General features: G+C 58.2%; 110 protein-coding genes and 1 riboswitch (1 of these 111 running past the window's edge). Of the genes, 69 read left to right on the forward strand and 41 right to left on the reverse strand.

Features of this window, described 5'->3' with window-relative positions; all coding sequences use genetic code 11:
• The 5 genes from AC2TEL_RS17270 to AC2TEL_RS17290 all read left to right on the forward strand — a co-directional run.
• Positions 1 to 84, forward strand: partial view of an AtpZ/AtpI family protein gene (locus AC2TEL_RS17270; RefSeq protein WP_170387173.1) — the 3' portion only. Its footprint begins 249 nt before the window's first position; only the last 84 of its 333 coding nucleotides appear in the window; the start codon falls outside the window, past its left edge; it ends in the stop codon at positions 82 to 84.
• 2 nt (positions 85 to 86) lie between these two features.
• Complete coding sequence (locus AC2TEL_RS17275; protein ID WP_480842872.1) at positions 87 to 845, forward strand: F0F1 ATP synthase subunit A; 759 nt, start codon at positions 87 to 89, stop codon at positions 843 to 845.
• 48 nt (positions 846 to 893) lie between these two features.
• A complete protein-coding gene (locus AC2TEL_RS17280; protein ID WP_005981269.1) occupies positions 894 to 1,118 on the forward strand; it encodes a F0F1 ATP synthase subunit C in 225 nt (74 codons plus the stop codon).
• A gap of 86 nt (positions 1,119 to 1,204) precedes the next feature.
• Positions 1,205 to 1,756, forward strand: coding sequence for a F0F1 ATP synthase subunit B' (locus tag AC2TEL_RS17285; protein WP_480905641.1), 552 nt, complete (start codon positions 1,205 to 1,207; stop codon positions 1,754 to 1,756).
• Positions 1,757 to 1,761: 5 nt separating this feature from the next.
• A complete protein-coding gene (locus AC2TEL_RS17290; RefSeq protein ID WP_480905643.1) occupies positions 1,762 to 2,322 on the forward strand; it encodes a F0F1 ATP synthase subunit B in 561 nt (186 codons plus the stop codon).
• Between the two features lie 66 nt (positions 2,323 to 2,388).
• Here the strand turns inward: AC2TEL_RS17290 and AC2TEL_RS17295 are convergent, their stop codons facing one another.
• Both AC2TEL_RS17295 and AC2TEL_RS17300 read right to left on the reverse strand, forming a co-directional pair.
• Positions 2,389 to 2,877: a metal-dependent hydrolase gene (locus AC2TEL_RS17295; protein ID WP_480905645.1), complete on the reverse strand. Its 489-nt coding sequence runs from the start codon at positions 2,875 to 2,877 to the stop codon at positions 2,389 to 2,391.
• Positions 2,877 to 3,647, reverse strand: coding sequence for a FadR/GntR family transcriptional regulator (locus AC2TEL_RS17300; RefSeq protein ID WP_480905648.1), 771 nt, complete (start codon positions 3,645 to 3,647; stop codon positions 2,877 to 2,879). Before AC2TEL_RS17300 ends, AC2TEL_RS17295 begins: the two co-directional genes overlap by 1 nt.
• A gap of 163 nt (positions 3,648 to 3,810) precedes the next feature.
• On the opposite strand from AC2TEL_RS17300, the gene AC2TEL_RS17305 reads away from it, so the two are divergent.
• From AC2TEL_RS17305 to AC2TEL_RS17325, 5 genes are all read left to right on the forward strand, one after another.
• Positions 3,811 to 5,004 carry an aminotransferase-like domain-containing protein gene (locus AC2TEL_RS17305; protein ID WP_480905651.1) on the forward strand — a complete coding sequence of 398 codons (1,194 nt, stop codon included), beginning with the start codon at positions 3,811 to 3,813 and terminating at the stop codon, positions 5,002 to 5,004.
• Between the two features lie 43 nt (positions 5,005 to 5,047).
• A complete protein-coding gene (locus AC2TEL_RS17310; RefSeq protein WP_480905654.1) occupies positions 5,048 to 5,455 on the forward strand; it encodes a hypothetical protein in 408 nt (135 codons plus the stop codon).
• 137 nt (positions 5,456 to 5,592) lie between these two features.
• Entirely contained in the window at positions 5,593 to 9,048 is a 3,456-nt protein-coding gene (locus AC2TEL_RS17315; RefSeq protein WP_480905657.1) for a chromosome segregation SMC family protein, read from the forward strand.
• A 54-nt stretch (positions 9,049 to 9,102) separates the two neighbouring features.
• A complete protein-coding gene (locus AC2TEL_RS17320; RefSeq protein WP_480842857.1) occupies positions 9,103 to 9,462 on the forward strand; it encodes a hypothetical protein in 360 nt (119 codons plus the stop codon).
• Positions 9,463 to 9,545: 83 nt separating this feature from the next.
• Positions 9,546 to 10,664, forward strand: a complete 1,119-nt coding sequence (locus tag AC2TEL_RS17325; RefSeq protein ID WP_480905660.1) for an aminotransferase — start codon at positions 9,546 to 9,548, stop codon at positions 10,662 to 10,664.
• Between the two features lie 8 nt (positions 10,665 to 10,672).
• Here the strand turns inward: AC2TEL_RS17325 and AC2TEL_RS17330 are convergent, their stop codons facing one another.
• The 3 genes from AC2TEL_RS17330 to cobD are packed head-to-tail and all read right to left on the reverse strand — an operon-like array spanning position 10,673 to position 13,727.
• Entirely contained in the window at positions 10,673 to 11,836 is a 1,164-nt protein-coding gene (locus AC2TEL_RS17330; protein WP_480905662.1) for a lytic murein transglycosylase, read from the reverse strand.
• 11 nt (positions 11,837 to 11,847) lie between these two features.
• A complete protein-coding gene (gene cbiB, locus AC2TEL_RS17335; protein ID WP_480905665.1) occupies positions 11,848 to 12,768 on the reverse strand; it encodes an adenosylcobinamide-phosphate synthase CbiB in 921 nt (306 codons plus the stop codon).
• Positions 12,765 to 13,727, reverse strand: a complete 963-nt coding sequence (gene cobD, locus AC2TEL_RS17340) for a threonine-phosphate decarboxylase CobD (protein ID WP_480842849.1) — start codon at positions 13,725 to 13,727, stop codon at positions 12,765 to 12,767. Before cobD ends, cbiB begins: the two co-directional genes overlap by 4 nt.
• Before the next feature lie 185 nt (positions 13,728 to 13,912).
• Between cobD and AC2TEL_RS17345 the strand changes: the two genes are divergently transcribed.
• On the forward strand, positions 13,913 to 14,275 hold the full coding sequence (locus tag AC2TEL_RS17345; RefSeq protein WP_480842847.1) for a response regulator transcription factor: 363 nt from the start codon (positions 13,913 to 13,915) through the stop codon (positions 14,273 to 14,275).
• Here the strand turns inward: AC2TEL_RS17345 and AC2TEL_RS17350 are convergent.
• Entirely contained in the window at positions 14,257 to 15,246 is a 990-nt protein-coding gene (locus AC2TEL_RS17350) for a glutathione S-transferase family protein (RefSeq protein ID WP_480862545.1), read from the reverse strand. The two genes, AC2TEL_RS17345 and AC2TEL_RS17350, sit on opposite strands and share 19 nt — an antisense overlap.
• Positions 15,247 to 15,459: 213 nt before the next feature.
• Between AC2TEL_RS17350 and AC2TEL_RS17355 the strand changes: the two genes are divergently transcribed.
• A complete protein-coding gene (locus tag AC2TEL_RS17355) occupies positions 15,460 to 15,813 on the forward strand; it encodes a hypothetical protein (protein ID WP_480862547.1) in 354 nt (117 codons plus the stop codon).
• Here the strand turns inward: AC2TEL_RS17355 and AC2TEL_RS17360 are convergent.
• Positions 15,810 to 16,337: a L,D-transpeptidase family protein gene (locus AC2TEL_RS17360; protein ID WP_480842842.1), complete on the reverse strand. Its 528-nt coding sequence runs from the start codon at positions 16,335 to 16,337 to the stop codon at positions 15,810 to 15,812. The two genes, AC2TEL_RS17355 and AC2TEL_RS17360, sit on opposite strands and share 4 nt — an antisense overlap.
• Positions 16,338 to 16,340: 3 nt before the next feature.
• Positions 16,341 to 17,513, reverse strand: coding sequence for a MalY/PatB family protein (locus AC2TEL_RS17365; protein WP_480905668.1), 1,173 nt, complete (start codon positions 17,511 to 17,513; stop codon positions 16,341 to 16,343).
• 94 nt (positions 17,514 to 17,607) lie between these two features.
• Between AC2TEL_RS17365 and def (AC2TEL_RS17370) the strand changes: the two genes are divergently transcribed.
• From def (AC2TEL_RS17370) to AC2TEL_RS17390, 5 genes are read left to right on the forward strand one after another with little or no spacing between them, the layout of a single operon-like run.
• Positions 17,608 to 18,126, forward strand: a complete 519-nt coding sequence (def, locus tag AC2TEL_RS17370) for a peptide deformylase (RefSeq protein ID WP_480905671.1) — start codon at positions 17,608 to 17,610, stop codon at positions 18,124 to 18,126.
• A complete protein-coding gene (gene def / locus AC2TEL_RS17375) occupies positions 18,123 to 18,617 on the forward strand; it encodes a peptide deformylase (RefSeq protein ID WP_480905674.1) in 495 nt (164 codons plus the stop codon). The genes def (AC2TEL_RS17370) and def (AC2TEL_RS17375) overlap by 4 nt, the downstream gene beginning before the upstream one ends.
• Positions 18,618 to 18,639: 22 nt before the next feature.
• Entirely contained in the window at positions 18,640 to 19,554 is a 915-nt protein-coding gene (gene fmt / locus AC2TEL_RS17380; RefSeq protein ID WP_480842834.1) for a methionyl-tRNA formyltransferase, read from the forward strand.
• A gap of 6 nt (positions 19,555 to 19,560) precedes the next feature.
• Positions 19,561 to 19,797 carry a hypothetical protein gene (locus AC2TEL_RS17385; RefSeq protein ID WP_480842832.1) on the forward strand — a complete coding sequence of 79 codons (237 nt, stop codon included), beginning with the start codon at positions 19,561 to 19,563 and terminating at the stop codon, positions 19,795 to 19,797.
• A gap of 1 nt (position 19,798) precedes the next feature.
• Positions 19,799 to 20,035, forward strand: a complete 237-nt coding sequence (locus AC2TEL_RS17390) for a GlsB/YeaQ/YmgE family stress response membrane protein (RefSeq protein WP_480842830.1) — start codon at positions 19,799 to 19,801, stop codon at positions 20,033 to 20,035.
• A 67-nt stretch (positions 20,036 to 20,102) separates the two neighbouring features.
• On the opposite strand, the gene AC2TEL_RS17395 is transcribed toward AC2TEL_RS17390, so the two are convergent.
• The 7 genes from AC2TEL_RS17395 to AC2TEL_RS17425 form a co-directional block, all read right to left on the reverse strand.
• Positions 20,103 to 20,474, reverse strand: a complete 372-nt coding sequence (locus tag AC2TEL_RS17395; protein ID WP_480905677.1) for a YybH family protein — start codon at positions 20,472 to 20,474, stop codon at positions 20,103 to 20,105.
• Between the two features lie 149 nt (positions 20,475 to 20,623).
• Positions 20,624 to 21,247: a trimeric intracellular cation channel family protein gene (locus tag AC2TEL_RS17400; RefSeq protein ID WP_480905679.1), complete on the reverse strand. Its 624-nt coding sequence runs from the start codon at positions 21,245 to 21,247 to the stop codon at positions 20,624 to 20,626.
• Positions 21,244 to 21,711, reverse strand: a complete 468-nt coding sequence (rnhA, locus tag AC2TEL_RS17405) for a ribonuclease HI (RefSeq protein WP_480862549.1) — start codon at positions 21,709 to 21,711, stop codon at positions 21,244 to 21,246. Before rnhA ends, AC2TEL_RS17400 begins: the two co-directional genes overlap by 4 nt.
• Positions 21,704 to 22,297, reverse strand: coding sequence for a class I SAM-dependent methyltransferase (locus tag AC2TEL_RS17410; RefSeq protein ID WP_480862551.1), 594 nt, complete (start codon positions 22,295 to 22,297; stop codon positions 21,704 to 21,706). Before AC2TEL_RS17410 ends, rnhA begins: the two co-directional genes overlap by 8 nt.
• Positions 22,294 to 22,746: a DUF3429 domain-containing protein gene (locus AC2TEL_RS17415; protein ID WP_480862553.1), complete on the reverse strand. Its 453-nt coding sequence runs from the start codon at positions 22,744 to 22,746 to the stop codon at positions 22,294 to 22,296. Before AC2TEL_RS17415 ends, AC2TEL_RS17410 begins: the two co-directional genes overlap by 4 nt.
• Positions 22,743 to 23,693 (reverse strand): 4-hydroxy-3-methylbut-2-enyl diphosphate reductase, encoded by a 951-nt coding sequence (gene ispH / locus AC2TEL_RS17420; RefSeq protein WP_480842820.1) that lies wholly within the window; start codon positions 23,691 to 23,693, stop codon positions 22,743 to 22,745. Before ispH ends, AC2TEL_RS17415 begins: the two co-directional genes overlap by 4 nt.
• 188 nt (positions 23,694 to 23,881) lie before the next feature.
• Positions 23,882 to 24,457: a LabA-like NYN domain-containing protein gene (locus AC2TEL_RS17425; protein WP_424832641.1), complete on the reverse strand. Its 576-nt coding sequence runs from the start codon at positions 24,455 to 24,457 to the stop codon at positions 23,882 to 23,884.
• 138 nt (positions 24,458 to 24,595) lie between these two features.
• Here AC2TEL_RS17425 and folK point away from each other — a divergent pair, with 138 nt between their 5' ends.
• The 11 genes from folK (at position 24,596) to AC2TEL_RS17480 (ending at position 33,412) form a co-directional block, all read left to right on the forward strand.
• Positions 24,596 to 25,165, forward strand: coding sequence for a 2-amino-4-hydroxy-6-hydroxymethyldihydropteridine diphosphokinase (gene folK, locus AC2TEL_RS17430; protein ID WP_480905683.1), 570 nt, complete (start codon positions 24,596 to 24,598; stop codon positions 25,163 to 25,165).
• Between the two features lie 94 nt (positions 25,166 to 25,259).
• Positions 25,260 to 25,613, forward strand: coding sequence for a DNA-directed RNA polymerase subunit omega (rpoZ, locus tag AC2TEL_RS17435; RefSeq protein ID WP_155142277.1), 354 nt, complete (start codon positions 25,260 to 25,262; stop codon positions 25,611 to 25,613).
• 26 nt (positions 25,614 to 25,639) lie between these two features.
• Positions 25,640 to 27,772, forward strand: a complete 2,133-nt coding sequence (locus tag AC2TEL_RS17440; protein ID WP_480842816.1) for a RelA/SpoT family protein — start codon at positions 25,640 to 25,642, stop codon at positions 27,770 to 27,772.
• A gap of 16 nt (positions 27,773 to 27,788) precedes the next feature.
• Positions 27,789 to 28,487 (forward strand): DUF2062 domain-containing protein, encoded by a 699-nt coding sequence (locus tag AC2TEL_RS17445; protein ID WP_480842814.1) that lies wholly within the window; start codon positions 27,789 to 27,791, stop codon positions 28,485 to 28,487.
• Entirely contained in the window at positions 28,480 to 29,226 is a 747-nt protein-coding gene (locus AC2TEL_RS17450; RefSeq protein WP_480905685.1) for a pyridoxine 5'-phosphate synthase, read from the forward strand. Before AC2TEL_RS17445 ends, AC2TEL_RS17450 begins: the two co-directional genes overlap by 8 nt.
• A complete protein-coding gene (locus tag AC2TEL_RS17455; protein WP_480905687.1) occupies positions 29,223 to 29,846 on the forward strand; it encodes a LysE family translocator in 624 nt (207 codons plus the stop codon). Before AC2TEL_RS17450 ends, AC2TEL_RS17455 begins: the two co-directional genes overlap by 4 nt.
• A gap of 54 nt (positions 29,847 to 29,900) precedes the next feature.
• The gene (locus AC2TEL_RS17460; protein ID WP_480905690.1) at positions 29,901 to 30,878 is read left to right on the forward strand and encodes an NADPH:quinone reductase; all 978 of its coding nucleotides are present in this window, start codon (positions 29,901 to 29,903) and stop codon (positions 30,876 to 30,878) included.
• A gap of 1 nt (position 30,879) precedes the next feature.
• On the forward strand, positions 30,880 to 31,299 hold the full coding sequence (gene acpS, locus AC2TEL_RS17465; RefSeq protein ID WP_480842806.1) for a holo-ACP synthase: 420 nt from the start codon (positions 30,880 to 30,882) through the stop codon (positions 31,297 to 31,299).
• Between the two features lie 57 nt (positions 31,300 to 31,356).
• Positions 31,357 to 32,196 carry a signal peptidase I gene (lepB, locus tag AC2TEL_RS17470; RefSeq protein ID WP_480905693.1) on the forward strand — a complete coding sequence of 280 codons (840 nt, stop codon included), beginning with the start codon at positions 31,357 to 31,359 and terminating at the stop codon, positions 32,194 to 32,196.
• Positions 32,193 to 32,870 carry a ribonuclease III gene (rnc, locus tag AC2TEL_RS17475; RefSeq protein ID WP_480905695.1) on the forward strand — a complete coding sequence of 226 codons (678 nt, stop codon included), beginning with the start codon at positions 32,193 to 32,195 and terminating at the stop codon, positions 32,868 to 32,870. Before lepB ends, rnc begins: the two co-directional genes overlap by 4 nt.
• Positions 32,871 to 32,893: 23 nt before the next feature.
• Positions 32,894 to 33,412, forward strand: a complete 519-nt coding sequence (locus AC2TEL_RS17480) for an N-acetyltransferase family protein (RefSeq protein WP_480905697.1) — start codon at positions 32,894 to 32,896, stop codon at positions 33,410 to 33,412.
• Between the two features lie 8 nt (positions 33,413 to 33,420).
• Here AC2TEL_RS17480 and AC2TEL_RS17485 read toward each other — a convergent pair whose 3' ends face one another.
• A complete protein-coding gene (locus AC2TEL_RS17485) occupies positions 33,421 to 34,797 on the reverse strand; it encodes a multicopper oxidase family protein (protein ID WP_480905700.1) in 1,377 nt (458 codons plus the stop codon).
• A 158-nt stretch (positions 34,798 to 34,955) separates the two neighbouring features.
• Here AC2TEL_RS17485 and era point away from each other — a divergent pair, with 158 nt between their 5' ends.
• Both era and AC2TEL_RS17495 read left to right on the forward strand, forming a co-directional pair.
• Positions 34,956 to 35,864: a GTPase Era gene (era, locus tag AC2TEL_RS17490; RefSeq protein ID WP_480905702.1), complete on the forward strand. Its 909-nt coding sequence runs from the start codon at positions 34,956 to 34,958 to the stop codon at positions 35,862 to 35,864.
• Positions 35,861 to 36,190 carry a DUF1491 family protein gene (locus AC2TEL_RS17495; protein WP_480905705.1) on the forward strand — a complete coding sequence of 110 codons (330 nt, stop codon included), beginning with the start codon at positions 35,861 to 35,863 and terminating at the stop codon, positions 36,188 to 36,190. Before era ends, AC2TEL_RS17495 begins: the two co-directional genes overlap by 4 nt.
• Before the next feature lie 2 nt (positions 36,191 to 36,192).
• On the opposite strand, the gene AC2TEL_RS17500 is transcribed toward AC2TEL_RS17495, so the two are convergent.
• Complete coding sequence (locus tag AC2TEL_RS17500) at positions 36,193 to 36,498, reverse strand: hypothetical protein (protein ID WP_480842792.1); 306 nt, start codon at positions 36,496 to 36,498, stop codon at positions 36,193 to 36,195.
• Between the two features lie 648 nt (positions 36,499 to 37,146).
• On the opposite strand from AC2TEL_RS17500, the gene AC2TEL_RS17505 reads away from it, so the two are divergent.
• Positions 37,147 to 37,476, forward strand: coding sequence for a hypothetical protein (locus AC2TEL_RS17505; RefSeq protein WP_480905707.1), 330 nt, complete (start codon positions 37,147 to 37,149; stop codon positions 37,474 to 37,476).
• Positions 37,445 to 37,933 carry a hypothetical protein gene (locus AC2TEL_RS17510; RefSeq protein WP_480905709.1) on the forward strand — a complete coding sequence of 163 codons (489 nt, stop codon included), beginning with the start codon at positions 37,445 to 37,447 and terminating at the stop codon, positions 37,931 to 37,933. The genes AC2TEL_RS17505 and AC2TEL_RS17510 overlap by 32 nt, the downstream gene beginning before the upstream one ends.
• Positions 37,934 to 38,279: 346 nt before the next feature.
• Here the strand turns inward: AC2TEL_RS17510 and AC2TEL_RS17515 are convergent, their stop codons facing one another.
• The 9 genes from AC2TEL_RS17515 to AC2TEL_RS17555 all read right to left on the reverse strand — a co-directional run bounded on the left by AC2TEL_RS17515 (position 38,280) and on the right by AC2TEL_RS17555 (position 46,244).
• Positions 38,280 to 39,293 carry a FecCD family ABC transporter permease gene (locus AC2TEL_RS17515; RefSeq protein ID WP_480905712.1) on the reverse strand — a complete coding sequence of 338 codons (1,014 nt, stop codon included), beginning with the start codon at positions 39,291 to 39,293 and terminating at the stop codon, positions 38,280 to 38,282.
• Between the two features lies 1 nt (position 39,294).
• Complete coding sequence (locus AC2TEL_RS17520; RefSeq protein WP_480905715.1) at positions 39,295 to 39,756, reverse strand: ABC transporter substrate-binding protein; 462 nt, start codon at positions 39,754 to 39,756, stop codon at positions 39,295 to 39,297.
• Positions 39,757 to 39,771: 15 nt separating this feature from the next.
• Positions 39,772 to 40,242: a TroA family protein gene (locus AC2TEL_RS17525; RefSeq protein WP_480905718.1), complete on the reverse strand. Its 471-nt coding sequence runs from the start codon at positions 40,240 to 40,242 to the stop codon at positions 39,772 to 39,774.
• A gap of 18 nt (positions 40,243 to 40,260) precedes the next feature.
• On the reverse strand, positions 40,261 to 41,046 hold the full coding sequence (locus tag AC2TEL_RS17530) for an ABC transporter ATP-binding protein (protein WP_480905721.1): 786 nt from the start codon (positions 41,044 to 41,046) through the stop codon (positions 40,261 to 40,263).
• Positions 41,043 to 41,399 carry a DUF1636 family protein gene (locus AC2TEL_RS17535; protein ID WP_480842782.1) on the reverse strand — a complete coding sequence of 119 codons (357 nt, stop codon included), beginning with the start codon at positions 41,397 to 41,399 and terminating at the stop codon, positions 41,043 to 41,045. The genes AC2TEL_RS17530 and AC2TEL_RS17535 overlap by 4 nt, the downstream gene beginning before the upstream one ends.
• Before the next feature lie 102 nt (positions 41,400 to 41,501).
• A riboswitch (cobalamin riboswitch) is annotated at positions 41,502 to 41,709 on the reverse strand.
• A gap of 162 nt (positions 41,710 to 41,871) precedes the next feature.
• Positions 41,872 to 44,049, reverse strand: coding sequence for a xanthine dehydrogenase family protein molybdopterin-binding subunit (locus AC2TEL_RS17540; RefSeq protein ID WP_480842781.1), 2,178 nt, complete (start codon positions 44,047 to 44,049; stop codon positions 41,872 to 41,874).
• 2 nt (positions 44,050 to 44,051) lie between these two features.
• Positions 44,052 to 44,516 carry a (2Fe-2S)-binding protein gene (locus tag AC2TEL_RS17545; protein WP_480842778.1) on the reverse strand — a complete coding sequence of 155 codons (465 nt, stop codon included), beginning with the start codon at positions 44,514 to 44,516 and terminating at the stop codon, positions 44,052 to 44,054.
• Positions 44,494 to 45,390: an SDR family NAD(P)-dependent oxidoreductase gene (locus AC2TEL_RS17550; protein ID WP_480905722.1), complete on the reverse strand. Its 897-nt coding sequence runs from the start codon at positions 45,388 to 45,390 to the stop codon at positions 44,494 to 44,496. The genes AC2TEL_RS17545 and AC2TEL_RS17550 overlap by 23 nt, the downstream gene beginning before the upstream one ends.
• Positions 45,391 to 45,428: 38 nt before the next feature.
• Positions 45,429 to 46,244, reverse strand: a complete 816-nt coding sequence (locus AC2TEL_RS17555) for an SDR family oxidoreductase (RefSeq protein ID WP_480842774.1) — start codon at positions 46,242 to 46,244, stop codon at positions 45,429 to 45,431.
• A gap of 163 nt (positions 46,245 to 46,407) precedes the next feature.
• Here AC2TEL_RS17555 and AC2TEL_RS17560 point away from each other — a divergent pair, with 163 nt between their 5' ends.
• A complete protein-coding gene (locus tag AC2TEL_RS17560; protein ID WP_480905724.1) occupies positions 46,408 to 47,301 on the forward strand; it encodes an AraC family transcriptional regulator in 894 nt (297 codons plus the stop codon).
• Between the two features lie 271 nt (positions 47,302 to 47,572).
• On the opposite strand, the gene AC2TEL_RS17565 is transcribed toward AC2TEL_RS17560, so the two are convergent.
• On the reverse strand, positions 47,573 to 48,601 hold the full coding sequence (locus AC2TEL_RS17565; RefSeq protein ID WP_480905727.1) for a LacI family DNA-binding transcriptional regulator: 1,029 nt from the start codon (positions 48,599 to 48,601) through the stop codon (positions 47,573 to 47,575).
• Between the two features lie 104 nt (positions 48,602 to 48,705).
• Here AC2TEL_RS17565 and AC2TEL_RS17570 point away from each other — a divergent pair, with 104 nt between their 5' ends.
• From AC2TEL_RS17570 to AC2TEL_RS17585, 4 genes are all read left to right on the forward strand, one after another.
• On the forward strand, positions 48,706 to 51,033 hold the full coding sequence (locus AC2TEL_RS17570; protein WP_480905730.1) for a DUF1989 domain-containing protein: 2,328 nt from the start codon (positions 48,706 to 48,708) through the stop codon (positions 51,031 to 51,033).
• A gap of 34 nt (positions 51,034 to 51,067) precedes the next feature.
• Positions 51,068 to 52,039, forward strand: a complete 972-nt coding sequence (locus tag AC2TEL_RS17575; RefSeq protein WP_480905732.1) for an ABC transporter substrate-binding protein — start codon at positions 51,068 to 51,070, stop codon at positions 52,037 to 52,039.
• A 68-nt stretch (positions 52,040 to 52,107) separates the two neighbouring features.
• Entirely contained in the window at positions 52,108 to 53,157 is a 1,050-nt protein-coding gene (locus AC2TEL_RS17580) for a quaternary amine ABC transporter ATP-binding protein (RefSeq protein ID WP_480842765.1), read from the forward strand.
• A gap of 10 nt (positions 53,158 to 53,167) precedes the next feature.
• Positions 53,168 to 54,685: an ABC transporter permease gene (locus tag AC2TEL_RS17585; protein ID WP_480905735.1), complete on the forward strand. Its 1,518-nt coding sequence runs from the start codon at positions 53,168 to 53,170 to the stop codon at positions 54,683 to 54,685.
• 161 nt (positions 54,686 to 54,846) lie between these two features.
• On the opposite strand, the gene AC2TEL_RS17590 is transcribed toward AC2TEL_RS17585, so the two are convergent.
• Both AC2TEL_RS17590 and AC2TEL_RS17595 read right to left on the reverse strand, forming a co-directional pair.
• Entirely contained in the window at positions 54,847 to 56,097 is a 1,251-nt protein-coding gene (locus tag AC2TEL_RS17590; RefSeq protein ID WP_480905738.1) for a M24 family metallopeptidase, read from the reverse strand.
• The gene (locus tag AC2TEL_RS17595; RefSeq protein ID WP_480842759.1) at positions 56,094 to 56,879 is read right to left on the reverse strand and encodes a HalD/BesD family halogenase; all 786 of its coding nucleotides are present in this window, start codon (positions 56,877 to 56,879) and stop codon (positions 56,094 to 56,096) included. Before AC2TEL_RS17595 ends, AC2TEL_RS17590 begins: the two co-directional genes overlap by 4 nt.
• A 103-nt stretch (positions 56,880 to 56,982) precedes the next feature.
• On the opposite strand from AC2TEL_RS17595, the gene AC2TEL_RS17600 reads away from it, so the two are divergent.
• The 3 genes from AC2TEL_RS17600 (at position 56,983) to AC2TEL_RS17610 (ending at position 60,111) form a co-directional block, all read left to right on the forward strand.
• Complete coding sequence (locus AC2TEL_RS17600) at positions 56,983 to 57,864, forward strand: LysR substrate-binding domain-containing protein (RefSeq protein ID WP_480842757.1); 882 nt, start codon at positions 56,983 to 56,985, stop codon at positions 57,862 to 57,864.
• A gap of 406 nt (positions 57,865 to 58,270) precedes the next feature.
• The gene (locus AC2TEL_RS17605) at positions 58,271 to 59,104 is read left to right on the forward strand and encodes a peptidyl-prolyl cis-trans isomerase (protein WP_480842755.1); all 834 of its coding nucleotides are present in this window, start codon (positions 58,271 to 58,273) and stop codon (positions 59,102 to 59,104) included.
• Positions 59,101 to 60,111 (forward strand): HupE/UreJ family protein, encoded by a 1,011-nt coding sequence (locus AC2TEL_RS17610; protein ID WP_480905741.1) that lies wholly within the window; start codon positions 59,101 to 59,103, stop codon positions 60,109 to 60,111. The genes AC2TEL_RS17605 and AC2TEL_RS17610 overlap by 4 nt, the downstream gene beginning before the upstream one ends.
• A gap of 113 nt (positions 60,112 to 60,224) precedes the next feature.
• Here AC2TEL_RS17610 and AC2TEL_RS17615 read toward each other — a convergent pair whose 3' ends face one another.
• On the reverse strand, positions 60,225 to 61,232 hold the full coding sequence (locus tag AC2TEL_RS17615) for a hypothetical protein (protein WP_480905744.1): 1,008 nt from the start codon (positions 61,230 to 61,232) through the stop codon (positions 60,225 to 60,227).
• A gap of 194 nt (positions 61,233 to 61,426) precedes the next feature.
• Between AC2TEL_RS17615 and AC2TEL_RS17620 the strand changes: the two genes are divergently transcribed.
• Genes AC2TEL_RS17620 through arsB form a run of 4 tightly spaced genes read left to right on the forward strand, consistent with a single transcriptional unit; the run spans position 61,427 to position 65,533 of the window.
• Positions 61,427 to 62,260, forward strand: a complete 834-nt coding sequence (locus tag AC2TEL_RS17620) for an arsenate reductase/protein-tyrosine-phosphatase family protein (RefSeq protein ID WP_480842749.1) — start codon at positions 61,427 to 61,429, stop codon at positions 62,258 to 62,260.
• A complete protein-coding gene (locus AC2TEL_RS17625; protein ID WP_480905747.1) occupies positions 62,257 to 63,255 on the forward strand; it encodes an ArsJ-associated glyceraldehyde-3-phosphate dehydrogenase in 999 nt (332 codons plus the stop codon). Before AC2TEL_RS17620 ends, AC2TEL_RS17625 begins: the two co-directional genes overlap by 4 nt.
• Complete coding sequence (gene arsJ / locus AC2TEL_RS17630) at positions 63,252 to 64,517, forward strand: organoarsenical effux MFS transporter ArsJ (protein WP_480842745.1); 1,266 nt, start codon at positions 63,252 to 63,254, stop codon at positions 64,515 to 64,517. The genes AC2TEL_RS17625 and arsJ overlap by 4 nt, the downstream gene beginning before the upstream one ends.
• Positions 64,514 to 65,533: an ACR3 family arsenite efflux transporter gene (gene arsB / locus AC2TEL_RS17635; RefSeq protein WP_480905750.1), complete on the forward strand. Its 1,020-nt coding sequence runs from the start codon at positions 64,514 to 64,516 to the stop codon at positions 65,531 to 65,533. Before arsJ ends, arsB begins: the two co-directional genes overlap by 4 nt.
• Positions 65,534 to 65,569: 36 nt before the next feature.
• Here the strand turns inward: arsB and AC2TEL_RS17640 are convergent, their stop codons facing one another.
• A complete protein-coding gene (locus AC2TEL_RS17640; RefSeq protein WP_480905753.1) occupies positions 65,570 to 66,601 on the reverse strand; it encodes an AbrB family transcriptional regulator in 1,032 nt (343 codons plus the stop codon).
• A gap of 110 nt (positions 66,602 to 66,711) precedes the next feature.
• Between AC2TEL_RS17640 and AC2TEL_RS17645 the strand changes: the two genes are divergently transcribed.
• The 3 genes from AC2TEL_RS17645 to tcuB are packed head-to-tail and all read left to right on the forward strand — an operon-like array spanning position 66,712 to position 69,855.
• Positions 66,712 to 67,392: a GntR family transcriptional regulator gene (locus AC2TEL_RS17645; protein ID WP_480905756.1), complete on the forward strand. Its 681-nt coding sequence runs from the start codon at positions 66,712 to 66,714 to the stop codon at positions 67,390 to 67,392.
• An 11-nt stretch (positions 67,393 to 67,403) separates the two neighbouring features.
• A complete protein-coding gene (gene tcuA / locus AC2TEL_RS17650; protein WP_480842737.1) occupies positions 67,404 to 68,798 on the forward strand; it encodes an FAD-dependent tricarballylate dehydrogenase TcuA in 1,395 nt (464 codons plus the stop codon).
• Positions 68,788 to 69,855 carry a tricarballylate utilization 4Fe-4S protein TcuB gene (tcuB, locus tag AC2TEL_RS17655; RefSeq protein WP_480842736.1) on the forward strand — a complete coding sequence of 356 codons (1,068 nt, stop codon included), beginning with the start codon at positions 68,788 to 68,790 and terminating at the stop codon, positions 69,853 to 69,855. The genes tcuA and tcuB overlap by 11 nt, the downstream gene beginning before the upstream one ends.
• Positions 69,856 to 69,905: 50 nt before the next feature.
• Here the strand turns inward: tcuB and AC2TEL_RS17660 are convergent, their stop codons facing one another.
• Positions 69,906 to 70,652 (reverse strand): GntR family transcriptional regulator, encoded by a 747-nt coding sequence (locus AC2TEL_RS17660; protein ID WP_480842734.1) that lies wholly within the window; start codon positions 70,650 to 70,652, stop codon positions 69,906 to 69,908.
• A 124-nt stretch (positions 70,653 to 70,776) separates the two neighbouring features.
• Here AC2TEL_RS17660 and AC2TEL_RS17665 point away from each other — a divergent pair, with 124 nt between their 5' ends.
• The 12 genes from AC2TEL_RS17665 (at position 70,777) to AC2TEL_RS17720 (ending at position 83,693) form a co-directional block, all read left to right on the forward strand.
• Positions 70,777 to 71,820 carry a transporter substrate-binding domain-containing protein gene (locus AC2TEL_RS17665; protein ID WP_480905759.1) on the forward strand — a complete coding sequence of 348 codons (1,044 nt, stop codon included), beginning with the start codon at positions 70,777 to 70,779 and terminating at the stop codon, positions 71,818 to 71,820.
• A gap of 65 nt (positions 71,821 to 71,885) precedes the next feature.
• Entirely contained in the window at positions 71,886 to 73,052 is a 1,167-nt protein-coding gene (locus AC2TEL_RS17670) for an amino acid ABC transporter permease (RefSeq protein WP_480905761.1), read from the forward strand.
• A 3-nt stretch (positions 73,053 to 73,055) separates the two neighbouring features.
• On the forward strand, positions 73,056 to 74,129 hold the full coding sequence (locus AC2TEL_RS17675; protein ID WP_480905764.1) for an amino acid ABC transporter permease: 1,074 nt from the start codon (positions 73,056 to 73,058) through the stop codon (positions 74,127 to 74,129).
• 12 nt (positions 74,130 to 74,141) lie between these two features.
• Positions 74,142 to 74,882, forward strand: a complete 741-nt coding sequence (locus AC2TEL_RS17680) for an amino acid ABC transporter ATP-binding protein (RefSeq protein ID WP_480905767.1) — start codon at positions 74,142 to 74,144, stop codon at positions 74,880 to 74,882.
• Between the two features lie 18 nt (positions 74,883 to 74,900).
• Positions 74,901 to 75,848, forward strand: coding sequence for an aminotransferase class IV (locus AC2TEL_RS17685; RefSeq protein ID WP_480905820.1), 948 nt, complete (start codon positions 74,901 to 74,903; stop codon positions 75,846 to 75,848).
• Between the two features lie 2 nt (positions 75,849 to 75,850).
• Positions 75,851 to 77,395 (forward strand): choline-sulfatase, encoded by a 1,545-nt coding sequence (gene betC, locus AC2TEL_RS17690; RefSeq protein WP_480842724.1) that lies wholly within the window; start codon positions 75,851 to 75,853, stop codon positions 77,393 to 77,395.
• On the forward strand, positions 77,392 to 78,282 hold the full coding sequence (dapA, locus tag AC2TEL_RS17695) for a 4-hydroxy-tetrahydrodipicolinate synthase (RefSeq protein ID WP_480905770.1): 891 nt from the start codon (positions 77,392 to 77,394) through the stop codon (positions 78,280 to 78,282). Before betC ends, dapA begins: the two co-directional genes overlap by 4 nt.
• 66 nt (positions 78,283 to 78,348) lie before the next feature.
• A complete protein-coding gene (locus tag AC2TEL_RS17700) occupies positions 78,349 to 79,665 on the forward strand; it encodes an NAD(P)/FAD-dependent oxidoreductase (RefSeq protein WP_480842720.1) in 1,317 nt (438 codons plus the stop codon).
• A complete protein-coding gene (locus tag AC2TEL_RS17705) occupies positions 79,662 to 81,140 on the forward strand; it encodes an aldehyde dehydrogenase family protein (protein ID WP_480905773.1) in 1,479 nt (492 codons plus the stop codon). Before AC2TEL_RS17700 ends, AC2TEL_RS17705 begins: the two co-directional genes overlap by 4 nt.
• A gap of 3 nt (positions 81,141 to 81,143) precedes the next feature.
• Positions 81,144 to 81,899, forward strand: a complete 756-nt coding sequence (locus AC2TEL_RS17710; RefSeq protein WP_480862561.1) for an SDR family NAD(P)-dependent oxidoreductase — start codon at positions 81,144 to 81,146, stop codon at positions 81,897 to 81,899.
• 3 nt (positions 81,900 to 81,902) lie between these two features.
• Positions 81,903 to 82,658: an SDR family NAD(P)-dependent oxidoreductase gene (locus AC2TEL_RS17715; protein ID WP_480905775.1), complete on the forward strand. Its 756-nt coding sequence runs from the start codon at positions 81,903 to 81,905 to the stop codon at positions 82,656 to 82,658.
• Between the two features lie 12 nt (positions 82,659 to 82,670).
• Entirely contained in the window at positions 82,671 to 83,693 is a 1,023-nt protein-coding gene (locus AC2TEL_RS17720; protein ID WP_480905778.1) for a proline racemase family protein, read from the forward strand.
• A 93-nt stretch (positions 83,694 to 83,786) separates the two neighbouring features.
• Here AC2TEL_RS17720 and AC2TEL_RS17725 read toward each other — a convergent pair whose 3' ends face one another.
• The 5 genes from AC2TEL_RS17725 to AC2TEL_RS17745 are packed head-to-tail and all read right to left on the reverse strand — an operon-like array spanning position 83,787 to position 89,548.
• Positions 83,787 to 84,797: an Ldh family oxidoreductase gene (locus AC2TEL_RS17725; RefSeq protein WP_480842710.1), complete on the reverse strand. Its 1,011-nt coding sequence runs from the start codon at positions 84,795 to 84,797 to the stop codon at positions 83,787 to 83,789.
• 12 nt (positions 84,798 to 84,809) lie between these two features.
• Complete coding sequence (locus tag AC2TEL_RS17730) at positions 84,810 to 85,439, reverse strand: DUF3726 domain-containing protein (protein ID WP_480905780.1); 630 nt, start codon at positions 85,437 to 85,439, stop codon at positions 84,810 to 84,812.
• Positions 85,436 to 87,124 carry a hypothetical protein gene (locus AC2TEL_RS17735; RefSeq protein WP_480905783.1) on the reverse strand — a complete coding sequence of 563 codons (1,689 nt, stop codon included), beginning with the start codon at positions 87,122 to 87,124 and terminating at the stop codon, positions 85,436 to 85,438. Before AC2TEL_RS17735 ends, AC2TEL_RS17730 begins: the two co-directional genes overlap by 4 nt.
• Positions 87,125 to 87,128: 4 nt before the next feature.
• Positions 87,129 to 88,103, reverse strand: a complete 975-nt coding sequence (locus tag AC2TEL_RS17740; protein ID WP_480905823.1) for a membrane dipeptidase — start codon at positions 88,101 to 88,103, stop codon at positions 87,129 to 87,131.
• Positions 88,103 to 89,548: an aldehyde dehydrogenase family protein gene (locus tag AC2TEL_RS17745; protein WP_480905786.1), complete on the reverse strand. Its 1,446-nt coding sequence runs from the start codon at positions 89,546 to 89,548 to the stop codon at positions 88,103 to 88,105. The genes AC2TEL_RS17740 and AC2TEL_RS17745 overlap by 1 nt, the downstream gene beginning before the upstream one ends.
• 100 nt (positions 89,549 to 89,648) lie before the next feature.
• Between AC2TEL_RS17745 and AC2TEL_RS17750 the strand changes: the two genes are divergently transcribed.
• The gene (locus AC2TEL_RS17750) at positions 89,649 to 90,530 is read left to right on the forward strand and encodes a LysR family transcriptional regulator (protein ID WP_480842702.1); all 882 of its coding nucleotides are present in this window, start codon (positions 89,649 to 89,651) and stop codon (positions 90,528 to 90,530) included.
• 85 nt (positions 90,531 to 90,615) lie between these two features.
• On the opposite strand, the gene AC2TEL_RS17755 is transcribed toward AC2TEL_RS17750, so the two are convergent.
• On the reverse strand, positions 90,616 to 92,196 hold the full coding sequence (locus AC2TEL_RS17755) for a winged helix-turn-helix domain-containing tetratricopeptide repeat protein (RefSeq protein WP_480905789.1): 1,581 nt from the start codon (positions 92,194 to 92,196) through the stop codon (positions 90,616 to 90,618).
• Positions 92,197 to 92,345: 149 nt separating this feature from the next.
• Here AC2TEL_RS17755 and AC2TEL_RS17760 point away from each other — a divergent pair, with 149 nt between their 5' ends.
• The 3 genes from AC2TEL_RS17760 (at position 92,346) to AC2TEL_RS17770 (ending at position 95,834) form a co-directional block, all read left to right on the forward strand.
• The gene (locus AC2TEL_RS17760) at positions 92,346 to 93,320 is read left to right on the forward strand and encodes a homocysteine S-methyltransferase family protein (protein WP_480905792.1); all 975 of its coding nucleotides are present in this window, start codon (positions 92,346 to 92,348) and stop codon (positions 93,318 to 93,320) included.
• A gap of 69 nt (positions 93,321 to 93,389) precedes the next feature.
• Positions 93,390 to 93,932, forward strand: a complete 543-nt coding sequence (locus AC2TEL_RS17765; protein ID WP_480842696.1) for a GNAT family N-acetyltransferase — start codon at positions 93,390 to 93,392, stop codon at positions 93,930 to 93,932.
• A gap of 234 nt (positions 93,933 to 94,166) precedes the next feature.
• Positions 94,167 to 95,834, forward strand: coding sequence for a N,N-dimethylformamidase beta subunit family domain-containing protein (locus AC2TEL_RS17770; RefSeq protein ID WP_480905795.1), 1,668 nt, complete (start codon positions 94,167 to 94,169; stop codon positions 95,832 to 95,834).
• A gap of 74 nt (positions 95,835 to 95,908) precedes the next feature.
• On the opposite strand, the gene AC2TEL_RS17775 is transcribed toward AC2TEL_RS17770, so the two are convergent.
• Positions 95,909 to 96,799, reverse strand: a complete 891-nt coding sequence (locus tag AC2TEL_RS17775; RefSeq protein ID WP_480905798.1) for a LysR substrate-binding domain-containing protein — start codon at positions 96,797 to 96,799, stop codon at positions 95,909 to 95,911.
• A 120-nt stretch (positions 96,800 to 96,919) separates the two neighbouring features.
• On the opposite strand from AC2TEL_RS17775, the gene AC2TEL_RS17780 reads away from it, so the two are divergent.
• From AC2TEL_RS17780 to AC2TEL_RS17800, 5 genes are read left to right on the forward strand one after another with little or no spacing between them, the layout of a single operon-like run.
• A complete protein-coding gene (locus AC2TEL_RS17780; protein WP_480905801.1) occupies positions 96,920 to 98,464 on the forward strand; it encodes a trimethylamine methyltransferase family protein in 1,545 nt (514 codons plus the stop codon).
• Positions 98,461 to 99,750, forward strand: coding sequence for an aspartate aminotransferase family protein (locus AC2TEL_RS17785; protein ID WP_480905803.1), 1,290 nt, complete (start codon positions 98,461 to 98,463; stop codon positions 99,748 to 99,750). Before AC2TEL_RS17780 ends, AC2TEL_RS17785 begins: the two co-directional genes overlap by 4 nt.
• Positions 99,747 to 102,146, forward strand: coding sequence for a GcvT family protein (locus AC2TEL_RS17790; RefSeq protein ID WP_480905806.1), 2,400 nt, complete (start codon positions 99,747 to 99,749; stop codon positions 102,144 to 102,146). The genes AC2TEL_RS17785 and AC2TEL_RS17790 overlap by 4 nt, the downstream gene beginning before the upstream one ends.
• The gene (locus AC2TEL_RS17795; protein ID WP_480842684.1) at positions 102,146 to 104,557 is read left to right on the forward strand and encodes an FAD-dependent oxidoreductase; all 2,412 of its coding nucleotides are present in this window, start codon (positions 102,146 to 102,148) and stop codon (positions 104,555 to 104,557) included. The genes AC2TEL_RS17790 and AC2TEL_RS17795 overlap by 1 nt, the downstream gene beginning before the upstream one ends.
• 3 nt (positions 104,558 to 104,560) lie before the next feature.
• Positions 104,561 to 106,234 (forward strand): thiamine pyrophosphate-binding protein, encoded by a 1,674-nt coding sequence (locus AC2TEL_RS17800; RefSeq protein WP_480905809.1) that lies wholly within the window; start codon positions 104,561 to 104,563, stop codon positions 106,232 to 106,234.
• Between the two features lie 21 nt (positions 106,235 to 106,255).
• Here AC2TEL_RS17800 and AC2TEL_RS17805 read toward each other — a convergent pair whose 3' ends face one another.
• On the reverse strand, positions 106,256 to 107,140 hold the full coding sequence (locus AC2TEL_RS17805; RefSeq protein WP_480905811.1) for a LysR family transcriptional regulator: 885 nt from the start codon (positions 107,138 to 107,140) through the stop codon (positions 106,256 to 106,258).
• A 97-nt stretch (positions 107,141 to 107,237) separates the two neighbouring features.
• On the opposite strand from AC2TEL_RS17805, the gene AC2TEL_RS17810 reads away from it, so the two are divergent.
• On the forward strand, positions 107,238 to 108,545 hold the full coding sequence (locus AC2TEL_RS17810; protein ID WP_480905814.1) for an aminotransferase class I/II-fold pyridoxal phosphate-dependent enzyme: 1,308 nt from the start codon (positions 107,238 to 107,240) through the stop codon (positions 108,543 to 108,545).
• A gap of 180 nt (positions 108,546 to 108,725) precedes the next feature.
• On the opposite strand, the gene AC2TEL_RS17815 is transcribed toward AC2TEL_RS17810, so the two are convergent.
• The gene (locus tag AC2TEL_RS17815; RefSeq protein WP_480905817.1) at positions 108,726 to 109,703 is read right to left on the reverse strand and encodes an HpcH/HpaI aldolase/citrate lyase family protein; all 978 of its coding nucleotides are present in this window, start codon (positions 109,701 to 109,703) and stop codon (positions 108,726 to 108,728) included.
• Between the last annotated feature and the right edge of the window lie 72 nt (positions 109,704 to 109,775).

The following is a 109,775-nucleotide window of genomic DNA, read 5'->3' on the forward strand; positions in this document are numbered from 1 at the left end:
GTGAAGGTTATGCTCCGCAGCGCGAAAGAGGTTCAAGAGAAACAAGCGGCGGCTGAGGCGGCCGAGAAGGACGAGAGGGACTGAACGTGGCGACCGAGACCACCGCAGAAGAAGGCAGCAGCCTGGTTTTCCACCCAATGGACCAGTTCATCGTCAAGCCGCTTTTCGGCGACGGTGCAATTGCATGGTACACGCCGACCAACGTGACCCTGTGGCTGTTCCTGGCGATTGCGGCGATCTTTGGCTTGCTGGTCCTCAGCACCTCGAAGCGTGCCATCGTCCCGACCCGGATGCAGTCGATTGCCGAGCTGGCCTATGGCTTCATCTACAAGATGCTGGAAGACATCTGCGGCAAGGAAGGCGTAAAATTCTTCCCCTATGTCATGACTCTGTTCATGTTTATCGTGACCGCGAACTTCCTCGGCATGATTCCGGCCTCGTTCACTACGACGTCGCATTTCGCCGTGACCATCCCGCTGGCGCTGGCCGTGTTCCTGACCGTAACCATTCTGGGTTTCGTCAAGAACGGTGCCGCGTTTTTGGGCCTGTTCTGGGTCTCCAGCGCACCGCTGGCGCTGCGTCCGGTTCTGGCGATCATCGAGCTGATCTCGTACTTCGTGCGCCCTGTCAGCCACTCCATTCGTCTTGCTGGCAACGTCATGGCGGGCCACGCCGTGATCAAGGTGTTCGCAGGCTTTGCCGCGATTGCCGTGATCTCGCCCGTGTCGGTTCTGGCGATCACCGCTATGTACGGCCTCGAGGTCCTCGTGTCCTTCATCCAGGCCTACGTATTCACCATTCTGACCTGTGTTTACCTGAAAGATGCGCTGCATCCTTCGCACTAAGGTCTGATACCCCAACATCGAAACTTCCAATTCGTAAGGAGATACATCATGGAAGGCGATCTCGCACACATCGGCGCAGGCCTGGCAGCAATCGGTTCCGGCGCAGCCGCAATCGGGGTGGGCAACGTTGCAGGCAACTTCCTGGCCGGCGCCCTGCGCAACCCTTCGGCGGCTGCTTCGCAGACCGCAACCCTGTTCATCGGTATCGCGTTCGCAGAAGCTCTGGGGATCTTCGCATTCCTGGTCTCGCTGCTGCTGATGTTCGCCGTATAATCTGCGGAACCTGATCCTTACGCGCAGGTGGGTCCAAGCCATAGTGGCCCACCTGTTGTAAAGACAAGTTTCCGACGGAGGATATCATGGCGACTGAACCCCTTACAGAAGAGGTAGCTGGCTCGTGCGTCGACTCCTATGGCTCTGCCATCGGGATGCCGCAGCTCTGCTTCGATTGGTTCCCCAACCAGATTTTCTGGCTGGTCATAACGCTGGTCGTCATCTTTCTGGTCCTGTCCCGCGTGGCTCTGCCCCGCATCGCGGCAATCCTGGCTGAACGTCAGGGGACCATTACAAATGACCTGGCTGCGGCCGAAGATCTGAAGGCCAAGGCGGTCGAGGCCGAAGAGGCCTATAACAAGGCGCTGGCCGATGCCCGTGCCGAAGCGCAGCGTATCGCTGCCGAAGCACGTGCGGAAATCCAGGCCGATCTGGATGACGCGATTGCCAAGGCTGACGCGGAAATCGCTGCAAAGGCGGCTGAATCGGAAAAGGCAATTGCCGCCATCCGTGCCGGTGCGCTGGAAAGCATTCAAGTGGTTGCCAAGGATACGGCGGCCGAACTGGTTACCGCACTGGGCGGCGAGGCAGATGCCAAAGCCGTCGAAAGTGCCGTTGACGCGCAAACGAAAGGATAAGTGACATGCGGAACACCCTTGCCCTTATCCTGACGGTTGGTGCCGCCAGCCCGGCCTTTGCCGCAAGCGGCCCGTTCTTCTCGCTCGGCAACACAGACTTTGTGGTCACTCTGGGCTTCATCGTCTTTATTGCGGTTCTGTTCTACTTCAAGGTGCCCGGTTTGATCGGCGGTGCGCTGGACAACCGTGCCGAAGGCATCAAGGCCGAACTGGACGAAGCCCGCGCCCTGCACGAGGAAGCCCGCAGCCTGCTGGCATCGTACGAGCGCAAGCAGCGTGAAGTGCAGACCCAGGCTGACGCCATCGTGGCAGCTGCGAAGGAAGACGCTGTTCTGGCAGCTGAGCAGGCCAAAGCCGATCTGGAGAAATCCATTGCGCGCCGTCTTGCGGCCGCTCAGGACCAGATCGCATCGGCTGAGGCTTCGGCCGTGAAGGAAGTCCGCGATCAGGCCATCACGGTTGCCGTTTCGGCTGCAAACACCGTTCTGGCCAAGCAGATGACCGCGACGCAGGCTAACAAGCTGATCGACGCCTCCATCGCGGATGTGGGTGAAAAGCTGCACTGATCGTCCGGATCATATGAATTGAAAAACCCGAGGGCTACGTGGCGCTCGGGTTTTTTTGTTTTGTTGCTAGGGACTGCGCTTTGATCTGCGCCAGGTCACGACAAACACAATTAGAGCGATCACGGTAATCAGGATCTCAACCTTGAAAGTCCAATGGTTGAGAAAAGACAATATCCAATGAGAGTGCGTCGCTTGCACAATGACCAACGGATGCGTTGCGTCGGAGAACGGCCAGAGCCACGCAACCTCTCCGGTAATTGAATCCAGCACCATATGAACCAACCCACCGGCGCCAAAGAAGGTCAGGAAGGTGCCGGTTCTTGAGGCCCAGATACGTATCATAGTCCCGGCAAGTAGAATCCCTGCCCAGATGATCGGGCGGTGGGTCAGGTAAGAGTGGTGATGATGCCCCCGGTCATCGACAAGATAGAACCAAAGCATATCGATATCAGGAGCAACCGCTCCTAGCATTGCCGCTGCAAAGGCAAGCTTGCCGAGATTTGGTGCAGCAGCCCTGAAGACCAGATAAGCACCCGGCAAGTGGCCAATGAACATCAGACTTCACCTGTCTCGTGCTTTAGCCGCTGCTGCGCGATCTCTTCGTTGCGCAGGGCTTTCTGCTGATCGGCCATGCAGCGTTCGACAAAGCTCAGATGCTGTTCGACTGCCTGCCGCGCGCCTTTTGGGTTCCGGTCCTGCAGGGCTGTGTTGATGGCGCGGTGCTGCTCCAGAATAGCATCTCGGGTCGTGCGCAGATGAAACATGACCTGGCGATTGTAGAACACACCCTGCCGGAGCAGATCGAACATTGACCGCATCATATGGAGCATCACGACATTGTGGCTGGCTTCGATGATCGCCATGTGGAACTGGGCATCTAGCCGTGCTTCTTCTTCTGCCGCATTCTGGTTGTGGGCCGCCTCCATTTTGGAGAAGATCGCCTGAACAACACCAAGATCGCTATCCGAACCCAGCCGCGCTGCGCGCTCGGCCGCCAGCCCCTCCATGTCGCGCCGGAAGGAAAGGTAGTCGAAAACCGCTTCGTCGTGGCTGCCGAACAGGCGGATCAACGCGGGAGAGAAGGCAGAGCCGAGCACTTCGGCCACATAAACGCCAGACCCTGCTTTTGCGGTCAGTAACCCTTGTTCCTGCAGGTCCGAAATTGCCTCTCGCAGAGACGGGCGTGACACCCCCAACCGCTCGGCCAATTCACGTTCGGGCGGCAGACGCTCACCGGGTCGCAGTATACCCCGCAGGATCAGCAGCTCGATCTGACGGACGACTGCAAGAGACAGTTTTTCAGTTTGGACTTTCTGGAATGGCATCGTGTTCGGGTTCAAAATTGGTCAAATCATATGACCACGTATCCACCACAGGTGCAAGAAGCGCCGTTTTCACGTAGCTTGAAACATTAGGTCAGATATATTGACTTATTTTGGGTGGCACGTAGTCTGCCCAAAACCCGAAAGGAACAGAGAGACCGAGTCGATGGATAAATTGTTCGCCACGCGAGCATCCCGGATGAAAGCATCCGAAATACGCGAGTTGCTAAAGCTTCTGGATCAGCCCGGCATCATTTCTTTCGCCGGAGGCATCCCCGACCCTGACCTGTTCCCGGCCGATGCCTTTGCCCAAGCCTTCCAGATGGCATTGGGCCCCGAGCATCAGGCTCAGGCGTTACAGTATTCGGTCAGTGAAGGCTATGTACCGTTACGCCGGTGGCTTGCCGAACACATGCAGCAGATCGGCGTAAACTGTGAAATTGACAACATCCTGATCACGTCCGGTTCGCAACAGGCGCTGGACTATCTGGGGAAACTGTTTCTGTCACCGGGCGATACGGCATTGGTTTGCTGGCCGACTTATCTGGGCGCGCTTGCGGCCTTTAATGCCTACGAGCCGCGCTTTGACCGACTCCGTATCAACGGCAATCGCGGCGCATTGGAATACAAGGAGGCGGCCGGTGAGGGCGCGGTCAAATTCGCCTACCTCTCGCCCGACTTTGCCAACCCAACCGGAGAAACCATAGACCGGAGCGGTCGCGAGGCTTTGCTCAGCCTGGCGGATGAACTCGACTGTGCAGTGATCGAAGACGGTGCATATCAGGCGTTGCGCTATGATGGCGATCCGATCCCGCCTGTGTTGGCTCTGGAAATAGCGCGCAAGGGATCGATTGAGGCGTGTCGTACCGTCTATTGCGGCAGCTTCTCAAAAACCCTGTCTCCGGGTCTGCGCATGGGTTGGGTGGTTGCTGCGAAGCCCGTGATCTCGCAACTGGTGTTGATGAAGCAGGCAGCCGATTTACACTCATCCACAATTAACCAGATGGCGGTGCATCAGGTGGCGCAGGCCAGTTTTGCAACACACACCCCCAAATTGCACCGCGTCTACAGTGCCCGTCGTGATGCAATGCTTGCGGCCCTGGCGGAAAACATGCCCGAAAGTGTCGATTGGACAAGGCCGGAGGGCGGCATGTTTATCTGGGTGACGTTGCCAAAAGACCTGAGCGGTGCCGAACTTCTTGCGCGTTCGCTTGAGACGGTCAAAGTGGCCTTTGTGCCCGGACAAGCCTTTTTCCCGGATGGTTCAGGTGCCAATACAATCCGTCTGAGTTTCTCAAACTCGGACGAGGATACCATTCGTGAGGGGATAAGACGGCTGGGAGAACTACTGCGCGTCTGATCCGCGAAAGGTTCTGTTAACCATATTCGGTCAAAGCTGCGGCATGGTCCGTGTTCTTGCCCTTCTGCTGCTGGCTGCCTGTTCAGCGGGCACACCACAATTTCGCGATGTGCCCGCGACTCGTGTTGCGGTGAACGGCAGTGTCTTCGATGTGCGTGTTCGTGGCGAACTGGCCGAAGCGGTGCGCGTGAACGCCCAGTATGCCCCCCGTTTGGGGCCGATCCGCGAAAGGGCTGCGCTGGCCATGGCGCAGGTGTCGGGTTGCCCCATTCTGGACGTTCTGGGCGATGCGGCAGTGACGGTTGGTGTCCTCGGCTGTGATCGCGAGGCGGGGAAACGTCTGCTGCTGACGGCGGTGTCGACGCCCAGGTATGAGTGTATCGACTACGGCATTTATGAAAACGTCAGCGAAGATTACGGATATCAGGTGTTCGAATGCACACCGTACTGATGGCAGTCTCAATTCGGAATTTGAGCAAGATGTTGTGGATAACTCCGCCTAAAATCCCATATCCTGCGCAACTGCGTTGACTCGGACCCCATCCGTTGCGCAGAATTCCTGACCATAGGAATCACGGATAGCAGCCTTTGCGTTTCAGCAAACTCAAACTGACCGGCTTTAAAAGCTTTGTTGATCCAACCGACCTGATCATCGCGGACGGGTTGACCGGTGTGGTTGGTCCGAACGGGTGCGGCAAGTCCAATCTTCTGGAAGCTTTGCGCTGGGTCATGGGCGAAAACCGTCCCAAGTCCATGCGGGGCGGCGCGATGGAAGACGTGATCTTTGCGGGGGCGGCCACACGTCCCGCTCGCAATTTTGCCGAGGTAGTCCTGACCATGGACAACTCGGAACGGCTTGCGCCTTCGGGGTTCAACGACAGCGACCAGTTGGAAATCGTGCGGCGTATCACCCGTGACGTGGGCAGCGCCTACAAGACCAATGGCAAGGACGTGCGCGCCCGCGACGTTCAAATGCTGTTCGCCGACGCCTCGACGGGGGCGCATTCGCCGGCGTTGGTGGGGCAGAACCGTATTGCTGAGCTGATCAACGCCAAACCCCGCGCGCGACGTCGTATCCTGGAAGAAGCGGCCGGGATTTCAGGCCTCTACCAACGCCGACACGAGGCCGAGCTGAAACTGAAAGGAACGGAATCCAACCTGACCCGCGTGGATGACGTGTTGGAGCAACTGGGTGCGCAACTGGCGCAACTTGCCCGACAGGCCCGTCAGGCCGCGCGGTACCGCGAGATTGGTGAGCAACTGAGACAAGCCGAAGGCATGCTGTTGTATCGCCGCTGGAAAGAGGCTGACATAGCTCGTCAGCAGGCCGAAGATAAATTGCGTGATCGTTTATCCGAAGCCTCCCGGGCCGAGGCCGAAGCGCGTGCAGCCGCGGCGAAACGCACTGAGATCGAAGAGACCCTGCCGCCGCTGCGGGAAGAAGAGGCCATTGCCGCCGCCGTCCTGCAGCGTCAGCAAGTTCAGCGAGATCAGCTCTCGGACCAAGAAACCCGCGCGCGCCAAACCATCGAAACGCTGACCAATCGCATCCAGCAACTGGGCAATGACATCGAACGTGAGACCGGCCTGAACCGCGATGCAGGCCAGATGATCGAACGCCTGGAATGGGAAGCCCGCGAATTGGCCAAGGCGGCCGAAGGGCACGAGGACAAGCTTGCCGAAGCGGCAGAGATCGCGCATGAGGCAGCCGCCGTGCTTCAGGAGAGGGAAGAGCACCTGTCGCAGGAAACCGAGGACATGGCTCGTCTCGTCGCACGGCATCAATCGGCACAGCGTCTGGTCGAGGACAGTCGCAAAACACTGGCCCGGTCTGAAGCCGAGGAAGAAAAAGCGCGGATTGCTGTGGATGAAGCCCGTTCGGCGCTGACCCGCACCACTGAGGCATTCAATGCCGCGCAAGAGGCCGAGGAAGAAGCCCGCGAAGCTGCTGAGGCGGCGGAAGAGGCGCTGGCCGCTGCGGATGAGTTGCGCAACGAAACGCAGGCGCGCGAGGCAGAAGCACGGGCGCAGCGTTCAGAGGCAGAAGGCGAGTTGGGAGCGATACGCGCCGAAACGACGGCGCTGGCCAAGCTGGTCGAAAGAGATACCGCTGAGGGCGGGCAGGTACTCGACCTGCTGCGCGTCGAGCCGGGCTTTGAAAAGGCATTGGGCGCGGCGTTGGCCGATGACCTGCGCGCGCCGCTGGTCGAAGACGAAGGGCCATCCGGCTGGGTTCAGGTCGCGGGCTATGATGCAGACCAACCTTTGCCTGAGGGGGCCGAGCCGCTGGCTTTGCATGTATCAGGTCCGGATCGCCTCAGCCGCCGGATTGCACAGATCGGTCTGGTCGACGCGGATCAGGGTGCGCGGTTGCAGGCATCACTGAAACCGGGGCAACGGCTCGTGTCGCGCTCCGGCGATCTGTGGCGCTGGGACGGGTTCCGCGCCTGGGCCGAGGATGCGCCAAGTGCTGCAGCCCTGCGGTTGGAACAGCTCAACAAGCTTGAGGCCCTGAAACAGGAACTGACACGCACGGAAGCACAGGCCGAAGGCGCCCGCGCCGCGCATGAAGCCTTGTCCCAGCAACTGGCCGATGTCACCGAAGCGGATCGCCGCGCCCGCGAGGCACGCCGTGCCGCTGATCAACGGATGGCTGAAACCGCCCGAATGCTCAGCCGGGCCGAGGCGGACCGCAATCTGGCGCAGGGCAGGCTGGAGACGCTGACGCTTGCGGTTGATCGTCACAAAGAAGATGCTATGTCTGCCCGCATCCAATTGCGGGAAGCCGAAGGCGCCCTGACCGAGTTGGGGGATCTCGACAGTGCCCGCGCGCAGGTTGAGGACATCAAGCAAACGGTCGAGGCCGCGCGGATCACGATGTTGACCCATCGTTCGACCCATGACGAATTGCGTCGTGAAGGCGAGGCGCGGACCCGCCGCTCGCAGGAGGTCACCAAAGATCTCAGTGGCTGGAAACACCGTTTGGAAACGGCAGAGAAGCGTATTTCGGAATTGGCTGAGCGCAAGGAAAGCTCCGAAGAGGAGCTGACTGAAGCTATGGCCGCACCCGGCGAAATCGCCGAGGCCCGCGAAGAGCTGAATGATATGATCGAAGCGGCGGAAGCCCGTCGTGCGGAGGCCGCTGATAATCTGGCCGAGGCCGAGGCCCGGCAGCGCGAGTTTGTATTGGCAGAACGTGAGGCCGAACGCTTGGCCTCGGAAGCTCGGGAGGCTCGTGCCGCGGCCGAGGCACGTTGCGATGCTGCGAAGGAAAGTGTGGTCGCTGCCGCCGAACGTATTGCCGAAGATCAGCAACTGACGCCGAACCAGTTGCTGAACCAGTTGGATGTGAATCCCGACCAGATGCCAGCCGCAGACGCGCTGGAGGCCGAGGTAAATCGCCATAAACGTCAGCGTGACGCGATGGGCGCTGTGAACCTGCGCGCCGAAGAGGACGCAAAGGAAGTCCAGGAAGAATTCGACACGCTGAATGGTGAAAAGGCCGATTTGGAAGAGGCGATCAAGGCGTTGCGCAGCGGCATTGCCAGCCTCAACCGCGAAGGGCGCGAGCGCCTTCTGACGGCATTCGAACAGGTAAACTCAAACTTCGCGATGCTGTTCAAGCATTTGTTCGGCGGCGGTGAGGCCAATCTGGTCATGGTCGAAAGCGACGACCCGCTGGATGCGGGCCTGGAAATCATGTGCCAGCCTCCCGGCAAGAAACTGTCGACCCTCAGCCTGCTTTCGGGCGGAGAGCAAACCCTGACAGCCACAGCGCTGATCTTCGGCGTCTTCCTTGCCAACCCGGCACCGATCTGCGTGCTGGACGAGGTCGACGCGCCGTTGGACGATGCAAACGTTACCCGTTTCTGCGACCTGCTGGACGAGATGTGCCGCCAGACCGACACCCGGTTCCTGATCATCACCCACCATGCGGTGACCATGGCGCGGATGGACCGGTTGTTCGGCGTGACCATGCAGGAACAGGGCGTCAGCCAGTTGGTTTCGGTCGATCTGAAAAAGGCCGAACAGATGGTGGCCTGAGGCCTCACTGCAACGTTATGCCTGTTTCACCCCCAGTCGGGGTAGGCTGGCAGCATGACCCGTTACCTGATCATCGCCGCTTGCGCTGCCACGCCCCTTTGGGCCGCTGAATGGTCCATAAAACCCGGAGACGTGCCGCTGAGTGCGGCGGAACTGAACGCTCTGGCAGGGCGTACATTGACGTTCTATGACGATGGCAAGTCCAAATACTCTGCCGGCGGGGCCTATTCTTATACCTATTCCGCTGCCAATGGCGGCGGTACCGCCTTTGGCACTTATAGGATTGCCGAAGACGGCAGCGTCTGTATCCAATATCGCAATGGATTCAGCCGGTGTGATCTGTATGTGCGCAGCGGCGAACGTCTGATCCTGATCGATGAAAAGGGCAATCGCTATCCTGTTCGGCCTGAGTAGCCAAAATAAACCTGTTCGCGTCTGGATGCGGCAGATGTTCCAAGCTATCACCGGCGGAACACACGGATAGCAGGAAGTCTGAGATGCGGATCGAACCCTTCGGCGTTGAGCTCTGGATGAACGAATGGGAAACCAGATGCGACTGGAATCTGGCCGAGACCTGCGTTGAAAGCCTGACCATCGATCAATTGCTGCAGATTGCGGGACAGAACTCGGGCGATTTGTCAGCGTTGCTGCCGATGAAGATGACCTATGGCGCCATTGAAGGGTCAGACAGGCTGCGGCAGGCGATTGCGCGTCTGTATTCGGGAAAGACACCGGCCAATATTATCGTTACGCACGGCACCATCGGGGCCAATATGCTGGTGCACAAGACGTTGGTCAGCCGGGGTGATCACGTGGTTGCGGTGGTTCCGACCTATCAGCAGCACTACTCGATCCCCGACAGCATCGGGGCAACTGTCGAACAATTGCAACTTCGGGAAGAAGATGGCTGGCTGCCCGATCTGGATGCTCTGCGCGCGCTTGTCACGCCTGATACAAAGCTGATTGCACTCAATAATCCCAACAACCCAACTGGTGCCCTGATCCCGCGCGGGTTGCTGGAAGATATCGCGGACATCGCCCGAAAGGCAGATGCGTGGATTTTGTGTGACGAGGTCTATCGCGGCACGGATCAGCAAGGCGATGGCATGACCGCGTCAATCTGCGAGGTCTACGAAAAAGGTATCAGCACGGCCGGCATGTCCAAGGCCTATTCGCTGGCGGGGTTGCGTCTTGGCTGGGTCGTCGCGCCGGAAGAGCTGATCGAAGAGATCGCCATTCACCGGGATTATGACACCATCTCGGTTGGTATGATCGACGACCACTTCGCGGCGCTGGCGCTGGAAAACAAGGACGCGATTCTGGCGCGCAGCCACAGCATCACGCGCGGCAACCTCAAAATCCTCGCCGAATGGGTCGAGGCCGAGCCTAAGGTATCATGGGTCAAACCCAAGGCGGGCACGACGGCCTTACTGAAATACGACCTGCCGGTGCCGTCCCGTGATCTGTGCGTGGACTTGCTGCAAGAAACGGGTGTGATGTTTACACCGGGCTCCGCCCTGAACATGGAAGGCTATCTGCGCATCGGTTACGCCAATGGTGCAGACGTTCTGAAGGAAGGTCTGGCCCGTTTCTCTGAGTACCTTGCGCGATACTGACCTGCAGATCAGAGCCGGTTCAGCAACTCAGCCGTAGGCCATGCATCCGCAGGCAGTCCCAGTCGCTGTTGTTCCGCCTGAACTGCGGCCCGGGTTCCCGCTCCGAGTATTCCGTCGATCTTGCCGACGTCGTAGCCCCGCGCTTGCAACTTTGCTTGCAGTTGCTTCATCTGCGCCCCTGAAAGGCCGGGCTCGGGGTTGCCTGCGTTATAGACCTGGGCCCCCTCTAGGCGCGTACCGAAATAGGCCGCGGTCAGGACATAGACGAAGCTCTGGTTCCATTCGAAATAGACGTCGAAGTTTGGGTAGGCCAGAAAGGCCGGACCGTTGCGCCCTTGGGGCAGTATCAAAGAGGCCGGTAAACTGGCCAAGGACCCGCCGCGCGCCTGAACACCCATCGCTTGCCATTCGGACACCGGGCGCTGTTTGCCGGGGCCGGAGAGTGACCAGTCCATTTCGGCGGGGACCGTAACCTCCTGCAACCACGGCTGACCAGGTTGCCAACCCAGATGCGACAGCATTTTGGCCCCTGACATCAGGGCGTCCGGGGCCGAGGTTTTCAGTGACACTGTTCCGTCGCCATCCGCATCGACACCGTTTTCCAGAATGTCGCGCGGCAGCATCTGTACCATGCCGATCTCACCGGCCCATGCGCCGGTTGTGCGGGCGGGGTCGAAATTGCCCTTGTCGTACAATTCGATGGCTGCGAAGATTTGAGGGCGGAACAGCTCGGGCCGGCGGCAATCATGAGCCAGCGTCACCAGAGCGTTGCGGGTATTGAAATCGCCCTGAAACGAGCCGTAATCCGTCTCGAACGCCCAGAATGCCAACAGCACGCCGCGAGAGACGCCATAGTCGGCCTCGATCCGGTTAAACACGGCGTCGTATTTGCGCGACATGGCCTGCCCGCGTTCAATTCTGTTCTGAGAGATCAGGCGCCGGGAAAACTCGATAAAAGGTTTCTGGAAAACGCCCTGAGCCCGGTCCGCTTTCAGCACAGCGTTGTCCTGCCGCACGCCTTTGAAAAACGCATTCACCGTGGATTTTTCGAAGCCCTGTTGGACGGCCTCAGCCTTGAGGCCTTTGACGAATGAATTGAACCCACCGCCGCACTGGGCAAGGGCGGGAGTGGCGAACAGGGCGGCGGCGATCACACCGGAAAGAAAACGCATGTTGTGGTCCGTCAGAAAATAAAGCTGAGCCCAACCCACACTGACAAGAGCCCAAGCGCAAGCCCCCAAACATTCCACAGCATGTCGCATGCGCGGAAAACCTCGTATGCGCCGATCTCGCGCGGGGCATCACCATTCACCCAGGCCAGATCGCGGATCTGCCCATCGTAGCTGCGCGGCCCCGCCAGTGCGACATTCAGGGCGCGGGCCATGGCAGCCTCGGGCCAGCCAGCGTTTGGCGAGATATGGCGGCGCGCGTCCTCAATGATTGCGGGCCAAGCCGCCCATTGGCGGGACAATGCGACGACCATGACGCAAGTCAATCGAGCAGGGATCAGGTTCAGGATATCGTCCAGACGTGCCGCGGCCCAACCGAACTCCCGATACTTTTCATTGCGATAGCCGATCATGCTGTCGGCAGTGTTGACGGCCTTGTAGACGAGCAATCCCGGCAGCCCGGCCACCAAAAACCAGAAGGCCGGTGCGATGACACCATCGCTGAGGTTTTCAGCCGCGCTTTCGATGGCCGAACGGGCCACCTGCGCCTGCGTCATATCCCGAGTATCGCGCGACACGATGAGAGCGACGCTGGCCCGTCCTTCCGACAACGAGGCTCGCAAACCATCGCCCACGGCACGCACGTGGCTCACCAGCGAGTTCTGCGCCAGGAGAATGGCGCAGACCAGGATTTCGAACAAAGGACCGAGGAAAGCCAGAAATTTGCCCACAATGACCGCCGCCAACACCAGCGCGACAATGACAGAAACACCTTTGAACCGTCGATGCGCACCGTGATTCAGGCTTTTGTCCAGCAACGCGATTCCGTTGCCGATCACGACCGCAGGATGACGAATGCGGGACCATATCCAGTCCGGCTCACCCAGAGCGGCATCCAGACACAGGGCACAGACCAGCAGGAAAGCCGTGCTCACAGGGTGGCCTCCAGCCTGGACCAGCCGTCAGCGGGCGGCAGGCCGAGACGCAGATAGGTTTCTGAATAGGGAAAGACTCGACTCCAGATATGCGCGCGCGCAAGACGATCCTGCCATTCGATGGCATTGTTGACCTCATAAAGCCGGAAGAGGCTGGTACCACCAACCAGATGAGCGCCCTTGGATGTGATCAGCGCGTCCAGCCGCTCAGCATCTTTGACCAATCGGGCGCGGGTAGTGTCGGCCCAGTCGGTGTCCGCCAAGGCCCGCGTCCCGATCCGTAGCGCGGGTCCTGAAACAGCCCACGGCCCTGTCAGGTCATTCAGGCGGGCGATCACCTCGGGGCGAGCAATGGCAAAACCCAGTCGCAGACCTGCCAATCCCCAGAATTTGCCAAAACTCTTTAGGACGACCACGCCGGGCTGGTCTGCCAATCGGACAAGCGAGGCCTCGGGGCATACGTCACAGAAGCTCTCGTCAATCACGGTCAACGGAGCGTTGGCGTCTGCTACTTGCCACATGTGGCCATCAGGGTTGTTCGGATGCACGATCACACGCGCCTCGGCAGGCCCGTATTCGCAGACCTCCCATCCCTGAGAGCGAAACGCGGCGGCGTGTTCATTGTAGGTGGGGGTGGTGATCTGCACCCGGCCCGGTTCAGCCAGCGCCGGAACCCGTGCGATAATGGCAGACGCGCCGGGGGAAGGAAGTACAGCGGCCCTTTCAGGCACGCGCCAGAACTGCCGGGCTGCTTCGGTCAACGCCTCAAAGGCACCGTGGTCCGGCAGTTCGGCCCAGTCCGAAGTCATCAACTCTCCGACTGGATAGGGCAGCGGGTTGATGCCCGTTGACAGATCCAGCCAGTCCGCGCGAACTCCGCCGTATTTGACCATGGCCGCATCCAGACCGCCGCCGTGGTCACGCACAGCGCGAGGGTTCAGTTCATTGAGTCGCTGCATTGGTGATCTTTGCTGAAAAACTGTTCAATTCACTCGCTTCAAGCGGATTTTTGCCGTCTGCACAAGCAAATCCGCGTGAGCAGTGTGGCCTCAGGCCGTTATTAACACTTTGTTAACGAAATGGCGGGATCACGGACCCTAGGGGTCGGCACCACTCACCCTATCACGTGCCGAGGTTGTTGCAAATGAAAGTACTGATTGTTGAGAGTAACCCCGATCTGGGTCGGGTTTGGCAACGGCATCTGCAAAGGCAGGAGGCCGAAGTCACATTGGTTGAAACGCAAGAGGCCGCAATTCTGGCGCTCTACGGGACGGCTTTTGATATCATCGTGTTGGATCTGGTGCTGGAAAGCGGTAGCGCGTTGGCGGTGGCAGATTTCGCCAGCTATCGCCGGCCCGAGGCGCGGGTGATCTTTGTCACCAACACGACCTTTTTTTCGGATGGGTCGATCTTTGCGCACAGCCCCAATGCCTGCGCCTATGTGCAAAGCAGCACGCCGCCAGAAGACCTGGCGGCGATGGTCGAGCATTACGCCGCAGGCCGCTGACCGCGCCCGTGCGGTTCCAGATAATCCAGAACGGGATTGGTGGGGATGATGCGATGCGGATTGATGCTGTCGTGGCTGTAATGGTAGTGGCGCACGATGTGTTCCATGTTCACCGTCTGCGCGACGCCCGGCCACTGATACAGCTCGCGCGTAAAGGCCCATAGATTCGGGTAATCGATCAGCCGCTTGCGATTGCACTTGAAATGCAGGTGATAGACTGGATCGAACCGGATCAGTGTCGTGAACAGCCGCCAGTCGGCCTCGGTGATTCGATCACCCATCAGATAGCGGTTGGAGGCCAGTCTTGTTTCCAACCAGTCCAACGTGTCGAACAGTGGACCAACGGCAGCGTCATAGGCAGCCTGCGACGTGGCAAATCCGGACTTGTAGACGCCGTTGTTCACATTGGAATAGACGCGCGCGTTCACTTCTTCGATCTCGTCGCGCATGGTTTCCGGCCAGTAGTCATCAGTGTTGCCGGTAATCCCGTCGAAGGCGGAATTGAACATTCGGATAATCTCGGAGCTTTCGTTCGAGACTATCGTCTGCTGTTCCTTGTCCCACAGAATTGGCACTGTCACGCGTCCGGAGTAGGTCGGGTCGGCGCGGGTATAAAGCTGATGCGCAAATTCGCAGCCGAACAGTGGATCGCCGGTCGCACCGTGTTCATCGGTCTCGAATGTCCAGCCCTGATCCAGCATGTCCGGATGCACGACGGAAACCTGGATGTGGTTGCTCAGCCCTTTCAATTCGCGAAAGATCAGCGTGCGATGAGCCCAAGGGCACGCATAGCTGACATAGAGGTGGTAGCGTCCGCCTTCCGCCTTGAACCCGGCCTTGCCCGATGGTCCGGTGCTGCCGTCTTCTGTGATCCAATTGCGAAACTGTGCGGCGGATCGTTTGAACGCGCCGTCATTCGATTTCGTATCATACCAGCGATCGTGCCAGACGCCGTCGACGAGCAATCCCATCTGTGTTTCTCCGTTTTTCAGTCATCCTACAAGCTAGGGCAGTACAAAGCTCCTGCCTATTCTGACCGACGCGCAGACGGCCTGCGCCGACGCACAATCCACGTTGAGAGGATCGGGCCACAGCCCGCCACATGTTTGGGCGAAGTGACCAAGTTCACTGGATTTTTACACTACAGGGCCCACAATAAAGAGTATCCAGAAAGGAATTTTAGTATGAGTACCTATGTTTCAAAGGAAATGCGCGCCGAACTGGATGCCGCGCGAATCGTTTCCCTTAAGAAAGCCAGCCGCTTGCGGGGCGAAATGGGAAACAAAACCTTCAAAATCTTGTCATTGTGGAAAGATGGATTCTCGGTCGAGGCGGCAACGACGCCCCGCTTGCGCGGGCTGGTGGATATCTACGACGGAGCCAACCACCTCTACCAATGCCTGATCATCGCGGATGAGGAAGAGGCAGGAGAGATGCGATACGAATTCAAACGCAATACCGCCGCTGCCGACAAGGCACCGCTGGATTTCTACCGCGCGCCGGATGCGCCCATCGCGTTGCTGGGGAAAGACGACTAAGGCCGGATTTCCACCATTGTGCCATTGGCTGTCAAGCGCCATAGCTGCGCCATTTTCTTGTTCGAAACGGCGATACATCCTGCGGTCCAGTCGCCCGGCAGAGTTAAACCGGTGACCCCGTTGGGTTGCCCGTGAATGAAAATATCTCCGCCGGGACTGATACCTTGCTGTTTTGCCCGAGCGACGTCCTCTGGCTGCGGATAATCAAGCCCGAGTGACAGATGAAAAGCGCTTTCAGGATTGCGGCGGTTTATGGTGAAAACGCCTTCGGGTGTTTTGCCATCACCTTCCATGACTTTGTCGCCTTCAGGCGCGAAACCCAGCGCGATGTCGGCTTCAATCACGGTGATTCCGTTTAATGAAGCCGTCAGGCGCCGCGCCGATTTCTCGATCAGAATATAGTCGACTCGATCAGCCTTTGGCGCCAAGGGCGGCGTGCCGGGGCGCAGGCCATAGCGATGCCAACCGACCCAAGCCCCGCCTGCCACGATCACCAGAAGAAATGCTATGACCAGGCGGCGCACGGCTTACTGCAGGTCGCTGAAGGCGTGTTTCAGACGGGCGCAAGCATCTTCGACCCGCGCACGTTGCGTCGCCAGGTTGAACCGCTCGAAGGTTTCGCCTCCGGTCCCGAAGCCCGGGCCTGACGAGGTTGCTATCTTCGCGTCTTCCCGCAGTCGGCGCACGAACTCGTCGTGATCCATACCCGTGCCTGAAAAGTCGACCCAGGCCAGATAAGTTGCCTGCAACGGCATGGACCACAGCCCCGGGATTTCCGCGATGGTGTCATCAAACAAACGCCGGTTCTCGGTCAGATGCGCGATCTGTGCGTCAACCCATTCCGCCCCTTCAGGGCTGTACGCTGCGGTGATCATGGCGATGCCCAATGCGCCGGGATCATAATCCAACGTGTACAACCGGTGCCGCATTTCGGCTCGCAGATTGGCATCCGGTATGATCATGTTGCCGGTGCGCTGCCCGGCAACATTGAAAGTCTTGGACGCAGCGGTCAGCACCACCGTCCGGGCATGCATTTCGGGCGCGGCCACGTTCATGGGCACGAATTTCCGGTCAGGATAAACCAGATCATGATGAACTTCGTCCGATACCAGAAGCAGCCCGTTTCGTTCGGCAAAAGCGGCCACGGCGCGCAGCTCATCCGGAGTCCATACCCGCCCCGAGGGATTCTGTGGTGAGCACCAGAGAAGCAGTTTTTCCGACCCGTCCAGTCGTGATTGAGCATCGTCCAGATCAACGCCATAGCTGTCGCCATCGCGAACCAGCGGGCATTCCACAACTTTGCGCCCGGCCTTGTTAATCTTGTGGGCGAATTCATGATAAACGGGCGAGAAAATGACGACACCGTCACCGGGCTCGGTCCAGAGGTCCAGACACAGCGCAATCGCATTGCCCAGGCCCTGAGTGGTCAGGATCCAGTCGGTTTCGATCTCCCAGCCGTGGCGGTTCTTCATCCACCACTGTACGGCTGCCAGATAGTCGGGATGCATCCAGGAATACCCGAACACCCCGTGTTCAGCCGCCTTTCGCACCGCTTCGATCACGCAAGGGGCTGTCGGGTAATCGGAATCCGCTGTCCACATGGCCAGCCCGTCCTCGGACGAAACGCCGTACAGCTTTTCCATCTTGTCCCATTTTGAACTGTTGGTTCCCCGGCGGTCGATCAGGTCGTTGAAAGTCATGTCTGCTCCATCTGTCCCGGCGAAAGCTAACCGCAATTTGCGCAGGTGCAAGGGGGGCGTTGCGGCGGCGGGCGTGATGGCCTAAATCAGCCTCATGAAACGCAATATCCTGATCCACCCCGATCCCCGCCTGAAAAAGGTCTGCGCGCCGGTGGCCGACATCACCGATGATCTGCGCAAGCTGGCCGACGACATGCTGGAGACGATGTATGACGCGCCCGGAATAGGCTTGGCGGCACCCCAGGTTGGCGTGCTGGACCGGTTAATCGTGATTGATTGCGTCAAAGAGGAAGGCGAAGCGCCCCGCCCGCTGATCATGTTCAATCCCGAAGTCATTTCGGCCTCGGATGAAACCAGCGTCTATGAGGAAGGCTGCCTGTCGATTCCGGAACAATATGCCGAAGTCACCCGCCCCAAAGTGGTCGAAGTCGCCTGGATGGATCAGAACGGCGATGCGCGGCAAGAGGTGTTCGACGGCCTTTGGGCGACTTGCGTGCAGCATGAGATTGATCACCTGAATGGAAAACTGTTCATCGACTACCTCAAACCGCTCAAACGTCAGATGATCACGCGCAAGATGCAGAAGCTGAAACGCGAACGAGCCCGCGCATGACCATTCGCACGTGCCTGCCGTGGCCAGACAAGCGCCTGCGGAGCAAAGCCGATGACGTGGCCGAAATCACGGATGAGGTCCGGGCCATCTGGGACGACATGATCGACACGATGGAGGCAATGCCGGGCGTCGGACTGGCGGCACCGCAGATCGGTGTGATGTTGCGGATGGCCGTTGTCGACGGGTCGGCCGAACGGGGGCGGGTGGTGCGGCTTGCGAACCCGGAAATCCTGCATAGCTCGATCGAGCTGCGCGAGCATGAAGAAGCCAGCCCGAATCTGCCCGGTGTGTCAGCCAAGTTGAAGCGTCCGCGCGCCGTGACGGTCAAATTTCTGAACGAAAAGGGAATGGTCGACCGACGCGATTTTGTCGGCATCGAAGCCACCAGCGTACAGCATCAGATCGACCATCTGAACGGAAAGATGTATTTCGACCGGCTCAGCAAGGTCAAACGCGACATGCTGCTGCGCAAGGCCAAAAAGATGGGGTAAACCCCATTCTTCGGAGGGACGGATGCGAATAGTTTTCATGGGTACGCCCGAATTCTCGGTCCCGGTCCTTGACGCGTTGGTCGACGCGGGGCACGAGATCGCTGCCGTTTACTGCCAGCCGCCGCGCCCGGCCGGACGGGGCAAGAAGGATCGCCCAACACCGGTCCACGCAAGGGCCGATGCGCTTGGGTTGGTTGTGCGTCACCCGGTTTCATTGAAATCGGCAGAGGAACAGTCGGCGTTCAAAGCCCTGAATGCGGATGTTGCGGTTGTCGTTGCGTATGGCCTAATATTGCCGCAACCAATCCTGCATGCTCCGACGCGTGGCTGTCTGAACATTCATGCCAGCCTTTTGCCGCGCTGGCGCGGAGCCGCTCCGATCCATCGCGCGATCATGTCGGGAGATGCGGAAACCGGCATCTGCATCATGCAGATGGAGGCCGGGCTGGATACCGGACCGGTGCTGCTGCGCAGGGCTACAAATATTGAGCCGCTGGAAACCACGGCACAATTGCACGACCGTCTTTCGTCGATGGGTGCGAAACTGATCGTTGAAGCACTGAATCGCCTGCCCGAGCTGACGCCCGAGCCACAGCCTGAGGATGGCGTGACCTATGCCGCCAAGATCGACAAATCCGAGGCGCGCATCGACTGGACCCGACCGGCGGCAGAGGTCGATCGTCAGATCCGCGGCCTGTCGCCCTTTCCCGGCGCATGGACCGAGTTGAACGGAGAACGCGTGAAGCTGCTGGCTTCGCGTCTGGCCGAAGGGCAGGGCGTACCAGGTGAAGTGCTTGACGACCAATTGCGCGTAGCGTGCGGCGACGGCGCGGTCGAACTGCTGCGCTTGCAAAGAGCGGGCAAAGGCGCACAGGATAGGGAAACATTCTTGCGGGGGTGGCCCATAGTGGCCGGCGCTCGCCTGTCATCGGAGTAGGCCTTTATGTTCATGATCCTGATGGGCACCGTCGTGATTGCCGGGATTGTGGGCTATGTGTCCGAAAAGACGGGATTTACTCACAACGGGTACCTGCAATCGATCATCATTTGCGTTGGTGGTGCGTTCCTGTTCTATTTCGCCCGTATCATGTTCGGCATCAGTTTTGGCCCGCCCGGACTGGATGCGATACTGTCTTCCATCGGCGCGCTGATCATCGTCCCGACCCATTGGAGAAAATGACATGCCTGTCGTCGCCCTGATCGTCATCGGTGCTGCTGCCGGGTTTCTGGCGACCCGTCTGATGCGGATCGAGGCTGACATTCCAACGACAATGCTGATCGGCATCATCGGAGCCCTAATCGGCGGCCTCCTGCTACGCGCCCTGTTGGCGATAATGGGCTGGCTGTCAGGCTTTGTCGGGGCGGTTCTGGGTGCACTGCTGGTTATCTGGATCTGGCAGACCTATCTGCGGCGCTAAAACTGCGAAGCAATCTGTGCGTTGCCGCCAGCAATTGTGAACCTTCCAAGCAGGTCGGGGTGCGATCTTAGGGTAAGTCGCTGTTGAAGATGGAAATCTTGACCTTCCAGGCGCCATCAGTTTGGCGCTGCAGGATGTTAACAAACTTGCCCTGCTCCGGTGGGTCCGTATCAGCAATGGCATATGTTCCAACCTGATAGGCCATGTCGCCTTCCACACCGTAGTCGATCAGTTCATTGGTGTGGGTGCCGCCGGTGTTTTCCTTTATTCGCGACCTGTACGTTTCCAGGAACGCTGCTTTGCCGCGGGTCATGGGCTCGTCAGGCGGCATCAGCATGATGTCATCGGTGAAGAATTCCGCGCACCCTTCAGCATCACCCCTGTTAAACGCCTCGTTATAGGCTGCGTCGAAGTCCTCCAGCATCTTTTTCATATCCATGGGCTTCTCCCGGTGGCAATCGAATCCGTGAAACTATTGCTGTATCGTGCCACAACCCGGCGTTTTGCCAAACCAACCGGCACTGGTTGCGTCGACAGCAAGTCCGCAAGCGCAAATATCGGATAGCGGCGAATACAGGCTTCAGCAGCTCAACTGCGTGGCGGGCGGCTTTTGTAAACGGGCAGTTGCCAGCCAAATAGCAGTGATCCCGCTCGAAGCGCCCAACAGATCAGTGCACAGGCTGTCAGTGCCACCAACTCTTCCAACCCGAGGCGGGCCACCAGAACAGCGGCCATTGCGCCTGCAAAGGCGCAGGACACGTACAGTTCCCCCTGTTTGAGAACCAGAGGCACCTCGTTGCAGACCACGTCGCGCATCAGACCACCCAAACAGCCGGTGCTGATACCCATCAAAACAACGATCACACCGGACTGATCCAGGGCAAGTGCAACGCCTGTACCGGCGGCGGCGGCGATAGACAGGGCGAAACTGTCCAACCAAATCAGCCATCTATAGCGGCTTTCGACCAGATGCGCGGTAAAGAACACCAATACCGCCGCACCGACGGCAATCAGGATGTAATAGGGCTGCCCGACCCAGAAGACCGGGTGCCTGTCCAGAAAAAGGTCTCGCACCGTGCCGCCGCCAACGGCTGTCAAGCAGGCGATAAAGGCGAAGCCGACCAGATCCAGCTGCGCCCGGCTTGCCACCAGCGCGCCCGTCAGTGCAAAGACCAGAACCGAGGCGTAGTCCAGCAGCGCAAGACCGCTCACGTCTTGGCCTTGTTCGGTTTGAAGGGCGCCATACCTGCACGGGCCAATTCGTCGGCCTTTTCGTTTTCCGGGTGGCCTGCATGACCTTTGACCCATTCCCAGGTCACGTCATGCCGCGTCTGCGCTTCGTCCAGGCGCTGCCACAGGTCAACATTTTTCACCGGTTTCTTGTTCGAGGTTTTCCAGCCGTTCCGCTTCCAGCCGAAAATCCAGCCCGTCACCCCGTTTTTTACATAGGCGCTGTCGGTCACGATGGTGATTTTTGACGGGCGGTCCAGCGTCTCGAGCGCACTGATGGCGGCAAGAAGTTCCATCCGGTTGTTTGTTGTCTCGGCCTCGCCGCCATTCAACTCGCGCTCTTTCAGAACGGAACCTCCATCCATCGCGCGCAGCAGCACGCCCCAGCCTCCGGGGCCGGGGTTGCCGGAACAGGCACCATCAGTATAGGCGAACAGCTCAGGCATGGCTTGCCAATCCGATCCAGTCCGACACTGATCCATCCAGCCCGGTTCCGCTGCCCAAGCGCCGGTCGGTTACGGTAAAGCCCGCCTCTTGCATATAGGTCTTCAACTCGTCCTCGCTGTAATAGCTGTAGTAGCGCCCGAGCCGGTCCGGCCCTTCGCCTTGTCCCAGTTTCATCGCGATATAGAATTGTCCGCCGGGTTTCAGCGCCCGACGGATCGCTGCAAGGTGGGTTGCAAAACTGGCGCGCGGGGCGTGCAAAAGGCTGAAATTGGCCCAGATACCGTCGTATTTGGCGACGGCATTCAGGTTCGAGAATGTGGCCTGCCAGGCGGTGACGCAAGCATGAGCCGACGCCAGCCGAACCATCTCGGCCGAGGCATCGACGGCATCAACTTTCAGCCCTGCCTGCGCCATCACTGCCGCCGATGCACCGGGGCCGCATCCCAGATCCAGCACGCGACCGCCGACGCTCAGGGCTTCGATAAAGCGGGTCAGCTGTGGGTCGCCGGTATTGTCCGCATCCGTCAGATCGGAGTAGCGGCTCGCCTGCGCGTCATAGACGGAAATGGTGTCACGATCACTCATAGATATACCCCGACCGAAAGACACAGAACCACAATTGAAGTCAGCAGGAGGCGCAGTTTCAACCACCAGCGCGGAGCCAGCCGCCAGTACCAGAACACGGCGTCCAACAGGAGGAGACCGACAAACCCAACGATCAGGTTGATGCCCGCGCTGACAGGTCCTCCGCCGGTCATGAAGAACGCCCACAAAGCAGGGAGAACCGACAGGGTATAGCACGTCGCGGCCTTGCTGCCCGAGGTTTTGGTCGCAAAACCCCATAGAATACCGGCCATAAAGCTGAGGATCACGGCTCCGTAAAACAGCTGGACATAAGGCCCAACAAACCGTGGCCCCAGGGATCGTGTTCCCCACGCCTGCAAGTCAGTGTTCAAATAGGTCAGGGCGCCCCAGAAAAACGGGATCAGACCTGCCAGCCCGAGAAAAAGCGGTGCCCGTGGCACGCCATTCATGCGGGTTCTCTCAGGACGCGGGGCACCTTGAACTCGACATTTTCGACGGCAGTTTCCACCAGTTCGACTGTGACGTCATAATGGGCGCGGAAGGCGTCGATGACTTCGTCGACCAGAACTTCCGGGGCCGAAGCGCCTGCGGTGATGGCGACGCTTGAGATCCCTTCCAGCGCGCGCCAATCGATTTCCGTGGCACGCTGCACCAACTGCGCATAGTTGCACCCGGCGCGCGATGCGACCTCGACAAGTCGGCGCGAGTTGGACGAGTTCGGCGCACCGACCACCAACAGGGCGTCCGACTTTGGGGCAACCGCCTTGACGGCCTCCTGCCGATTGGTCGTGGCGTAGCAGATGTCTTCCTTATGCGGCCCGACAATGGCCGGAAACCGTTTCTCGAGCGCTGTGATGATGTCTTTGGTGTCATCCACGGACAAGGTGGTCTGGGTGACGAAGGCCAGCTTTCCGGGATCGCGCACCTGCACCGCGGCCACGTCTTCGACGGTTTCGACCAGCAGAACCTCGCCTTCGGGCAGTTGCCCCATGGTGCCGACTGTTTCGGGATGTCCTTTGTGCCCGATCATGATCATCTGCAAACCCGCATCCGCGTGACGCTGGGCTTCGACATGGACCTTCGACACCAGCGGGCAGGTGGCATCGACATAAATCATTTGGCGTTTTGCGGCCGTCGCCGGCACAGATTTCGGAACGCCATGGGCGGAGAAGATCACCGGACGGTCGTCGGGACATTCGTCCAGCTCCTCGACGAACACGGCCCCTTTTGCACGCAGCCCGTCGACTACGAATTTGTTGTGCACGATCTCATGGCGCACATAGACAGGCGGGCCCCATTTCTGCAAGGCCATCTCCACGATCTTGATTGCGCGGTCCACGCCGGCGCAAAACCCGCGCGGGGCTGCAAGGTAAAGTGTCAGTGGCGGCTTGGTCATACATCTGTCTCCTTGAGAGACAGGTAAGTCTTTTCATTGCCATGGTCCAGACAGCAACGCGTCATTTACCTGACATGAATCACTGCTATCAAATTGATGTTTGAGTACGAACCCATAGTTAAAGTAGCGCGGCCAGGATGAACAATCCTGACCGTGCTTTTTTACCCCCAAGGTGAGCTGTCGTGGGCTCAGAGCCCGCCGGCGGCTGCGACGCTGCGCGGTTCGGACGGCATCTCGCGCGGAGGACGGCCGATCACGTCGCGCAGATCCTCCAGTTCGATGAAGTTGTCGGCCTGGCGGCGCAACTCGTCCGAGATCATCGGCGGTTGGCTGCGGATGGTCGAAACGACCGAAACACGCACGCCCTGACGTTGCAGGCTGGCGATCAGCGGGCGAAAATCCCCATCGCCCGAGAACAGCACAATATGGTCGACCCGTGGCGCCAGTTCCATGGCATCAACGGTCAGTTCGATGTCCATGTTGCCTTTGACCTTCCGACGCCCCATCGCGTCAGTGTATTCCTTGGCCGGTTTTGTCACCATGGTGAAACCGTTGTAGTGCAACCAGTCTACCAGTGGGCGGATAGGGGAGTATTCGTCATTTTCCAGTAGCGCGGTGTAATAGAAAGCTCTAAGCAGTTTACCTCTGCGCATGAATTCCTGCCGCAGCAACTTGTAGTCTATGTCAAACCCCAGTGCTTTTGCGGCTGCGTAAAGATTCGAGCCATCGATGAACAGCGCTAGCCGTTCGTCCTTATAAAACATAAATAGGTCCTTCCGGTATAAACCATCGCGCCGTGTGATTCCGTGAGTGAGAAAAAAATGGTCGGCACAATGGTAAGCCTAAAATAGGTCTTTTGGGCTTAATCGCAAGTATTCTCTGCGCTGAATATAGGGGTAATAATGGCAAAAACTCAGTCAAAAGCCATCGTGGCTCTGGGGGCAAATCTCAGTTTGAGACATCAAGGGCCCAAGGTGACACTAGAGCAGGCTTTGGGCGCCATGGATAAGGCTGGTCTGGTGATTCGCGCGGCCAGCAGGTTCTTTGCCACGCCCTGTTTTCCCGCAGGGGCGGGACCGGATTACGTCAATTCTGCGGCCATGATTGAAACGGATTTGACGCCGCAGGCTGTACTGCAGGTGCTGCATGAAATCGAGCATGAATTCGGCCGGGCTCGGGTTCAGCGTTGGGGGATGCGGACGCTGGATCTTGATCTGGTGTGCTGGGAAGATCGCGTGTTACCTGACCGCACGGAATACAATCGTTGGCGAACGCTTTCCAACGAAGACCAGATGCAGCAGGCACCGGATCAATTGGTCCTGCCGCATCCGCGTCTGCAGGACCGGGCGTTTGTTTTGGTTCCGATGGCCGATGTTGCGCCCGACTGGCTGCATCCTGTGTTGGGGAAGACAGTCACAGAGATGCTGGCAGCACTGCCGCCTAAGGATGTCGCCTCGGTGACGCCGCTGTGATCCTTGCATTTGCGGCATTTCCTGCTTGTCAAGGCGGGGAATCACGCTTAGATAAACCCCTTCTTGCCACGGATTCATTTACGGAGAGCGCCTCATGGCCCGCGTTACGGTCGAAGATTGTGTAGACAAGGTTCCGAACCGGTTCGAACTGGTGATGCTTGCCGCCCACCGGGCGCGCGAGATTTCCGCCGGTGCGGCGATCACCGTGGACCGCGACAACGACAAGAATCCCGTCGTGTCGCTGCGCGAAATTGCCGACGAAACCCAGAGCGCGGACGAACTGCGCGAACGCCTGATCGAGGCCAACCAGACCCAGATCGAGGTTGATGAGCCGGAAGAAGATCAGATGGCGCTGCTGATGGGTGCGGAGTCGGACAAGCCTGCCGATGACGATATGTCGGAAGAAAAGCTCCTGCGCGCTCTGATGGAGGCTCAAGGCCAGGGGTAATCCCCAAACACGAAGGTGCGGACCGGATGATATCTGCTGACGACCTGATTGCGCTGGTCCGCAACTACAACCCAAAGACAAATGCCGAGCGCATCGCAAAAGCCTATGAGTTCGGCCAGCAGATGCACGATGGGCAGTTCCGCCATTCCGGCGAACCGTATTTCAGCCATCCGGTTGCCGTAGCTGCGATCCTGACCGAACAACGTCTGGACGATGCAACGATCATTACGGCCCTTCTTCACGACACGATTGAAGACACCAAAGCCAGCTACGGCAAAATCTCCGAACTGTTCGGGGAAGAGGTCGCCAAGCTGGTCGATGGCGTAACCAAGCTGACCAATCTGCAGCTGTCCAGCCGTGAAACCAAACAGGCCGAGAACTTCCGCAAGCTGTTCATGGCCATGTCAAAGGATCTGCGGGTCATTCTGGTCAAGCTTGCCGACCGTCTGCACAATATGCGCACGATCAAGGCGATGCGGCCCGAAAAACAGGTCGTGAAGGCGCGGGAAACGATGGACATCTACGCGCCGCTTGCGGGCCGAATGGGTATGCAATGGATGCGGGAAGAACTGGAGGACCTTGCTTTCCGCGTTCTGAACCCCGAAGGCCGCCAGTCGATCATTCGCCGCTTCATCACTCTGCAACGGGAAACTGGCGACGTGATCCATCGGATCACCGGCGACATGCGTCACGAACTGGATAAGGCCGGGATTGAGGCTGAGGTCTTTGGCCGCGCTAAGAAGCCTTATTCGATCTGGCGCAAGATGCAGGAGAAGGACCAGGGCTTCTCGCGCCTGTCGGACATCTATGGTTTCCGCATCATTACCGGATCTGAAGAGGATTGTTATCGCACCCTTGGTGCCATCCATCAGCGGTGGCGCGCGGTGCCGGGTCGCTTCAAGGACTATATCAGCCAGCCGAAATCGAATGGTTATCGCTCGATCCATACCACGGTATCGGGGCGTGACGGCAAACGGGTCGAGGTGCAGATCCGCACCCGCCAGATGCACGATGTGGCCGAAACCGGTGTTGCGGCGCACTGGTCCTATCGTGACGGTGTGCGCTCGGAGAACCCATTTGCGGTCGATCCGGCCAAGTGGATTGCGAACCTGACAGAGCAATTCGACAGCGAGGATGATCACGAAGACTTCCTCGAAGCGGTCAAGCTGGAGATGTATTCGGACCAGGTGTTCTGCTTTACGCCAAAGGGCGACGTGGTGAAACTGCCGCGGGGGGCAACGCCGATCGACTTTGCTTACGCCATCCACACGCGTATCGGTCATGCATGTGTCGGGGCCAAGGTGGACGGTATTCGCGTGCCTTTGTGGACGCGGATCAAGAACGGACAATCCGTGGACATCATCACCGCTGACGGCCAGACGCCTCAGGTTACTTGGCTTGAGATCGCCGTTACAGGCAAGGCCAGGACAGCCATTCGCCGTGCTCTGCGTGAAGTAGACCGAGAGCGTTTCATCAAACTGGGTAAGGAGCTTGCCCGGTCGGGATTTGAACATGTTGGCCGCAAGGCAACCGACAAGGCATTGGAAACGGCTGCCAAACACCTGCGCCTCAAGGATCGTGATGAGTTGCTGGCGCGACTTGGCAGCGCAGAACTGACAGCGCACGATGTGGTCAGCGCGGTTTATCCTGAACTGACACAGGATGATGGGGACGCGATCCCCATGCGTCGCGCGGTGATCGGTCTGGAACCGGGGCAGAAGTTTGACCGCGCACCCTGTTGTCAGCCCCTGCCGGGCGAACGCATCGTCGGGATCACCTATCGCGGCAAAGGCGTGGTCGTACACGCCATCGATTGTGACCGGCTTACGGAATTCGAAAGCGAGCCGGATCGCTGGGTCGATCTGCATTGGCACTCGGGCACGCACCCGGCCATCTACGGTGCTACGCTGGACCTGACCATTGGCAACGACGCGGGTGTCCTGGGGCGTATTTGCACATTGATCGGTGAGAAAAAGGCCAATATCTCGAATCTTGAGTTTGTTGACCGCAAACCGGACTTTTACCGCCTGCTGATCAGCGTCGAACTGCGAGATCTGGAGCAGTTGCATTCCCTGATGCTGATGCTTGAGGCGGAAAGCGATGTGGCTGCGGTGGAACGGTATCGGGATCGGACGAAAGCCGCAGTGGCGGCAGGCTGAGAAAGGGTGATCAGGAGTGGTTTTCAAGCGCCGAGATCGACGCTCGCCTGTCCAGATCGCTTCGGAATTCGTGTATCCGCGTGGCGGCTGGACCCGCGCTTTTCACTACGTCAAACATCGGGTTCGGCGACTGCCAGATTCCCCTGAACGGATCGCGCGGGGCATTGGTGCAGGCGTATTTGCTGCGTTCACCCCGTTTTACGGCATGCATTTTGTTGTTGCCGCCGTGCTGGCCCGGTTGATCAACGGCAATATCCTGGCTGCGCTCAGCGGCACATTCTTCGGCAATCCGCTGACCTATGTGCCCATAGGGGTAATCTGCTTGCAGACCGGTCATTTCCTTTTAGGGACCAACTTTGAAAAGGGCGACACCCATGGGTTGATGGGAAAATTCGCCGATGCACTGGGTGATCTGAAGAACAATTTCCTGGCGATCTTCAGCGACCGTGTTGCGGACTGGCGCGGGCTCGAGGTGTTTTATCATGAGGTGTTTTTTCCCTACATGATCGGCGGGATCGTTCCGGGTATCGTGGCCGGGGTGATCTGCGCATATCTCAGCCTGCCATTGATCCGAACGTACCAGCAGCGCCGTCGCGCCAGGATCAAGGCAAAATTTGAGCAAATCAAACGTTTGGCGCAGGCAGAGGCTGCCGTTCCTGCGACAAACCCACTAGGCTCGGCCGAAGGGCCAAATAAGGATTCGAATGATGTCTGACCGCCACCTGCGACTTGGTGTGAATATCGATCACGTAGCCACCGTGCGTAACGCACGTGGCGGGGATTATCCAGATCCGTTGCGTGCCGCCAAACTCGCCGAAGAAGCCGGTGCTGACGGCATCACCGCGCACCTGCGCGAAGACCGCCGCCACATCTCGGACGCAGATATCGATGGTCTGATGGAGGTGCTTACCGTGCCTCTGAACTTTGAAATGGCCGCAACTCCAGAAATGCAAGAGATTGCCCTGCGCCACAAACCGCATGCCGTTTGCATCGTGCCGGAAAAGCGCGAGGAACGCACGACCGAAGGCGGGCTTGAAGTCGCGCGAGAAGAAAACAAGCTGGCCCATTTCATTGCGCCCCTGCGCGATGTCGGCTGCCGCGTGTCGATCTTCATCGCCGCCGACCAGCGCCAGATCGAGGCCGCCCATCGTATCGGGGCCGAGGTGATCGAGCTTCACACGGGCGCCTATTGTGACGCCTATGCCGAAGGCAAATTGGAAGAAGCCGCGCGGGAACTGGAAGCGCTGCGCGAGATGTCGGGCTTTGCCCACTCGCTGGGTCTTGAGGTTCACGCCGGTCACGGCCTGACCTATGAGACCGTAAAGCCCGTTGCGGCCTTCCCCGAGGTGAAAGAGCTGAACATCGGCCACTTTCTGATCGGCGAAGCGATCTTTCTGGGTCTGACCCCGGCCATCACCGAGATGCGCCGGTTGATGGACGAGGCGCGGGCATGATCACACCCGGTTTCATTGCCATCTGGATTGCCTGGCTGATGGCCGGGGGCTCGCCCGGACCTGCGACGATGGGTATTGCCGGAACCGCGATGAACGAGGGCCGTCGAGCCGGATTGACTTTCGCACTGGGTATTTGTGCAGGGTCGGCCGCCTGGGGTATCGCCGCCGCCTTGGGATTGTCGGCCATCATGCTGGCTAATGTCTGGGTGTTCGAAGTGATCCGATATGTTGGTGTGGCCTATCTGGGCTGGCTGGCGTTCAAAGCGCTTCGCCGGGCAATGACTTCTGATGAGGTCGCGCTGGGCAGGCCGGCTACAGGTTCCGCCGGTACGATATTCGCCAAGGGCGCAGCCATTCACCTGACCAACCCGAAGGCGATCCTCAGCTGGGGTTCAATTTACGCCATCGTTGCGCCGAACGACGCCAGCCTGTCGATGCTGCTTGGCTATTTCGGCCTGCTCTATGCCGGATCCCTGCTGATCTTTATCGGTTACGCATTCCTGTTTTCGTCCGAGCGTATGGTAAGCGTCTATCGCCGCGCCCGCCGCTGGTTTGATCTCGCCTTTGCCGGGTTCTTTGGATTGGCGAGCTACAAGATACTGACGGTGCGGTTGTCATGATGTGCATGACATGAAACCCGCTTCTTCGTCGCCGATCGGAATGGAGGAAATGCTATGAAAGCAGTTGCTTACCGTGGCTTTGGCCCTGCGCCCGACGTATTGGAACTGATTGACTTGCCTGATCCAGTGGCTGGACCAGGAGAGGTTCTGGTGCGGGTTCATGCGACCGGTATAAACCCTTCGGACGTCAAGCTGCGGGGCGGCGCCCGACCCGGCGCGGTCATGCAATACCCCGTCATCATTCCACATTCTGACGGTGCAGGGGTGATTGAAGCCGTTGGTGATGGTGTCGATCCGGCGCGGGTTGGCGAACGTGTCTGGATCTGGAACGGCCAATGGCAACGCGCTTTTGGCACCGGTGCCGAGTTCATTGCGGTGCCGTCAGAACAAGCCGTTTTCTTGCCAGCAACGACCAGTTTTACCGAAGCTGCGTGTTTCGGGATCCCGGCGATGACGGCATGGTATGCCTTGTATTGCGATGGCCCGATTGCAGATAAGACAATCCTGGTGACAGGGGGTGCTGGAACCGTTGGGCGGTATGCCTGCCAGATGGCCGCTTTGGGCGGCGCGCGGGTCATCACTACCGTAAGTTCCAAAGAAAAAGCCGCGCATTCCACCGCTTCCGAATGGGTGAATTATCGCACACAGAACGTCTCCGAAGCAGTGATGGACCTGACCGAAGGTGCGGGTGTTGATCGTATCGTAGAGGTGGATTTCGCCGCCAACCAGGATGCCTCGCAAGTGCTGATCCGACCGGGTGGGACGATAGCCAGCTACGCGTCGGCGTCCCAGATGCGCCCGGAACTCGATTTCTATGGGTTCATGTTCAAGAATATCAGCCTGCACATGCTAATCGTTTACCAGCTGGATGCAGTGGCGCGGCGCAAGGGCGAAGCTCAGTTACGACAGTGGCTGGAACAAAATGCACTGAAACATGCCGTTGTCGCGGCAGGACGGCTCGAAGATGCCGCCGCGGCGCATGAATTGATCGAAGCTGGGCAAAAGCTGGGAACCGTAGTGTTGGAGGTATGATATGATCCTCGGCATCGGCACAGACCTCGCGAATATCGACCGCATTCAGGGCACGCTCGACCGCTTTGGCGACCGGTTTCGCAACCGTGTTTTCACCGATATCGAGCAGCGCAAGGCTGAGAGGCGGCACGATTCCGCAGGCACCTACGCCAAGCGCTGGGCCGCGAAAGAGGCGTGCTCAAAGGCACTGGGAACCGGTCTGCGTATGGGCATCGCATGGAAGGACATGGCCGTTACCAACCTGCGCACCGGGCAGCCCGTCATGCATGTCACCGGTTGGGCCGCCGAACGTCTAAAAGAGATGACCCCTGAAGGGCATGAGGCGATCATCCACGTCACCCTGACAGATGATCACCCCTGGGCGCAGGCCTTCGTGGTGATCGAGGCGCGCCCGATCCAAGATAGCACCGCGCAGCCTTGACTTGCCCCCAGCCGACACGCATGTAGCACCCCAACGAAGCAAGGACTGGAGAGCAGTATGGCCGAGGAAGCCAAATCCGGAAGCGGGATCTGGGAGACGATCAAAACAATCGTCTACGCTCTGCTGATCGCAGGCGTATTCCGAACCCTGTTCTTTCAACCCTTCTGGATTCCCTCGGGTTCGATGAAGCAGACCCTGCTGATCGGGGATTTCCTGTTCGTCAACAAGATGGCCTATGGCTATTCCTACGCTTCATGCCCAAGCTTGATCATTCCCAGTGTCGGCCTGAATATCGATGCAGAAGATATCTGCGGCTGGATGCAGGGCGATGGCGACGGCCGCATCTGGGGTGGTGAGCCTGAACGCGGCGACGTGATCGTGTTCCGCCATCCGGTAACCGGGCGCGATTATATCAAGCGCCTGATCGGTCTGCCGGGCGACCGCATCCAGATACGCGAGGGGCAGATCATCCTGAACGGCACTCCTGTGCCGCAGCAACCCGATGGCGTGTTCACCGAGATTGCCGAGCCGCAGGGACCGCAGGGCCTTCGCCCGCGTTGCGAAAATGGTCCGGTCGGCATGGGCGGTGTCTGCGAAAAGTCCCGGCTGATCGAAACTCTGCCCAATGGTGTGTCTTACGATGTCCTAAACATCGGCAACCAGGGGTCTGACAACACGGGTGTCTACACCGTACCCGAAGGTCATTATTTCTTTATGGGCGACAACCGCGATAATTCTGCGGACAGTCGCCTGCCGCAATCCGCCGGTGGCGTTGGGTTCGTGCCGTATCAGAACCTGATTGGCCGTGCGGACCGGATCATGTTCTCGTCTGCGGGCCGTTCGATGCTGTTCTTCTGGACCTGGCGCGGCGACCGTTTCTTCAAGGCGGTCAATTGAAGCTTTCGGCTGAAATAAAGGCGTTCCAGCACAGATTGGGGTACGAATTCGACAACCCCGCTTTGCTGGTGCGGGCGCTAACACATGGGTCGGTGTCTTCCCCAACTCGTCCCGACAATCAGCGGCTGGAGTTTCTGGGCGACCGGGTGTTGGGTCTGGTGATGGCCACCGCATTGCTGGAGGCCGACAAGAATGCGTCCGAAGGCCAACTGGCCCCCCGTTTCAACGCTTTGGTCCGCAAGGAAACCTGCGCGGACGTAGCGCGCCAAATCGATCTGGGGGCGGTACTGAAACTGGGCCGGTCCGAGATGTTGTCGGGCGGCCGCCGCAAACAGGCCCTGCTGGGTGACGCGATGGAGGCGGTTATTGCCGCCGTCTACCGCGATGCCGGATTCGAAGCCGCGCGCGATGTGATCCTCCGGCTCTGGGGTGATCGGATACATAACGTCGAGGCTGATGCACGCGACGCCAAAACGTCATTGCAGGAATGGGCGCAAGCTCGTGGCCAGAAGCCACCCAGCTACATTGAAGTCAAACGCAGCGGTCCAGATCACGCCCCTGTTTTCACTATCGCTGCCCGATTGCAGGACGGCACCGAAGCGCAGGCCACCGCCGGATCGAAACGGCAGGCCGAGCAAGCCGCCGCCAAGGCGCTGTTGGAGCAATTGGGCTGACCCGCGCCCGATAAAGCTGACCGATGAAGATAAGGCCTGCCTGCAAATCGGATGCCGCCAGTCTTGCCGCACTTTCCATAGAGGTCTGGGTCGGGACGTATTTGCGGCAGGGTGTCAGCTCGATTTTTGCCGAATACGTGCTGTCGGAATTCACGGCCGCCCGGTTTGAGAGCTTGGTCGAAAGTTCAAATGATTTCATTGCGGTGTCCGAGAATTGTGACGGTATCGACGGCTTCATTCACGTGACCGAGGGTAGCATCGCGCCGGTCGCAGGGATGTCTGACGTGGAAATTGCAACTTTCTACGTACAACCGCGCCACCACGGAAAGGGCATCGGCAAAACGCTGTTGCAACAGGCCGTGGATCATTGCCGGGATATCGGTCAAAGATCTGTCTGGTTGACGACAAACTCTCAGAACGCTCCGGCGATTGAATTCTACCTGGCCCAAGGGGTTCGGCGGGTCGGAACCACGGATTTCCGTATTCATGAACAGGCATACCCAAACGACGTGTTGGCGTTATCCTTGGAGACGTCCGAGTAGGTCGGGGCTCAGGCCACGCGGATAAAACCCGTCAGCCCAGTCTTCTGATGTTCAATCACGTGGCAGTGAAACGCCCAATCACCGGGATTGTCCGCAACCAGTGCAATCTCGACGATCTCGTCCTTGAGCAGAAGCATCGTGTCCGTCATCAGCGGAGGCAGGCGGCGCAGGTTCGATTTCAGCGGCAGGAACGCCAGCCCGTGCAGATGGATCGGATGCAGATTGGGGGATTCATTCCGCAGGCGCAGAACATAGCTTTTGCCCATTTCCAACGTAGCCAGTGGACCGACACCCTGTGCCGCATCGCCGGGCCACGGTTTGCGGTTGATAGACCAGAAATTGTACCCCAGCGATCCACAAAATCCGTTTCTCGGTTCACCTCCCTCTGGCGTCCAGCCAAAGACGAACTCATGCACGTCCGCCTTCGCCAGATCCGGTTTGATCACTGGATTAGCCGGCAAAGGTCGCAGCTCATGCAGCTCGCGCGACGCGGATGCGCCAACTGCGCGCAATTGAGCCATGGCGCGATGCGACTGGCCGGGAAATTTGGCCATAAGGTCGACGGTCTGCCCCTCGTCTGACGGCATCACCACCGCAAAATCCACCCTTTGGCCGGGTGCAACCAGCAAAGGGTCGTCGGCGCTGGGCATGGGAAGGTCGATTTCGACCGGATGACCATCCCACGCAATGATCCGAGCCTCGGCACCCTCAAGATGGAGCTTGTAGATGCGCGTCGTGTCTGTGTTCACCACCCTCAGACGGACCAATCCACCGGCGTCATGGTCATAGATAGGTTTAATCAACCAGTTCGCGGTCTGCAGATTGCCAAACGTTCCGGCTCGCGCCGCGCCCCGCGCTGTATATGCGGGCAAGAACTGATCATTTTCATCTAGTCGGAAGTCACGCAGGTTGATGACCTGATCGCTGTCGAAACCGGGGTCTTCAGCCTCGGCAATCACCATAACACCGGTGAAGCCGCGGGCCATCTGATCCATGGTCATGCAATGCGGGTGATACCAATATGTACCCGCATCAGGCGGTGTGAACTCGTACTCGAACAGCTCACCTTCTCCTATCGGCATTTGCGTCAGATAAGGCACCCCGTCCATTTCATTGGCGATACGCATCCCGTGCCAATGCATCGCTGTGTAGTCCGAGGTCGCGTTTCGGACCGGTAGCCGCATTGCCTTTCCTTGCCGACCAAATAGGACCGGAGGCGGCGCCTCCGGCGAAAGGCTGACCATCCCGGTCGTAACCTGTTCCCGCAAAGTAAAGCTGGAGGGTTGTATCACCAGCTCCTGCGTATTCCCGGCCAGGCCAAAACCGCCCAGACCCAATACACCTGCTGCGGCACCGCTGCCGACAAGAAACTCACGGCGTTTCATAACCTGCCTCATGTTTTGGGTAATCGCCTGGCTGGGTCTGGCTCGGCGCCTGGCATTCCTGCCATTGTTGACGCATGGCTGCAATGCGACAAATCCCTCTGGCCCGCCGCGGCGTTCTGCGATAGGGGTGTCGACTTGTAAACAGGATCGCATTGAACATGACCACACGCGCCGGATTTATCGCCCTGATCGGTGAGCCCAACGCAGGCAAATCCACCCTTCTGAACCGCATGGTCGGGGCCAAGGTCTCGATCGTGACGCATAAGGTGCAAACCACACGCGCCCGCATCCGCGGCGTGGCGATGGAAGGTGATGCGCAACTGGTCTTCGTTGATACGCCGGGTCTTTTCAAACCCCGTCGCCGTTTGGACCGCGCCATGGTCGCGGCAGCCTGGGGCGGGGCTGCGGATGCTGATATCGTCGTGCTGTTGGTCGAGGCGCATCGCGGGATCACGGAAGGTGTCGAACGCATCCTCGAAGGTCTGGACGAGATTGGGCAGGGGCGCAGGATCGCGCTGGCGATCAACAAGATCGACAGGGTCCCGTCCGAGGCGCTTTTGACTCTGACCAGTGACCTGAACGCGCGTTATCCCTTTGCCGAAACCTTCATGATCTCGGCCGAAAAGGGTTATGGTGTCGATGACCTGCGCAAATGGCTGGCCTCTGAACTGCCCGAAGGGCCTTGGCTCTACCCCGAAGATCAGATCGCAGATCTGCCTCTGCGCATGATCGCCGCAGAGATGACACGCGAGAAACTGACGCTGCGCCTGCATCAGGAACTGCCCTATCAACTGACGGTCGAGACCGAAAGCTGGGAGGAACGCAAAGACGGTTCGGCCAAGATCGATCAGGTCATCTATGTCATGCGCGATGGACACAAGGGCATCGTTCTGGGTAAGCGCGGCGAGACGATCAAGGCAGTTAGCCAAGCCGCACGGGCCGAGCTGGAAGAATTCCTCGACCGGAAGATCCACCTGTTCCTGCAAGTGAAAGTCAGGCCCAACTGGCTCGAAGAATCCGAGCGCTATTCGGAAATGGGCCTGGACTTCAAAGACGGCAACGCATGAGCCGCCTGACGGCTGAATTCTGGGTGCACGCTTATCTGGCGCGGTTGCGATTTCAGGAAATCCCGGCATTTGTCGTGGCTCACGGAGATGACACGGCTGGTGCGGTTCTGGTCAAGCTCAACACTCTGGACGGGCAGGCCGTCGCGTTCCAGCGCAGTTTCGACCTGATGAGCGGCGAGCGGAAATGGGTTGAGCTCTCTGGCGGCCCCGAAGCCGAGGTTGACGACGCCATCCAACGTCAGCGCAGCTTTGACCCCGACCTCTGGGTGATTGAGGTCGAGGACCGGCAGGGACGGCATCTGTTGGGGGAAGAGGGGCTGGACTAGCTCTACCACCCGCTTGTTTTTGCTTTGACATCATGCCCAACTGCGTTGGGCGCGCCTCCTGCAAATTCCCGAACCTTGACGGCAAAGGTTTTGAAATACGGCTGCGACTGCACGTGCGCCAGTGTTTCGGCACTGTCCCACCGACCCCAATGAAACCGGGATTTTCCATCATCGGCGACGGCAACCTGATACGTGAATTTACCGGCGGCATCCGGATCAGCTTCGATGGCCGCAATGAAGGCACTGGTTGTAGCCTGCCAGTCGGCTTCGTCGCCATCGAAGCTGTAGGTAATGGTGATTCCTCGCATGATGGCCTCCTATTTAACGATACTGTTAATTAATGAATATCAAGGGGCCATTGTCAAGTTGGTGATCGTCGGGCGCCTTTCCGGTTAGAAGGCGGTGGTCCTGAACAGCAGGTGACTGGCGGGCATTTTCGCGGCGTCAAAGAACGTGGATTTCATGGCTGCGCTGCCGCACGAAATCGTGGACGCCCTGCACGGCGGGATGGAAATCGCGGTGCTGAACGTGCTGAATGTTCCGCAATTTCATTGTCCTACTGACCCATTGCAAATGGGATACCCCGGCAGCTGCCGAAGGAACTATTTGGCTCTACAGGGATAGGTCGAGCGGGTTCAACTCGTCTCCGTGCCAGCGTGCAGTTGGCAAGCGCATCTGCCCATTCAGATGCGGGCGAGCCTCCCGAACTGTTTCTCCTCCCCTTTTCGTCGGGACCTGAATTTGAAGGAATAAAGATGATGGAAGAAAGACATTCGGCCCGGTGACGGTGGAACATCTGAATGACCGGGGCCACCGCCCGGTAAGAAGTTCCCGGTCCTGATGGCCCGCGCGAATGAGATGCGGACCAAACGGTTTGGGGCGGTACGCATACGGCAGATGCCTGAGGCGAGACCCCACCGACCGCTGCAGCCCTAGTGCTGCGTCAGCACAGAGAAGTGGCGCTTCACGCAAATACCGACGCAACGCACTCGGATGAAAAGGACAACATCTCGAAAGCTCAGGAAACCACGACTGCTCCGATGCAACCTCCGACTGTCGGGGTGTCTTCCATCATGCCGGATGCCTGCCTGGACGGGCCGGTTGGTGCAAACCCAGTTGGTGTTGTCGCTGTGGCGCGTAATGCGATCCATTCGGCGATGCACGCGGTTGATATCTGTTGCTCGGTAACGACGAATGATCTGGGAGAGGCTGATCCCAGTGCAGTTTTGCATGCCGCACAGACGGTGACGCAATTTGGACCGGGCGGACGCGCTCGGGGGGGGTAAGAGGTTCACAACCACGCTGAAGCTGCTGGATGCGTTCCGCGAAAACCCGTTTGTGACAACCCTAGATCACTGCGCATGGTGCCGGTCGGAACCATTCACGGTCGGAACACAATCACCGCATGGGGTCGGTGACAACCGAGCAGAAGTTGAAAGCCCAAACCGAAAGGCTGATATCCGGTTCCATGCCGGCCCAGTAGATGCGGCAGAGCCGCCCTTCAGCTACAAAACCGCAGAGAGCGTCGTGTCACAGATATGGTCCTACGAAATTGCCGAGATCGAGGATTATGTCGACCCGTATGGATGCATCATGGCCGGAGATGTTCCGCCGTTCTGGAAAAACAGAAAGAAGGGGCGGCGACAGCCGAATTGCTCCGCCGCGAAAGCCGTCGCAACTAAGTGGAAAGCCGGGGTCGCGCGCAAATCAACAAGTTTGCGCGCGATAAATTTCTTGAAATGATTCATTTTAGGTTCAAATATGCGAATGCGACACGAATTTTGTATTACCTCTGTTGTGTCGCGGCCCGCTGGACCGGTTGGGCCGCCTCCCGACTATCTTAGTGAGTGGTGATAGTCGGGAGGCTTTTTGCTGAAGTTCTAAGACAAGATCGACAGGTGCGGGGGCGGTTTAGCGGCCCCGGTCAATTTGAATGGCCGAGCAGGGCAACGTCGAACGCTTTGTAAGCGCTTTCGCAGCTCGAGGAATCCCGCCGACTTGCCTTCTTTCGTTGGTGAATGCTTGGAGTGAGCCTGCCCTCTCAGGCTTCATCAGCTTCAGCAACAATAACACCAATTCTATTGAAGACTCACTTCTGAGCCTTTGCTGTTCGAAACAGCAGAATAAACACGAAAACTGATCCGATCGATGTCGTCACAATCCCCACAGGCAGTTCCTGCGGCGCAAGCAGTAACCTGCTGAGGATGTCCGATCCCGTCAGCAGCGCTGCGCCGACAATCGCAGCGGTTGGTAGAAGTTGGCTGTGCAATGTTCCGGCGATACCTCTTGCGATGTGCGGTACCATCAAGCCGACAAAACCAATCACTCCTGCGACCGAGACGAACACTGCTGTTGCAAGGGCGGCCGTGAAGAACATGCGGAACCGCAGGCCCTGCACCGGTACACCAAGCGTCGCGGCCGTCAGATCTCCTGTCAGCAATGCGTCCAACCAGCGGCTGCGATACAGCGAATAGGTCAGGATCAACACCAGACCGGCGCAAACCAGTGGGAAGGTCTCCCAACGGGCCAGGCCCAGCCCACCAAGCATCCAGAAGATGACCGAATGGGCCGCGCGGCTATCGCCTGCGAATATCAGATAATTGGTGATGGCGGAGAACAGGAAAGACACCGCAAGCCCTGCGAGGATCAGCTTTTCCGGCGCGCTTGTACGCAGCCCATGCACCAGCGCCAGCACGATCCCGGACGCTACGAGCCCCCCGCAGAAGGCGGCCAGCGGCAAGGTCCAGAACCCCAAAATATCACCGGTTACTGTGATGACAAACACGGCCCCGGCTGCGGCGCCCGAGGACAGGCCGAAAAGAAACGGGTCGGCCAGATCGTTGCGCGTTGTGGTTTGCAGGACCACGCCAACGATCCCCAGCCCAGCTCCGATCACCGCAGCGAACATTGCGCGCGGCAGACGCAGGTCGAACACGATCCGATGAAGAGGCGTCATTTCTCCGTTGGCTGGCCCGGTTCCCAAAAGAACCGCGTTGAACGCGTCTGCCGCGGGGATAGGTGTGGTGCCGTAGATGGTTGAAATCAGCAAGAGGGCGGTCAATACGACCGCCCCCAGCAGAAGTGTCAGGCCCAATCGGCCCATGTTAGTTGAGGACGGGGTGCATGGCCTGCACCATCTTCGAGATCGCCTCGATATTTGCCGGTCCCGGGGTCAATTCCTCGTACCGTAGGCCAATCCAGCGCTCATTTTTCACTGCATCCGTCTGAGACATCACCGGATGATCTTGCAGGAATTTGAACGTATCCGCCGCGCCGTTGCCAGTTTGATAGTCGAGCAGCACGAGGAATTCAGGGTTGGCAGCGGCTACCGCCTCCCACGAGGTGCGGCCCCAGCTTGTGTCCATGGCATGAGTGACGTTCTTGCCACCAGCGGCAGCAATCATCGCGTCGGGGATGGCGAACTTACCAGCAGTAAAGGGTGCGTCCGCCGGCCCGTCCAGCAGGAAGACACGCGGCTTGGGAAGATCGGCCGTCTGCGCCTCGATCGCGGCAAGTTCATCTTTCCAGCCGCTCACCAACGCCTCGGCCTTATCTTCGACATGCATGACCTTGCCCAGACGCTAAACATCATCGAACAGCAGGTTCATACTGGCTTCGGGGCGGTCCTTGTCCAGATGCACGCAGCTTTCGGACAGGATCATCGTCTTGATGCCAAACGGCTCAAGCGTGTCCGGGGTCACGTCGCCGCCGGGCTTCATGCCGTAATACCAGCCTGCAAAGAACAGGTCGGGTTCGACCGCCACGAGGTTTTCAACAGTTGGGTATTTCGGCGCAAGCTCGGGGATGTCACCGCGCAGCGTGTCGAATTCCGGGCTGGTCTTGTACCATCCGGTGATGCCGGTAAGGCCGACGATCTTGTCCTGCAGACCCAGTGCAAAGGCCATGTCGGTCATGTTCATGTCGTGCACGACCAGGCGTTCGGGTTGCGACTCAAACACAAGCGGCTCGCCGCAATTGTCGACGGTGACCTCATGCGCGGCAGCGCCGCCAGCCATGGCTGTCATCAGCGCCACAGACCAGATGTTCTTCATTTCAGAGTTTTCCTTTTCTTAAGTAGAAACAGTGGTTTTTCGGATATCCAATGCCGGGATCACGCGCCCTTCATGGTGAAAGCACAGGTAATCGACGCCGAATGTGTCGCGAACCCGTTCAGGGGTCAGCACTTCGGCGACCGATCCAAAACCGGTCAGCCGTGCGGATTTCATCAACGCCACATGCGTGGCAAATTCCGGGATCATCACCAGATCGTGGACGATCATGACCACCGTTATGCCCAGTTCGGCAACCAGAGACAGCATGCGCCCCTTGGCGTCGGGATCGAGGTGGTTGGTGGGTTCGTCCAGAAACAGCAAGGACGGATTCTGAGCCAGCGCGCGGGCGATATGAGCTCTTTGACGTTCGCCTCCCGACAACACTGCCATGCGTTTGTCTGCCAATGCGCCGAGGCCCGTCAGGTCCAGAATTCTGGACAGCTCTGCTGCATGCTCCTCTGCTGAACGATCTGGCCAGATCGGAATCTGGCCCAAGGCGACGTAATCTCGCAAAAACAACCTGCCATCCGGAAGCTCCTGCTGGCTGACAACGGCGATCATGCGGGCCCGCTCTTTGGCGGGCATATGTTTGAGACTACGCCCATTGACCTGAACATCGCCCAAACCAATCTCAACGGTTCCGCACAACAGGTTCAGAAGAGTTGTCTTTCCTGCCCCATTTGGGCCGGCGATTGCCAGAATCGCACCCTCGTCCAGCTCGAACGAGGCGCCTTGCAGCAGCACGTCACCGTTGAGCGCATAGTATTCGAGATCACGCGCAGCCAGAAAGGTCGAGGTCGTCATGAGGGCTCCTCCAATCGGATCCGGGGCAAGCGAGAAAGAGTTTTTGAAAATAACGGGCGCGGTCGGTCCGTGGCGTTGGTCCACCCATCCACGCTGTCGCGATATTGGTGTGCAAACTCGGCCAGCGCTTCCACCTCTTGCGGCGTTTGAATGCTGCCGAAGAGGTATTGCGCTTTGTCGACAGCCTGAAACCCGACGGTCGTTGGCTGTGCGCAGCCCGCCATGCAAGCAACGGTGCGAACAGCAAATCCCTCAGGAAGCCTGCCAGTCAGCGCGTTTCGAATAGCGTCAACTGGCAATTCCCCGCCACAAGTCGAGCATATCAGAAGGAAATGATCAGGTGTCTCTGGCATTGCCCGCTCCGCTTGTTGCCAAGCGTGGACAGAAGGTGCCGTTCAGGTAAACACGTATCGAACGTGCCATCAAAGCCTCCTTCCAGGACGCCCCGCCCCGGGTTGGTTGAACATCTGATGGCAGGTCTCCTGACTTGCGGGTCGATGCTTGGCCATCCTTCCCGGTCTCAAGGACCAGTGGCTGTTTGGCGTCGCTCGCCGCTTACAGTTGCGGGGGCAGTCACGGAATTGGCGCCAAATGGCAGACCTCACCGTATTCCCTTTTCATCCCTTGGGTGGACCATCGGGAACCATCACGCGTTTGAGTGCCCGAGAACGCAGGTTGCGTCAATATGGAACTTTTGAAAACACGATTTGCTGGGTGGGAAGTAATCTGTGAACCGCCAGGCAGCTAATCGTACTGGTGCAACATTGGAAATAGGCGATTGGACCCCTGCGCCGATCTAAGAACCGACCGGCGCAGGGTTAGTTGTCATACGAAGCTGACGCCGCTGCTGATCATTGGCAATTCCGTCACCCGCGGACCGGTCGCGGCGATGGCGTTGGCCAGTGCCGGAGCGGACGGCGGGGTGCCGGGTTCACCAACTCCGGTGGGCATTTCGGCGGAAGGTACGATATGAACTTCGATTGCGCCGATATCGCCGATTCTCAACGGCTCGAAATCGGGAAAGTTGGACTGGTCTACGACACCATCCGTCAGGGTTATTTCGTCCCGCATCACATGACCGATACCATACCCGATGCCACCTTCCATCTGTGCCTTGATCACGTCCGGGTTGACTGCAAGTCCGCAGTCGATGGCGCAGGTTACCTTCTCGATCTTCACCCCGTCATCGGCGTTGCCGGATATTTCCACGACTTCGGCCGCGTAGCTGCCAAAGCTTTTGTGAACGGCAATGCCCTGGTTGCGTCCCTCGGGCGCGTTGCCCCAGTTGCCCTTTTCCGCCGCCAATTTTAGCACACCGGCCAATCGCTTCTGATCATTGCCGCTGCCTTCCAGCAGGGCCAGGCGGAACTCAACCGGATCGCGACCTGCGGCACGGGCGGCTTCGTCCATCATGGTCTCCATGACGTAGGCCGTGTGGGTATGTCCGACCGAGCGCCACCAGAGAACAGATGTGGCCTTTGCCACATCGCTTAGACCGATGAACTGCCCCGGGATTTGATAGGGGTTCTCGGTCACGCCTTCGACCGAGCTGTGGTCCACGCCGTTGTGCACGATCAGGCTTTCGAACGCGGTGCCTTTCATGATCGACTGGGCGGCGATGCGGTGATCCCAGCCGGCGATGTTTCCATTTGCGTCCAGACCCACACGCACTTTATGCGCCACGGCGGGGCGGTAGTACCCACCGGTGATGTCATCCTCACGCGACCAGACCAGTTTTACGGGTCGCGAGCGGTCGGTAATCGCAAAGGCAAGCGCGGCTTCGACCTGATAGTCCGCTGTTGGTGTTGCGCGCCGCCCAAATGAGCCGCCTGCGAACACCGTGTTGATACGGATCATTTCCATTGGCAACTGAAAGATCTCGGCAAGTGCGAAATGCGGTCCGGTCGGCATCTGGGCCCCGTCATGCAGGGTGATGCCGCCGTCTTCGTTGGCTTCGATGGTACAGGTCAACGGTTCCATCGGAGCGTGTGCCAGCAGGGGGAAATAGAAGGTCTGCTCGACGACATTGTCTGCACCGTCAATCAACGCTGCTGTGGTTGTTTGGTCCGCACCTGTAACGTTGTACTCGGGATCACTGTTAACCGCGGCCAATAGCTGTTCGCGGATTTCGCCCGAGTCGCGGTTCTCGGCATTGGAGAAATCCCAATCAACGGTTATTGCCTCGCGTGCCTGAAAAGCGGCCCAGGTGGTTTCGGCGTAAACGGCAACGCCTGCCTTGTTGGGCAGGACTGCGGAACGGATGTAACCTTTGATTTCTCTGGCCGCCCCCTCGTCAAACCCGGAAGCGAGGCCGCCCATGCACGGACTACGGGCGATGACGACAACCATCTGATCCGGCAGGTGCAGATCCATCGCGTAAATCGCAGTGCCATTGATCTTGGGAGGAGAATCCTTGCGTCTGACCGCAGCATTGCCGATCAGACGAAACTCGCTGGGGTCTTTCAGGCGCGGCTCGGCCGGGGGGTCGATTTTCGCCGCAGCGGCTACAAATTCCGCAATGGGTGCCTGCCGCCCCACACCTAAGATGATGCCGTTTTCGATCGTCAACGAATTGGAGTCAGCGCCCCAGGCTTCAGCAGCGGCCCGGAGCAGCATGTCGCGCGCCGCAGCGCCGGCTTGGCGGTACTGCATGAATGAATTGGCCATTGCGGTGGACCCGCCGGTGCCCTGAAACTGTCCAAACGCCAGATTGGCATAGCGCGAAGGGTCCGACGGCGCGAATTCGTACTGGATGTCCTCGATCGACACACCCAGCTCTTCGGCGATCAGGGTGGTGAGGCCGGTCGCCGGTCCCTGACCTTTTTCGAAGTGCTTTACGATGGCAGTGACGGTGCCGTCGGCGTCAATCTTCACAAACGGGTTTAACTGCGCGGGCGCGGAACCGGCGGCCAGCGTACCATCCGGGCGAGCGCCAACATAGAGAACGGCGGCAGCGGCGGCAGCGGATTTCAGGAAGCCACGGCGTGAGGTTTTAAGGGTCATGATCAGGCCTCCATCATTTCAGATGCACGTTGAATCGCCGCTCGGATGCGTTGGTATGTGGCGCAGCGACAGGCATTGCCGTTCATGTAGTCGTCAATCTCTGCCACCGTCGGCTTGGGATTCTCGCGAAGAAGCCCGACGGCGGACATGATTTGCCCGGACTGGCAGTAGCCGCATTGCACCACGTCCAATTCAACCCAGGCCGTCTGGACTGCCTGGCCGACCTTGTCATCGGCAATCTTCTCGATGGTCGTTATCTCAGCGTCCTCGACGTCTTCGACATAGGTCTGGCAGGATCGGACCGGTTCGCCATTCAGGTGCACGGTGCAGGCGCCGCAAGCCGCGACACCGCAGCCGAACTTGGTGCCGGTCAGCTTCAATTCATCCCGGATCACCCACAACAAAGGGGTTCCGGGTTCGGCGTCGACTTGATGCGTCTGGCCATTAAGTTTCAGTGATATTGCCATGGCTTAGGGGCCTCCCCTTGGCTGAGTCGTCGGAGTCAGGTTTTTCGAATTCGGCGAAGGCGTCGGAAAAGTCCGGATGCCATCGTGACAGTGCGGGGCGGTTTTCCAGAATATCGCCGACAGCCCAGGCCACCCGGCGCTGGTCGCGTGCCGGCGGTACGTCGTTGTCGGGACACAGGATATAAAAGTCGCCCGCTGTCATGCGGCTGAGCATGTGATCCACGGTCTGCCCCGAGGTCCAGGCTGCATCGGGTTTCTCGGGCATATGGCGCGCGATCATGCCTGTATAAGTGAAGCCGGGTACAAAAAGATGTGCGGTTATTGGCGCCTTTGCTTGCCGCAGGTCATGGGCCAGCATCTCGGTCAGGACCTTCACTCCGGCCTTGGAGACATTGTATCCGGGATTGCCCGGCGGTGTGGTGATACCCTGCTTGGAGCCTGTGTTGATCACCACGGCGGGGCGCGCGGCATCAATCATACGGGGCAAGAAGGCATGTACGCCGTTCAACACTCCAAACAGGTTCACCTCAATCATGGCACGCCAGGCTTCGGGTTCCTCCCAACTGCCCGAACGTCTGGCAATGCCTGCGTTATTCATCAGAACCGCAACCTCGCCTGCATCAAACGCCGCCTCTGCCAATGTCCGGACAGCGGCGGCATCGCTGACGTCTGTTGGAACCGCCAATACGGGTGTGTCCGACTGGGCAATGGCGCGCAGCTTCTCCGAGGCTTGTTCCAATGCATCACCCGGCAGGTCAGCGAGAACTACGCCCAGCCCGCCTTGCACAAACCGTTCAGCGGCGGCAAAGCCAACACCGCTGGCGCCGCCGGTCACGACGGCCAATCCGCCTGCTTCAAGTGCTTGTCTGTACATGATGTTTCCTCCCTGATGCAGTCTGTACCCAAGGTCTTCTAAGACCCCATACGGGCCTTGATGCCGCCAATAAATGTCTCGTCATCCTGTTCCTTGCGGGCGGTCAGAAGTGACTCGGCATCCGCTCCGGCGCGATAACGCAAACGCGGTGAGCCGTCGGTCACCGCATTGCGAATGACCCCAGCCACCATTTCCGGCTCGGAGGCCTGTGCGGCGAATGATTCCATTGCCGCCTGCATACCTGCCACGACAGGCAAGTATTCCGGCATGCTTTCATCTACGGCGAAATCAAACGACCGACCGCCGAAATCAGTGTTGATCATGCCGGGTTCCACAATCTTCACCTTCACGCCGCAGGCCGCGAGCTCGTAGTGCAAGGCTTCGGACAGGCCTTCGACAGCGAACTTAGTGCCGTGGTAAAGCGTGCCCAGCGGGAATGTCATCTGCCCGCCAATCGACGAGATATTGACGATGGTTCCCGATTTTTGCGCCCGCATATGCGGCAATACCGCCTTGGTGACCGCAAGCAGGCCAATCACGTTGGTGTCGAACTGCCGTTCGATCCGTTCCATCGGAAACGCTTCCAGCGGACCGTAGGCGCCATAACCTGCATTGTTCAGAAGCACGTCAATCCGCCCGAAAGTGTCGATGGCCTGGTTCACGGCATCTGTGATGGTTTCAGGTTTGGTCACATCCAACGCGGTGGAAAGGACATTTGCCCGTTTCGCCAGACTACCGGCGTTCTCTGGGTTGCGCATGGTGGCGACGACGTTCCAACCGTCTTCAGCAAACATGCTTGCAGTTGCTTTGCCGATTCCTGACGAGGCTCCGGTGATAAGTATGGTCTGCGGCATTGCTCTGGCTCCGGCAATTCAGTTGCACCGAAGGTAGAGCACGCTGCCGTGAACCCTGTGCCCGATCCTCCGAATGATCTGCCTGATCCTCCGAAGCTTCGGGATTTGTGGTTCTGTGCCGCGCCCGCAACGCTTATAAACTAGGGCAACAGGAGGAACGCCGATGATACCGCAGGAGCTGATTTCAAGTGTTTCCAGCTATGTCCGCGAAAAAGGTGGACTTGGGACAGGTTCTGAAACCGGGGTTGAGGGGCTGTTCGCATTTTGCAGCGAAACCCGCACTGAGTTTGAGGCGACGTTTTACGAGCCGATCATGTGTCTTGTTCTACAGGGCGCCAAGGAAGCGCATCTGGAAGATCGCACGATCCGCTATGGCGCCGGCAAGTCGCTGATTGTCAGCCACGCACTGCCTGTCAACGCCGGAGTGATCGATGCTTCGCCGGAAAAACCCTATGTGTCGCTGGCATTGCGGCTGGATTTGGCAACCGCCCGCAGCCTCTATGACGAGGTCGGCGCGGCTCAGGGGCAGGAGGGGGCCTTCCATTCGATGAGCGTGGCCGACAGCGATGCCGCCCTGATCGATGCAACGGCGCGGCTGTTCCAAATGTCACATGACCCGATCGAGGTGCAGGCGCTGGCTCCTCTGGTCTTGAAAGAGATCCATTTTCGACTGCTGCGCGCCCAGCATGGTGGAATGCTGCGTCAGCTATTGTTGCACGAAAGCCCGGCCAGCCGGATTTCCAAGGCGATTTCGATGATCCGAGAAAGTTTCAAGGCCAACCTGCCGGTGGTTGAACTGGCCGCAGCCGCGGGGATGAGCCAATCAACTTTCCATGAGCATTTCAAGGCGCTTACCTCCACTACTCCGCTGCAATACCAAAAAGAGCTGCGCCTGATGGAGGCCCGGAGGCTCCTGATCGGCGGCGGCAAGTCAGTGGCCTCGGTTGCTTATGATGTCGGGTATGAAAGTCCCACCCAATTCAGCCGGGAATATGCGCGCAAGTTTGGTGTGCCGCCCAGTGACCAGAAATTGTCGTCAGTGTCACTGGCCTCATGACACGTTCCAAATCAGCGATTCCTACACTGTTGCCAAAATCACAAGTCGGGTGAAGACAGGTAACCAAGTCGGCAACCTGTTGCGGTGGCGGACATCGGACCAAGTTGTAACCGATGTTTGGTGTCACTCACTGACTTTTGGGATTGGAATAGCAAAGCGTGGCTTCCAGCCATTTTGCAGCGTGTCCTACAGCTTGAAAGACTCGTGATTTTTCCGATCTCAATCCGTTGTAAACTAATTGGAAGTTGGTGTTTCAACTTCCAATGGATTGCTATTGCGCTCTGCTCCTGTGCCGAATGGCGGAGTCTCTGACCACCAGTTCGGCCTCAAGCCGTTCTGCCTTGGGTCTTTCCTGTTCGGTTATCCAGCGCGCCAGCGCGACCGCGGCGCGTTCTCCCATTCTGGAAACCGGTAAGTGAACCGTCGTCACAGCGGGTACGGCCACGGCAGAGCTTGGCAGATCGTCGAGTCCGACCAACGAGACGTCGTGAGGCACGCTAACCCCTTGCGTCTGTAGGCCAAACAGAACGCCAAGTGCCAAGACATCCGAAAGGCAAAGAATTGCATCCGGTTTCGGAGACGCGGCGCCAATACGCCGACCGATTTCTGAACCGCCAGCAAGACTTATGTCAGTCTCATAGGTTGTAAGTTCGCCTTCCCAGTCCATTGCATTCAATCCCGACAGCCGGGATTGCGTCCGATCGTTGTTATGAGCAGGGCCATGAACGACGGCGACCCGCTGGTGCCCAAGATCGATCAGGTGTCGCAAGGCAAGTTGTGCCGCCGCAGCATTGTCATAGCCGATGGTAGGCAAATGGTTGGTGTCGTCGAAATAGGACGTGATGATCGTGGGCAGCATTGTCCGTTCAATAAGATCATGGAATTCATCGGTATGTGTGGCACCGGTGATGATCAAACCTTCTGCGCCGATATCGACAAGGCCCTGCGCTTTTTCGGCTTCGACCGTTGGGGACGAATCTGTTGTTGCAACAATGAGCGACAGTTGATGCTTGGAAAGCTCACGCTCCAGTGCGGCAAGAAACCGGGCGAAAATTGCGTTGTCCAGAGTTGGCACCAAGGCGCCGACAAACCGTGTTCGACCGGAATTGATGGCCCGGGCAGCAGCGCTAGGAACGAATTTCAGCTCAGCGATAGCTTGCTGAACTTTCTCCAGAGTTTCCTTTTTGACCACGCCTGGTTCATTCAGGACCCGAGACACTGTGGCAACTGATACGCCGGCAGCTTTTGCGACGTCTCTGAGGTTTGCGCGTTTCTTGATTTCAAGGGTTTTGGGAGTCACGTGTTTCTGCGTCCATTTTCCGATCGATCAAGAAAGAGTTGACATATGAAACTAGTTTCATCAACCTCTGTAACTAGTTTCATAACTGAGAATCCGACAAAACCATGCATGGATCGACCATCTTGCACCAGTTCACGAACGCCGGGTTTGTCAGCCCAGGGCGCAAGTTTCCGGGTTTTCCAAAGGCGACCGATACACAGACCTATGTGCTGGCCCCGCGCGAGGCAGTAGTTGCGAAAATGAACGCGGGTGACTTGCTTTCGGTCGAAGGAGTATCGCCGGTGAACCCTCTGGCGGTAGTCGCATTTTCGGATGACGGGTGCTCCAAGCTTGAAAGTCTGGGTCTTGAGGCGAACGGCGTCATCAATCCGGGCGAGTTCAATAGCGATCAATTTTGCGGCTGGGTCGGATCGAATGGCGGAGACGCGGCGCAATCGATGCCAAGCTGCAGGCTGGCGACTGCGACCGATCCCTTGATTCTACGAGCGAGCAGGTCAGTGACCGTCTGGATGATCCGGCCAGCTTCGATTGACGGATTGATCGAAGGCGCTGAAGCCGGCTGTGTCACAGTTTTGCACAAACGGGCGGGCGCGAGCGGACCATTTTTGCCACCGCTTTTGGGAGATACCCGAGACGAATTCACGGTGCCGAGCGGCACCGGGTTCGCCTATGGGCTCAAAGCTGGTGAGTTCGTTCAGATCATCGATGTCGAAGGGCAGCAGTGTTCGGATTTCATGGCGCTCCGCGCGGATGGTCTGGATCGTGGAATCGAATGGATGATCGACTCGACCGCCACCCGGTCGATGGTGCGGCGTGCCTTTCCCGGTCCCGGTCTGCTGGACAAGTTTTATGACCGCGAAATGCGGCCGTTGCTGAACGTCGTTCAGGACACCTGCGGCCGGCATGACACGTTTGGTTTGGCCTGTACCGCGCGAGGTTACGAAGAACGCGGATTCCCGGGGCACGTAAATTGTTCGGACAATATGTCCAACGCACTCGCCCCCTATGGCGTTGGGCGCCGGTCGGCCTGGCCTGCGATCAACTTCTTCTGGAACACCTGGATCGACGCCTCGACCCACCACATCCTGACTGAGGAATCCTATTCGCGACCCGGCGACTATGTAGCCATGCGCGCGCTCGAGGACCTTGTGTGCGTCTCGACAGCCTGTCCCGACGACATCGATCCGATCAACGGCTGGAATCCGACGGATGTGCATGTGCGTATCTATCGCCCTGAAACCCCGATCCGCCGTGCTGTGGCCTATCGTGAAAAGGAAGATGCCCCGATGTCGATCAGTCAGGAGTCCGCGTTTCATGACCGACTGGCCCCGCTGACTCAGCACTTCGCTCCGGCGCGTGATCTTTGGACCCCTGTCAGCTACCCGGCGCACGGTACGCTGGGTGAATACTGGGCCTGTCGCGAGACGGTCACCGTGCAGGACATGAGCGGGCTGCGCAAGTTCGACATTGTAGGCCCGGATGCCGAGAGGCTGATGCAATTAGCTACCACGCGCAATGTCGCCAAGCTGCCGGTCTGGCGCGGGTCCTACACGTTGATGTGCGACAAAAGTGGATCGGTAATCGATGACGGTACGTTGTTCCGTCTGGCCCCCGAAATTTTCCGTTGGTGTTGCGGGTCCGAGGAGAGCGGTCGCGCTCTGCAGGCCCAGGCCGCTGAACACGAACTGCAAGTTCGGGTGCATGCAATGCGGAACGCTATGCCCAATCTTGCCATTCAGGGGCCGAAGTCACGGGACCTGCTGCGCAAGATTGCATTTACGCAGCCTCATGTGCCTTCGTTGGATCAGTTGAAGTGGTTCGGTGTCACCGTCGCGCGGCTGAGTGACCGGGAAGGCACGCCGTTCATGCTGTCCCGCTCAGGCTACACCGGCGAGCTGGGCTATGAGGTCTTCTGCGCCAAGTCCGATGCAGTTGCGATCTGGGATGCGGTGATGGAGGCCGGGGCCGAATTCGGGATCACCCCCATGGGTTCGGCCGCGCTGGAGATCATACGCATCGAAGCAGGGTTGGCCGCCGCAAACGCCGAGTTCACCGCAGGGGTCGATGCGTTCGAGGCCGGGTTGGGCTTTGCCGTTGATCTGAACAAATCCGACTTCACCGGCAAAGCTGCGTTGGAACGAAACGCCCGTGACCCGCGCCGGATCCTCAAGGGATTGCTGATCGGCTGCGATGACGTACCCGCCGCAGGGTCGCACGTCTACTCTGGCGAGCGGCAAGTAGGCGTGGTCACTTCGGCCACCCGTTCGCCGATGCTGGAACGCGCGATCGCCATGGCACGGTTATCGGTGGAAGTGGCAGACAACGGTTCGCGATTAGAGATTGGGCAACTCGACGGGCGAATGAAGCGGCTCGGCGCCACCGTCACGGACATTCCATTCATAGACCCGCAACGCAAGCGGGCGCGCGCCTGATGGCGCATGCAACTTTACGCAACAGGAGAAGAAGATGAGGAACTTTACGACACTGACTGCGTCCCTCGCACTGGCCTTGGGAGCTACTGCCACAATGGCGCAGGAAAAGGTTATGGTGGGAGAGCCCAGCTGGCCCGGTGCCAAGATCATGAGCCGTGTGATCGGTCAGGTCATCGAAACCCGACTGGGTGGCGAGGTCGGCTATGCGCCAGGTGCCAATGCCGTGATCTTTGCCGCGATGGATGGCGGGCGCGGCGACATCGACGTACACCCCGATGTCTGGCTGCCAAACCAGTCCTCGTTCACTGATGAATATGTCGATCAGAAAGGCACTGTGGCGCTCTCTTCCGGCAGCTACGAAGGCCGCGCGGGGATTTGTGTTCCGAATTACATGGTTGAGGACCACAGCATCAAATCGATCTATGACCTTGCCACGCCAATGGCGCAGGAGCTTTTTGACTCGGATGGCGATGGCATGGGCGAGGTTTGGGTCGGTGCATCCGGCTGGGCATCAACCAATACCTTCAAAGTGCGTGTTCGCGACTATGGGATCGAAACCTTTCTGACCCCCACCACAGAAGACGAAACCGTGTTCTATTCGCGACTGAAGGATCAGATTGATCAGAAGAAGGGTGCCGCCTTCTACTGCTATGCACCGCATTATGTGCATGCGCTTTATGATGTGACCATTCTGGAAGAACCCGAACACGACGCATCGACCTACAAGATGGTACAGCCAGATCAGGACGCAGATTGGTACAACAAATCACATGTCAGCACCGGCGAACCGGTCAAAACCGTGACCGTTGCCCATTCGAAGTCGCTGGAACAGCGCAATCCGGCGGCGGCGTCTTTCCTGAGCGGCATAAACATGAATGCCGATCAGCTCAGTGCTTTGACCTATGAAGTCGTCGTCAAAGGGCGCGATACCGATGAGGTTGTGGCCGAATGGATTGCCGCGAACGGCGACACGGTCGATGGCTGGCTTGGTCTGAAAACCAACTGATACCAATGGGTCCCTGGCTCAACATTGCCGGGGACGCAATCTGCAAGCTCAACCAAAGTGGGGCCAGTATGACGGCGGATATCGCAATCGATGCACGTGGCGTGTGGAAGGTGTTCGGAGCACGAGCGCAGGACGCCCTGGAAGCTATTCACAGCGAGGGGCTGAGCAAGGCGGAAGTGCTGGACCGGTTCAACTGCGTTGTCGGGGTCGCTGATGCCAGCTTCGAAATCGAGCGCGGTGAGCTGTTCTGCGTCATGGGCCTGTCCGGATCGGGTAAGTCGACCTTGGTCCGTCATGTGAACCGACTGCTGGAGCCCACGGACGGTCACATCTATTTGGACGGTGACGACGTAATGGGTTTGAACGATGAGGGATTGCGCGATCTGCGCAACCGCCGGGTCGCCATGGTGTTCCAGAACTTCGGCCTGATGCCGCACCGTACCGTACGCGACAACGTCGCCATGCCACTGGAAATCCGCGGCACCGGCAAAGCGCGTCGCTGGGAAGAGGCGGATCGGGTTCTGGAGCTTGTGGAGCTCAGCGGTTGGGAAGACAAATACGCCCATGAACTGTCCGGCGGCATGCAGCAGCGTGTCGGTCTTGCCCGCGCAATCGCGGCTGACCCCGAAATTCTGCTGATGGACGAGCCATTCTCGGCCCTCGATCCGCTGATCCGCAAGCAGTTGCAGGATCAGTTCATGGAGCTGAGCCACAAGCTCAACAAGACCACGATGTTCATCACGCATGACCTCGACGAAGCTATCCGCATCGGCCACCGCATTGCGATCATGAAAGATGGGCGCATCGTTCAAATCGGCACGCCTGAAGAGATCATCCTGAACCCCGCTGATGACTATGTCGCCGATTTTGTTGCCGGGATCTCAAAGCTCAACATGATCTTTGCCCATGCGGTGATGAAGCCGGTCGACGAATTCGAGGCGCATCACGGCGAAGTCCCGGAAGATGCGAAAGAGGCGCATCCCGACATGGACCTGTCCGACCTGATGAACCTCTGCGTCGACGGGCATGGCGTGGTTGCCGTGACGCAGGAAGGCAAGACAGTCGGCGTGATCAACCGCGCGGGGCTGATCCGCGCCATTCAGGACAGTCAGGCATAAGGGGACGGTGATGAAACACGTTGATGCACAACAGGTTCAACCTGAAACTGCCGACCGGTTGGAAAGCCTGATTGGTGAGTTTGTCGGGCAAAGCCAGGCGTATTACCAAAAGACCTTTGCATATATGATGCAGGCTCCGGGTTATCGGTTCACGCTGAACAAGGCTGCTGCGCTCCTTGGCCCGATCTGGTTTGGGGCGCGCGGCCTATGGTCCTGGTTTCTGGGGTTTCTGGTTCTGGAGACGTTAGCTTACATCCAAATAGGCTTGGGCCTGTTTGGCGATCTGGGGCGCGAGTTCCGCGAACGCGCCGCTCAGATCGAGCAGACGCTGGAGTTAAGGCGCCAGCAGATTGAAGCGGCTGAGCAATCCGGTGCTGCGTCGCTGGATTCTCTCAAACGCGCGGCAGAATCTCTGGAGGGCGCTCTGGCCGGAGCGCAGGAGGCCGCTCAAAGTGCCGATTCCACCGGTATCACATACCTTGCATTGGGTATCGCCCTGTTGTTGGCAGTGAAGTTTCTTGCTGCATCGCTGGCAAACTGGACATTGGAAGGGCAGTTCGCGCGCTGGCGGTCGGATTCCGGTGTGGCGCATGGTTGGTCCGTCACGCGGACGATCGTTGCCGCGGTGTTGACCGTTGTGGTTGTTGTTCTGTCTGCCATCAAGTTTGCACAGCCTGACGCGCTGACTGTCCTGAAGACATTTCCGACCAACCGCGACTGGCGGTTGAATGTCGGAGACGGAGTGCAGGCCGTCTTTGAATGGACCAAAACCGCGGGGCGCGGATTCTTTGATGGGTTGACCTATGGAATGCGCACCCTGTTGGACTGGATTGAGGTTGTTCTGGTCGATACCCCATGGCCGGTAGTGTCACTGGTAATCATCATGCTGGCCTATCTTTCTGCGGGCTCGCGCGTGGCGATTTTCACCGGCGCGGCGCTGGCCTATCTGGGCTTGCTGGATTTCTGGGAAAAAGCGATGACTACCATTGCCTTGCTGGGGGCCGCCGCGCTGATCTCGATCACTTTGGGCATTCCGCTTGGCATCTATTGCGCGCGCCGTCCACGAGCCTTTGCCATCGTGCGCCCAATCCTCGACTTCATGCAGTCCATGCCGTCCTTCGTGTATCTGATCCCTGTTGTCGCCTTTATCGGTTCAGGTAAACCCGCTGGTGTCGTTGCGACCATGATCTTCGGCAGCCCTCCGGTGATCCGCTTTACCGTATTGGGCCTTCAGCAAGTGCCCGAAACAGTGCGCGAGGCCGCGCTGGCCTTCGGCGCGACACCACGCTACCTGCTTTGGCGTGTTGATCTGCCCTTGGCTCACAAGACAATCATGGCCGGAGTGAACCAGACAATCCTGATGTCGCTGGCCATGGTGGTTGTTGCGTCACTGATCGGTGCGAAAGGCCTGGGTGAAGATGTTCTGGAGGCACTTCAGTATGCGGCAGCGGGACAGGGCATTCTGGCGGGCCTCGCGATCCTCTTCTGTGCGCTCATTCTGGACCGCATCGTGGCCGGAAAAAGGTAAAGTCGGTCACCATAAATCTCGCTGATCCCTGCTTAAAGGATCTCACCTCTTTGGTCTGACGGCAAAGGGGTGAGAGCTTCGCCGTTGAAATCCCAGTGAATGAAAGTCTGGCGGAACTCTCTAGATCTTGGCGGAATGGGCACGGGTTTTGATAGCCTCGTTCATTCGAAGGGAAAGCTGTCCAAACGCTGATATCCGGTTTCCGTCACCAGAACCTGGGTCTCAAGCTTGATGCTCTCCGACCCGAGCTCACCAATCAGGCTCTCAACGCAGACAACCATTCCCGGCAGGAATTGCCCCGACATCGCCGCGGGACCCCAATCCACATGCAATGGAATAACAGGCCATTCATCAGCCATACCTACGCCATGCACCGCCAGAGAGTACCGATAGGGAATATGCGTTTCGGGTATGCGCCAGCTTTTGTCGTTGAACTCTGAAAAACTGACGCCGGGTTTTACCAGATCGAGGTTGTGCTGTATCTGCGCAAGCGCTGTATCATACAGGCGCCGCTGGGTCGGACTCATGGGCTCATAACCACAGGTCCAGGAACGGGAAAGATCCGCGCAGTACCCATAGGGCCCGATCATGTCCGTATCGAACGAGATCATCTCACCCGATTGGCACACGCGGTCTGAACATTCCTGATACCAGGGGTTCGTTCTTGGCCCGCATGTCAGCAACTTGGTTTCCAGCCAATCTCCGCCAGACCGTGCATTCTCAAAATGCAGATGCGCCCACAACTCGCGCTCGGTTGTACCGGGGCAGGAATGTTCGTAAATTCGGGCCATGCCGGCCTCGCACACGCGGATCGTCCACCGCATCAGTTCGATTTCATCGGGCGACTTGATAGATCTGGCGATTTCGGTGATCTGCGTTCCCTCGACATAGGTCAAACCCCGCGTTTCCAACGCGTGGACGCCACTGCCGTCCAATTTGTCACAGGCAATGCGGCGGTTCCCGCCTCCATAGCGGCTCACCAAATCGGCGATCTCGTCAGCCCAGGCATTGGTTGCTGTTTCAACCTTGTCACCGGACGCCATGAACATCCAGGTTTTGGCAATTCGGATTTCGTCAATTCCGGGCAGGTTTTCGCTTTGGTGCAGGCAACCTTTGAATTCGAACATGATCGCCGGGCCACCAGTCAGGATCAGCGCATATCGCATCGGGTTGTGCAGCGTCCAAACCTGCATGTTCGTGCAGTCGAACGCGTAGCGGATATTGCAAGGATCATAGAGCAGAAGGGCAGCGCAATCCGCTGCCTCCATTTGCTCTCGCAGCCGCCGCAGACGATAGGATCGCGCCCGGTTCAGGGTCTCGGCGGGCACAGGGCTTTTCAAAGGCTTGTCAGCGCCTTCTGCGTTCAGATAGGTCAGTTTGCGGTCGTCTTTGAAGGCGGGATCAATATTCATGCGGCCCGCCCGTAGAACCCGATGCGTTCTTCCTCGGAAAACAGTACACCGGGCTTTTCATAGTAGGAGAAGACGGCAATAATTCGATCCTGATCACCGACGACAGGTGTGACCCGGTGTGCCGTGTTTTTGCCTTTGAATATATTCAGCGTACCGGGCTCCAATTCAATCAGTGTTGGTGTTCGCCGCCCTTCCAGCAGGTCGGCCACGCCGTCATAATTGGGATCGGTATCGCTGCGCAGGTTCCGGTCGTATTCAAATGCACCGCCATGTTTTGGGGATTGCAGCAACAAGGTCGTGGTAAACTCGGATCGGTCGAAATGCCAGTTCAGCGCCTGGCCATGGGAATAGGCCATGACATTCACCCGGGCCAATGGATCATCCATCGTGTACAGCTTTGGTTTCTCCATCACCGCGGCGAGAAATTGAGCGAATGGTGGCCATTCATATAGCTGTATGACAAGGGCGGTGCCCATCTGATCGGCGCAAATCGTTCGGTTTGAAGTGTCGAACTCAGTCAATGCGGGATGCTTGGCATCCAGTCCTTCGATTGATTTCTGGAAGTAGATGTTGTGACGGCGCGCGTGGACAAATGCTTCGCGCTCCAGGACTGGCTTAAGCTGGTCAACCGCCTGCAATATCGCGGTCTCGCGAACGAATCCCGGCAGGTTGAACAGACCGTCCTGTTCCAAAGAAGCCTTGCAGGTCTGAACCAGTTCCATCCAACGGTCGCCGTCCGGCTCGTCCAGAGGATATCGGTCGAGATTGATCAGGTCATACATGCTGCGCCCTCCATCGTGATGAAAAAAAGGCTATGGCTGGCGCCCCCTTTTAATCAACAGTATTTCTAATTATCGTCCGAAAGAAAAACTTTCGGAGGTGTTCATGAATTCGATTGCCCCACTCAATGCCCTTCGTGCTTTCGAGGCCGCAGCTCGCACCGGTTCATTCACTAACGCAGCCAGCGAACTGGGTGTCAGTTCCGCCGCCGTCAGCCAGCAGGTGAGACTCCTTGAAGATTTCTGGCAGAAGACGTTGTTCATTCGTCAAGGCAATCGAATTTCTCTGACTGATGCGGGACAGGCGGCCTATCCCGAGCTGGCCCATGCGATGTCCACCTTGGGCGCGTTGTCCGACAAAATGCAGCGCAAGGCTCAGCGGCAAAAACGACTGACGCTCAGCGCCCCGCAATCCGTGGCTGAAACATGGTTGGCACCCAGACTGGCGGCACTGGAATTCGGCGCAAAGTGGGCTCCGCTAAGTGTTCGTGTTGATGAAGACCCTATCGACCTTGTGACTGACAAGGTGGATATGAGGATATTCTACGGCCATGATTTGTATGGGGATTATCACATCGAAACGTTGTTTTCGGATAAGTTGGTGGCGGTGGCCTGCCCGCAAATTGCAACGCTGTACGATTACGGATTAGAGACGATTGAAGACCGGTCGTTCATTCACACGGACTGGGGTCGAGGGTTCGCGTCATCGCCAAACTGGACCGCAGCGCTGATGGGGCAACGAAGCGTTGACCCAAATCTTGGTTTGCTCGCGCAGTCCAGTAGTACGGCCCTCAACCTCGCGCGCCACGGATTGGGTGTTGCGCTGGTGCCTGCGATGATGGCAGCCGATGATCTTGCCGCACGCAGGGTCGTTCAGATGAAACTGACTCCTTTGGAGCTGACGCAAGATTATCGAGTTGCGTTTCCAAAAAGACTTCGGTCAAATCCCGAGGTTCAGCAGATCGTCGCGGCCCTGCGCGGCAATTGAAGGCTTGCGCAGTTTTTGTTCGGGACCGGGCCGTAAACACTGCTGAGTGAAAACCATTCGATCATCGAAAATTCGTTCAATCACCCTGCCCATGGACGCTTCTTGTCGTGGTGTTGAGCCCGACTGATGCCTGTCGATTTGCATGGAGCGAGGTGAACCGGGGGATTGTCCCGACCACTCGATTGACTCGCATTCCGGGGCCATTTCGATGCAATGGCGAACCAACTATGCCTCGGTGCATTTCGCAGATCAGATTACGGCTAAAGTGCCGACAGACACACATGAAGGCGCGTACTCGTTGTCAATCTGGTATACGCTTCAGGAAAAGCTATCAGGTTCCTGCCACGTTCCGGTATCTTTGCCGGATTCGGGGTAAAAGCAGCTCAAGTTTCGGCAAAGGGTATTCATGACATTCTTAAAAGAACCGGTGGTCCATTTCTTTATTCTGGGGGCTGTAATATTTGCGTGGTTTTCGCTGTCGGATGCCTCTACCGAGGCTGTAGTCGAAGCCCGCATCACAGTTGACGAACCGGACGTCGACCGATTGATCAGCCAGTTTCAGGCAACTTGGCAGCGTATTCCGACACTCGATGAGCTGGACACTATGGTCGACAGGCTGGTGCGAGAAGAGGTTCTCGTCAGGGAGGCCCGGACACTGGGCCTGGACCGTGGCGACAGCATCGTCCGAAACCGATTGGCGCAAAAGATGGAGTTTCTGACGACCTCACTTGCACAGGCCGCAGAACCGTCCGACGACGTGTTGAAAGAGCATATGAATGAAAACCAAAGTACATTCTTGCAGCCTGGTCGCGTTTCGTTCCGGCAAATAGGTTTTGGTGAGGATGAAGAGGGATTGCGGGCTGCCATGACAGCCTTGAAAACAGGGGCTGAACCCGCCGGTTTTGGCTCGGTCAGCTTGTTGCCAAATGAAATTCCGCTCTCTTCCGCCCGGAGCGTGCAGGGCGTTTTTGGCGGGAATTTCTTCGAACAGGTTGAGGCCCTGCCGGATGGCGAATGGGCAGGACCAATCCGATCGGGTTACGGCCTGCATCTGGTATATGTCATGGATCGTCGATCTCCGAACCTGCCGGACTTCGAAGAGATCCGCGATGAGGTGTTGTCGGATTGGCGGCGCAATCTGAAAGATGCTCTGTCGCAGGCGCAGTTTGACGATCTGGTGGATTTGTATGAGATAGACAGACCGTCTCGCGACCAACTGGCGATGAGATTGCAACGATGAACCTGAAACGTGTCTTAATCGCGTGTGTTCTGCTGCTTTTGCCTGTTCAGGCGGCAAACAGCCACGCGTTGGAGCCGGGATTCCTCGACCTGAGACAGCGAGGCGAAACAGGTTGGCAGATCTTCTGGCGTGTTCCGGATGTGAACGGCTCGCCCATGGCCATTTCGGTCGAATTGCCAGGCGGTTGTACACAAAGCCAGACGCCCGAGCAGGTTTTTGACGGTTCAGCATGGATTGCCGCATGGGGCGTGACCTGCACGGCTGGGTTGGAGGGCGAAGCGCTTTCAATTCAGGGCCTCGAACTTCAGCGCACTGACGTGCTTGTGCGGCTGCAATTAACAGACGGATCGACAGAGACACACAGGCTGACGCCGCAGAACACCAGCTTTGACGTGCCCACGCAATCGTCAGGGTTGTCCATGTTCTTTAGCTATCTGGGGCTGGGTTTCGAACATATCCTGGCCGGCTGGGATCATCTTTTGTTTGTTTTTGCACTTCTGGTGTTGATTAAGGATGTCCGAAGACTGGTGATTGCGATCACGGCTTTCACCGTTGCCCATTCAATAACTCTGGCGCTTGCTTCCCTTGGGCACGTCACTGTTCCCGGTCCCCCTGTCGAAGCAGTCATCGCGCTTTCGATCGTTTTTCTGGCGGTCGAAATCATCAAGCGTCAGAACACGCAGGAGAGCCTGTTTGAACGGGCGCCCTGGTTGATTTCGTTCGCATTCGGGTTGTTGCACGGCCTCGGTTTTGCCGGGGCGCTGCGGGAAATCGGCTTACCACAGGGGGATATTGCCACGGCTTTGCTGGCGTTCAATCTTGGTGTCGAAGCCGGGCAACTTGTCTTTGTTGCCTTTGTTCTGGGAATTGGGCTTACCCTCGCGTGGATTTGGCCACGGTTGCGCCAGTTTTGGCGGCAGCCCCAGAACGTGATTAACGTCATATTCGGGTACGCTATCGGAGCAGTTTCGACGTTCTGGGTGGCCGAGAGGGTCGCAGCATTCTAGCGGTAGTAGTGCCAATTCACTGGCACAGTGATGACCTGGTCATCAATTGTAATGCGCGTCGGACAAAGTGTAATGCAATACAAACAAGCCGGTTTGCGTCGTTGCTGAGCGGATCAGTCTTCAAGTGCATCACTCGATTTGGCCAGCGGTGCGGTTTCATAACGAATTCCGCGTCGCAGCGATGCGACGGACGATTTCGGGCGAGACTTGAACTGGCGCGCTATTTCGCCCGCGATCTTCGGATCTTCTTTAATCAACGCGCGCAGTGTTTTCCCAATTGCATCGCGGTTCTCACGCGCACCGAATAAGTGCTGGATCACCACGGCCTCAACCATGGCTTCTTTGCTCTCGGAACTCAGACCGTCTTCCAGCATGGCCGCGCGCACGACATCAACACCCGCTGGCCCATCACGTTCGATGATCGCAGTCGCATATGCCCCGACCACCTTACCCTTCGAATTGGCAACCGCTTGTCGAAACCTTCGGTATAGAAACTGACGGGCATCTTCATCCCTGCCGAGCCCAAGAATGAGAATTCTTATGGGCTTCAGACCTAATGCGCGCGGATTAGAAGAATCATCAATTAACACGTTGCTGTCTGAAGTGATGCTCAAGGATCGGAGAATAGCGTACGGCGCCTGATCCAGCTCGGTGAGAGCAAGATTTCGAATCGACGGGCTTTCGTGGTTGATCAGCGATCCAAAGTACTCGTAACGGTGATGCACTTGCGAAGGCCATGTCTCAAAATTGGAGAGGATATGGTTGAATATCGCCGCATTAGACTGGTCGATATAAGCAAGCCTGGTCCATGTTCCTGTCTTTCCACTTCGCGCAAAAAGAACTTTGTCGTCTGCGCTTCCAGCAAGTTTTCTGCGTGTCGCACTATCCACGAGAAAAGGGACGTCCGCTGTTTCAACACTCCCGCGAACGGCTTTTATTGATTTGTACTGAAAAGGGTCTTCCGGGTCGGCAATTGCCAAGACGACGGTGTCACTGCCCAGGAGAGTGGAAACCAAGCTGACGCGCGGTGACAGCGCATGGAAGCCACATGCCGACGCCGGTGCTGGCAACGACGCCACAAAGCCGATCAAGACTGCCGCGAACGTGAAAAACGCTTTCATAAGCTGCCGTCCAAGTTGCCGATTATGCGCAATTTATCACGATTCGCCGCACATATATGAATTTCGTGACGTGATTAGGCGAACGCCTCTGAGTGTATGCGCATGCGTAGCTTTCTGTTCCATACGTCTCGAAGCCCGCCAAGGATTGAAATCAAGTATTGACGCGCTTTCTTTATTTCCATATTTCGCGAAATATGGAAAAAGAAATTGCGAACCAACTTGCTATCCTTGGCCACCCTCAGCGCATTTCCGTGTTTCGCATGTTGATGCGACGCTATCCTGACGCCGTTCCGGCCGGAGAGGTGGCATCCGAGCTGGCCATAAAAGCCAGCACCTTGTCGAGTTACCTTAACGCACTGCAACGGTCGGGATTGGTTTCGCAGCAAAGATCCGGAACATCTCTTCTGTACTCAATTGAAATGAAAAACGTGCAGTCGATGCTCGACTATCTGGTCGTGGATTGCTGCCGTGGTCGCCCTGATATCTGCATGCCCTTTACCAAAGGAAATGACACAATGACTGACCGGAAGTTCAATGTACTATTCATCTGCGTCGGCAATTCCGCGCGCTCAATTTTCGCTGAGTCTCTGCTGCGCGAGATCGGTGGAGACAGATTCAACGTCTATTCCGCAGGCACGAAGCCATATTCGGAGCTTAATCCGTTTGCCGTCCAGGTTTTGAAGGATAAGGGACACGACACCTCGGTTCTCAGATCCAAGAACGTGTCCGAGTTCTCGGCGCAGGATGCGCCAGAAATGGATTTTGTCTTCACCGTTTGTAATCAGGCGGCCAACGAGGAATGTCCCGCATGGGAAGGGCAGCCCATCAGTGGTCACTGGGGTATGGTTGACCCGGTCAAGACCGAAGGAACAGATGCCGAAAAGAGTCTTGCCTTTCAAAGCGCTTATGGCGCGCTGAGGCGCAGGATCGAAGCCTTTACGTCCTTGCCGATCGAAAGCCTTGATCGGATCGCATTGCAATCCGCCGTAGATGAAATCGGTAGGACTCCTATTGAGGAAACCAAATGACAACTTACGCTGTGAACGGCCTGGGCCGAATGGGAAAGCTGGTCCTGAAGCCGTTGCTGGACAGGGGTGCAAATATCGCCTGGATCAACGATTCAGTGGGCGATGCGGCGATGCACGCGCATCTTCTGGAGTTCGATTCTGTGCATGGGCGCTGGGATGCCACCTTCGAGCATGACGCAGACAGCGTAACCGTCAATGGAACGCGATTGCCTTTCGTCGGCGCCAAGGACCTGAATGCCTTGCCGCTGGAAAACGTTGACGTTGTCATCGACTGCACCGGCGTATTCAAAACCGAAGCCAAACTGGCCCCGTATTTCGAGGCCGGCGTGAAGAAGGTAGTCGTTTCAGCCCCGGTCAAGGATGGGCCGACCGCAAATGTCGTCATGGGCGTGAACGAGGACATATATGATCCTGCCGTGCACAGCATCGTGACAGCGGCGTCTTGCACAACCAACTGTCTGGCGCCGGTGGTCAAGGTTATCCATGAGAATTTGGGCATCCGCCACGGGTCGATGACGACGATCCATGATGTGACCAACACCCAAACCATCGTGGACCGCCCGGCCAAAGATTTGCGCCGCGCGCGATCGGCCCTGAATTCGCTGATCCCGACGACAACCGGCTCGGCGACGGCAATTACGCTGATTTACCCCGAACTCACAGGGCGGTTGAACGGCCATGCCGTTCGGGTCCCGCTGCTGAATGCCTCGCTGACCGACTGCGTATTCGAGGTTGAAAAGGCAACGACCGTCGAAGAGGTCAACGAGTTCTTCAGAGTCGCAGCGGAAGGCGAATTGAACGGAATACTCGGCTATGAAACGCGACCGCTGGTGTCGACCGATTACACAAATGATGAACGTTCATCGATCATCGACGCGCCATCGACCATGGTCGTGAACGGAACGCAGGTGAAAATATATGCCTGGTACGACAACGAAATGGGTTATGCCTATCGTCTGGTTGATGTGGCGATGATGGTCGGGGCATCGTTGTGACCCGAAAACCCGAAGGTCTGTCGGCCTATATCGCGGTTACGGCAGCTTATTGGGCTTTTATGCTGACCGACGGGGCGCTCAGGATGTTGGTGCTGTTGCACTTTCATACCCTGGGCTTTTCGCCGGTACAGTTGGCCTATCTGTTTGTTCTCTATGAGATCGCGGGCATGGTCACAAACCTTACCGCAGGTTGGATCGCGGCCCGGTTTGGGCTGACCTCGACCCTATATTCAGGTCTGGGTCTGCAGGTTGTGGCGCTGTTGGCGCTGACCCAGCTTGACCCGAATTGGGCGATTGGAGTTTCGGTTGCTTTTGTCATGATCGTTCAGGGGGCAAGCGGGGTTGCAAAGGACCTTGCCAAGATGTCCTCGAAATCCGCTGTCAAGCTGCTGGCGCCAACCGAGGGCGGGGGATTGTTCCGCTGGGTTGCAGTTTTGACCGGCTCCAAGAACGCGGTCAAAGGTTTGGGCTTTCTACTTGGGGCTGCACTGCTTGCGACATTGGGCTTTACCTGGGCAGTTCTGGTCATGGCGATCGTACTTGCAGCGATCCTGGCGGCTGTTGTCATATTCATGCCGCCGGGGCTTCCCAAAGGGCGCAAAGGTGCAAAGTTTTCCGAGGTCTTCTCGAAATCAGCCAATGTGAACTGGCTGTCAGCCGCGCGCGTCTTCCTTTTCGGTGCGCGAGATGTGTGGTTCGTGGTCGGCATTCCAATCTATTTCTACGCCGTATTGTCCGATGGCACCGAGGAAGGAAACCGCACCGCGTTCTTCATGATCGGCACGTTCATGGCTGTTTGGGTGATCCTGTACGGTGCCATTCAGGCCGGTGCTCCCAAAATTCTGCGTGCCTCGGACCGAACCGAAAGTGACCTGATCCGGGCCGCGCGCAACTGGGCCGCAACGCTGTTTTTCGTGCCTGCTGTTCTGACCGTGGCCGTGTTGGTATCGTCCGGGCCAGAGACCTGGCTGACGGTCACTCTCGTGATCGGGCTTCTGGTGTTCGGTGCGATTTTCGCGGTGAACTCGTCGCTTCATTCCTATCTGATTTTGGCCTTCACCAAATCCGAACGGGTCACGATGGACGTTGGGTTCTATTACATGGCCAACGCAACTGGCCGGCTGCTGGGAACCGTGTTGTCCGGCCTGACCTATCAGATTGGGGGGCTACCACTTGTACTGGGCACCGCCGCATTGATGGTCGCCCTTGCAGCGCTGACGTCCGGCAAGCTGAGCGCACACACAGCCGAGGCAATTTCATGAGCATATTCGAACGTTACCTGACTGTCTGGGTTGCCCTTGCCATGGTCGCCGGCATCCTGATCGGCTTGGCGGCACCCGGTCTTGTGGGGCTTGTCGCGTCGGCCGAGGTCGCCAGCGTCAATCTGGTTGTGGCGGTCCTGATCTGGGCGATGGTCTATCCCATGATGGTTGGTGTCGATTTCGGCGCCGTTGCCGGTGTTGCCCGGCAGCCGCGCGGGCTGATCGTGACACTTGTCGTCAACTGGCTGATCAAGCCGTTCACCATGGCCCTTTTGGCTGTTTTGTTTTTTGATTATGTCTTCGCTCCGTGGATAGAGCCCGAGGACGCCGCTCAATACACGGCCGGTCTGATCCTGTTGGGGGCCGCACCCTGCACGGCAATGGTGTTTGTGTGGTCGCAACTGACCAGGGGCGATCCAACCTACACGTTGGTTCAGGTCTCAGTAAACGACCTGATCATGGTGGTGGCCTTCGCGCCGATTGTGGCATTCCTGCTGGGGGTTACCGACATCTCGGTGCCCTGGCAGACCTTGGTACTGGCGACCGTGCTTTATGTTGTTTTGCCTCTCATCGCCGGTCTGATCACCCGTCGCAGGCTTGGCTCATCAGAAGCAATCGAGGCTTTTTCGGCTAGAGTAAAGCCGTGGTCGGTCATGGGGTTGATCGCCACGGTTGTCATTCTGTTCGGTTTGCAAGGTCAGACCATCCTCGCGAAGCCGGTCGTCATCGTTCTGATTGCCGTTCCCATATTGATCCAAAGCTACGGAGTGTTTGCGCTTGCCTACGGCGCGGCCTTCGCGCTGAAGGTTCCCCATCGCATTGCCGCACCATGCGCTATGATCGGAACATCCAACTTCTTTGAACTGGCCGTCGCCGTCGCGATCAGCCTGTTCGGTCTGAATTCGGGGGCGGCTCTGGCAACGGTCGTCGGCGTCCTGGTCGAGGTCCCGGTCATGTTATCGCTTGTGGCATTTGCAAACCGGACACGAGCGCATTTTCCTGAGCCCGCCACGTGACAAACAAAAGGGCTATTGCCTTGGTAATCTGCTGACTCAATCCTGAGGTCTGGACCAGCGGACAATTAGATTGGCCACTATCGGTGCGCCTATGATCACCAGCACAATCCGCGTCAGGTGGTGGGTGATCACGAAGCCCAGATCAGCGCCCGACACGATCGCGAGCACGGTCATTTCCGCCTGACCGCCCGGCGCAAAGGCCAGGAATGCTTCGACCGGGCGTCCAAGGCCAAGGGTCGTGACGACCGCAGTGAACGCCGCCGCCAGAATGGCTAGTACGACGACATATGCGACACCGGCCGCAACGACCCGTTTAAGCTCGCGCCATGTCACACCAACGAACTTCACGCCAATTGCGCAACCAATGAAGAATTGTGCCAATAGAACAGCCTCACGCGGGGGGCGGGTATGAATGAAATCACCTAACGACAGCGCGGCCGTCAGGATCATCGGCCCAAGAATTGAGGCGCCGAAAAGACCAATTCTCTCTCCGCCCTTCCATCCGACGATGGCAGCCACGACCATAAGCAACAGTTCGTGGATTGGCAGTTTGCTGGCGGGCTCACCGATCGGATTGGTCAGTTCGGCGTCGTAAAACACCGTCAGAAACAATGGCGCCAGTGTCACGATGATCAGCACGCGCGTTCCATGGATCAAAGACAGCGTGCGCGGGTCGGCGCCTGCTTCTGTGCCGAAGATAATCATGTCCTGCAATCCGCCAGGCATGGCTGCATAGAATGCGGTCTTGTCGTCAAACCCCCAGACCTTCCGAAAGAACGGGACCCCGACCAGCGCGATCAGGATGATAAAGAATGGGATCAGCATGATTGATGCCGCCATTTTCGGAAGCTCGGCGAACAGGCTGGGTGTGATCGAAGCCCCAACAGCGACACCCAGTATTGTCCTTGCAGCAATCGAGACCTGTCCGAATCCTTCCAGAGGTGCGTGCGCCAATGCGGCGATAAGGCAGGCTGTCATCGGTCCAAACAGAAACGGCAGAGGCAAGTCCATAGCCCAGAAAACCACTGTGCCCAGAACCGCAAGGCCAAAAGTCAGTGACCTCTGCATCAGGGGTGAAAGCTGAGAAATCCGGGTGGACAATATGCGAGTTCCGATTCTGTTGACTCTGTATGTATCCAAATGTATACAAGTGGACGCAATATGCAAGTGAGAGCATTATGAACGTTCAGGACGACTCAATTCAGCCAGGCCCACAGGGTAATTCCGCGTATCAGCGGTTGCTGGACGAGATTCGCGAGGGTGCTTTGTTGCCGGGCGACCGGTTGCGGGAGATTGAGGTTTCAGAACGGTTGGGCGTCAGCCGGACACCTGTGCGCGAGGCGATCCGGCAACTCGAGGCAGACGGGCTTGTAACGCATGTTCCTCGGCTGGGTGCCACAGTGCGCAGTCTCGATTACGCCGAGATTATGGAGCTTTACGAAATGCGCGCGGTTCTCGAGGGCACTGCTGCTCGGCTCGCTGCGCGTGCGGCCTCGGACGTTGAACTTGATGAGCTGGAGGTTCTCAACGACAGGCTGGCCGAAGCAGGCACAGGCCCCGAGGCCGCGCGGATCAACCGGATTTTTCACGCCACGCTTCTGGATGCCGCCAAGAACCGCTTTCTCGCAAAATCGATGCTGTCTTTGCAAAAGGCACTGCTGATCCTGGGACCATCTCAGCTGTTGGATGGCGAGCGGGCCGAGGTGGCAGTGTCCGAACATCGGCGCATCATGGCCGCGCTGATAGCCCGAGACGGCGCCGCAGCCGAGACAGAAATGCGCGCGCATATCCAGGCGGCACAACGCATGCGCATTCGCGCGTTGCAGGAACGAGACCGCGCCACGGATCAAAGCCAATAGAAAGACCGAAAATGGCCAACCAAACCCAAGCCTATGATATCGCAGTCATCGGAGGCGGGAATGCCGCACTTTGCGCCGCAATGACAGCAGCCGAGGCCGGTGCAAAAGTTCTGATCCTTGAAACGGCCCCCAAGCCGTATCGCGGCGGAAACTCTCGCCACACCCGAAACTTCCGCTGCATGCATTCCGCGCCTTTGGGCCCGCTGGTCGAGGAATACAGCGAAGACGAATACCTGTCCGACCTGCTGAAAGTGACCGGAGGCCAAACCGATGAACACCTGGCACGGCTGGCAATCCGGACTTCCGAGGAATGTCTGCCATGGATGGAAGAGCATGGCGTGCGGTTTCAGCCATCGCTTTCAGGTACTCTGTCGCTGGCGCGCACGAACGCGTTCTTCATGGGCGGCGGGAAGTCTCTGGTCAATGCCTATTACCGCACGGCGGACGGCTTGGGCGTGGATGTCCTTTACGAAGCGGCTGTCACGCATCTGGAATTGAATGGCGATCAAATTGATTGGGTTGATTACACCCACGAAGGCCACGCCCATCGCATTGCGCCCAAGGCCGTCATCGTTGCCTCGGGCGGCTTTCAGGCCGACACCGACTGGCTGACCCGCGCCTGGGGCCCCGCCGCGCAGAACTTTCTGATCCGCGGTACGCCGTTTAATCGCGGCGTCGTTCTGGCCGACCTTTTGAATCAAGGCGTGGATAGCGTTGGTGACCCTACCCAATGTCATGCCGTGGCCATCGATGGTCGCGCGCCCAAATTCGATGGGGGCATCGTCACCCGTCTGGACTGCGTACCATTCTCGATCGTCGTCAACAAAAACGCCGAGCGGTTCTATGACGAGGGCGAAGACGTCTGGCCCAAGCGCTACGCGATTTGGGGGCGGCTGGTCGCTGCTCAACCGGATCAAGTCGGATACGTGATCATCGACGCCAAATCCCTCAACCTGTTCATGCCTTCGGTGTTTCCACCGCTCAAAGCCGATACGCTGGATGAGCTTGCGAATATGATGGGTTTGCCAGCAGACAAGCTGAACGCGACCGTCGGGGAATTCAATGCGGCCTGTGGAGACACGACCGCTTTTCATCCGACCGAACTTGACGGCGTCGCGACCGCCGGCCTGACGCCCCCCAAGACCAACTGGGCGCGTCCGATCACCGAACCTCCATTTTACGGGTACTCGCTGCGCACGGGCGTGACCTTCACCTATCTGGGCCTAAAGGTCGATGACAGGGCCCAGTGTTCGACGCCTGCAGGCAAAATCAGGAACTTGTGGGCCGCCGGGGAAACCATGGCCGGATCGATACTCGGGCAAGGGTACCTGGCCGGTTTCGGCATGACCATTGGAACTGTCTTTGGACGTATCGCAGGACGTGAGGCCGCCGCATATGCAAACTGATCTCATCCACGAGGCGCGCCGGCAGGCCGAAATCTGCAATGCCTGCCGGTATTGCGAGGGCTATTGCTCGGTCTTTCCGTCGCTGCATGCCGAACGCGCATTCTCGGACGGCGATATCACGCAACTGGCCAACCTCTGCCACAACTGTCGGGGTTGCTACTATGCCTGTCAGTACACGGCGCCGCATGAATTCGATCTGAACCTGCCCAAGGCGTTGGCCGAAGTCCGTCGCGACAGCTGGGAGAGCTTTGCCTGGCCGCAACCTGTGGCTCGGCTGTTTCATACTCATGGTGGTGCCATTGCCTTGGCGCTGGTCATCGGCTTCGCGACACTTTTCTGGGCCATTCGCGCAATCGGATCGAGCGGAGGAGAGGCGTTTTATGCCGTTCTCTCCCACAATGCGATGGTGGCAATCTTTACCCCGGCCTTTCTGCTGCCAGTGCTCAGCATCGCAATCAGCCTGAAGCGCTATTGGCACGAGGTGGGCGGCAAATCAGTTCGATGGACGGATCTTTCTGCTGCATTCAAACGCGCGGGAACGATGCAGGATCTGGCCGCAGGTCACGGCGAGGGTTGCAATTTCGAGGACGAGGATCGTTTCAGCCAAGCCCGCCGACACGTGCACCATGCAATCATGTACGGCTTCCTTCTTTGCTTCGCTTCCACGTCTGTTGCCACAATTATGCACTATGCCTTTGGGTTGCATGCGCCCTACGGATTCTGGTCGCTGCCCAAGCTGCTCGGGGTTCCGGGAGGATTACTATTGACCCTTGGATGCGGTGCGATGGTTTGGTTGAAGAAGAAGTCAGACCGTGAACTCGGCGATGTCTCTGCCTGGGGCGGGGAGATCGGATTCATCCTGCTGTTGGGTTTTGTCGGTTTCAGCGGGTTGGTTCTTTACGCGTTGGGCTCTACCACATTGATGCCTGCACTTCTTGCATTGCACCTCGGATCGGTCCTGACTTTCTTTCTGCTGACACCCTTCACCAAAATGGCGCACGGATTCTACAGAACGGCGGCTCTGGTCAGAGACGCGCAGCGAAAAAGGGGCGAATAAGGCTGGCATGGGTCCGCTCAGATGTGGCCCCGAGCGATGTCTCGGGGGTACTACTGAATCAGCGCCCCCTTGGTTTCGTCGCGCACAGACAGGTCGAAATCGAAATCATCGCTGTAACTTGCGCTCATAAATCTGACAAATCTGTCGTGGAAGTGTCTTGTGTGGGCATGGGCCAGTTGATCGGCTTTAGACACATCCTGATCTCGAATGGCCTCGACCATATCGTAGTGATCGGGGCTTAGCAGATGCTCGGTCTCCGATGCGGCAAGGTAGTCAAAGTGCATGTGCAATATGCGGCGACCCTCGGTCAGGAGCTTACCGTAGGCCCGCGCCAGATATGGATTCTTGCCCGCCGCAGCAATAGCCATATGAAAGTCGTAATTCGTGGCTGACATGGCAAGATAGTCATTTTTCGCGCAGGCCGTATCAAAGTCCTTCGCTGCCACTTCCATTGCCGGAACTTCGTCTTCGGACCGGTTTTTTGCCGCCAGTCGCGTGTTAATCCGCTGCAGGAAATCCAACGCTTCAACATAACGGGGAAACCCGGCGAAATCGATCGGAGAGACCAGGGTCGATCGGTTTGAAAGCATCACCACCAAACCTTCTGCGGAAAGTCGTACCAATGCTTCGCGTATCGGAGAGCGCGACATGGCGAATCTCTCTGACAAAGTGGTTTCGTCCAATGGCGATCCCGGCTTCAGATCCAGCGTCAGAATTTCTCTTTTAAGTTCATCATATACGAATTTTGAGCCCCGGCCTTTGGCGTGTTTTTGTGTAAGTTCTTGTGATTTAACCATTTATAGACCTTCCTAGCGCCCTTCATTGTCGCGGCGGTCTAAGCTAAATGCAAGTTTAATTTGACATGTCGGCATAATGTCGACAAAAAACTTGCAGACATAATGTCGACACAGGGAGAAAGAAATGAAAATTGCCAAGACAATTGCTTCTGCAACGATGGCAATCATCGCCACATCTCAGGTGGCGCAAGCCCAGGTTGCCGAAGACAGCCGCCTGAACACGGTTCTCGAACGCGGGTCGCTGCTGTGCAGCGGGCACAACGGTTCGTTCCTTGGGTTCGCAGAAGTGGACGATCAGGGTAACTGGCGCGGTGTGGACATCGATCTGTGCAAGGCCCTTGCCGCCGGTCTGTTCGGCACTTCCGAAGGAAATCTGGAAATCGTGCCGATCAGTTGGGCACAGCGTTGGCCGTCGCTGCAGTCCGGGGATATTGATGTGGTGATCAAGGTTTCCGGTTGGACCCAAAGTCGGGATACCGAATTGAACCTGTCCTATAGCCGCCCGTATTTCATCGGCGCTTTCCAGACCATGACACGCACGGATCTGGGTGCCAATACGATGGCGGATCTTGCCGGTGGCACGATCTGCGTTGCAGCGGGCACCTCGACCGAGCGCGCCACCGCAACCTATCTCGACACGCATCAGATCGACGCCGAAATGCTGACTTTCGAAAATGGCGACGAGTTGCGCAACTCGTATTACGAAGGCCGTTGCGATGGGCTTGTGGAATGGGCACCGAGCCTCGCCGCGGGGCGTGTGGATGCACCGGACGGAGCCGATGCGCATGTCATCCTTCCGGATGTCATCGCGCTTGAGGCGGAAGGTATCATTGTCCCCGAAGGTGATCCGGACTGGCTGGACGTGCAGAACTGGATGCTGTCTTCGCTCTGGTTCGCAGAAATGGAGGGCATCACTTCGGAAAACGTCGACGAAGTGCGAACCAATCCGCCATCAGCCACCGTCGGAACCTTTCTTGGCGTAAATCCAGGCTATGGTGCGCGTCTGGGTCTGCCCGATGACTGGGCTTACAACATGATCAAAGAGGTCGGCAACTTTGCCGAAATCTACGAGCGCAACATCGGATCGGGCTCTCCTTACAACCTGCCGCGGGGGATCAACAATCTCTATAACGCGGGCGGCGTCTTCTATCCGATGATCATCGACTAGACCGTCGATGCGTGCCGGGTGCGATCTGTGAATTGCACCCGGTTCAAAGATCAGGGGAGGAGCCGATGCAATCACTTATCAAAAACAGACGGGTCAGGGACGCCGGGCTGCAATTCGCCTTTGTCGGCGGGATTGCGGCAATGTTGGTTGTCATGGTGCTGGTTGGCCGCACAAATCTTGAGGCGCAAGGTCTGACCTCGGGGTTCGGGTTTCTGGAACGGGCCACAGGCTGGCGCATCAGTTTCTCCCTGATCGATTACAGCACCAACTCCACATATGCGCGAGCGATCCTTGTCGGCATTCTCAATTCGCTGTTTCTTGGTGCCATCGCCTTGCCGGTTGCGACTGTGATCGGTGTGGCCGTGGGCGTCATGCGCACATCGGGCAACGGAATGGCCGAACTGGTCGGCACCACATTTGTCGAGCTGTTTCGAAACGCGCCGCTGATCCTGCAGCTTTTGTTCTGGTACACTCTGCTTCTGGGCCTTCCCAGCCCCCGCAACGCCGAACCCATTCTGGGCGGCATCGCCCTGACAGGCCGCGGAATCTACGTACCCGGCCTAAATGTCACCGGCGGCTCTGTTTTTGTGTCCATCATACTTCTTGTCGCCGCTTTTGCTCTGGCGCTTTGGCTGGGCGCAAAGCGGTGGCCGGATCTTCATCTGCGGCAAGCCAGCAGAGAGCGAAAGCTGCTGTGGTCGCTCGCGTTCCTGGTAGCCCTAGCCGTGATGTGGATCGGTCGCATTCCCGAGACACCATTGGTAAGCGTTCCCGAGGCGGCCGGGCTGAATTACCGGGGCGGCATCCGCATTTCACCGGAACTGATGGCCTGCCTGATCGCCATCGCCATCTACGGCGCGGCCTACATCGCCGAGATCGTGCGCGCCGGCTTTATTGCCATCCCGAAAGGTCAATCCGAGGCCGGGTGTGCCCTTGGTTTGTCCCCATGGCACATCTTCAGCCGCATTCGCCTGCCGCTGGCCATCCGCATCGTGATGCCGACGCTGATCAACCAGTATGTCTGGCTGTTCAAGGCGACAACTATTGGCATTGCCATCAGCTTTACCGACTTTTTCATGGTCATCAGCACGGCCATCAACCAATCGGGGCAGACGTTGGAACTGATCGCGATCCTGATGGGCGGCTTCCTGATCATCAATTACTCGATGGCCTGGGTTTTGAATCGCGTGAATGACGCAATCAAGCTCAAGGGCACGCAGCTGAGGATCTGAGCGATGACCGACATTCCAATTCCCAGCACCCCTGCGTTCAGCAAGATCAAGAAGCACTACTTTGCGACGCCGCTGAACAGCACGATCACCGTTCTTCTTGCGGCATTCACGGCCTGGGTTTTGTGGAGCCTGTTCAACTGGGCGTTTCTCGACGCGATCTGGGGATATGGGAAGAACGAAGAATGCCGCGCGCACGAGCATGGGGCCTGCTGGTCCTTCGTTGCGACGCGCTGGCGTATCGTTCTGTTCGGCCTTTACCCTTTTGAAGAGCAGTGGCGATCCGCGCTGGCCTGTATCGTCATGCTGGTTGTCGCGATCCTGTCCTGTATCCCCGTATTCTGGAGCGCCAAGCGCCTGCCACTACTCTGGGTCGTGGGTTTCGCGACGTTCTACATCCTCATGCGTGGCGGCGTCCTTGGTCTGACACCTGTGGTCGAGCGCGACTGGGGCGGGCTGTCACTGACGGTTTTCATTTTCGCGGCGGTCTGCCTGCTTGGCATGCCCCTGTCGATTATTTTTGCTTTGCTGCGCAGGTCGGAATTACCATGGATCGCCAGAACAATGGCGCTGGTGATTGACGTCATCCGGTCTCTGCCGCTGCTGTCGATCATGTTCACCTTCGCCATTGTCCTGCCCTTCGTGCTGCCGGATTGGGCAATTGGCGACAAGCTGTATCGTGTGATCATCGGCTACGCCATTTTCTTCGCCTGCTATCAGGCCGAGATCATTCGCGGCGGCATGCAAGCCATCCCGGTGGGTCAGGAGGAGGCCGCCAAAGCCCTTGGCATGGGCTACTGGCACCGGATCGGGTATATCGTTCTGCCGCAAGCGTTCCGCAACGCGTTGCCCCCGACGATCAACCAGTTCGTCATCACGTTCAAAGAAACCTCGCTGGTCACCATCATCGGTTTCTTTGACATTCTCGCCTCGGGCCGCGCTGCTGCAGGTACCGCCGACTGGAGTTTTGCGACGATCGAAATGTACGTGTTCGTCGGCCTCCTTTTCTTCGTCTTCGTTTTCTCACTGTCCCGCTATGGCGCCTATCTGGAACGCCGCATGAGCGTTGGCAGCCGCTGAGGAGAATTGCACATGTCAGACCAAGCCATCTCCATCCGTGCCATGAACAAGTATTACGGCGACTTCCACGCGTTGAAGGACATTGATCTGGACGTGGGCCGCGGTGAAAAAGTGGTGATCTGCGGCCCGTCCGGTTCAGGCAAATCGACACTGATCCGGTGCATTAACCGGCTGGAAGAGCATCAGGCCGGCACCATCGAGGTCAACGGTATCCCGCTGGACGACAATGTCGACAATATCGACGAAATCCGCCGTGAGGCCGGGATGGTGTTTCAGAACTTCAACCTGTTCCCGCACATGACCATTCTTGAGAACTGCACCCTGGCACCGACGCTTGTGCGCAAACAATCGCGGGAAGAGGCCGAAGGCATCGCCATGTCCTACCTCGAACGGGTCAAAATCCCCGAACAGGCGCACAAATACCCCGGTGAGCTCTCAGGTGGTCAACAGCAACGCGTGGCCATTGCCCGCGCCCTGTGTATGGCGCCCGAGATCATGTTGTTCGACGAACCCACATCGGCGCTGGATCCCGAGATGATATCCGAGGTGCTGGATGTGATGGTTGGTCTGGCCGAGGAAGGCATGACCATGGTCTGCGTTACACATGAAATGGGTTTTGCCCGTCAGGTGGCGGATAGAGTGATTTTCATGGCGGACGGGCAAATTATCGAACAGGCGCCACCCGGCGAGTTTTTCGAGAGCCCCAAGAGCGAACGCACAAAGACATTCCTGGGCCAGGTCCTGGGTCATTGATCAGAGACTAAGATGCCAATGGAATCGCACGAAATATCCACGCATGACGCCGAAACAGACACGCGAAACGACGCGCTGCTGATCTACGTGAACGGTGAGCTTGTACGCAAGGATGAGGCCAAGATCTCGGTCTATGACAGCGGGTTCATGCTGGGCGACGGCATGTGGGAAGGCCTTCGCCTGTATGATGGGGAATGGGCCTTTTTCGACGAACACATGGATCGGCTGTTCAACTCGCTCAAATCCGTTTCGATCGATATCGGGATGGGGCCTGAGGATGTGCGAAACCTTCTCGACCGGACAGCGGCGGCCAACGGCATGGTCTCGGACGCGCATTGCCGTTTGATGATCACACGCGGGCGCAAGGCAAAACCGTTTCAGCATCCAGGTCTCAGCAGGTTCGGTCCTACGATTGTCGCCATCGTTGAACATTCCAAGCCTGCAGAAGGTCTGCAATCGCGGGGCATTCGGCTCGCGACCGTACCGCAGGTTCGGGGACTGCCCACCAGCCAGGACCCGAAGTTCAACAGCCATTCCAAACTGAATTGCGTGATCGCCTGCCTGCAGGCGGAACAAGCTGGGGCTGATGAGGGCCTGATGCTCGACCCGCATGGCTTTGTGAACACGACAAACGCCTGCAATTTCTTCATCGTCCGGCGGGGTGAGGTTTGGACGTCGACCGGTGATTACTGCATGAACGGGGTCACCCGGGCCAAAGTCATCGAGCTCTGCCGCCGGAACGACATTCCGGTCTTTGAAAAGAACTTCTCGCTCTACGAGGCTTATGGCGCGGATGAGGCGTTCTTGACCGGAACATTCGGGGCTCAAACACCGGTCGCCTCAATTGATGGCAAAACCATCGGTGAAGAAGGGGGCGCGGGGCCAGTGACCCGTCGCATTCGGGCGCTTTACAAAGATCTTGTCGCCCATAACGTGGCGAGACAGAAATCCCAACGCGGGCAATAGTCATGAAACCAAACATCATTCTGTTCATGGTCGACCAACTGACGTCGTTTGTGTTGAGCACCTATGGCGGAACGGTTTGCAAAACACCGAACATTGACGCGCTTGCCGCCCGGGGCACAGTATTCGAGAACGTTTATTGCCCCTATCCGCTCTGCGCGCCGTCACGCTTTGGCATGATGGCCGGGCGGCTGCCTTCACGCATCGGAGCCTATGACAACGGGGCCGAGTTCACCGCATCAACTCCGACCTTCGCCCACTATCTGCGTCTGAACGGTTATTACACCTGTATTTCCGGGAAGATGCACTTTGTCGGCCCTGATCAGTATCACGGGTTCGAGGAACGGCTGACCACCGAAATTTACCCGGCCGATATGTCCTGGACACCGGATGCCGATTTCCGCGACTACAACAAGGACGAAGAACGCGCCTATACCTTTGGCGTCTCGACCATCGACACCGTGCGCGACGCGGGTCCGGTCGCCCGTTCGATGCAGATCGACTACGACGAAGACGTCATCCACCACGCGGTGCGAGAGCTATACACCCGTGCGCGCTGCGATGACGACCGGCCCTTCATGATGACGGTCTCGCTGACGCATCCGCACGATCCGTATGTGACAACCCGCGAATACTGGGAGATGTACGAGGACGCAGAGATCGATGCGCCCCGCGTGCCGCATATCCCGGTCGATCAGCGCGATGCGCACAGCCAGTCGCTGTATTATCACTATGGTCAGGACAAATGCGAACTGAACGATGCCGACTACCGAAATGCCCGACGCGGGTATTACGGCATGATCTCCTACGTCGACAACCTGTTCGGGCGGCTCATGCAAGCGCTGGAAAACAGCGGGTATTCCGAGAACACAGTCGTCGTTTTTGCCTCGGATCATGGTGACATGATTGGTGAGCGGGGCATGTGGTTCAAAAAAACCCTGTTCGACGCCGCCATTCAGGTGCCGCTGATCATCGCCCATCCCGGGCACACTCCCGGTCGCGTCTCCGCCCCTGCGTCCTTGTTGGATATCTTCCCGACACTTCTCGATATCAGCGGAGTGAGCGCGGCCGAGATCCGGACACCGCTTGACGGGCGCAGCTTGTTGCCGGCGGTGCGCGGTGAACCTTTGACCGGTCCCGTATTCTCGGAGCACATAGACGGCGGCACATCTGCTCCACGCGTATGTGTCCGTGACGGGGCCAAGAAGCTGGTGATCTCCCGCGCCTACCCGCCACAATTCTACGACCTTGCCAAGGATCCGCTGGAACAGAACAACATCGCTGGGCAAGGCGATCCGGATGAGGACCGTCTGACGCAACTGGCCGAAGAAACCTGGCCGCTGGACACGTTGCTGGACGATGTCATCGCCAGCCAGGTGGCGCGAAAACTGATCGACAACGCGCTTTCCACGGGGCGCGAGGAGATCTGGGATTTTACGCCCCGGCCACTCACCCAAAACACAAACTATGTCCGCCGGGGCGACGCGTTTCCAACCGTCGAGCGGCGCGGGTACCTTCACTACAACAAACCGCAGGATAACGACCTATGAGCTACAACGTGAAACTCTCTGGCGTCATGCCAGCGCTGGTGACGCCCTTTGATGCCGACAACAAAATCGACTTCAAGGCCTTCGAACAACTGCTGACACATTTCCGGGACGCAGGTGTTACAGGTTGGGTGCCCAACGGGTCCACCGGCGAATACTTTTCGCAAAGCACCGATGAGCGCCGCTCGGTCCTGCAATTCATCAAGGATTTCGCCAACGACGACGAAATCCTGATCGCAGGCACCAACGCCCCGGCCACGCGCGAGGTGATCGCGCAAACGGCGATGGCCAAGGAAATCGGCTATGACAACGTGCTGCTTGCACCGCCATTCTATACCCGCCCGACACAGGATGAGTTGATCAGGCATTACGAAACCGTGCTGGCCGAGGTGGATGTAAACCTGGTGCTCTACAGCTATCCGGCGAAAGATGGCGCGGATATCAGCTTTGAGCTCATGGATCACTTCGCCGACAACCCGCGCGTCATCGGCATCAAGGAAAGCTCGGGCGTATTGCAGCGTGCCGTCGATATTTCCAGCCGCTATGAGGGCAAGATCCAACTGGTTTCGGGTTCGGATGACATTGCGCTGGACTTCATGTTCTGGGGCGCGGACAGCTGGATTTGCGGGCCGTCGAACTGCATGGCACGGGCTTGCTGCGATCTGGACCGCGCCTACAGGGCAGGGGATTTGGATCAGGCGCGTGAGATGATGAAGAAACTCTACCGGGCCATGAACATCCTGGAATCCGGCAAGTTTGTTCAGAAAATCAAATATGGCTGCGAATTGCAGGGCATGCCGATGGGCGAGTGCCGCGCGCCTCTGGGGCCGCTAACGGATGATGAGAAGGCCGCCATGCGCGAAGCGATGGAGCCGATCCTGAACTGGTAACTCCTCCCGGGTGCGGTGGGCGTCTCGATTGTCGCACCCGGTAAACCTTTGTACTTGCGACCCCCGATGCCTCAGACCATCCAACAGTTCGACACGGCCATTGTCGGTGCCGGCATCATCGGTGCCGCGCTTGGCCATGCCCTTCAGAAACGCGGGCACAAGGTTGCCCTGATTGATCGGGATGCGCCCGGCAGCGGTGCGTCTTTCGGCAATATGGCGTCGATAGCGGTGACCGAGTTCATGCCGGTATCGCGCCCATCGGTTTGGCTGCAGACACCGCGCTGGCTTTTGGACCCCGAGGGGCCTATTCGCATCGCACCCACTTATGCACCGCGGCTTGTCCCGTGGTTCCTGCGGTTCTTCAGGGCAGGTCTGCCGTCGAAACTGCTACAGTTGGAAGCGGAAGGGGCAATCCTTTGCCAGCGCGCCTTGCCGGACATGAAGGCCCTGATGACCGACATTGGTCTGTCGGACAGTATCAGCGAAACCGGCTGCTTGTCGCTATACGCCAATGAAAACGAGTTCGCAGCGGACCGCGAGCGGTTGGATATGCTTGACCGGTACGGATTCGACTACGAAGTGATCGGCGGAAATCGTCTGCGTGAGCTGGAACCGGAAATCGCGCCGGTCATTCAAAAAGCGGTTCTGTTGCCGGACAATCGAACTGTTCGAAACCCGTTGGATATCGTTACCCGCCTTGCCGAAATCATTGTAACCCGGGGCGGGCAGATTGTTCGTGGTGAAGTCACTGGGCTTGATGCCGCTGGCACAGAAAAGACCGTGCACTTGAGCGACGGTTCGCGCTTGTGCGCCAAACACGTGGTCATCTGCGCCGGTGCTTTCTCGGGCCGTTTGTCGAAGATGCTGGACGAGCCCATGCCGCTTGAAACGGAACGTGGCTACCACACACAAATCATGGCGCCGGGGATTGATCTCAACCATTCAATTATCTGGCCAGCCAGGGCTTTCATGGTCAGCCCGACCGCCGGTGGAATCCGGGTGGGCGGAACCGTCGAAATGGCAGGGCTGGACGCCGCACCCGACTATCGCCGTGCCAAGATCACCGTCAAACGCGCGCGCGAAGCACTGCCGGGCCTGACACTTGAGGAGACATCTGAATGGATGGGGCATCGTCCCGCCTTGCCGGACACGATCCCGGTGATGTCCGCCTCGTGCAAAGTGCCGGGCGTGTTCTACTCCACCGGCCACGGTCATCTCGGGCTGACTTATGCCGCGACCAATGCGCATCTGATGGCTGATCTCATATGCGGAACGAAGCCGCCAATCGATATGAGGCCCTACAGTATCGACCGGTTCAGATGGCGTGCTCAGCTACCGACCAGACAACAGAAACGAAAGACATTGCCAGAGGTGCCTTCATGAAAAACCAACTCTTCATAAACAGTGAGTGGACCGATGCCGCCTCTGGCAAAAAGTTTGACGTCGTGGATCCGTCCAATTGTGAAGTGTTTCACCAGGTTGCCCGCGGCGGTGCACAGGATATCGATGCGGCGGTCAGGGCGGCCCGTAACGCCTTTGACAATGGCCCTTGGCCGCGGATGAGCGGTGCGGACCGGGCCGAGGTTCTCCGCCGAATGGGAGATGAGATCACCAGGCGAACCGATGAACTGGCACGGATGGAAGTGCACGACAACGGAAAGCCACTACCCGAGGCGGTCTGGGATATCGAAGACACCGCAGGCTGTTTCCATTTCTACGCCGATCTCGCAGAACGGTTGGACAACAGTGCGGAAAAGGAAATCGCCCTGGCAATGCCCGAGTTTTCCTCGAAAGCCGTGAAAGAACCTGTTGGTGTGGCGGGTGCCATCATTCCCTGGAATTTCCCGATGTTGATGGGCGCGTGGAAGGTGGCACCGGCGCTGGCCGCGGGATGCACGATGGTTCTGAAACCATCTGAACTCACACCGCTGACGGCACTGGAATTCGGCGCGGTCGCGGAAGCTGCCGGGTTGCCTGCCGGGGTGCTGAACATCGTGACCGGCTTTGGGCCCGAGGCCGGGCAACCGCTGACCGAACATCCCGATGTGGACAAGCTGGCCTTTACCGGTTCGGTCCCGACCGGAAGTCGCATTATGGCGACGGCGGCAAAAGACATCAAAACGATCTCGCTGGAACTGGGTGGCAAATCGCCGATGGTGGTTTTTGCCGACACGCCCATCGAAGAGGCGGTTGAATGGATCATGTTCGGCATTTTCTGGAACCAGGGCGAAGTTTGTTCCGCGACGTCTCGAGTCCTGATTGAAGAGGAAATCTACGAGCCGCTGCTGGCGCGGTTGAAGGAAGAAGCTGAAAAAATCCGGATCGGTCATGGGCTGGAAGACGGGGTCCTGCTGGGTCCGCTGGTCAGCCAGTCGCAACATGAAAAGGTTCTCGCTGCCATAGAACGTGGGAAAGCCGAAGGCGCAACCGTCGTAACGGGCGGTGGCATCCCTAAGGGGCTTGAGCACGGTTGCTATGTCCAGCCGACTATTCTGGCAGATGCGCCGCTGGACGGGTGGGTGTGGAACGAAGAAATTTTCGGCCCAGTCGTGTGTGTGCATCCGTTCAAGACCGAAGAAGAAGCTATAACACTGGCCAACGCATCGCGATTTGGCCTTGGCGCTACGGTCATGTCCGCCGATAAGGATCGGGCCAACCGGGTCGCACGTGCATTCCGGGCCGGAATCGTATGGGTGAATTGTTCGCAACCAACGTTCACTGAGGCGCCTTGGGGCGGATACAAGCAATCCGGCATTGGCCGTGAACTGGGGAAATGGGGGTTGAACAATTACCTCGAGACCAAGCAGATCACGACTTATGATCGGTCCAAACCATGGGGCTGGTATCTGAAAGGCTGACACATGGCACATCTGAGCGGCCAAACCGTGCTATTGACGGGGGCGACAGGATCAATCGGTTCCGCAATAGCCCGTGAACTGGCGGGCGAAGGAGCGCGTGTTCTGTTGCAATACGGGACCAACAGGACAAAGGCGGCAAAACTGGCTGCGGAAATTGGCAACGACGCAACGTGTTTCGCGGCAAACCTGGCTGACCCTGCAGGACCAACAAATCTTTGGTCGCAGGCGCAGTCGGCGGCAGGTCGCATTCACGCGCTGATAAACAACGCTGGCATATTGTCTCCGTCATCCATCGATGATCCACTGGACGCGTGGAAAGCCACTTGGGCGCGCGACGTTCAGATAAACCTCGTGGCCGCGGCAGATCTCTGCCGCGCTGCAATCCGCCACTTTCGTGAAAATGACGGCGGCAAGATCATAAACATGGCGTCGCGTGCGGGTCAGGGTGGATACCGGCCGGATGCGATGTCCTACGGTGCGACCAAGGCCGCACTGATCAATCTGACGCAGAGTATCGCAGGCGGGTTCGGTCGTGACAACATCACGGCTACCGCGCTGGCCCCCGGCTGGGTTCGAACCGAAATGTCCGAAGCATTTGTTGCGGAACATGGCGCGGCCGCGGCATTGGGCGGTATTCCGATCGGGCAAATGGCGGAACCCTCTGAAATCGCCGAGCTTGTTGCGTTTGTTCTGCGCACGTCACAACCCTCGCTTTCAGGCGCTGTCCTGGACGTGAATGGCGCCAGCCAAATGAGGTAATCCATGCATCGTTTCGAGAATAAGACAGTTGTCGTAACCGGAGGGGCAGGCGGAATCGGGACTGCAATTTGCCGGCGTTTCGCGTCCGAGGGCGCGATGGTCTGGATCGTGGACAACGATGCGGAAAGTGCCGAAACACTGTCTGCCGCAATCCGCGCAGAAGGCGGCAGAGCAGACTTTCGAACGGTGGATCTGACAGACGCTGATGCGATCGGAAGATTTGTGAGCAGTCTGACCGATGACGGAGACCGCATTGATGTATTATGCAACAATGCCGGGCTTATGCGGCGTGGACCGTTGTTGGAACTGAGCGCAGGAGACTGGGAACTGACCTTCAAGGTTAATGTAGACGCATTGTTCCATATGTGCCGGGCGGTCATTCCGGTCATGCAAGCCCAGGGCGGCGGTGCGATCGTCAACACGGCATCGCAGTGGGGTATTCATCCTGCACCGGGCCATATCGCCTACAACACGTCGAAAGCGGCGGTTGTCGCGTTTACAGAAAACCTTGCGCGCGACTATGCGCCTGACAAAATCCGCGTAAACGGGATCGCGCCGGGAGAAGTGCGCACGCCAATGTTGGAAAGCAACCTCGCCCGGACCGGGCGAAGCATAGACGATCTCAACGCTCTGGTGCCCTACGGCCGGATCGGCGAACCCGAAGAAATCGCGGCACTGGTCGCTTTTCTGGCTTCTGACGAAGCTGGATACCTTTGCGGTTCCGTGGTCGAGATAACCGGTGCGCAAGCCGTAGCCTGAAAGGAGTTCCCGATGCGTTGGACACGTATTCTGCAACTGGTCGACGTACATTGCGCCGGTGAGATCGGTCGCGTTGTTACCGGTGGCGTTCTTGATATTCCGGGCACGACCATGGCCGACAAGCTTGACCACATCAACAAGGTCGATGACAGCTTGCGGCGTTTGCTGTGTTCCGAGCCGCGTTCCGGTCCGGCGGGCTCGGTCGTGCTTTTGGTTCCCGCCACTCTGCCAGAGGCAGACACCGGTTTTATCGTGCTGCAACCAGATCAGGCGCATGCGATGTCCGGTTCCAATGCCATGTGTGCCGTGACCGCTATTCTGGAAACCGGCATGAAGGAAATGGTCGAACCCGAGACCGAGGTCGTACTGGATACGGCGGCTGGATTGGTCCGCGCCATTGCGCGTTGCGAGAATGGCAAGGTCACTCGTGTATCGTTGGACATGCCGCCATCGTTCGTGTTGGCGACAGCCGAAGTGATCGAAACTCCTGAATGGGGTCCGATCAAATACGACATCTGTTTCGGTGGCGTCTTCTATGCGCTGGTGGATGTCGAGCAATTGGAACTGACGATTGAACCGGGCAATGCCCGCAGGCTAGCCGAAAACGGTATCTACCTCCGGGAACTGATCGCATCCAGCATTGACATCCAGCATCCGACAACGTCCGCCTTGAACGGTTTGGCATATGTCATGTTCCGGAGTACGGATGCGGACAGCGCGGTCCGGACCTGCACGACATTGAGGCCCGGTCGGGTCGATCGATCCCCGTGCGGGACCGGGTCAAACGCGAATATGGCGGTTCGGTATTTCGAGGGCTCAACAAAGCCGGGTGACAGGGTTGTTTCACGCTCGATTATCGGAAGTGAGTTTGTGACCGAAATCTTGTCTGAAACCTATGTCGGCCCGTGCAAAAGCGTTCAAAACAGGATTTCGGGACAGTGCTGGATTTATGGATTGAGCCAGATCGGTTTGGACCCGTCAGACCCATTTCCAAGTGGTTTCACCCTATCAGACACCTGGGGCGGCTCGTCGTAAGCAAACCTGTGGTAATCTGATCCGCGAAGGCCATCAAATGCGACAACGCGAAATTGCGCTGGGGCAAGTCTCTCATTTGTAGAACCGCGCCGCCTATCCAAGTAATGCCTCAATCTTGGCAAGCGTCGCGGTGTTCACGGCCACCCCGTCCTTGCGGGCTGCCAAACGTTTGGCGCGGCGACCGTCACCGGGCAAATGAGCCCCGTCCTGAAAGCGGATCGCTTCGACGAGGCCGGAAACACCGGTCTCAAACGATCCGTTTGCCGTCGCGCCCGGATCGATTGCGATGAAGAACTGGCCGGTTTTCGGAGGGCCGCCTGCTGTTCCCGAAAATGGCGAGGCATTGATGCCCAGCGTGGCCCCCGTCAGCGCGGCTGCCAAAAGCTCGACCATCAACGCGACGCCGACACCCTTGTATCCACCGGACGGCGCCATTGACCCCTTGAGGCCGACTTCCGGGTCGGTGGTCGGGTTGCCATCGGCATCCAGCGCCCAGCCAACCGGGATCGGTTTGCCTTCACGCGCATGTTTCATGACCTCGCTTTTGGCGATGGTGCTGGCGCTTTGGTCGATCAGCAGTGCGGGTTGACCATCGGTGCCCGGCGCGGCAATGGAAAATGGATTGGTGCCTACGACGGGTTTTGCGCCCCCCGAAGGTGCGATCGAGGCGGGCGCATTGGTGAACCCCAGCGCAACCAGTCCGGCCTGCGCCAGCCGGTAGGTGTGATAGCCCAGAACGCCGCAATTGTAGCTGTTTTTTATGGCGAGGACGGCAACGCCCTGTTCGCGCGCAGCAGGGATCAGAGTTTCAAATCCCAGATCAATTGCAGAATGGGCAAAACCGGTTGCCGCATCGACGGTCACAACGCCAGGCTTTGGGCGCGAAAGGACCGGCTTGGCCAGCCCATCGACCTTACCGCACTGCACATGCTCACAATAGATCGGGATGTAGGCCAGGCCATGGCTTGCAACGCCATCTGCTTCGGTCGCGGCGGTTGCTTGCGCCAGCGGGCGGGCGTTGTCCTCGGACGTGCCAGCCGCAATCAGGGCGCGGAATGAAAGGTCCTCGATTTCTGTCAGAGTCAGGGTCCGTGTGTCAGTCACTTTCGTATCTCTTCAGTCATTGTCGGAAAGCCCGGCCCCTGCGCCCAGCAGGCGGGATTCCTCGGTTGCGGGAGCGTACGTTCGGTGGGCAAAACGGTTCAGAACGGCCCAATCACCCGGCGCAGGGTGCGCACGTGTATGCCGTTTCCGCCGGGTGGTGGGCTCGTCACCCAGTGCAATGCAGACCCGTCGCGCTGTCCTTGGCAAAGTGTCAGGTGCAGTCAGGCCTACCCCATCTGTCAATACCTGCACATCGTCGATTTCCATGATCAACGGGTGCTGCATGGTGCGTGCCGCATTGGCGGCGAAGGGCAACAGTAGGGCAGGTGTCGCAACATCACGCATTTCGACCGGGCCGGCCGTCAGAAGATGAGCGCAATCGGATAAGAGCGGGCCCGCCGCCAAAGGGCACAAATTGCTTTCACTCTGCCACGGGCTCTCAATTCGCTGAGGACGATGTGCGGTAAGTTGCGCAGACAACCCAAGTTGCAACAGCCGGGCCAGAGTTCCGGCGCCATCCAATCCCTGTGCACATAGCCAACGGGTTGCTTTCGACGCCTCTTCAGCCTGTCCCCAGGAATAGCCCGCGCCGCGGGCTGCTCGTTTGGCGGTTGCCTCGATCTCGTTCAGCGAGACGCTCATACCGGCACCTCCGGATAGACCCAGAGGTCGGCGTTTTCGGAAGTCAGCTCACCGGGATAAGGCGCACCGGCATACATGCAAATGCGTACCCAGCGATCTGAACGCGGATCGAAATGTGTCGCGCCAAAGAACGAGAGTTTTGCCCGCAACATATCAAGGGGGGATACCGCGGCGCTGATCGTATTGTCATGGATTTCGCCGTAAGGCGCGGTACGGCTCATCTGAGCGCGCCGGATGGTGTGACGGTGTTCCGGGTGGCGCAGCAGGAACTCGGCCACCGGTTGGTCTTCGTCCCATTCATTCAGCGCGGCAAAGGCCGTAGCAGCATCCCGAGCTGGGGCCAATGGCTGCTCGTAATCCGCGATGGGTTCTTCGAACCGTTCGCCCATGCGGGGTTCCAGCTTTTCCTCGGACACATACCATGCGCGGGCACAATTATCGGTGGCATCCCAATCCAGGTCGAGCGCCCAGCCGAATGTGCCTTGTATCAGGTTGCGCACCTCGCTGATCGGCATCGCTCCGTTGATAACAAACGCGTCGGCATTGCTGTCGGCCATACAGGTGGCCAATTCATCCACAAGGTCGCCATAAGGTTCAAGGATCAGAGAAGCCAACAGCTCCTGTCCTTCTTCGCTAAGCACGGTTTCCGCCCAGCTCGCCAACCGGTCCCATGGGTGACTGCCGGTCAATCCGTCTTGCTCCAGGTAGTCCGCGATCGCTTGCAAATCGGCTCTCAGCGTTGTCAATTTTTCGACCTGTATGGGATGCTCAGAGCGCCACCATGACGTCGACAGGCGGCTACGTTCAAAAATATGGCGGAAGCGGGTTGTCTCCGCTGCCGTGGCGGTTTCAACCGAGCGAACGCGGGCAATTGCCTCTTCCCGAGCCATGATCCAGTTGTTGAACAGGACCGGATGGTTGACGATGAACGGTGCCATGCCGAGGCCCGTCGAATTGCCAATCCCCAACCAACGAGCAACGGCCGGGTCCAGTTTGATCGTCCGTCCCGCGCCCTTGGCATCGGCCATGTGCTGCACCAAATCCCGCACGAACGCCCGGGTCAGAAAAACCGATAGCATTTCGGCCTGAAAGGGCGCGCTCGTTTCCGGGCGATCCGCGATATTCTCGCGATCCGCTGCGCCAAATTTGCCCGACCCGTACACGGCCGTGGTGCGCATCAGGTAGCCGACCTGGTAAATCTGCTCCAGATCCGGCTGCCGCCCTGCCGCCAGAGCATCAACAACATGCTCCCAAAGCCGAACCGACCGGTTCGCGCGAGACAGCGACAACTCGCTTTCGCTGACGCGACCGGCTTCTTGCAGTGGTACATTTTGTGAAAGGCGCTCGATATCTGCCTCGTTCGGTATGCCATCGAACAAGGCAAAGGTGGCATCCCAGGCTTCTGCAATTACCCGATCCGAACGTTGTTCCGGCGGCAGGTCATGTGCAAAGGCTACCAGCGAATACGCCCGTTCCGGTCCGTGGGCAGTGTAGACAGCGTGCCCAACGCCTTTGGCGTCAATGTCGAACGCAGGCCGCGTGAACGACCAGTTTTCCCGCGCCATACGGCGGGTCAGTTGCCGCATGAAGCTGAGCCGACACTGATGCAGCGACCCCAGTCGCGACAACCTCATCACCGTCGCAGGGTTCCGTCTTTCGATCTTTGTCTGCGCCTGTGTCTTCATTCGGCTACCCCTTGGAGACGAAGTTCTCGGCAAAGAACCTGTACCAGTTTCCACCCATGATACCGGCCACTTCGTCATCACTCAGACCGGTCGCGCGCAACCCGTTTTCGATGTTGCCAAAGTCCCGGTTGTCGCGGAACCAGGACGGCATCGGAAGGAAGCCGGGATTGCTGGCCGACCCCTCGCCATAGTCGATTTCCTTGGTCCATCGACCAACCCGCATCCATTCGACCACACTGTCGGGCTGGTCCTGGCACAAATCCGTTCCGATCCCGAGATGTTCCGCGCCAAATTTCTCGGCGGTCCGTGCGATCATTTCGCAAAAACTCTCCAACGTGCAGTCGGACTTGTCCTTCAGGTGATGAGGATAGACGGAGAACCCAAGCATACCACCGTTTTCTGTCACCGCCCGGATCACCGCGTCACGCTTGTTGCGCAGGGCCGGCGACCACTCGTAAGGATTGGCGTGCGTAATGGCGATCGGGCGCTCGGACAATTCTGCAGCTTCGATAGTGGAGCGGTCCGCCGAATGGCTCATATCCACGACAAGACCGACCCGGTTCATCTCTTTGATGATCTGTTTGCCCATGCGGGTGATACCGGTATCGTCTGCCTCATAGCAACCAGTGGCTAGCAGAGACTGATTGTTGTAGGTCAACTGCATGAAGCGGGCACCCAGCGTGTGCAGGATTTCGACCAAGCCGATATCGTCCTCGATGGGCGACGGGTTCTGGAAACCAAAGAAGATGGCCGTGCGCCCGGTTTCGCGCGCTTCGTCAATGTCGCTGGCCCATCGGCCCTTCACGATCAGGTCTGGATATTGTTCGAACCAGCGGTTCCATTTTTCGAAGTTCAGTACCGTTTCCCGGAAGTTCTCGTGATAGGCGATGGTGACATGGATCGCGTCCACGCCACCCTCGCGCAACTGCCGAAAGATTTTTTCCGACCAGTTGGCGTATTGCAGCCCGTCAATTCGCATCACACCGGCTTTCCTGCGCTGATATAGGCGGTTTTGACGGTGGTGTAGAACTCGGCGGCCGCCTTGCCCTGTTCCCGCGGTCCGTAGGAGCTGTCGCCGCGCCCGCCAAAGGGCACATGATAATCGGTGCCAGCGGTCGGCAGGTTCACGGTCACGACCCCGGTGCGCGCGTTGCGGCGGAAATGCGTGGCGCGGGCCAGGTTTTGGGTGACGATGCCCGAAGTCAGCCCGAAATTGGTGTCATTGACGGTGGCCAGCGCCTCATCGTAGCTGCCCACCTTGATCACGGAGGTCAGCGGCGCGAACATTTCTTCGCGGTTGATGCGCATATCGTTGGTGGTGTTCAGAAATACGCCCGGGCTCATGTAGTAGCCGTCATGGGGCATATCCAAACGTTGTCCGCCACAGGCCAGCTCGGCGCCTTCAGACTTGCCCAGATCGACGTAAGCGAAGTTCTCGGCCAGTTGCTGCTCACTGACAACGGGGCCCATCTGGGTTCCATCTTCCAACGCGTGACCGACTTTCATGGCCTGCGCACCAGCCACCAGTTTCTCGACGAAAGCATCATGCACGGCGGCATGAACCACAAGACGTGAGGACGCCGTGCATTTCTGACCAGTGCCCCCAAAGGCCCCGCCCAACGCCAGCGAGACAGCAAGGTCTAGGTCGGCGTCGTCCATAACGGCCAGCGCGTTTTTCGACCCCATTTCCATCTGCACCTTGGTCAGGTTCTGGATGGCTGCGGTGGCAATTCCCTTGCCGACCGGAACCGAGCCGGTGAACGAGATTGCGTTGACCTTGGGACTTTCGACAAGCCGCTGTCCGATGGACCGGCCTGACCCCATAACAAGGCTGAACAGACCTTTGGGGATGTCCTGGCGGTTGATAATTTCGGCAAGGGCAACAGCCGAGGCCGGAGTGATGTTGGCAGGCTTCCAAACTACGGCATTGCCGTAGCACAGCGCCGGAGCAATCTTCCACGAGGCGGTGGCGGTCGGAAAGTTCCAGGGGCTGATGACGGCAACGACACCGACGGCCTCGCGCCGGACATCGATTTCGATGTCAGGGCGCACGGAATCGGCGTTCTCTCCGATTTGACGCAAACACTCTGCAGCATAGTAGGTGAAGAACTGCCCGGCACGGTAAACCTCGCCCTTGCCTTCGGCCAGCGGCTTGCCCTCTTCACGGCTGAGCAGGTTGCCCAGTTCCTCGGCGCGGGCCATCAGTTCGTTGCCAATACTCATCAGAACTGCCTGCTTGCGCTCAAGCCCGTATGCCGCCCATTCGGCTTGAGCGATGCGCGCCTGATCCAGTGTGGCCTCAAGCTGATCCGCACTGGCTTGAGCGAAGCGACCGATCAGGTCGCTCAAATCTGAGGGATTGCGGTTTTCGATCTCGCTTTCGCCAGCCAGCCATTCGCCAGCAATCAGGTTCAGTTTGGTCACGTTGGGCCCCAAGTTCAGAATAAATTTGGGGCAGAATGGACTTCAAAATCGATATCAGTCAAACTCAAATAACTTAACTAAACTTCAGAGAATTTGAAGCATGGCTATCAAGATCGAAATGCTGCGCTGTTTCTGTACGGTTGCCCAAACAGGCAACCTGGCCGAGGCGGCCGATCGCTTGGGTCGCACGCAATCGGCTGTTTCAATGACGCTGAAACAGCTTGAGGATCACCTGGGCAAAAAGCTGTTTGAAGGGGAACGAAAGAACCACTTGTCCGCTTTGGGAGAGCAGGTGTTCGAAATGTCTCTGAAACAAGTTCGCCAGTTTGATCAGACCGTTCAATCTATCGAAGCAGCAGCGGACGCCATTCACGGCCTGATACGGATAGTGTCCGTCCCCTCGGTCGCGGCACTGATGTTTCCTTCGGTTCTGGAGTACATGACCTGCCGTTTTCCCGGACTGAAAGTCGAGCTGCGGGATACGGACACCCAACAGGTTCTGGATGCGCTATCCGACGGCAAAGCTGACATCGGGATCGCGTCGGGGTTTCATCCTTTAAAGGGCATCAAGGCGATCCCCCTGTTCGAAGATCAATTCGGGCTCGTGTGCGCGTCCGACCATCCGCTTAACACGAGACCCGAACCGCCATCCGTCGATGATGTGATGGCAGCCTCATTTGTCCGAAATGCCTTGTGCGATCTCATCCAGACACCAAAATTCGTGAACGCGATTGAGGAGGCCGATGTTACTATCCACAACACGCATTCGCTCATAACCATGGTCAGAACCGGAGAGTGGGTTACCGTTCTCCCCCAGACGGTTGCGCGCTTTATTCCAGAAACCACCGCATTTCGTCCCATCGCGGACCTTTCCGACAAGAGGCAGGTCTATTTGTATGTGAAGGAAAGGTCGCGGTTCGAAGATCTGACGACTGAATGCAGTGCCTTCATTTTGAGCCGAGAATGGGTATTGGCCCGGTAGGTATTCAGGGCTTTGAAATGACCTGATTGAACCAATTCGATCCCCGTGACCCGCAGTCAGGAAGGTCGGGTATCGTAGGAAGGATTCAGATTTCCAGTGCTGTCAGCGCCTCTGACAACACTCGTCGAAAACTGAGACTGGAAGCTGGAACAAGTGCCAACACATGCTCTTTCCGTAGAACCGGGTTACGGCGGCGCGCCTCGGTTACCCACCATGCGGCTTTGTCGGGATTTTCATTCAACCAGTGGCTCATCGCTGCAAAAAAGGCCATACCGGCATGCGCCCACGGCGTTCTGGCCGCAATCTCGGCCCATTTCACAGCGGATTCGTAGTCTTCCTGCGCAATGTACACCCACATCTTGTTCCCGGTCATTCCGGGCCGAAACGGATCGATCGGACTCAGATCGATAGCCCGGTTGGCGTTGCCCATGGCGGTCTCGAAATCATCCGTGAAGACGCTTGCCCAGCTGGCCCCGTAATAACCCCAGGTATAGTTTGGGCAGGCGCTGATCGACTGGGTAAACCATTGTTTGCTGCCCTCCGGGTCGTGGTCGAGCCAGTGGCATCGTCCCATCATGAAATTCGCAAAAGGATCACGTGGTTGCAGCGACAGGCTTTGTTCGGCAAATCTGCGGGCGCTGTCCGCCTCAGTCGAGTAATCCGGGGTGTAGCGCATGAATGCGTTCTGAAAGCGAACGAACGCCATCCCAGCGCTGGCCCGCGCCAGCTTTGGTTCCAGATCAATTGCGCGGCCCAACATCTTCCGGGCCATCTCGTTGCCCTTGCGGCTGAACTGGCTCATGTAGTGAAACCCCAGATGCATGGCGGACCATGCATCCAGGTTTTCGGCGTCCACCGGCCCAAGCGACGCAGTTTCATGCTGCGGTATCTCAAGTTCGGCAACCATGATCACGTTGGCTGCTATCTCGGCACGCAAAGTGTGTATGTCGTCGATATTCGCGCTTTTCCTAAGCGCCCAAATGACTTCTGAACTGCGGGTGTCTGACAGCTCTGTGTCAATTGTGATCCGTCTTCCCGTCAGTTCAACCACGCCAGTCAGGCAGTAACGCGCGTTCAGGATATTGTTGACCTGAGCCAGATCGACCTGTTTCCCCCGAAATTTGAAGGCCGAGCCATGCGAGACCACTTTGATCCAGCGCAGGCTGGCCAACGTCATGATCAATTCCCTGGGGATCGCTTCCTCGATGGCTTCGAACCTGTCCAGATCGCCGTTTCTTTGAAAGGGTAAAACCGCGATCGAAGGTTGGGGGTCATGGCTGAGCGGGTTCTCGTTGTCTGCAGAGTCGTCACCCTGATTTGGTTCCGGCAGAGGGTCGTCGCGCGCTTCGGCCTTGGCGCGCAGTGTAACGTCACCCGTAAACCGAAAGCCGTGGCCACGCACGGTGCGGATCAGGTTCGGGTCCTGATCCGTATCAGTCAGAACGCGCCGAATATCCCGGATCCGACTGGAAATGGCGTCCTCGGAAACGATACGCCCCTTCCAGACCTTTTCCACAATCTCATCCCGGCTGACCACGCGATGTGAATTTTCAACAAGCAAACTCAGCAGGTCGAAGACCTGGGGTTGCAGGTGAACAGTGCGCCCGTCGCACAGCAGTTCACGGCGCGATACATCCAGAACAAAGGGCTCGAACGAGTAAATCACTGCGGTAACCCGCTTTTCGAATTTCGTCTTCCAAGCATAGTGGGATAAAGAATCCCCGCAATATCCCGGAAATCTCCAACCTGCCTCCCAGCAGCCTCATCGCATCTGACCTAGTGCTGTTGGATCGAAACGTACCGAGGGAGGCGATTATGTCCGATCATACCAACCCCACCAATACCGTTCTGCCACTGTCAAACGAGAGCTATTTTCTGACGGATGGCGGTATTGAAACGACACTCATTTTTCACGACGAGATTGACCTGCCGCTCTTTGCGTCATTCGTTCTGCTGGAAACGGAAAAAGGGCGGAATGCCCTTATCGACTATTTCGAACGCCACATTGCGGTCGCGCAGGCGCATAGGCTTGGTTTTGTGTTGGAAAGCCCAACATGGCGCTCCAGCCGGGACTGGGGGCAAAAGCTGGGCTACAGCGCGGGCGATCTCGACAAGATCAATGCCGATGCGATCTACCTTATGCGCACGTTGCGCAACCGGCACGAAAGCGCCGTTTCTCCGCTGGTGATCAGCGGGTGCGTCGGTCCGCGCGGCGATGGTTACGTACCGGGCGAGCTGATGACGGCGGCAGAAGCCAAAGGTTACCACGCGCCCCAGATTGCGGCCATGGCCAACGCCGGTGCCGACATGGTGACGGCGATCACGATGAACAACACGCCCGAGGCGACAGGCATCGCGCTGGCGGCAAAAGCGCAGGGCGTGCCGGTGGTCATTGCGTTCACCGTGGAAACCGACGGCGCGCTTGCGACCGGACAACCACTGGCCGACGCGATCCGGGAGGTCGACGAGGCAACCGATGGTTACCCGATTTACTTCATGGTCAACTGCGCGCATCCGGATCACTTTGAACATGTGCTGCGCGACGGTGGCGAGTGGCTGCGCCGTATCGGAGGTATCCGTGCCAACGCGTCTCGCATGTCGCATGCAGAACTTGATGAAAGCGAAGTACTGGACGATGGCAACCCGGCGGAACTGGGCGAGGACTATCGCAGGCTGATGGAGATTTTGCCCAACCTGCGGGTGCTGGGCGGATGTTGCGGTACTGATCATCGCCACGTCGACGCCATGGGTCGCGCCTGCACCCACGCGCATCACGTTGCTGCACAATAGCAATCGTCAGCGCGGAAGTGATCCGAGCACAGGCTCGGGTCACACACTATTGCAAAAGGAAGTTAACAAATGAATTTCTCAATACGCCCCGTTGCATCGGAAGACACGAAAGCCGTCGCAAAGGTCCTTTCAGATCCGACAGTCATGCTTGGCACGATGCGGTTGCCCTTCGTGCCCGACGCGCTTGTGGCAGAACGAACTGCTGCCGCACCCGGCATGTACCGGCTGGTCGCTGAGACCAGTGAAGACGTCGTTGCGTATTGCCAGATGAGCACTTTTCCCGATGTTCCACGCCACAACCATGTCGGTGAGATTGACCTGATCGCGGTGCGCAGTGACTGCCAGGGCAACGGCATCGGCAAAGCCATGATGAACGCCTTGCTGGACCTTGCCGACAACTGGTTGCAGCTGGAACGCACCGGCTTGCTTGTCTGGTCCGACAATGATCGGGCAATTGCGCTTTACGAGGCGTTCGGCTTCGAGATTGAAGGCACTCTTCGGCGGTACGCAAGGCGCCCGGGAGGGTTCGCAGACGCACATATAATGGGGCGGCTTTATTCGGTCCATCATGGCGTCGAACAGACCTCCGGCGCGAGTTTGGAGCAGGTCTGAATTCTCGCTTTGGGGCAGAACGCATTCTTTGAACCGGGAAGTGAAGAAACTGAGGACGTGGCTGGGTAACTCGAAAGGCTCACCCCAATATACCAAGTCAAACCAAATATCGTTCGGCGGCGCCAAGTGTCGTTGCCGAACGTCCGATCTGACCCGCTCCGAATTGAAGATTGAACTGGAAATAGCGGTTAAAATCGACATGCTGCGGTGAAACTTCGGAGTACGATCAGCCCAATGAACAGTTCGGAAACACTTAGCCCCGCAACAACGCCGCGCACGCGGGCCAAAGCCCGGCATATTCTGGACAATTACTACATCGGCCCGGCGCGTGACGAAGAAGTGCTGGAAATCTGGGGCTATACCGACCGCATGACCTATTTGCCCGGTGACACACTGACACTGCGGGTCTCGACCACGGCCGAAAAGTGGAATCTGGAGATCGGCCGGGATGGTGTCCGGTACCAACCGCTGCTTAAGCAGGCCGGGTTGAAAGGTATGCATCAGAAGACACCATTGGACTGTTCGGTAAATGGGTGTGGTTGGGACGTCTCATATGAATTCACCATCCCGGATGACTGGAAAGAAGGTGGTTATCTGATCACTTTCAGTGCCGAACGGAACGGTGACCGGGTTGAGGAACATCATCTGTTCCTGCTGCGTCGTGCGCTGGGCAGACCGCCCGCACCATTCGTGCTGATCTGCGCAACGGGAACATGGCTGGCCTATAACTGCTGGGGCGGTTCCAACCATTACGAAGGGATCACCGGACCCGATGGCGATGCGTTTTCGCCGGTCGTATCAACTCAGCGTCCCTGGACACGCGGGTTCTGCAAATTGCCCGAGGGCGCCCCGCGCGCCGTTCCCGAGGCGCCGCACGTCCCCGGCGGCATGGTGCGGTACCCGTATATGGAATGGGCTTATTCCTATGGCTACTCCAAGAAATATGCATCGGCTGGATGGGCCAGTTACGAACGTCACTTTGCCCGCTGGGCCGAGACGCAGGGGTTCGAGTTCGATTTCGCCACTCAACACGATCTAGACGCCGATCCACAGCTGTTGGAGCGCTATCGATGCGCAGTCTTTGTCGGGCATGACGAGTATTGGTCGGCAAGCATGCGCCGCGCTGTGGACCGTTATTCCGAGAACGGAGGCCGGGTCGCTCGGTTTGGTGGAAACTTCCTGTGGCAGACGCGGATCGAGGATGAAGGCCGGACCCAGGTTTGCTACAAGTACACCGCCGATGAGGACCCGCTGAACGGCACCGATCAAGAGCACTTGGTGACGGCCGCCTGGGAGGTCGCACCCGTGAACTGGCCCGGCGCCCAAACGTTTGCGGCCAACGGGTTGAAAGGGGTTTACGCTGGTCTGGGACGCTGTGTTGGACAAGGCAGCGGCGGCTTTACTGTCTATCGCCCGCAGCACTGGGCGCTGAACGGCACTCACCTGGGTTATGGCGACCAGCTGGGCGCACAATCACGAATTTTTGGCTACGAAGTGGATGGCGTGGATTACCTTATGGAGGATGGCCTTCCCTTTGCCACCGGCTCTGACGGTGCAGATCCGAATGTCGAGATACTGGCGCTTGGTCTGGCCACGAATGTCGAACCCAAGCACGGTATCTGGGGCGAAACTGTATATATCGGAGACGCGGATGCGACCTTCAAAGCGCAGGCCATGTTCGGTGACGTCACTGCGGAAACAATGGACCGCAGCAGCCGCGGCAACGGGGTAATCGTGCACTGGAAGCGTGGAAAGGGTGAGGTTTTCAATGCTGCGACATGCGAGTGGGTCATGGGATTGACCCGGCGCGACTGGCAGGTCGAACGTGTTACCCGGAACGTACTGGAAAGGTTTGGAGCTTCGAGATCAAAGATCAACGCGGCTTCCCAAGCGTCGGCTTAGCAGTCCGAACAAGATTTTGGGCGAAAACTGAACGCCCTTGGATCAAGATATCTGCGTAGAATTCGCGATCCTTCTCAACTGATTGCTTGCGGGCTGTCGGGCGCATTTTGGCCGCTTTGGGCAGACAACCAATCCACGACCTTACGCGCCTCCGGGCGCGGCTTGCTGCCGTTCTGCACCTCAACGAAGTAACCATGGGTTGGGGCAATTTCTTCATCAAAAAGCCGAACCACTCTGCTTTCCGCCAGATCCTGATCAATCAGCGGCAGCCAGCCAACAATCACGCCCTGACCTTCGGCAGCGCCACGCAACAGGACGTTTGCATCCTCGAAAATCGGGCCGCGCAGGGGGGCAACATTCGTCACACCCATCGCAGCGAACCAGTCCAGCCATCCCCAGTGATTTCTCTGATGCATCAGCGGCAACTCCATCAGGTCCTTGGGGGTATTTATGGGGCCATGGCTGTTGACGAAGTCTTCGGATGCAATCGCAACAGGACTTAGTTCCAGCAACTTGATGACATCACCCGGCATTTCGGCCATGCGGTCCCAGCGGATCACAATGTCGACGTTACCGCGATCCTGTGTGTTTGGCCGGAAGGACGGCAGTACCTCGAGTTCGATGTCCGGATGAGTCTCCCAAAAGTCGCTGATCCGTGGCATCAGCCAACGCGCCGTAAAGATCGGCCCCGCAGAAAGACGCACCACCCTGCGAGAAGTGCGGTGCAGGGTGCGAACGGCGCTTTCCAGTATTCCGAAGGCTTGCGAAGTTGCCTCCGCCAACCGCTTTCCGTCTTCCGTCAGCACGACGTCGCGGCCCGAGCGTTCGAACAGTTTGACGCCAAGCTGGTCTTCCAGACCGCGAATATGGTGACTGATAGCGGTCGGTGTCACGATCAACTGCTCGGCCGCGGCGCGGTAACTTCCCAATCGGGCTGCTGCATTGAAGGCACGTAGTGCGGGCAAGGAAGGTATCACGAGTGTCTCATAGATAAGTTCAGCTCATCATTTGCTGAGAAAACCGCTTTTGTAAATTAGTTGTTTTGCGCGCAGATTGAATGTGCAGAAAATTCGACTCATGAGTTCATGCCCAATTCGATCCGAAGGCGCGGTCGCAAAGATCGCCTTGCACAAACAACACGTTCGGATGCCTCTCCTCCGGTTTGGCCGGGGGTCAGCGGCGGGCGACTGAAACCACTGTCACCTGAGGAAGTGAAGCTCGTTGAAAAGACTGCGTTTTCGCTTTTGGAAACGCTTGGTTTAAGTCAGGCAACCCCGTCGATGATCGAAAAAGTTGTCGCGGCCGGCGGCGCGCAGACCGACGGCGGTCGGTTGTTGTTTCCGCAGAACTTGGTGCGATGGGCTATTGATGGGGCGCAGCGTGGCTTCATTCTGTGCGGTCAAAAACCAGAACGCGATCTGAAAATCGAAGGTTCCAGCGTGCACATGTCCACAGGTGGCGCGGCACCTGGCGTGTTCGATCTTGAGACACATGTCTATCGCGACTCCACGTTGCAGGACCTCTACGACGCGGCACGGATCGTGGATCGGATGGACAACATCCATCACTTCAGCAGGTCGGTTGTCGCGCGGGATATCGAAGGCAACGCGGCGATGGATCTAAACACTGCCTACGCCTGTCTGTCGGGCACGTCGAAACACGTTTCGATCTCGATTACCGAGCCGCAGAACGTCGCTGAGATCGCCCGGCTTTGCTATGACTTCGCCGGTGGAGAAGCCGCATTTCGCGCCCGGCCGTTTCTGACTGTCATGGTGTGTCACGTGGTGCCACCGATGCGGTTTGCGGAAGAGGCCTGCGATGTTCTGGAACTGGCCATCAATGCTGGGTTTCCTGTGCAATTGATCAGCGCAGGCCAGGCCGGTGCAACCAGCCCGGCCACGATTGCCGGTTCCCTGGTGCAGGCGGTGGCAGAAACTCTGGCCGGGCTGGTCTTCGCGCGTCTGGTCAATCCCGAGGTGAAGGCGATCTTTGCACCCAAGCCCCTGGTCGCGGACCTGCGCACCGGCTCGATGAGCGGCGGCGGGGGTGAGCAGGCCATTCTGATGGCTGGTGCGGCGCAAATGGGCCGCCACTGGGATCTTCCCACAAGCTCGATTGCCGGCATCACTGACGCCAAGCGGCTGGACGCGCAATATGGGGCCGAGAAATCGTTGGCCGTGACCATGGCGGCGCACGCGGGATCAAACATCGTCACGCAGGCTGCGGGTATGATGTCGAGCCTTCTGGGCGTCAGCCACGCGGCCTACATCGTCGACAACGATCTGCTGGGAAATATCCTTCGGACAATCCGCGGAATCGAAGCGACGCCGGAAAATATCGCTGCCGACGTTATAGCAGCGGTGTGCCGCGGCGAAGGGCACTATCTGGCGGAACAGCACACATTCAGCCGAATGAAATCGGACTACTTCTACCCCGAGATCGGTGATCGCCGTGCCCCGCGTGAGTGGCAGGATGACGGTGCATTGCGTGTCGGCGAAGTGGCGCGCGACAAAGCCCGTGAAATCCTGAACAGCCATTTTCCCGACCATGTGCCCGACGATCTGGATCGGGCCATCAGGACAAACTTTGACATCCGCCTGACACGGGCTCAAACCGGACGACCGGAATGAAAAACCAAGACCTAAGCAACCGTGCGCGTACAACTTTGCCGGGCGGTGTCAGCCACGAACTTCGGTATCGCGATCCGCATCCTATTTACATTGAACGTGCATTCGGGGCCGAGAAATGGGACGTCGAAGGACGGCGCTACATCGATTTCAAGATGGGTTCGGCCAGCCAGATGCTGGGGCATTGCCATCCGGCGATTGTCGACGCGATCCATGCTCAGGCAGGGCGTTCGGTTTTTTCCGCCGATTGCCATGCGGGTGAAATCGAATGGGCGGAATGGATAAATCGGCTCTATCCTTCTGCTGAGCGGACGCGTTTTACGTCGTCTGGTACCGAGGCCACGATGCTGGCCCTGCGGCTGGCGCGTGCCTTTTCCGGAAAAGACCACGTTCTTCGCATCGACGGGCATTTTCACGGTTGGCACGATCATGCGATGAAAGGAGCCAAGCCTGGCAGTGATCAATCCTTTTCGCTTGGAATTCCCAAAGCGGTGAACGATCTGATTCATATCTGCTCGGCAGAAGCCACGGCGATGGAACACGCGCTGCAGGATGAGCGCATCGGCACTGTGATCATCGAAGCCTCGGGCGCAAATTACGGTAGCGTCCCGCTGTCGACCGAAACCCTGCGGGCCCTGCACGATGTGGCGCGGGCCGCCGGGGTTGTACTGATCTTTGATGAGATCATCACCGGATTTCGCTGGGCCCCGGGCGGACGGCAGGCGCGCGACGGGATCGTGCCGGATTTGACCACTTTGGCCAAGATCGTGACCGGAGGTCTGCCGGGCGGCGCGGTTTGTGGTCGGGCCGAGATCATGGAACTGATGAATAATACCACCGTCCGCGACGGATACGCGCCCGCTGTCGGCCACAAAGGGACTTTCAACGGGTCGCCCCTGGTCGCAGCCGCCGCTTGTGCGGCAATGCCGATATTGGCAACTGGCGAAACGCAGGCGCAGGCGGATGCAATGGCAGATCGGATGCGCAATGGCGTGAACGCCGCGATTGCCGATCAGGGCCTTCCTGGCCTCGCATACGGTGACAGTTCGGTTTTTCACGTTTTCTTTGGTCGCAATTCTCTTGAATGGCTCAACCCCGCTGAAATCCGTGGGATGCCCAAGCCAATCGTCAAAGCCTATCGTGACGGGATGTTGGCGCGTGGGGTGGACGTGATGTCCTACACTTCGGGCCTGACATCCGCCGCCCACACGCCCGCGCTGATCGATGAGGCGCTGGAGGCCTTCCGTGGAACTCTCACTGACATGATCCGCGACGGAGTGCTGACATGACCCTGCCCACCCATGCACGCACCGTCATCATTGGCGGCGGCGTTATCGGCTGTTCCATCGCCTATCACCTCGCGCGCGACGGGCGCAGGGATATCGTTGTGCTGGAACGATCAAAGCTGACGTCCGGCACCACATGGCACGCCGCTGGTCTGGTGCGTCGACTGCGCCCTTCGGCCACGCTGACCAAGCTGATCAATTACTCAATCGACCTTTACGAGGAGTTGGAAGTTGAAACCGGTCAGGCGACCGGCTGGGTCCAGACCGGCTCGCTGACCTTGGCCACCAATCCCGACCGGCTTACCAACATAAAACGGCAAGTGTCTCTTGGTCGCGCTTTCGGACTGGAGGCCGAGGTGATCGACGCCGCGCGAGCCAAGGAACTCTGGCCTTTGATCGACGTGGACGACGTGATCGGAGCGGTGTGGTCACCGGCGGACGGCAGGGTCAACCCGTCGGACGTTGCATTGGCGTTGTCGAAAGGCGCACGGGCGCGTGGCGTCCAGTTTTTCGAAGATACCAGGGTGACCGGCTTGCGAAAGAAAGGCGACCGGATCTCGGGGGTTGAGGTCGGATCACACGTGATTGACGCGGAAGAGGTGGTAATCGCCAGCGGCCTCTGGTCGCGTGAAGTCGCCGCGATGGCGGGTGCACATATGCCGCTCTATGCCTGCGAGCATTTCTATATCCTCACAAAACCGCTTGCCGAAGTGCAAAAGCTGGGCAAAGGGGCGCATCTGCCGACACTCAACGATCAGGATGCATACCTTTATGCCCGCGATGATGTCGAGGGGTTGTTGGTCGGCTCGTTCGAACCCCATGCCAAGGGGATTTCCACCAAGGACCTGCCTGCGGACTTTTCCTTTGATCTGCTGGACGAGGACTGGGATCACTTCATGCCGATGATGGAGAACGCCCTGCGCCGCATTCCGGCACTGGAAACTGCAGAGGTGCGAATGCTCCTGAACGGTCCCGAAAGCTTTACGCTGGACAGTCAGTTCATGCTGGGCGAAAGCCCCGACGTTCCGGGATTGTTTCTGATGGGGGGGATGAATTCTACCGGTATCGCGCTGGCCGGTGGCGCGGGCAGGGCAATGGCGGAATGGATCATTTCCGGAGAGCCGACAATGGAGCTGAACGAGGCCGACATTCGCCGATTTGGCCCGGAAATGAACGTGCTGGGTGCGCTGGAGGCGCGAATTCCGGAAGTGCTGGGGCGGCACTACGACAACCCATATCCCGGACGGTCGATGGACACAGCGCGAGGTCAGCGTCGTTCACCCATCCATGCCGCGCTGGTTGATGCCGGAGCGCAGTTCGAGGGGCGCGGCGGCTGGGAGCGGGCCGTGCATTTCGGCAGCAAGACCGCTCATCTTCCTCTCACCTTTAGCGCACCAAAATGGCGGGATCAGGTGCAGCAGGAGGTTGAGGCCTGCCGAAATGGGGCGGCCATTCTGGATCAGTCGGCGTTTGGCAAGATCATGGTGCAGGGACCGGATGCCTGCGCCTTTCTCAATCGCCTCTGCGCGGCGCAGATGGATTTTGAACCGGGTCGCATTGCTTATACCCAGATCCTCAACGCGCGCGGCGGCGTTGAAAGCGATCTGACGGTGCATCGGCATGGGCCGGACGGATATCTGATGATAGTTGGAGCAGGTGAGGTTGTGCGCGATCTTCAGCGGATGCGTAGTACCAAGGGCGAGTATCGGGTCGAATTTACCGATGTCACCAGCGGGTATGCCATTCTTGGGTTGGCCGGCGCCAAGGCACGCGACGTGTTGCAGGCGACATCGAATACACCAGTGCCCGAACTGAAACGCTTTGGCTTCGCCCCGGTCGAAATTGGATTGGCCCGGGGGTGGGCGGGTCGGCTGAGCTATACCGGGGAAGAGGGGTACGAGCTGTATGTCCCCTCCGACATGGCGATGGCGGCGCATGAGGCGCTTGTGGCGGCGGGTGCCACCCATGCCGGCCTCTACGCCAGCGGTTCGTTGCGGATCGAAAGCGGGTTGCGCGCCTTCGGTCACGAGCTGACACCGGGCATCACGCCGCTGGAAGCCGGCCTTGGCGCCTTCTGTGCATTTGCCACTGGTTTTGTCGGTGAAGATGCTTTGCAAAAGGCCGGTCTTCCTACACGCCGCGTCGTCTCGGTGCTGTTTGATGATGCCGAGGCAATCCCGATCCACGACGAACCGGTCTATTTCGATGGCTCGGTCGTTGGGCAGATCACATCGGCGGCGTGGAGTTACCGGTTTGGTCGCTCGGTGGCGTTAGCGTTGATCAACGCGCCGCTGGAAAGGCTGGCCGAGCAGGATGTCGTACCCGGTTTTCAAGTGGAAATCGCGTGCACCCGGTTTGACGCAAAAGCCTCTCTCAAACCCGCCAAGGAGGCGTTCTGATGTCGGATACGATCCGAACTACTCGCGTCGCCATCATAGGCGGCGGCATCATGGGTGTCGCCGCCCAGTACCAGCTGGCCGAAAACGGCTGGACCGACACAATCCTGTTCGAAAAGGCGGAATTGACCAGCGGCTCGACATGGCATGCAGCCGGACAGATCGCCCACGCGGTCGGCAGCAGAGTCATGGGCTGGGTCAACAAGACCTCGATCGAAACCTACAAACGCGTCGAACAGGAAACCGGTCAGAGCATCGGCTGGCACGAAGTGGGCGGGTTTCGTATCGCAACCACGGATGATGAGGTTGACTGGATGAAATCCATAATGGGCGTCGGCAGGCTGCTCGACTTGCCGATGGAACTGGTTGGCCCGGCAGAGGTCGCCAAGGTCAATCCGTTTTACAGGGTCGATGACGTCAAGGCTGCGGTGCAGACGTTTGAGGACGGTCATATTGATCCGTCCGGCGTGACCATGGCGCTGGCGGCGGCGGCCCGTGCGCGGGGCGCGAAAATCGAGCGGCGCAACCAGGTGCTCGGGGCCAGTCGAAAGGGGGATATGTGGCTGCTTCGAACGGAAAAAGGAGACATTCTGGCCGAACATGTCGTGATTGCGGCCGGGTCCTACGCCAATCAGGTTGGCAAATGGTTCGGGTTGGAAATCCCGTCGGTCAGTTGCCTGCACCACTATCTGGTTACGGACACGGTGCCTGAATTTGAAGGCCGTCCCGAGCTGCCGGTGATGCGGGACAATGCCTATGGCGGCTACATCCGGCAGGAACAGAAATCCGGTCTTATCGGAATTTACGAAGGCCATATGTGCCCAACGGTCTGGGAAATGCCCGAAGGTGCCCCCTGGGCTGCCGAGAATGAACTGTTCGAGGCCGATTATGACTCGATTGGCGATTTCCTGATGATCGCTTTCGACAAAATGCCGGTGTTGGCGGAGTTGGGGATCAAGCGCGTGGTGCGAGGGGCCATTACGCATACACCGGATGGGGGTATGCTGGTTGGGCCGTCCGGCGCTCCGAATGTCTGGCTTTCGTGTGGTTCTTCCATTGGGTTGGCCTGGGGCGGCGGTGCGGGCAAAGTTCTGGCCGATTGGATGGTTTATGGTGAAACGTCGATCAACACGCGTGGATTTGATCCCCGTCGCTATGGCGATTTTGCCAATGATCACTTTATCGTCGAGCGTACCAAGGACGAATTCATGCGCCGTCATGACACACCGTGCCCCGGCAAACAATTCGACGCGTTGAGACCGCTCAACCGCCACCCTCTATATGATCGGCTGGTGGCCAAGGGCGCCGTTTTCGGTGAGATTGCGGGGTGGGAGCGCCCTCGTTACTTCGGTGACATCGGGGAGACCGAAAAAATCGGCTGGGGCCGCCAGCCCTGGCACGCGAACGCGATGCGCGAGGCCAATGCGACACGCAGAGCAGCAGGTGTTATTGACCTCTGCGCCTTTGCGCAGTTCGAGATCACTGGTAAGGACGCAGACACCTTGCTGGACCGGCTATCGGCCAATCGGATACCACGCAAGGACGGTCGAATCAGTCTCAACCACCTGCTGACGGAACAGGGCCGGTTCGAGACTGAGATCACCATTTGGCGGATAGCCGAAAACCGGTATTTCACCGGTTCGCCGATCGCTCGGGCCAATCCCGATTTTGACTGGATCCAACGCCACATCATTCCCGGCGAAGACGTGCAGATTGTAAACCGCACCAGTGATTGGGGGATGCTGGCTTTGTCCGGTCCGGCCTCGCGCCGCATCCTGTCACAACTGACGGATGCAGACCTCTCCAACGCAGCTTTCCCGTGGCTTTCCGGGCGGCAGGTTACGGTGGCAGACGTACCGTGCTACGCGCTGCGGGTGTCGTTCGTGGGGGAGCTTGGCTGGGAATTGCACGCTCCACTGGATCGCATCGCCGAGGTGTATGATGCTTTGTTTCAGGCAGGCGCTGCACATGGTCTGACCGACCTCGGGTCATATGCTTTCAACGGCATGCGTATGGAAAAAGCCTTTCGTGCCAGTGGTGAACTGACTACCGATATCGGGCCGTTCGATGTGGGGCTAGAACGCTTTGTCGCCTCAGAAGGGCGTGAATTCATAGGCAAACAAGCTTTGCTGGAGCGCGATCCGGAGTGGGAGCTGTTCTATGCTGAGATTCACGGCAATGACATCGACGTTCATGGCGGCGAACCGGTCTTGCTGAACGGTCAGCCCGTGGGCCTGACCACGTCGGGCGGCTACGGTTACACGATCGGCAAATCGCTGGGTTGGCTTTTTGTGAAGAAGGGCACGCCGCGCGACAGGCTTAGCGTGCAACTACTGAACAAAGCCTATCCCGTGACCATACATGAAGCCCCGCTTTTCGACCCTGACAACCTGCGCCCCAGATCCGAGGATTGAGACATGACAACCATAACAGGCGGTGAAACCGTCTATCGCGTATTGAAGGCCAACGGCATCGACACCGTCTTCGGGCTTTTGGGCGGTTCGATGCTTGAACTCTATGATGCCATGTATCAGGGCGGCGAGATCGTCTATGTCGGTGCGCGCGATGAACGCGCGGCGGGGCATATGGCGGATGCCTGGGCGCGTATGACCGGCAAGCCCGGTGTCGTCCTTGGGGCGCAGGCGGGGCCGGGCGTGGTGAATATCGTGACCGCCGTGGCCGAGGCGTTTCTGGCGTATTCTCCGATGGTAGTAATTGCCGGGGCGATTACCCGGGCGGATCAGTGCAAAGACACCTTTCAGGAGGTCGATCAGGTTGCGTTGTTTGCGCCCATTTCGAAACGCTCGGTCATGGTCACTGATCCGGCGCGTTTGGCGCCGATGCTCGAAGACGCCCTCAGGTTGGCCAATACGGGCCGTCGCGGTCCGGTCGTGCTTCATGTGCCGCGCGATCTTTTTGCCGCCGATCTTCCTGCCAAAACGCCAAAACCGCTGAAGATAGCCCGTCCAGGCCCCGCGGCGCCGGCCGACATCACGGCAATTTCCGAAATGCTGGCAGGGGCCGAGCGCCCGGTTATTTTTGCTGGCGCTGGGTTCAAATGGAGCGCTGGCCGGGACGCCCTGACCGCTCTTGCGGAAAAGCTGGAAGTTCCGGTGGTTGCTTCGACCGGCCATGCGGATGTGATGCGTCACCGACATCCGTGGTTTGCCGGCCAAGCCGGACCGCGCGGCAATCGCGTGGCCAGCCGCCTGACGAAAGAGGCTGACGTGATGGTCGTACTGGGCGCGCGGCTCGGGTTCAACTCGACCTTCCACAGCAATGACTATGTCGGGTCGGAAACGCGCATCGCTCATGTCGATGTCGAAGGTTCTGCGCCAGGGCGCTATTTCCCGGCAGAAGTTGCAGCACAGGGTGATGCCCGCCTTACGGCGGAGGCGCTTACGTCTGTAACCGCCAAGCCCCGTTGCGATGTCTGGCGTGACAGCTTCCGCGCTGATCTGGAAAGCCTCTGGGCCGAACGTGCGGAAGAGGCGGCTATCTCCAGTCTCCCGATGCACCCGCGTCGCGCCCTGGCGGAACTGCGCGATGCCCTGCCCGAGGATGCCATCGTCACACTGGACACGGGCAATACCTGCCTGCAGGCCGCCGACCGACTTGCTCACTATGCGCCGATGTCGTTAATCACGCCGCTCGACTTTGGTCTCGTGGGCTTTGGTCTCGCCGCTGCCATTGGCGCCAGGGCTGCGGCCCCTGACCGCCCGGTCGTTGCAATTATGGGTGACGGGGCCGTCGGCTACACAATGATCGAAATCCAGACGGCCATTTCGCACAACCTGCCCATTACAATTGTTGTTTTGGATAACGAGGCCTGGGGCGCCGAAAAAGCTTATCAGCAGGAGTTCTATGGCGGGCGCCTCCTTGGGGCGGAAATCCAGTCGCCGCGCTATGACAAGTTCGCAGAGCTCTGTGGTGGCAAGGGCATGTGGGTGGAAGGCCCGGGGGGAATGGGCCCCGCCCTGCGAGAAGCCATCGCATCGGACCAGACGACTGTCATTCAGGCCAAAATAGATCCCGCCGCCTTGATGACACTGCGCAAGGACTTGTTCAAAGCCACGCAGGGAAAGGGGTAATCAAAAGAATCTGTGACAACCTTAGGTGCTGGCTCTCAACAACCCGACGATCTCGTCAATCTCTGGCCGTCGCCTAGTTCGGTGTGGAAGGTTCAGTACCAAGGAACGACCGCTCGTACAGGATTTTCGGGATGCTGGACAGAGTGTTCCGGCCTCAAGTGCCTGTTCGATCAGGCATGCATGCCCCATCAGGATACCAGCCCCGGCTTTGGCCTCCTCAACGGCCAAGCTGTAAAGTGAGTACCGAGGGCCCTTTTGCGGATCATTCAGTGGAATACCACATTTTGTCGACCAATCCGACCAGTCGTTGCGCCATGTCTGATCGTGAAGCAACGGGAAGGAGTCCATGCAGCGTTCGTCTGTCAATTGCGCAGTGATCTGCGGCGTTGCGACGGGAAACAGGCCATCTTCGGCAAGCACGATCTGATCCGCACTGCCATCTGGCACCGAAAAGAATACGGAAAGATCAAACAGCTCTCGTGTCAAGCTGGGCGGTGTTTCCAGCGCGGTTACTGAAAAGTTGATGTCAGGATAGGTTTCACGGATTTTTCCAAGACGAGTCGGCAGCCAGAGTTGTGCAATTGAGGGCAACGCCGCGATGTGTATGTCGGCGTTGGGCCGAAGATTTCGCAAACTGCTCGTTGCCACAGCCAATGCGTCAAACGCCTGAGTGAATTCTTTTGTCAAACTGCGTCCGGCGGGGGTCAATTGAACGCCTTGCGCATTTCTTTGAAACAACGCGACGCCCGCCCAAGCTTCCAAAGCCTTGATATGCTGAGAGATAGCGCCCGGTGTCACGCTCAGTTCGTCAGCCGCGGCGACGAAGCTTCCATGTCGTGCTGCCGTTTCAAAGGCACGCAACGCATTCAACGGAGGCCCTTTGGGGCGGGGAGGTGAGACGGTCAATTCAGCAGCCTTAGTTTTTCTACGCCAAGAAATAGCAAATCTGAGTTGCGATGTCATTCGATCTGATCACACTTGTCGCGAATTGGAGGACACAGACATGACAATCGAAATGAGGGATTGGGTTCCAGCAGCATGCGAAACGCTGGTTCAGGATATCGCGACACGGACTTCGCAGGCTTCGTCGAAATCCGTGCTGAAGCGGATAGAGCATCTGGCAGAAAGGAACCGCGAGATTCACGAGAAAGAGTGTTTCAATCTCAATCCAGCAACAAATGTCATGAACCCAAGGGCCGAGACTTTGCTGGCGTCGGGAATAGGGTCGCGACCGTCGCTCGGGTATCCGGGCGACAAATACGAGATGGGTTTGGAAGCCATCGAAGAAATCGAGGTTATTGCGGCTGAGCTTTCTGCCGAAGTCTTCGAAGCGAAATACGCTGAAATTCGGGTGCCCTCCGGCGCGATCGCAAACCTTTACGGGTTCATGGCCACCTGTAAGCCAGGTGACACGATTATCGCCCCGCCGGCTTCGATTGGTGGTCATGTGACGCACCATCTGGCGGGATGCGCCGGGCTGTTCGGCCTACGGACCATTGACGCTCCGACGGATGCAGACGGTTATACGGTCGATCTTGATCACTTGCGCCAGATCGCACTGAAAGAGCGGCCCAAGCTTATCACCGTTGGTGGTAGCTTGAACCTGTTTGAACATCCGGTTGCCGAAGTGAGGGCGATTGCTGATGAAATCGGCGCGAAAGTGATGTTCGACGCCGCCCATCAGTGCGGAATCATCGCCGGAAAGGCGTGGCGCAATCCGCTTGCAGATGGCGCTCATTTCATGACGATGAGCACGTACAAAAGCCTAGGCGGTCCGGCGGGTGGCCTTATTGTCACCAATGACGGTGAGATTGCCAAGTCGCTCGATGCCATTGCCTTTCCCGGTATGACGGCAAATTTCGATGCCGCCAAATCGGCGGCGCTGGCCGTGACGATGTTGGACTGGCGCGACTTTGGCGCCGATTACGCGGCCCAGATGGTCGACATGGCGTCTGCACTGGCTGCAGCGCTGGACTCGCAGGGCGTCCCGGTATTCGCTGGGCGGAACGGTTTTACGAACTCGCACCAGTTTGCGGTTTTGGCAAAGCGCTATGGCGGAGGCCAAGCCGCGTCCAAGCTGCTGCGTCAGAGTGGATTTCTGGCCTGCGGCATCGGTTTGCCCGTTCCGCAAGTGGACGGAGATATGAACGGATTGCGCATCGGAACCCCTGAACTGGTTCGTTGGGGAATGACGGTGAATGACGTTGATCGTCTTGCCACGCTCATTTCTGCAGGATTGGCCGGTAGGGACATCGCTCAGCAAGTGGCTGATTGGCGGCAAGATTTCTCAAAAATGTGCTTTGTTCACTAGTTTCCATCCGGGTGACACAACAGGGTTTCGACCTACGGTGTATGTTGACGGAAATGGCCTGGTGGCAACTGCCTTACACAAGAGCGTGCCTGCGAAGAAGTTGGATGCCGGACTAAACTACCGTGCGGATGTGCGAGGTCCTGATGGCCTCGCACATCCTCTTTTCACACAAGTACCGGATCAAGCTGCCGCGATCTGGCCGGCCTTTTCAACCAGCACTTCTGCCTGACGGATCGAAGCGTAATCGATCAGACGGCCATCCAGAGAAACTGCGCCTTTCCCCGATGCTTCCGCCTCGGCCATGGCGACAAGGATGCGCTGCGCTTTGGTCACTTCGGCGTCTGACGGCGACATGACCTCGTTGGCCAGAGCAATCTGGCTGGGGTGGATGGCCCATTTGCCTTCGCAGCCGAGTACCGCTGCGCGTTTGGCGGCAGCGCGATAGCCGTCCGGGTCCTGGAAGTCACCGAAAGGTCCGTCGATCGGGCGCAGGCCGTTTGCGCGCGCCGCAACCACCATGCGGGCCAGAGCGTAGTGCCACATGTCGCCCCAGTGGGTCAGGCGGCCACCGTCGGCATCCGCATCCGTCAGAACCGAGTAGTCCGGGTTCACGCCGCCAATGATCGTAGTACGCGCACGGGTCGAGGCCGCATAGTCGGCTACGCCGAAATGCAGGCTTTCGTTGCGTTTCGACGCAGCCGCGATTTCGCTGACGTTCTGCATGCCAAGCGCCGTTTCGATGATGTGCTCGAACCCGATCCGCTTTTTGTAGCCTTTGGCGTCCTCGATCTGGGTGACCAGCATATCGACGGCATAGACGTCAGCAGCGGTACCGACTTTGGGGATCATGATCAGATCCAGCCGTTCACCGGCCTGTTCGACCACATCCACCACGTCTCGGTACATGTAGTGGGTGTCCAGACCGTTGATCCGCACCGACATGGTCTTGTTGCCCCAGTCGATGTCGTTCAGAGCCTCGATGATGTTCTTGCGCGCCTGTTCTTTCTCGTCAGGTGCGACAGCGTCTTCCAGATCGAGGAAGATGACGTCCACATCCGATTTGGCGGCCTTTTCGAACATTCCGGGCTGGCTGCCGGGGACGGCCAGTTCGCTGCGGTTCAGTCGGGCGGGGGCTTGGTCGATGTTATGAAAGCTCATGATTTGGGTCCTTCGTCTTACAGGTTCGGGTAGATCGGGAAGCGCTTGCAGAGCTCGGCGACTTCGGCCTTG

The organism is Ruegeria sp. HKCCD9138 (assembly GCF_057220975.1).

Bases quoted from the DNA above. Each gene is read 5' to 3' on its own strand.
- AC2TEL_RS17280 (WP_005981269.1), top strand. From the start codon at position 894: ATGGAAGGCGATCTCGCACACATCGGCGCAGGCCTGGCAGCAATCGGT.
- AC2TEL_RS17285 (WP_480905641.1), top strand. From the start codon at position 1,205: ATGGCGACTGAACCCCTTACAGAAGAGGTAGCTGGCTCGTGCGTCGAC.
- AC2TEL_RS17290 (WP_480905643.1), top strand. From the start codon at position 1,762: ATGCGGAACACCCTTGCCCTTATCCTGACGGTTGGTGCCGCCAGCCCG.
- AC2TEL_RS17295 (WP_480905645.1), bottom strand. From the start codon at position 2,877: ATGTTCATTGGCCACTTGCCGGGTGCTTATCTGGTCTTCAGGGCTGCT.
- AC2TEL_RS17300 (WP_480905648.1), bottom strand. From the start codon at position 3,647: ATGCCATTCCAGAAAGTCCAAACTGAAAAACTGTCTCTTGCAGTCGTC.
- AC2TEL_RS17305 (WP_480905651.1), top strand. From the start codon at position 3,811: ATGGATAAATTGTTCGCCACGCGAGCATCCCGGATGAAAGCATCCGAA.
- AC2TEL_RS17310 (WP_480905654.1), top strand. From the start codon at position 5,048: ATGGTCCGTGTTCTTGCCCTTCTGCTGCTGGCTGCCTGTTCAGCGGGC.
- AC2TEL_RS17320 (WP_480842857.1), top strand. From the start codon at position 9,103: ATGACCCGTTACCTGATCATCGCCGCTTGCGCTGCCACGCCCCTTTGG.
- AC2TEL_RS17325 (WP_480905660.1), top strand. From the start codon at position 9,546: ATGCGGATCGAACCCTTCGGCGTTGAGCTCTGGATGAACGAATGGGAA.
- AC2TEL_RS17330 (WP_480905662.1), bottom strand. From the start codon at position 11,836: ATGCGTTTTCTTTCCGGTGTGATCGCCGCCGCCCTGTTCGCCACTCCC.
- cobD (WP_480842849.1), bottom strand. From the start codon at position 13,727: ATGCAGCGACTCAATGAACTGAACCCTCGCGCTGTGCGTGACCACGGC.
- AC2TEL_RS17345 (WP_480842847.1), top strand. From the start codon at position 13,913: ATGAAAGTACTGATTGTTGAGAGTAACCCCGATCTGGGTCGGGTTTGG.
- AC2TEL_RS17350 (WP_480862545.1), bottom strand. From the start codon at position 15,246: ATGGGATTGCTCGTCGACGGCGTCTGGCACGATCGCTGGTATGATACG.
- AC2TEL_RS17355 (WP_480862547.1), top strand. From the start codon at position 15,460: ATGAGTACCTATGTTTCAAAGGAAATGCGCGCCGAACTGGATGCCGCG.
- AC2TEL_RS17365 (WP_480905668.1), bottom strand. From the start codon at position 17,513: ATGACTTTCAACGACCTGATCGACCGCCGGGGAACCAACAGTTCAAAA.
- def (WP_480905671.1), top strand. From the start codon at position 17,608: ATGAAACGCAATATCCTGATCCACCCCGATCCCCGCCTGAAAAAGGTC.
- def (WP_480905674.1), top strand. From the start codon at position 18,123: ATGACCATTCGCACGTGCCTGCCGTGGCCAGACAAGCGCCTGCGGAGC.
- fmt (WP_480842834.1), top strand. From the start codon at position 18,640: ATGCGAATAGTTTTCATGGGTACGCCCGAATTCTCGGTCCCGGTCCTT.
- AC2TEL_RS17385 (WP_480842832.1), top strand. From the start codon at position 19,561: ATGTTCATGATCCTGATGGGCACCGTCGTGATTGCCGGGATTGTGGGC.
- AC2TEL_RS17390 (WP_480842830.1), top strand. From the start codon at position 19,799: ATGCCTGTCGTCGCCCTGATCGTCATCGGTGCTGCTGCCGGGTTTCTG.
- AC2TEL_RS17395 (WP_480905677.1), bottom strand. From the start codon at position 20,474: ATGGATATGAAAAAGATGCTGGAGGACTTCGACGCAGCCTATAACGAG.
- rnhA (WP_480862549.1), bottom strand. From the start codon at position 21,711: ATGCCTGAGCTGTTCGCCTATACTGATGGTGCCTGTTCCGGCAACCCC.
- AC2TEL_RS17410 (WP_480862551.1), bottom strand. From the start codon at position 22,297: ATGAGTGATCGTGACACCATTTCCGTCTATGACGCGCAGGCGAGCCGC.
- AC2TEL_RS17415 (WP_480862553.1), bottom strand. From the start codon at position 22,746: ATGAATGGCGTGCCACGGGCACCGCTTTTTCTCGGGCTGGCAGGTCTG.
- ispH (WP_480842820.1), bottom strand. From the start codon at position 23,693: ATGACCAAGCCGCCACTGACACTTTACCTTGCAGCCCCGCGCGGGTTT.
- AC2TEL_RS17425 (WP_424832641.1), bottom strand. From the start codon at position 24,457: ATGTTTTATAAGGACGAACGGCTAGCGCTGTTCATCGATGGCTCGAAT.
- folK (WP_480905683.1), top strand. From the start codon at position 24,596: ATGGCAAAAACTCAGTCAAAAGCCATCGTGGCTCTGGGGGCAAATCTC.
- rpoZ (WP_155142277.1), top strand. From the start codon at position 25,260: ATGGCCCGCGTTACGGTCGAAGATTGTGTAGACAAGGTTCCGAACCGG.
- AC2TEL_RS17440 (WP_480842816.1), top strand. From the start codon at position 25,640: ATGATATCTGCTGACGACCTGATTGCGCTGGTCCGCAACTACAACCCA.
- AC2TEL_RS17450 (WP_480905685.1), top strand. From the start codon at position 28,480: ATGTCTGACCGCCACCTGCGACTTGGTGTGAATATCGATCACGTAGCC.
- AC2TEL_RS17455 (WP_480905687.1), top strand. From the start codon at position 29,223: ATGATCACACCCGGTTTCATTGCCATCTGGATTGCCTGGCTGATGGCC.
- AC2TEL_RS17460 (WP_480905690.1), top strand. From the start codon at position 29,901: ATGAAAGCAGTTGCTTACCGTGGCTTTGGCCCTGCGCCCGACGTATTG.
- acpS (WP_480842806.1), top strand. From the start codon at position 30,880: ATGATCCTCGGCATCGGCACAGACCTCGCGAATATCGACCGCATTCAG.
- lepB (WP_480905693.1), top strand. From the start codon at position 31,357: ATGGCCGAGGAAGCCAAATCCGGAAGCGGGATCTGGGAGACGATCAAA.
- AC2TEL_RS17480 (WP_480905697.1), top strand. From the start codon at position 32,894: ATGAAGATAAGGCCTGCCTGCAAATCGGATGCCGCCAGTCTTGCCGCA.
- AC2TEL_RS17485 (WP_480905700.1), bottom strand. From the start codon at position 34,797: ATGAAACGCCGTGAGTTTCTTGTCGGCAGCGGTGCCGCAGCAGGTGTA.
- era (WP_480905702.1), top strand. From the start codon at position 34,956: ATGACCACACGCGCCGGATTTATCGCCCTGATCGGTGAGCCCAACGCA.
- AC2TEL_RS17495 (WP_480905705.1), top strand. From the start codon at position 35,861: ATGAGCCGCCTGACGGCTGAATTCTGGGTGCACGCTTATCTGGCGCGG.
- AC2TEL_RS17500 (WP_480842792.1), bottom strand. From the start codon at position 36,498: ATGCGAGGAATCACCATTACCTACAGCTTCGATGGCGACGAAGCCGAC.
- AC2TEL_RS17515 (WP_480905712.1), bottom strand. From the start codon at position 39,293: ATGGGCCGATTGGGCCTGACACTTCTGCTGGGGGCGGTCGTATTGACC.
- AC2TEL_RS17520 (WP_480905715.1), bottom strand. From the start codon at position 39,756: ATGCATGTCGAAGATAAGGCCGAGGCGTTGGTGAGCGGCTGGAAAGAT.
- AC2TEL_RS17525 (WP_480905718.1), bottom strand. From the start codon at position 40,242: ATGAAGAACATCTGGTCTGTGGCGCTGATGACAGCCATGGCTGGCGGC.
- AC2TEL_RS17530 (WP_480905721.1), bottom strand. From the start codon at position 41,046: ATGACGACCTCGACCTTTCTGGCTGCGCGTGATCTCGAATACTATGCG.
- AC2TEL_RS17535 (WP_480842782.1), bottom strand. From the start codon at position 41,399: ATGCCAGAGACACCTGATCATTTCCTTCTGATATGCTCGACTTGTGGC.
- AC2TEL_RS17540 (WP_480842781.1), bottom strand. From the start codon at position 44,049: ATGACCCTTAAAACCTCACGCCGTGGCTTCCTGAAATCCGCTGCCGCC.
- AC2TEL_RS17545 (WP_480842778.1), bottom strand. From the start codon at position 44,516: ATGGCAATATCACTGAAACTTAATGGCCAGACGCATCAAGTCGACGCC.
- AC2TEL_RS17550 (WP_480905722.1), bottom strand. From the start codon at position 45,390: ATGTACAGACAAGCACTTGAAGCAGGCGGATTGGCCGTCGTGACCGGC.
- AC2TEL_RS17555 (WP_480842774.1), bottom strand. From the start codon at position 46,244: ATGCCGCAGACCATACTTATCACCGGAGCCTCGTCAGGAATCGGCAAA.
- AC2TEL_RS17560 (WP_480905724.1), top strand. From the start codon at position 46,408: ATGATACCGCAGGAGCTGATTTCAAGTGTTTCCAGCTATGTCCGCGAA.
- AC2TEL_RS17570 (WP_480905730.1), top strand. From the start codon at position 48,706: ATGCATGGATCGACCATCTTGCACCAGTTCACGAACGCCGGGTTTGTC.
- AC2TEL_RS17575 (WP_480905732.1), top strand. From the start codon at position 51,068: ATGAGGAACTTTACGACACTGACTGCGTCCCTCGCACTGGCCTTGGGA.
- AC2TEL_RS17580 (WP_480842765.1), top strand. From the start codon at position 52,108: ATGACGGCGGATATCGCAATCGATGCACGTGGCGTGTGGAAGGTGTTC.
- AC2TEL_RS17585 (WP_480905735.1), top strand. From the start codon at position 53,168: ATGAAACACGTTGATGCACAACAGGTTCAACCTGAAACTGCCGACCGG.
- AC2TEL_RS17590 (WP_480905738.1), bottom strand. From the start codon at position 56,097: ATGAATATTGATCCCGCCTTCAAAGACGACCGCAAACTGACCTATCTG.
- AC2TEL_RS17595 (WP_480842759.1), bottom strand. From the start codon at position 56,879: ATGTATGACCTGATCAATCTCGACCGATATCCTCTGGACGAGCCGGAC.
- AC2TEL_RS17600 (WP_480842757.1), top strand. From the start codon at position 56,983: ATGAATTCGATTGCCCCACTCAATGCCCTTCGTGCTTTCGAGGCCGCA.
- AC2TEL_RS17605 (WP_480842755.1), top strand. From the start codon at position 58,271: ATGACATTCTTAAAAGAACCGGTGGTCCATTTCTTTATTCTGGGGGCT.
- AC2TEL_RS17610 (WP_480905741.1), top strand. From the start codon at position 59,101: ATGAACCTGAAACGTGTCTTAATCGCGTGTGTTCTGCTGCTTTTGCCT.
- AC2TEL_RS17615 (WP_480905744.1), bottom strand. From the start codon at position 61,232: ATGAAAGCGTTTTTCACGTTCGCGGCAGTCTTGATCGGCTTTGTGGCG.
- AC2TEL_RS17620 (WP_480842749.1), top strand. From the start codon at position 61,427: ATGGAAAAAGAAATTGCGAACCAACTTGCTATCCTTGGCCACCCTCAG.
- AC2TEL_RS17625 (WP_480905747.1), top strand. From the start codon at position 62,257: ATGACAACTTACGCTGTGAACGGCCTGGGCCGAATGGGAAAGCTGGTC.
- arsB (WP_480905750.1), top strand. From the start codon at position 64,514: ATGAGCATATTCGAACGTTACCTGACTGTCTGGGTTGCCCTTGCCATG.
- AC2TEL_RS17640 (WP_480905753.1), bottom strand. From the start codon at position 66,601: ATGCAGAGGTCACTGACTTTTGGCCTTGCGGTTCTGGGCACAGTGGTT.
- AC2TEL_RS17645 (WP_480905756.1), top strand. From the start codon at position 66,712: ATGAACGTTCAGGACGACTCAATTCAGCCAGGCCCACAGGGTAATTCC.
- tcuA (WP_480842737.1), top strand. From the start codon at position 67,404: ATGGCCAACCAAACCCAAGCCTATGATATCGCAGTCATCGGAGGCGGG.
- tcuB (WP_480842736.1), top strand. From the start codon at position 68,788: ATGCAAACTGATCTCATCCACGAGGCGCGCCGGCAGGCCGAAATCTGC.
- AC2TEL_RS17660 (WP_480842734.1), bottom strand. From the start codon at position 70,652: ATGGTTAAATCACAAGAACTTACACAAAAACACGCCAAAGGCCGGGGC.
- AC2TEL_RS17665 (WP_480905759.1), top strand. From the start codon at position 70,777: ATGAAAATTGCCAAGACAATTGCTTCTGCAACGATGGCAATCATCGCC.
- AC2TEL_RS17670 (WP_480905761.1), top strand. From the start codon at position 71,886: ATGCAATCACTTATCAAAAACAGACGGGTCAGGGACGCCGGGCTGCAA.
- AC2TEL_RS17675 (WP_480905764.1), top strand. From the start codon at position 73,056: ATGACCGACATTCCAATTCCCAGCACCCCTGCGTTCAGCAAGATCAAG.
- AC2TEL_RS17680 (WP_480905767.1), top strand. From the start codon at position 74,142: ATGTCAGACCAAGCCATCTCCATCCGTGCCATGAACAAGTATTACGGC.
- AC2TEL_RS17685 (WP_480905820.1), top strand. From the start codon at position 74,901: ATGGAATCGCACGAAATATCCACGCATGACGCCGAAACAGACACGCGA.
- betC (WP_480842724.1), top strand. From the start codon at position 75,851: ATGAAACCAAACATCATTCTGTTCATGGTCGACCAACTGACGTCGTTT.
- dapA (WP_480905770.1), top strand. From the start codon at position 77,392: ATGAGCTACAACGTGAAACTCTCTGGCGTCATGCCAGCGCTGGTGACG.
- AC2TEL_RS17700 (WP_480842720.1), top strand. From the start codon at position 78,349: ATGCCTCAGACCATCCAACAGTTCGACACGGCCATTGTCGGTGCCGGC.
- AC2TEL_RS17705 (WP_480905773.1), top strand. From the start codon at position 79,662: ATGAAAAACCAACTCTTCATAAACAGTGAGTGGACCGATGCCGCCTCT.
- AC2TEL_RS17710 (WP_480862561.1), top strand. From the start codon at position 81,144: ATGGCACATCTGAGCGGCCAAACCGTGCTATTGACGGGGGCGACAGGA.
- AC2TEL_RS17715 (WP_480905775.1), top strand. From the start codon at position 81,903: ATGCATCGTTTCGAGAATAAGACAGTTGTCGTAACCGGAGGGGCAGGC.
- AC2TEL_RS17720 (WP_480905778.1), top strand. From the start codon at position 82,671: ATGCGTTGGACACGTATTCTGCAACTGGTCGACGTACATTGCGCCGGT.
- AC2TEL_RS17730 (WP_480905780.1), bottom strand. From the start codon at position 85,439: ATGAGCGTCTCGCTGAACGAGATCGAGGCAACCGCCAAACGAGCAGCC.
- AC2TEL_RS17735 (WP_480905783.1), bottom strand. From the start codon at position 87,124: ATGAAGACACAGGCGCAGACAAAGATCGAAAGACGGAACCCTGCGACG.
- AC2TEL_RS17740 (WP_480905823.1), bottom strand. From the start codon at position 88,103: ATGCGAATTGACGGGCTGCAATACGCCAACTGGTCGGAAAAAATCTTT.
- AC2TEL_RS17750 (WP_480842702.1), top strand. From the start codon at position 89,649: ATGGCTATCAAGATCGAAATGCTGCGCTGTTTCTGTACGGTTGCCCAA.
- AC2TEL_RS17760 (WP_480905792.1), top strand. From the start codon at position 92,346: ATGTCCGATCATACCAACCCCACCAATACCGTTCTGCCACTGTCAAAC.
- AC2TEL_RS17765 (WP_480842696.1), top strand. From the start codon at position 93,390: ATGAATTTCTCAATACGCCCCGTTGCATCGGAAGACACGAAAGCCGTC.
- AC2TEL_RS17770 (WP_480905795.1), top strand. From the start codon at position 94,167: ATGAACAGTTCGGAAACACTTAGCCCCGCAACAACGCCGCGCACGCGG.
- AC2TEL_RS17780 (WP_480905801.1), top strand. From the start codon at position 96,920: ATGCCCAATTCGATCCGAAGGCGCGGTCGCAAAGATCGCCTTGCACAA.
- AC2TEL_RS17785 (WP_480905803.1), top strand. From the start codon at position 98,461: ATGAAAAACCAAGACCTAAGCAACCGTGCGCGTACAACTTTGCCGGGC.
- AC2TEL_RS17790 (WP_480905806.1), top strand. From the start codon at position 99,747: ATGACCCTGCCCACCCATGCACGCACCGTCATCATTGGCGGCGGCGTT.
- AC2TEL_RS17795 (WP_480842684.1), top strand. From the start codon at position 102,146: ATGTCGGATACGATCCGAACTACTCGCGTCGCCATCATAGGCGGCGGC.
- AC2TEL_RS17800 (WP_480905809.1), top strand. From the start codon at position 104,561: ATGACAACCATAACAGGCGGTGAAACCGTCTATCGCGTATTGAAGGCC.
- AC2TEL_RS17810 (WP_480905814.1), top strand. From the start codon at position 107,238: ATGACAATCGAAATGAGGGATTGGGTTCCAGCAGCATGCGAAACGCTG.
- AC2TEL_RS17815 (WP_480905817.1), bottom strand. From the start codon at position 109,703: ATGAGCTTTCATAACATCGACCAAGCCCCCGCCCGACTGAACCGCAGC.